Source organism: Streptomyces sp. HUAS TT11 (genome assembly GCF_051553595.1).
GTDB lineage: Bacteria > Actinomycetota > Actinomycetes > Streptomycetales > Streptomycetaceae > Streptomyces.
Map to the genome: position 1 here is coordinate 6,437,141 of NZ_CP196184.1, position 113,428 is coordinate 6,550,568.

General features: G+C 71.6%; 95 protein-coding genes and 1 pseudogene (2 of these 96 cut by a window edge). 38 read left to right on the forward strand and 58 right to left on the reverse strand.

Annotation, left to right across the window (positions count from 1 at the left end; genetic code table 11):
* Positions 1 to 937 carry the 5' portion of an SDR family NAD(P)-dependent oxidoreductase gene (locus tag ACSHXN_RS28745; RefSeq protein WP_331267365.1) on the reverse strand. 26 nt of this gene lie to the left of the window's left edge, so the window shows 937 of its 963 coding nt (coding positions 1–937); it begins with the start codon at positions 935 to 937; the stop codon falls past the left edge of the window.
* 155 nt (positions 938 to 1,092) lie between these two features.
* Here ACSHXN_RS28745 and ACSHXN_RS28750 point away from each other — a divergent pair, with 155 nt between their 5' ends.
* On the forward strand, positions 1,093 to 1,965 hold the full coding sequence (locus tag ACSHXN_RS28750; protein ID WP_355132189.1) for a helix-turn-helix domain-containing protein: 873 nt from the start codon (positions 1,093 to 1,095) through the stop codon (positions 1,963 to 1,965).
* A gap of 91 nt (positions 1,966 to 2,056) precedes the next feature.
* Positions 2,057 to 2,305 (forward strand): hypothetical protein, encoded by a 249-nt coding sequence (locus tag ACSHXN_RS28755; RefSeq protein ID WP_438304172.1) that lies wholly within the window; start codon positions 2,057 to 2,059, stop codon positions 2,303 to 2,305.
* On the opposite strand, the gene ACSHXN_RS28760 is transcribed toward ACSHXN_RS28755, so the two are convergent.
* Together ACSHXN_RS28760 and map are read right to left on the reverse strand one after the other, a co-directional pair.
* Entirely contained in the window at positions 2,302 to 2,970 is a 669-nt protein-coding gene (locus ACSHXN_RS28760) for a heme oxygenase (biliverdin-producing) (protein ID WP_355132191.1), read from the reverse strand. The two genes, ACSHXN_RS28755 and ACSHXN_RS28760, sit on opposite strands and share 4 nt — an antisense overlap.
* Positions 2,971 to 3,092: 122 nt before the next feature.
* The gene (gene map, locus ACSHXN_RS28765) at positions 3,093 to 3,950 is read right to left on the reverse strand and encodes a type I methionyl aminopeptidase (RefSeq protein WP_355132192.1); all 858 of its coding nucleotides are present in this window, start codon (positions 3,948 to 3,950) and stop codon (positions 3,093 to 3,095) included.
* Between the two features lie 60 nt (positions 3,951 to 4,010).
* On the opposite strand from map, the gene ACSHXN_RS28770 reads away from it, so the two are divergent.
* Positions 4,011 to 4,241: a hypothetical protein gene (locus ACSHXN_RS28770; protein WP_438304175.1), complete on the forward strand. Its 231-nt coding sequence runs from the start codon at positions 4,011 to 4,013 to the stop codon at positions 4,239 to 4,241.
* Between the two features lie 37 nt (positions 4,242 to 4,278).
* Here ACSHXN_RS28770 and ACSHXN_RS28775 read toward each other — a convergent pair whose 3' ends face one another.
* Both ACSHXN_RS28775 and ACSHXN_RS28780 read right to left on the reverse strand, forming a co-directional pair.
* Entirely contained in the window at positions 4,279 to 5,631 is a 1,353-nt protein-coding gene (locus ACSHXN_RS28775; RefSeq protein WP_438304177.1) for an MFS transporter, read from the reverse strand.
* A gap of 53 nt (positions 5,632 to 5,684) precedes the next feature.
* On the reverse strand, positions 5,685 to 6,287 hold the full coding sequence (locus ACSHXN_RS28780) for a hypothetical protein (protein WP_355132193.1): 603 nt from the start codon (positions 6,285 to 6,287) through the stop codon (positions 5,685 to 5,687).
* Positions 6,288 to 6,421: 134 nt separating this feature from the next.
* Between ACSHXN_RS28780 and ACSHXN_RS28785 the strand changes: the two genes are divergently transcribed.
* Genes ACSHXN_RS28785 through ACSHXN_RS28795 form a run of 3 tightly spaced genes read left to right on the forward strand, consistent with a single transcriptional unit; the run spans position 6,422 to position 8,487 of the window.
* The gene (locus ACSHXN_RS28785) at positions 6,422 to 7,495 is read left to right on the forward strand and encodes a sialidase family protein (protein WP_383356671.1); all 1,074 of its coding nucleotides are present in this window, start codon (positions 6,422 to 6,424) and stop codon (positions 7,493 to 7,495) included.
* Positions 7,496 to 7,532: 37 nt separating this feature from the next.
* Positions 7,533 to 8,237: an NADPH-dependent F420 reductase gene (gene npdG / locus ACSHXN_RS28790; RefSeq protein WP_059125972.1), complete on the forward strand. Its 705-nt coding sequence runs from the start codon at positions 7,533 to 7,535 to the stop codon at positions 8,235 to 8,237.
* A gap of 13 nt (positions 8,238 to 8,250) precedes the next feature.
* Positions 8,251 to 8,487: a hypothetical protein gene (locus ACSHXN_RS28795; RefSeq protein WP_355132196.1), complete on the forward strand. Its 237-nt coding sequence runs from the start codon at positions 8,251 to 8,253 to the stop codon at positions 8,485 to 8,487.
* Here ACSHXN_RS28795 and ACSHXN_RS28800 read toward each other — a convergent pair.
* Positions 8,477 to 9,277 (reverse strand): site-2 protease family protein, encoded by an 801-nt coding sequence (locus tag ACSHXN_RS28800; protein ID WP_356110773.1) that lies wholly within the window; start codon positions 9,275 to 9,277, stop codon positions 8,477 to 8,479. The genes ACSHXN_RS28795 and ACSHXN_RS28800 overlap by 11 nt on opposite strands.
* Positions 9,278 to 9,555: 278 nt before the next feature.
* Between ACSHXN_RS28800 and ACSHXN_RS28805 the strand changes: the two genes are divergently transcribed.
* Complete coding sequence (locus ACSHXN_RS28805) at positions 9,556 to 12,858, forward strand: AfsR/SARP family transcriptional regulator (RefSeq protein ID WP_438304181.1); 3,303 nt, start codon at positions 9,556 to 9,558, stop codon at positions 12,856 to 12,858.
* 27 nt (positions 12,859 to 12,885) lie between these two features.
* On the opposite strand, the gene ACSHXN_RS28810 is transcribed toward ACSHXN_RS28805, so the two are convergent.
* The 3 genes from ACSHXN_RS28810 to panB form a co-directional block, all read right to left on the reverse strand.
* Entirely contained in the window at positions 12,886 to 13,707 is an 822-nt protein-coding gene (locus ACSHXN_RS28810; RefSeq protein WP_355132199.1) for an ABC transporter permease, read from the reverse strand.
* Positions 13,704 to 14,729 (reverse strand): ATP-binding cassette domain-containing protein, encoded by a 1,026-nt coding sequence (locus ACSHXN_RS28815; protein WP_355132200.1) that lies wholly within the window; start codon positions 14,727 to 14,729, stop codon positions 13,704 to 13,706. The genes ACSHXN_RS28810 and ACSHXN_RS28815 overlap by 4 nt, the downstream gene beginning before the upstream one ends.
* Positions 14,730 to 14,927: 198 nt before the next feature.
* The gene (panB, locus tag ACSHXN_RS28820; protein ID WP_356110769.1) at positions 14,928 to 15,815 is read right to left on the reverse strand and encodes a 3-methyl-2-oxobutanoate hydroxymethyltransferase; all 888 of its coding nucleotides are present in this window, start codon (positions 15,813 to 15,815) and stop codon (positions 14,928 to 14,930) included.
* 308 nt (positions 15,816 to 16,123) lie between these two features.
* On the opposite strand from panB, the gene ACSHXN_RS28825 reads away from it, so the two are divergent.
* From ACSHXN_RS28825 to ACSHXN_RS28840, 4 genes are all read left to right on the forward strand, one after another.
* Entirely contained in the window at positions 16,124 to 17,716 is a 1,593-nt protein-coding gene (locus ACSHXN_RS28825) for an MFS transporter (RefSeq protein ID WP_355132202.1), read from the forward strand.
* Positions 17,717 to 17,809: 93 nt separating this feature from the next.
* Complete coding sequence (locus ACSHXN_RS28830) at positions 17,810 to 18,436, forward strand: TetR/AcrR family transcriptional regulator (RefSeq protein WP_355132203.1); 627 nt, start codon at positions 17,810 to 17,812, stop codon at positions 18,434 to 18,436.
* 175 nt (positions 18,437 to 18,611) lie between these two features.
* Positions 18,612 to 19,646, forward strand: a complete 1,035-nt coding sequence (locus tag ACSHXN_RS28835) for an endonuclease/exonuclease/phosphatase family protein (RefSeq protein WP_355132204.1) — start codon at positions 18,612 to 18,614, stop codon at positions 19,644 to 19,646.
* 89 nt (positions 19,647 to 19,735) lie between these two features.
* Positions 19,736 to 20,953 (forward strand): MFS transporter, encoded by a 1,218-nt coding sequence (locus tag ACSHXN_RS28840; RefSeq protein WP_355132205.1) that lies wholly within the window; start codon positions 19,736 to 19,738, stop codon positions 20,951 to 20,953.
* A gap of 532 nt (positions 20,954 to 21,485) precedes the next feature.
* Here ACSHXN_RS28840 and ACSHXN_RS28845 read toward each other — a convergent pair.
* From ACSHXN_RS28845 to ACSHXN_RS28860, 4 genes are all read right to left on the reverse strand, one after another.
* The gene (locus ACSHXN_RS28845; RefSeq protein WP_356110765.1) at positions 21,486 to 23,240 is read right to left on the reverse strand and encodes an NAD+ synthase; all 1,755 of its coding nucleotides are present in this window, start codon (positions 23,238 to 23,240) and stop codon (positions 21,486 to 21,488) included.
* A 209-nt stretch (positions 23,241 to 23,449) separates the two neighbouring features.
* Complete coding sequence (locus ACSHXN_RS28850) at positions 23,450 to 25,390, reverse strand: S53 family peptidase (RefSeq protein WP_383356665.1); 1,941 nt, start codon at positions 25,388 to 25,390, stop codon at positions 23,450 to 23,452.
* Positions 25,391 to 25,688: 298 nt separating this feature from the next.
* The gene (locus ACSHXN_RS28855) at positions 25,689 to 26,312 is read right to left on the reverse strand and encodes a DUF305 domain-containing protein (RefSeq protein WP_355795450.1); all 624 of its coding nucleotides are present in this window, start codon (positions 26,310 to 26,312) and stop codon (positions 25,689 to 25,691) included.
* Positions 26,309 to 26,977 (reverse strand): DUF3105 domain-containing protein, encoded by a 669-nt coding sequence (locus tag ACSHXN_RS28860; RefSeq protein ID WP_355132210.1) that lies wholly within the window; start codon positions 26,975 to 26,977, stop codon positions 26,309 to 26,311. The genes ACSHXN_RS28855 and ACSHXN_RS28860 overlap by 4 nt, the downstream gene beginning before the upstream one ends.
* A gap of 148 nt (positions 26,978 to 27,125) precedes the next feature.
* Between ACSHXN_RS28860 and ACSHXN_RS28865 the strand changes: the two genes are divergently transcribed.
* On the forward strand, positions 27,126 to 27,563 hold the full coding sequence (locus ACSHXN_RS28865; protein ID WP_355132211.1) for an RrF2 family transcriptional regulator: 438 nt from the start codon (positions 27,126 to 27,128) through the stop codon (positions 27,561 to 27,563).
* A gap of 52 nt (positions 27,564 to 27,615) precedes the next feature.
* On the opposite strand, the gene ACSHXN_RS28870 is transcribed toward ACSHXN_RS28865, so the two are convergent.
* Entirely contained in the window at positions 27,616 to 28,797 is a 1,182-nt protein-coding gene (locus ACSHXN_RS28870; RefSeq protein WP_438304189.1) for a globin domain-containing protein, read from the reverse strand.
* A gap of 312 nt (positions 28,798 to 29,109) precedes the next feature.
* On the opposite strand from ACSHXN_RS28870, the gene ACSHXN_RS28875 reads away from it, so the two are divergent.
* A complete protein-coding gene (locus ACSHXN_RS28875; RefSeq protein ID WP_345547474.1) occupies positions 29,110 to 30,471 on the forward strand; it encodes a glutamine synthetase family protein in 1,362 nt (453 codons plus the stop codon).
* Positions 30,472 to 30,861: 390 nt separating this feature from the next.
* On the opposite strand, the gene ACSHXN_RS28880 is transcribed toward ACSHXN_RS28875, so the two are convergent.
* From ACSHXN_RS28880 to ACSHXN_RS28895, 4 genes are all read right to left on the reverse strand, one after another.
* The gene (locus tag ACSHXN_RS28880) at positions 30,862 to 32,241 is read right to left on the reverse strand and encodes a hypothetical protein (RefSeq protein WP_355132213.1); all 1,380 of its coding nucleotides are present in this window, start codon (positions 32,239 to 32,241) and stop codon (positions 30,862 to 30,864) included.
* Positions 32,242 to 32,600: 359 nt separating this feature from the next.
* Positions 32,601 to 33,620, reverse strand: a complete 1,020-nt coding sequence (locus ACSHXN_RS28885; protein ID WP_438304191.1) for a TolB family protein — start codon at positions 33,618 to 33,620, stop codon at positions 32,601 to 32,603.
* Positions 33,617 to 34,882 (reverse strand): MFS transporter, encoded by a 1,266-nt coding sequence (locus ACSHXN_RS28890; protein ID WP_356110756.1) that lies wholly within the window; start codon positions 34,880 to 34,882, stop codon positions 33,617 to 33,619. The genes ACSHXN_RS28885 and ACSHXN_RS28890 overlap by 4 nt, the downstream gene beginning before the upstream one ends.
* Before the next feature lies 1 nt (position 34,883).
* Positions 34,884 to 35,774 carry an alkaline phosphatase family protein gene (locus tag ACSHXN_RS28895; RefSeq protein WP_355132216.1) on the reverse strand — a complete coding sequence of 297 codons (891 nt, stop codon included), beginning with the start codon at positions 35,772 to 35,774 and terminating at the stop codon, positions 34,884 to 34,886.
* A gap of 479 nt (positions 35,775 to 36,253) precedes the next feature.
* Here ACSHXN_RS28895 and ACSHXN_RS28900 point away from each other — a divergent pair, with 479 nt between their 5' ends.
* Positions 36,254 to 39,253, forward strand: a complete 3,000-nt coding sequence (locus tag ACSHXN_RS28900) for a bifunctional [glutamine synthetase] adenylyltransferase/[glutamine synthetase]-adenylyl-L-tyrosine phosphorylase (RefSeq protein ID WP_438304195.1) — start codon at positions 36,254 to 36,256, stop codon at positions 39,251 to 39,253.
* Here the strand turns inward: ACSHXN_RS28900 and ACSHXN_RS28905 are convergent.
* Positions 39,241 to 40,116, reverse strand: coding sequence for a phosphatase PAP2 family protein (locus tag ACSHXN_RS28905; RefSeq protein WP_438304198.1), 876 nt, complete (start codon positions 40,114 to 40,116; stop codon positions 39,241 to 39,243). The genes ACSHXN_RS28900 and ACSHXN_RS28905 overlap by 13 nt on opposite strands.
* Positions 40,117 to 40,225: 109 nt before the next feature.
* A complete protein-coding gene (locus ACSHXN_RS28910) occupies positions 40,226 to 41,260 on the reverse strand; it encodes a LacI family DNA-binding transcriptional regulator (protein WP_355132219.1) in 1,035 nt (344 codons plus the stop codon).
* 423 nt (positions 41,261 to 41,683) lie between these two features.
* Between ACSHXN_RS28910 and ACSHXN_RS28915 the strand changes: the two genes are divergently transcribed.
* The 8 genes and pseudogenes from ACSHXN_RS28915 to ACSHXN_RS28950 all read left to right on the forward strand — a co-directional run bounded on the left by ACSHXN_RS28915 (position 41,684) and on the right by ACSHXN_RS28950 (position 56,229).
* A complete protein-coding gene (locus ACSHXN_RS28915) occupies positions 41,684 to 42,958 on the forward strand; it encodes an extracellular solute-binding protein (protein ID WP_355132220.1) in 1,275 nt (424 codons plus the stop codon).
* Between the two features lie 118 nt (positions 42,959 to 43,076).
* On the forward strand, positions 43,077 to 44,081 hold the full coding sequence (locus ACSHXN_RS28920) for a carbohydrate ABC transporter permease (RefSeq protein WP_355132221.1): 1,005 nt from the start codon (positions 43,077 to 43,079) through the stop codon (positions 44,079 to 44,081).
* 13 nt (positions 44,082 to 44,094) lie between these two features.
* Complete coding sequence (locus ACSHXN_RS28925; protein WP_355132222.1) at positions 44,095 to 45,006, forward strand: sugar ABC transporter permease; 912 nt, start codon at positions 44,095 to 44,097, stop codon at positions 45,004 to 45,006.
* A 177-nt stretch (positions 45,007 to 45,183) separates the two neighbouring features.
* Positions 45,184 to 46,863: a glycoside hydrolase family 13 protein gene (locus tag ACSHXN_RS28930; protein ID WP_355795469.1), complete on the forward strand. Its 1,680-nt coding sequence runs from the start codon at positions 45,184 to 45,186 to the stop codon at positions 46,861 to 46,863.
* 273 nt (positions 46,864 to 47,136) lie between these two features.
* Positions 47,137 to 48,519, forward strand: a complete 1,383-nt coding sequence (locus ACSHXN_RS28935; protein ID WP_438304202.1) for an alpha-amylase — start codon at positions 47,137 to 47,139, stop codon at positions 48,517 to 48,519.
* A gap of 216 nt (positions 48,520 to 48,735) precedes the next feature.
* Positions 48,736 to 54,153 carry a pullulanase-type alpha-1,6-glucosidase gene (pulA, locus tag ACSHXN_RS28940; RefSeq protein ID WP_438304204.1) on the forward strand — a complete coding sequence of 1,806 codons (5,418 nt, stop codon included), beginning with the start codon at positions 48,736 to 48,738 and terminating at the stop codon, positions 54,151 to 54,153.
* Between the two features lie 75 nt (positions 54,154 to 54,228).
* A pseudogene (locus ACSHXN_RS28945) lies at positions 54,229 to 55,845 on the forward strand (SpoIIE family protein phosphatase).
* Positions 55,846 to 55,872: 27 nt separating this feature from the next.
* Positions 55,873 to 56,229, forward strand: a complete 357-nt coding sequence (locus ACSHXN_RS28950; RefSeq protein WP_355132227.1) for a 5-carboxymethyl-2-hydroxymuconate Delta-isomerase — start codon at positions 55,873 to 55,875, stop codon at positions 56,227 to 56,229.
* A 19-nt stretch (positions 56,230 to 56,248) separates the two neighbouring features.
* Here ACSHXN_RS28950 and ACSHXN_RS28955 read toward each other — a convergent pair whose 3' ends face one another.
* From ACSHXN_RS28955 to ACSHXN_RS28975, 5 genes are all read right to left on the reverse strand, one after another.
* The gene (locus tag ACSHXN_RS28955; protein WP_355132228.1) at positions 56,249 to 56,938 is read right to left on the reverse strand and encodes a TetR/AcrR family transcriptional regulator; all 690 of its coding nucleotides are present in this window, start codon (positions 56,936 to 56,938) and stop codon (positions 56,249 to 56,251) included.
* A 168-nt stretch (positions 56,939 to 57,106) separates the two neighbouring features.
* Positions 57,107 to 59,035, reverse strand: a complete 1,929-nt coding sequence (locus ACSHXN_RS28960) for a hypothetical protein (protein WP_438304207.1) — start codon at positions 59,033 to 59,035, stop codon at positions 57,107 to 57,109.
* A 116-nt stretch (positions 59,036 to 59,151) separates the two neighbouring features.
* Positions 59,152 to 59,679: a tetratricopeptide repeat protein gene (locus ACSHXN_RS28965; protein ID WP_355132230.1), complete on the reverse strand. Its 528-nt coding sequence runs from the start codon at positions 59,677 to 59,679 to the stop codon at positions 59,152 to 59,154.
* Between the two features lie 154 nt (positions 59,680 to 59,833).
* Entirely contained in the window at positions 59,834 to 60,979 is a 1,146-nt protein-coding gene (locus ACSHXN_RS28970; RefSeq protein WP_438306510.1) for an RNA polymerase sigma factor, read from the reverse strand.
* An 8-nt stretch (positions 60,980 to 60,987) separates the two neighbouring features.
* Entirely contained in the window at positions 60,988 to 61,395 is a 408-nt protein-coding gene (locus tag ACSHXN_RS28975; protein WP_355132231.1) for a YciI family protein, read from the reverse strand.
* Between the two features lie 253 nt (positions 61,396 to 61,648).
* Here ACSHXN_RS28975 and ACSHXN_RS28980 point away from each other — a divergent pair, with 253 nt between their 5' ends.
* Positions 61,649 to 62,071, forward strand: coding sequence for a hypothetical protein (locus ACSHXN_RS28980; RefSeq protein WP_355132232.1), 423 nt, complete (start codon positions 61,649 to 61,651; stop codon positions 62,069 to 62,071).
* A gap of 75 nt (positions 62,072 to 62,146) precedes the next feature.
* On the opposite strand, the gene ACSHXN_RS28985 is transcribed toward ACSHXN_RS28980, so the two are convergent.
* The 5 genes from ACSHXN_RS28985 to ACSHXN_RS29005 form a co-directional block, all read right to left on the reverse strand.
* Positions 62,147 to 63,691 (reverse strand): DUF1996 domain-containing protein, encoded by a 1,545-nt coding sequence (locus ACSHXN_RS28985; RefSeq protein WP_355132233.1) that lies wholly within the window; start codon positions 63,689 to 63,691, stop codon positions 62,147 to 62,149.
* A gap of 375 nt (positions 63,692 to 64,066) precedes the next feature.
* Positions 64,067 to 65,059: an NAD-dependent epimerase/dehydratase family protein gene (locus ACSHXN_RS28990; protein WP_355132234.1), complete on the reverse strand. Its 993-nt coding sequence runs from the start codon at positions 65,057 to 65,059 to the stop codon at positions 64,067 to 64,069.
* Between the two features lie 70 nt (positions 65,060 to 65,129).
* The gene (locus ACSHXN_RS28995; RefSeq protein WP_356110742.1) at positions 65,130 to 65,714 is read right to left on the reverse strand and encodes a winged helix-turn-helix domain-containing protein; all 585 of its coding nucleotides are present in this window, start codon (positions 65,712 to 65,714) and stop codon (positions 65,130 to 65,132) included.
* Between the two features lie 397 nt (positions 65,715 to 66,111).
* A complete protein-coding gene (gene glnII / locus ACSHXN_RS29000; RefSeq protein WP_355132236.1) occupies positions 66,112 to 67,140 on the reverse strand; it encodes a glutamine synthetase in 1,029 nt (342 codons plus the stop codon).
* A 141-nt stretch (positions 67,141 to 67,281) separates the two neighbouring features.
* Positions 67,282 to 67,767 (reverse strand): MarR family transcriptional regulator, encoded by a 486-nt coding sequence (locus ACSHXN_RS29005; RefSeq protein WP_356110740.1) that lies wholly within the window; start codon positions 67,765 to 67,767, stop codon positions 67,282 to 67,284.
* A gap of 67 nt (positions 67,768 to 67,834) precedes the next feature.
* On the opposite strand from ACSHXN_RS29005, the gene ACSHXN_RS29010 reads away from it, so the two are divergent.
* A complete protein-coding gene (locus tag ACSHXN_RS29010) occupies positions 67,835 to 68,698 on the forward strand; it encodes an alpha/beta fold hydrolase (RefSeq protein WP_438304211.1) in 864 nt (287 codons plus the stop codon).
* Positions 68,699 to 68,700: 2 nt separating this feature from the next.
* Here ACSHXN_RS29010 and ACSHXN_RS29015 read toward each other — a convergent pair whose 3' ends face one another.
* Entirely contained in the window at positions 68,701 to 69,387 is a 687-nt protein-coding gene (locus ACSHXN_RS29015; RefSeq protein ID WP_355132239.1) for a hypothetical protein, read from the reverse strand.
* Between the two features lie 136 nt (positions 69,388 to 69,523).
* Complete coding sequence (locus tag ACSHXN_RS29020) at positions 69,524 to 69,883, reverse strand: arsenate reductase family protein (RefSeq protein ID WP_355132240.1); 360 nt, start codon at positions 69,881 to 69,883, stop codon at positions 69,524 to 69,526.
* Between the two features lie 164 nt (positions 69,884 to 70,047).
* Between ACSHXN_RS29020 and ACSHXN_RS29025 the strand changes: the two genes are divergently transcribed.
* A complete protein-coding gene (locus tag ACSHXN_RS29025) occupies positions 70,048 to 70,356 on the forward strand; it encodes a hypothetical protein (RefSeq protein ID WP_355132241.1) in 309 nt (102 codons plus the stop codon).
* Positions 70,357 to 70,423: 67 nt separating this feature from the next.
* Here the strand turns inward: ACSHXN_RS29025 and ACSHXN_RS29030 are convergent, their stop codons facing one another.
* Positions 70,424 to 71,614 carry a winged helix DNA-binding domain-containing protein gene (locus ACSHXN_RS29030; protein WP_438304214.1) on the reverse strand — a complete coding sequence of 397 codons (1,191 nt, stop codon included), beginning with the start codon at positions 71,612 to 71,614 and terminating at the stop codon, positions 70,424 to 70,426.
* A gap of 152 nt (positions 71,615 to 71,766) precedes the next feature.
* Between ACSHXN_RS29030 and ACSHXN_RS29035 the strand changes: the two genes are divergently transcribed.
* Positions 71,767 to 72,270: a hypothetical protein gene (locus ACSHXN_RS29035; RefSeq protein ID WP_438304216.1), complete on the forward strand. Its 504-nt coding sequence runs from the start codon at positions 71,767 to 71,769 to the stop codon at positions 72,268 to 72,270.
* A 117-nt stretch (positions 72,271 to 72,387) separates the two neighbouring features.
* Here ACSHXN_RS29035 and ACSHXN_RS29040 read toward each other — a convergent pair whose 3' ends face one another.
* Positions 72,388 to 73,110, reverse strand: a complete 723-nt coding sequence (locus tag ACSHXN_RS29040) for an alpha/beta hydrolase (protein WP_438304219.1) — start codon at positions 73,108 to 73,110, stop codon at positions 72,388 to 72,390.
* A gap of 260 nt (positions 73,111 to 73,370) precedes the next feature.
* On the opposite strand from ACSHXN_RS29040, the gene ACSHXN_RS29045 reads away from it, so the two are divergent.
* Positions 73,371 to 73,646 (forward strand): hypothetical protein, encoded by a 276-nt coding sequence (locus ACSHXN_RS29045; protein ID WP_355132245.1) that lies wholly within the window; start codon positions 73,371 to 73,373, stop codon positions 73,644 to 73,646.
* A 22-nt stretch (positions 73,647 to 73,668) separates the two neighbouring features.
* On the opposite strand, the gene pspAB is transcribed toward ACSHXN_RS29045, so the two are convergent.
* Together pspAB and htpX are read right to left on the reverse strand one after the other, a co-directional pair.
* Positions 73,669 to 74,253 carry a PspA-associated protein PspAB gene (pspAB, locus tag ACSHXN_RS29050; RefSeq protein WP_356110732.1) on the reverse strand — a complete coding sequence of 195 codons (585 nt, stop codon included), beginning with the start codon at positions 74,251 to 74,253 and terminating at the stop codon, positions 73,669 to 73,671.
* Positions 74,254 to 74,259: 6 nt separating this feature from the next.
* The gene (htpX, locus tag ACSHXN_RS29055; RefSeq protein WP_355132247.1) at positions 74,260 to 75,180 is read right to left on the reverse strand and encodes a zinc metalloprotease HtpX; all 921 of its coding nucleotides are present in this window, start codon (positions 75,178 to 75,180) and stop codon (positions 74,260 to 74,262) included.
* Positions 75,181 to 75,509: 329 nt separating this feature from the next.
* On the opposite strand from htpX, the gene ACSHXN_RS29060 reads away from it, so the two are divergent.
* Together ACSHXN_RS29060 and ACSHXN_RS29065 are read left to right on the forward strand one after the other, a co-directional pair.
* On the forward strand, positions 75,510 to 75,998 hold the full coding sequence (locus tag ACSHXN_RS29060) for a hypothetical protein (RefSeq protein ID WP_355795510.1): 489 nt from the start codon (positions 75,510 to 75,512) through the stop codon (positions 75,996 to 75,998).
* A gap of 727 nt (positions 75,999 to 76,725) precedes the next feature.
* Complete coding sequence (locus ACSHXN_RS29065) at positions 76,726 to 78,660, forward strand: hypothetical protein (protein WP_438304222.1); 1,935 nt, start codon at positions 76,726 to 76,728, stop codon at positions 78,658 to 78,660.
* Between the two features lie 473 nt (positions 78,661 to 79,133).
* Here ACSHXN_RS29065 and glnA read toward each other — a convergent pair whose 3' ends face one another.
* Complete coding sequence (glnA, locus tag ACSHXN_RS29070) at positions 79,134 to 80,543, reverse strand: type I glutamate--ammonia ligase (RefSeq protein ID WP_355132250.1); 1,410 nt, start codon at positions 80,541 to 80,543, stop codon at positions 79,134 to 79,136.
* A gap of 198 nt (positions 80,544 to 80,741) precedes the next feature.
* Between glnA and ACSHXN_RS29075 the strand changes: the two genes are divergently transcribed.
* A complete protein-coding gene (locus ACSHXN_RS29075) occupies positions 80,742 to 81,209 on the forward strand; it encodes an RDD family protein (protein WP_355132251.1) in 468 nt (155 codons plus the stop codon).
* 88 nt (positions 81,210 to 81,297) lie between these two features.
* Here the strand turns inward: ACSHXN_RS29075 and ACSHXN_RS29080 are convergent, their stop codons facing one another.
* From ACSHXN_RS29080 to lipB, 4 genes are all read right to left on the reverse strand, one after another.
* Positions 81,298 to 81,996 (reverse strand): DUF4191 domain-containing protein, encoded by a 699-nt coding sequence (locus tag ACSHXN_RS29080; RefSeq protein WP_355132252.1) that lies wholly within the window; start codon positions 81,994 to 81,996, stop codon positions 81,298 to 81,300.
* Between the two features lie 87 nt (positions 81,997 to 82,083).
* Positions 82,084 to 82,281 carry an SCO2195 family GlnR-regulated protein gene (locus tag ACSHXN_RS29085; RefSeq protein WP_355132253.1) on the reverse strand — a complete coding sequence of 66 codons (198 nt, stop codon included), beginning with the start codon at positions 82,279 to 82,281 and terminating at the stop codon, positions 82,084 to 82,086.
* A 277-nt stretch (positions 82,282 to 82,558) separates the two neighbouring features.
* Positions 82,559 to 83,524 carry a lipoyl synthase gene (gene lipA / locus ACSHXN_RS29090; RefSeq protein WP_356295502.1) on the reverse strand — a complete coding sequence of 322 codons (966 nt, stop codon included), beginning with the start codon at positions 83,522 to 83,524 and terminating at the stop codon, positions 82,559 to 82,561.
* A gap of 105 nt (positions 83,525 to 83,629) precedes the next feature.
* Positions 83,630 to 84,427, reverse strand: coding sequence for a lipoyl(octanoyl) transferase LipB (lipB, locus tag ACSHXN_RS29095; RefSeq protein WP_438304226.1), 798 nt, complete (start codon positions 84,425 to 84,427; stop codon positions 83,630 to 83,632).
* 251 nt (positions 84,428 to 84,678) lie between these two features.
* Here lipB and ACSHXN_RS29100 point away from each other — a divergent pair, with 251 nt between their 5' ends.
* The gene (locus ACSHXN_RS29100; RefSeq protein ID WP_383359746.1) at positions 84,679 to 86,115 is read left to right on the forward strand and encodes a regulator; all 1,437 of its coding nucleotides are present in this window, start codon (positions 84,679 to 84,681) and stop codon (positions 86,113 to 86,115) included.
* 3 nt (positions 86,116 to 86,118) lie between these two features.
* On the opposite strand, the gene ACSHXN_RS29105 is transcribed toward ACSHXN_RS29100, so the two are convergent.
* A complete protein-coding gene (locus ACSHXN_RS29105) occupies positions 86,119 to 87,537 on the reverse strand; it encodes an NAD(P)/FAD-dependent oxidoreductase (RefSeq protein WP_355132257.1) in 1,419 nt (472 codons plus the stop codon).
* Positions 87,538 to 87,725: 188 nt separating this feature from the next.
* On the reverse strand, positions 87,726 to 88,628 hold the full coding sequence (locus ACSHXN_RS29110; protein WP_438304228.1) for a TIGR01777 family oxidoreductase: 903 nt from the start codon (positions 88,626 to 88,628) through the stop codon (positions 87,726 to 87,728).
* Between the two features lie 95 nt (positions 88,629 to 88,723).
* On the opposite strand from ACSHXN_RS29110, the gene ACSHXN_RS29115 reads away from it, so the two are divergent.
* Complete coding sequence (locus ACSHXN_RS29115) at positions 88,724 to 89,242, forward strand: GNAT family N-acetyltransferase (protein ID WP_355132259.1); 519 nt, start codon at positions 88,724 to 88,726, stop codon at positions 89,240 to 89,242.
* Here ACSHXN_RS29115 and ACSHXN_RS29120 read toward each other — a convergent pair.
* Positions 89,237 to 90,421 carry a MarP family serine protease gene (locus ACSHXN_RS29120; RefSeq protein ID WP_356295493.1) on the reverse strand — a complete coding sequence of 395 codons (1,185 nt, stop codon included), beginning with the start codon at positions 90,419 to 90,421 and terminating at the stop codon, positions 89,237 to 89,239. The two genes, ACSHXN_RS29115 and ACSHXN_RS29120, sit on opposite strands and share 6 nt — an antisense overlap.
* A gap of 187 nt (positions 90,422 to 90,608) precedes the next feature.
* Between ACSHXN_RS29120 and ACSHXN_RS29125 the strand changes: the two genes are divergently transcribed.
* Both ACSHXN_RS29125 and ACSHXN_RS29130 read left to right on the forward strand, forming a co-directional pair.
* On the forward strand, positions 90,609 to 91,415 hold the full coding sequence (locus ACSHXN_RS29125; RefSeq protein WP_355132261.1) for a peptidoglycan recognition protein family protein: 807 nt from the start codon (positions 90,609 to 90,611) through the stop codon (positions 91,413 to 91,415).
* A 118-nt stretch (positions 91,416 to 91,533) separates the two neighbouring features.
* The gene (locus ACSHXN_RS29130) at positions 91,534 to 91,824 is read left to right on the forward strand and encodes a hypothetical protein (protein ID WP_355132262.1); all 291 of its coding nucleotides are present in this window, start codon (positions 91,534 to 91,536) and stop codon (positions 91,822 to 91,824) included.
* On the opposite strand, the gene ACSHXN_RS29135 is transcribed toward ACSHXN_RS29130, so the two are convergent.
* The 7 genes from ACSHXN_RS29135 to ACSHXN_RS29165 form a co-directional block, all read right to left on the reverse strand.
* On the reverse strand, positions 91,814 to 92,332 hold the full coding sequence (locus tag ACSHXN_RS29135) for a DUF4240 domain-containing protein (RefSeq protein WP_355132275.1): 519 nt from the start codon (positions 92,330 to 92,332) through the stop codon (positions 91,814 to 91,816). The genes ACSHXN_RS29130 and ACSHXN_RS29135 overlap by 11 nt on opposite strands.
* A 56-nt stretch (positions 92,333 to 92,388) precedes the next feature.
* On the reverse strand, positions 92,389 to 93,363 hold the full coding sequence (locus ACSHXN_RS29140) for a helix-turn-helix transcriptional regulator (protein WP_355795527.1): 975 nt from the start codon (positions 93,361 to 93,363) through the stop codon (positions 92,389 to 92,391).
* A gap of 125 nt (positions 93,364 to 93,488) precedes the next feature.
* On the reverse strand, positions 93,489 to 96,191 hold the full coding sequence (gene aceE, locus ACSHXN_RS29145; protein WP_355132264.1) for a pyruvate dehydrogenase (acetyl-transferring), homodimeric type: 2,703 nt from the start codon (positions 96,189 to 96,191) through the stop codon (positions 93,489 to 93,491).
* A 276-nt stretch (positions 96,192 to 96,467) separates the two neighbouring features.
* Complete coding sequence (locus ACSHXN_RS29150) at positions 96,468 to 97,091, reverse strand: GntR family transcriptional regulator (RefSeq protein WP_059126043.1); 624 nt, start codon at positions 97,089 to 97,091, stop codon at positions 96,468 to 96,470.
* A 337-nt stretch (positions 97,092 to 97,428) separates the two neighbouring features.
* Entirely contained in the window at positions 97,429 to 99,207 is a 1,779-nt protein-coding gene (sucB, locus tag ACSHXN_RS29155) for a 2-oxoglutarate dehydrogenase, E2 component, dihydrolipoamide succinyltransferase (protein ID WP_438304233.1), read from the reverse strand.
* A 62-nt stretch (positions 99,208 to 99,269) separates the two neighbouring features.
* Complete coding sequence (gene lpdA / locus ACSHXN_RS29160) at positions 99,270 to 100,658, reverse strand: dihydrolipoyl dehydrogenase (protein WP_355795533.1); 1,389 nt, start codon at positions 100,656 to 100,658, stop codon at positions 99,270 to 99,272.
* Between the two features lie 302 nt (positions 100,659 to 100,960).
* A complete protein-coding gene (locus ACSHXN_RS29165; protein WP_355140552.1) occupies positions 100,961 to 102,490 on the reverse strand; it encodes a leucyl aminopeptidase in 1,530 nt (509 codons plus the stop codon).
* A gap of 335 nt (positions 102,491 to 102,825) precedes the next feature.
* Between ACSHXN_RS29165 and ACSHXN_RS29170 the strand changes: the two genes are divergently transcribed.
* Complete coding sequence (locus tag ACSHXN_RS29170) at positions 102,826 to 103,611, forward strand: endo alpha-1,4 polygalactosaminidase (protein WP_438304235.1); 786 nt, start codon at positions 102,826 to 102,828, stop codon at positions 103,609 to 103,611.
* 39 nt (positions 103,612 to 103,650) lie between these two features.
* On the opposite strand, the gene ACSHXN_RS29175 is transcribed toward ACSHXN_RS29170, so the two are convergent.
* Positions 103,651 to 104,379 (reverse strand): adenosylcobinamide-GDP ribazoletransferase, encoded by a 729-nt coding sequence (locus tag ACSHXN_RS29175; RefSeq protein WP_355140579.1) that lies wholly within the window; start codon positions 104,377 to 104,379, stop codon positions 103,651 to 103,653.
* 140 nt (positions 104,380 to 104,519) lie between these two features.
* Between ACSHXN_RS29175 and ACSHXN_RS29180 the strand changes: the two genes are divergently transcribed.
* Positions 104,520 to 105,284 carry a hypothetical protein gene (locus tag ACSHXN_RS29180; RefSeq protein WP_355140554.1) on the forward strand — a complete coding sequence of 255 codons (765 nt, stop codon included), beginning with the start codon at positions 104,520 to 104,522 and terminating at the stop codon, positions 105,282 to 105,284.
* Here ACSHXN_RS29180 and ACSHXN_RS29185 read toward each other — a convergent pair.
* The 3 genes from ACSHXN_RS29185 to cobT all read right to left on the reverse strand — a co-directional run bounded on the left by ACSHXN_RS29185 (position 105,221) and on the right by cobT (position 108,935).
* Positions 105,221 to 105,922 carry a hypothetical protein gene (locus ACSHXN_RS29185; RefSeq protein WP_355140555.1) on the reverse strand — a complete coding sequence of 234 codons (702 nt, stop codon included), beginning with the start codon at positions 105,920 to 105,922 and terminating at the stop codon, positions 105,221 to 105,223. The genes ACSHXN_RS29180 and ACSHXN_RS29185 overlap by 64 nt on opposite strands.
* Positions 105,923 to 105,950: 28 nt before the next feature.
* Positions 105,951 to 107,759, reverse strand: coding sequence for a phosphatidylglycerol lysyltransferase domain-containing protein (locus tag ACSHXN_RS29190; protein ID WP_355140556.1), 1,809 nt, complete (start codon positions 107,757 to 107,759; stop codon positions 105,951 to 105,953).
* A gap of 90 nt (positions 107,760 to 107,849) precedes the next feature.
* Complete coding sequence (cobT, locus tag ACSHXN_RS29195) at positions 107,850 to 108,935, reverse strand: nicotinate-nucleotide--dimethylbenzimidazole phosphoribosyltransferase (protein WP_355140557.1); 1,086 nt, start codon at positions 108,933 to 108,935, stop codon at positions 107,850 to 107,852.
* Positions 108,936 to 109,101: 166 nt separating this feature from the next.
* On the opposite strand from cobT, the gene ACSHXN_RS29200 reads away from it, so the two are divergent.
* The gene (locus ACSHXN_RS29200; RefSeq protein ID WP_355140558.1) at positions 109,102 to 110,172 is read left to right on the forward strand and encodes a class I SAM-dependent methyltransferase; all 1,071 of its coding nucleotides are present in this window, start codon (positions 109,102 to 109,104) and stop codon (positions 110,170 to 110,172) included.
* Here ACSHXN_RS29200 and ACSHXN_RS29205 read toward each other — a convergent pair.
* On the reverse strand, positions 110,161 to 111,360 hold the full coding sequence (locus tag ACSHXN_RS29205) for a bifunctional adenosylcobinamide kinase/adenosylcobinamide-phosphate guanylyltransferase (RefSeq protein WP_355140559.1): 1,200 nt from the start codon (positions 111,358 to 111,360) through the stop codon (positions 110,161 to 110,163). The two genes, ACSHXN_RS29200 and ACSHXN_RS29205, sit on opposite strands and share 12 nt — an antisense overlap.
* 113 nt (positions 111,361 to 111,473) lie before the next feature.
* Between ACSHXN_RS29205 and ACSHXN_RS29210 the strand changes: the two genes are divergently transcribed.
* Positions 111,474 to 111,686, forward strand: a complete 213-nt coding sequence (locus ACSHXN_RS29210; RefSeq protein WP_059132503.1) for a hypothetical protein — start codon at positions 111,474 to 111,476, stop codon at positions 111,684 to 111,686.
* A gap of 43 nt (positions 111,687 to 111,729) precedes the next feature.
* Here ACSHXN_RS29210 and ACSHXN_RS29215 read toward each other — a convergent pair whose 3' ends face one another.
* Both ACSHXN_RS29215 and ACSHXN_RS29220 read right to left on the reverse strand, forming a co-directional pair.
* A complete protein-coding gene (locus ACSHXN_RS29215; RefSeq protein WP_355140560.1) occupies positions 111,730 to 112,797 on the reverse strand; it encodes a S1C family serine protease in 1,068 nt (355 codons plus the stop codon).
* A gap of 95 nt (positions 112,798 to 112,892) precedes the next feature.
* Positions 112,893 to 113,428: the 3' portion of a class I SAM-dependent methyltransferase gene (locus tag ACSHXN_RS29220; protein ID WP_356291918.1), read on the reverse strand. 166 nt of this gene lie beyond the right edge of the window; the window shows 536 of its 702 coding nt (coding positions 167–702); its start codon lies off the right edge, out of view; the stop codon is at positions 112,893 to 112,895.

Sequence of the window (113,428 nt, forward strand, 5' to 3'; positions counted from 1 at the left end):
CCTCCCACAGACGCGCCGCGGCGTCCGGGTCCAGGGCGTGCGGCGCCACCCCCGAGGGCTCGCCGGAGCGGCCGGCGAGCGCCGGGTCGAGGGGGAGTGCCTCGTTGCAGTTCTCGAAGTAGCGCCCGGTGACCCCCTCGACCAGGGGAGACGCCGCGAGCAGGACGGAGGTGGCTGCGCCCTGCCGGGCGGTGCGCCACGGGTAGGAGTCGAAGATCTCCCTGACCTCCGGGGACATCGCGGCGCCCTCCTGGTGGCGCTGGAGCGCGGTGCGGATGCCGCCCGGCATCAGCGCGTTCGCCGTGATCCCGTCGTCCGCCCAGCGTCGGCCCGCCTCCACGGCGAACAGGACGCCGGCGGTCTTGGACTGCCCGTAGGCCAGCCAGGGGTCGTAGGCGCGGTGCTCGAAGTGGATGTCGTCGAAGACGACGGGCGAGCGGTGGTGGGCGTTCGAACTGACCGAGACGATCCGCGCTCCCTGCGCGGCCAGCGCGGGGTGCAGGGACCGGGCCAGTTCGAAGTGGCCGAGGTGGTTGGTGGCGAACTGCAGCTCCCAGCCCTCACGGGTGCGGCGCAGCTCGGGTACCGCCATCACACCGGCGTTGTTGACGAGGATGTGCAGCGGACCGGTCCAGGCACGGGCGAAGGCGGCGACGGAGGCGCGGTCCGTCAGCTCCAGCGGGGCGACGTCCACCCGGGCTCCGCCGCCGTCCGCCGCGATCTCGTCGGCGACCTTCCGCCCGGCGGAGGTGTCCCGTACGGCGAGGGTCACCTCGGCGCCCGCCCGGGCCAGCGAGCGGGCGGTCTCGATGCCGATGCCGGAGGCGCCGCCGGTGACGACCGCGCGCCGTCCGCTCAGATCGACGCCGGCGAGGACCTCGTCGGCCGTGGTGTCACGGGTGAAGGGGGTGGTCCAGCGGGGGTGGTCGTAGGTCATGAGGGTGCCGTTCTGCGTGAGTCGTCGGTGGGCGCGCCGGGCGCGGCGGCCTCGTCACCACCGTCGACCGCCTCGGGGGCGCCGGCCAGGGCCCTGCCGACAGGGGTGCCACGGGGGCCAGGCTCGGGGTCGACGGCCCGATTACCGTGGAGGACATGAGTCCGTCCAACGAGCTGGGCGCCTATCTCCGCGCCCGCCGTGACCTCCTGCGTCCCGAGGACTTCGGTCCGGCCGACAGAAGCCGGCGCCGGGTGCCCGGGCTGCGCCGTGAGGAGGTCGCCCAGCTGGCGGGCATCTCGGCCGAGTACTACCTCCGGCTGGAGCAGGGCCGGGACCACCACCCCTCCGCCCAGGTCCTGGACGCCCTCGCCCGTGCGCTCGGCCTCGGTGCGGAGGCGACCGCGTATCTGCATCAGCTCGCCACCCCCGTGCCCCGCGGACGCCCGGGGCGCCGCCGCCCGGAGCGGGTACCGGGGGGGACCCGCCGGCTCGTGCTGTCGCTGACCGGTGTCCCGGCCCTCGTCCTCGGCCGCTACCAGGACGTCCTGCTGGCCAACGACCTGGCCACCGCGCTGTCCTCCGCCCATCGGCCGGGCGAGAACGCACTGCGCTCGGCGTTCCTCGACCCCGAGGTCCGGGCCCTTTACGGTGACGACTGGGCGAGGATCGCCGCCGGAACCGTCGCCTCGGTCCGGGCGCTCGCAGGACCCGAGAGCCGTGACGCACATCTCGCGCAGCTGGTGGGGGAGTTGTCGGTGCGCAGCGAGGAGTTCCGGCGCCTGTGGGCCCGGCACGACGTCGCCCCGCGGGCGAGCGGCTCCTCCGTCCTCCACCACCCACAGGTCGGCCCGATGGAGCTGAGCTACGAGAAGCTGGCCGTCACCGGCACCGAGGGCCAGGTGCTCGTCCTGTTCCACGCGGACCCCGGCACCGAGTCCGCCCGCTCCCTCGCTCTCCTCGTGCATCTGACGGCCGACGCGACGCCGCCGAACCCCGCACCGGAACCGCACGGAGCCCGCCGCCACTGAGCGAGCCCCCGTCGTGAACCGCCGGACCGGAGGGCGGGCCACGGCGCTGCGCCCGGGCCGGGACGGTGCACGAGTTCCTCGGGGATCCCGGATGCGCCGGGCGCCATCGGTGCTGCGCAACCGGCTGTACAGCTTCTGCTCGCCGGGAGGGCCGCCCATGTGCCAGAGCCCTGCGGCCCGTGGAACGCGCCGCGCCGGGCGTCGGGAGAACCTGCTCGTCTCCACCGCCGCCCCGGGCACCGAGGGCCACGACAAGCTGCGGCTGCTGTCCGTCATCGGTACGCAGTCGCTCCGCCGACCCCGGTCACCCCCGATCGTCGGCCACCCCGGCACGGCCTAAGCGCTCAGCGGGAACTCCTCGCCCAGAGCGCGGAAGACGGCGGTGTTGAGGGTGTACGCCCGCTTGCACTCGGCGATGATCCGCTGCTTCTCGAGTTCGTCCGCCGGGACCTCGTCCAGGAGCGTGCGGTACACCTTCCTGAACGCCGCCGGACGGGGGATCCCCTCGAAGACGTAAAAACGGACCCCATCACCCTTTCGAGTGAAACCCCATGTCTTCTCCGCCGTGTCGCGGATGATCTGGCCGCCGGCGAGGTCGCCCAGATAGCGGGTGTAGTGGTGGGCCACGTACCCGCCGGGCCATCCCTCGGCGCACTCCCGCACGCGCCCCGCGTACGTCCGGGTCTCCGGCAGTGGGTTGAGGCTCGCCCGCCAGCCGGGCCCGCGCAGATGGGCGAGGTCCCGTTCCAGTGCGGCCCGCCGGAACAGCTCCGGTCGTACGAAGGGGCCCGCCACCGGGTCGCCCGCCAGCCGGTCGGCCCCGGCCTCCAGGGCCCCGTACACGAACCACAGCTGCTCGGTGTACCGCGTGTACGCCTCGACCCCGAGCCGGCCGCCGAGCAGGTCGGTGATGAACGCCGAGGTGTTCGCCTCGTGGTGCTGCTCGAGCGAGGCGCTGCGCAGGAGCGAGGAGAACGCCGTGGGGGACGCGTCCGGCGGGGTCATGGGGCCTCCAGCAGCTTGCCGACACCTTGTCGGGAAAACCCTACCCACTGCCACGGGCGCGGCCACATGGAAGAGCCCGCTCCGTCGGGCGGAGCGGGCTCTTCCGGTGACGCTCGGTGCTCTCAGGGCAGGGTCAGGACCTCCGCCCCGGTGTCCGTGACGACCAGGGTGTGCTCGAACTGGGCGGTGCGCCTGCGGTCCTTCGTCACCACGGTCCAGCCGTCGTCCCACATGTCGTACTCGTGCGTGCCGAGCGTGAGCATGGGCTCGATGGTGAAGGTCATCCCGGGCTGCATCACGGTGGTGGCGTGCGGGCTGTCGTAGTGCGGGATGATCAGCCCGGAGTGGAACGACGAGTTGATGCCGTGTCCGGTGAAGTCCCGCACCACGCCGTATCCGAACCGCTTGGCGTACGACTCGATGACCCGCCCGATGACGTTGATCTGGCGGCCGGGCCTGACCGCCTTGATCGCGCGGTCGAGGGACTCACGGGTCCGCTCGACCAGCAGCCGGGACTCGTCGTCCACGTCGCCGACCAGGTAGGTGGCGTTGTTGTCGCCGTGCACGCCGCCGATGTACGCCGTCACGTCGAGATTGATGATGTCGCCGTCGCGCAGGACGGTGGAGTCCGGGATGCCGTGGCAGATGACCTCGTTGAGCGAGGTGCACAGCGACTTGGGGAAGCCGCGGTAGCCCAGCGTCGACGGATAGGCGCCGTGGTCGCACATGTAAGCGTGCGCGACCCGGTCCAGCTCGTCCGTGGTGACTCCCGGGGCGATGATCTTCGCGGCCTCGGCCATCGCCTGCGCCGCGATCCGGCCGGCGACGCGCATCGCCTCTACCGTCTCGGGCGTCTGCACCTCGGGACCGTTGTACGGGGTCGGCGAGGGTTTGCCGACGTACTCCGGGCGGCGGATGTTTCCGGGGACGGAACGGGTGGGAGACAGCTCTCCTGGTACGAGCAGCGACTGGCCAGACATGCCAGCGAGTCTAACCAGCGGCTGTGCGGGAACATGGCCCTGGTGAAAGGAGCTCCTGCGATGGCGCTGTTCAAGAAGCGGACGGCCGGGAAGCCGGGCGAGTGGTACTACTGCCTGGCCCACCACAAGGTCGAGGAGGGACCCGAGTGCCCCGCGAAGGACCGCTTCGGGCCGTACACGTCCCGTGAGGAGGCGGAGCACGCGATGGAGATCGCGCGCGAGCGGAACGAGGAGTGGGAGACGGATCCCCGCTGGCACGACACACCCGCGGCGGAGCGGGACGAAGACTGAGACGACCGAGCGGTCGGGGCGGACGGGGGCGGGGTCCTCAGCCCGCCGTCCCCGTCCGCTCGGCCCTCAGCCGCAGCGCGTGCTCGTTCGTACGGACGTCGTAGCGCATCAGGCCGGGAAGGCACAGGGCCAGCAAGGCCACCGCGCCCGTGCAGAGCAGGCCGCCCGCCCAGACCGACATGCGCACGCCTCGCCAGGCGGCCATGCCGCCGGCACGGACCTGGCCCAACTGCGGGCCCACCGAGTACGACAGCAGCTCGATGCCGGCCAGGCGGCCGCGCAGCTCGTCGGGGATCGTCTGGTTCCACATCGCTCCCCGGAAGATCCCGCTGACCATGTCGAAACCGCCCGCCAGGGCCAGGAACAGCAGTACCAGCCAGACGTTCCGCATGAGGCCCGCCGCCGCGATCGCGAGCCCCCATCCGGCCGCCGCGAGGACCACCATCCGGCCGTGCCGGTGGATCCGCGACGTCCAGCCGCCGGTCAGCGACACCAGCAGCGATCCGGCCGGCACGGCCGCGTACATCAGCCCCAGCGACCACTCGGCGCGCAGTTCGTCCGCGAGGAACGGCAGTACCGCCAGCGGCATCGCGAAGAACATCGCGGCGAGGTCGATGACGTACGTCCCGAGGAGCTCCTTGCGGTTCCACGCGTAGCGCGCGCCCTGCGCGATGGACCGCAGCGAGGGTTTCGCCGCCTCGTGGGCGGCGGGTGACGCGGCCAGCCGCAGGCACAGGACGACCGACACCACGAAGGTCAGGACGTCGGCCCCGTACGCCGCACCGAGTCCGGCGAAGGCGACCACCACGCCGGCCAGCGCCGGGCCCGCGACCCCGCCGACCGTCCAGCGCAGCGAATTGAGCGAGGCGGCGGCCGGGAGGTGCTCGTGCGCGACGATGCGCGGGATGAGCGAGTCCAGTGCCGGTCGCTGGAGGGCGCCGAGGGCGGAGGCGAGGGCCGCGACGAGGTACAGCGGCCAGACGGCGGGCTGCGGCAGCAGGGCGTTCACCAGCAGCACCGCGGACAGCAGCCCCTGCCCCGCCTCGGTGGACAGGATCAGCTTCCGCTTGTCATGGGCGTCCGCGAGCGCGCCGCCGTACAGACCGAAGACGATCAGCGGCACGAGCTCCACGGCACCGATCGCGCCCACGGCCGCCGCCGAGCCGGTGAGGTCCTTCACCTGCACCGGCACCGCGACGAAGGTGAGGAAGGTGCCGAAGTTGCTGATCAGCCCGGACAGCCACAACCTGCGGAAGTCCGCCGACGCGTGCCACGGCGCGAGATCGGGGAGCAGCGAGCGCGACCTCGGGGAGCGGCGGGCCGAGGGGCCGGCGGTCGTGTCCTCGGCGGCCGTGGGCGGTGCGGGGGGAGCGTGGGTGTCGTCGGTCACGACGGGTCATGCTCAGCGGACCCGGCGCCCGGGGCAACCGGTTTTCCCGGCGGTCACCACCGTGGTGGCGGTGGCGACGTCAGCTGATCGGCCAGGCGGGACAGGCGGTCGCGCAGACGCCGGCGTCCGCGGGGGGCCGGCAGCGAGTTCTCCCCGGCCGCGGCGCTCACCAGGTGCTGCACCGTGTCCAGGTCGAGGTCCGTGTCCTGCGGCACCGTCAGCGACTCGTGCGCCATGGCCGCGAGGTCGCGGTCCCCGGTGTTCAGCGCAAGGACCGTCGCCCCGGCCCGCCGTGCGTCGTGGACCCGCTCCAGAAGCCCGGCTCCCGCGGCGGCGGGCGACACCACCAGCAGCGTCTCCCCGCGCCGTGCCGCCGACAGCCGTCCCGGGCCGACGGCCAGATGCGCCGGATCCGTGGCCCGCGCGGCGTGCCGTACCAGCGTCGGGGACAGCTCCGGCGTCCCCGACCAGGCCGCCTCGTCGACCAGATGGGCCGCCAGATGCCAGGGCTCGTACTCCTCGGTGCCCACGAGCAGCAGCCCGCCCCCGTACGACACCACGGATCCGCGCAGGGCCCCCGCGAACTGCCGCGTGGCTTCAGGCCACTCGGTCCCGGCGAGCACTTCCCGCAGCAACGCGACCCGTACGGCGTCCATACGGAGGCATCCTGCCGCAACCGGCGACTCGTGACCCGGAGTTCACTCCGAATTCGCCCGACCCGGGCAAGGGGCCCAGCCATCGGGCACAGGGCCCGGCGGACGAACCATGACAAACCGGCCGAGGAGCTGCCATGACCGAAGCCTCCGTTCCCTTCCGCGCGGGCCGTGAGGGCTACGCCAGCTACCGGATCCCGGCCGTCGTCGCCACGGGAGCCGGCACCCTTCTCGCGTTCTGCGAGGGACGGATGGACTCCGCCGCCGACCACGGGCACATCGACATCGTGCTGCGGCGGTCCACGGACGGCGGCCGCACCTGGGGCCCGCTGCTCACCGTCGCCCGCAACGGCGCCGGCCTCGCGGGCAACCCCGCCCCGGTCGTCCTGGACACCGGTCGCGTCCTGCTCGTCCACGTCCGCGCGGCCGGCGGGGCGACCGAGGACGCCATCATGCGCGGACAGGTCGGCCCCGAGGACGGGCGCCGCGTCTGGGTGCAGCACAGCGACGACGACGGGGTCGGCTGGTCCGCGCCGCGCGAGATCACCACGCAGGTGAAGCGGGAGGACTGGCGGTGGTACGCCACCACCCCCGGTCACGGCCTCCTGCTGGGCACCGGCCGGATCGTCGTCCCCGGCAACCACAGCCTCCCGCCCTCGGGCACCGACGCCGGCACCGAGCCGAAGTACTACACCGGCCACTGCCTGCTCAGCGACGACCGCGGCGAGAACTGGTACCTCGGCTACGTCGACGAGAACACGGACGGCTACATCAACGTGAACGAGACGTCCGCCGCCGAACTCCCCGACGGACGCGTCTACTTCAACACCCGCACCGACTCCCGGTCGCCGGGCCACCGCGCCGACGCCCACTCGGAGGACGGCGGCCGGACCCTGGTCAAGCCCTTCCGCCCGCAGGCCGGGCTCGTCACCCCCGTCTGCCAGGGCAGCGTCCTCCAGCTCCGCGACCCCGACCTGCTGCTCTTCTCCGGCCCCGCGGACCCCGCCGGCCGGGCCCTGATGGCCGTGCGCGTCTCCACCGACGCCGGGGTCACCTGGCGGCCCGCGTACACCGTCGACGGGCTGCCGGCCGGCTACGGCGACCTCGTCCGCGTCGATGCCGACACCGTCGGCCTGCTCTACGAGACGGGCGACTTCGGCGCGTACGAGACGATCACCTTCCGCCGTGTCCCGGTGGCCGCTCTCGCCTGAGCGGCGGGTGGGGCGGCCGCGCACGTAGAGTCGGCCCATGACCTCTACCGACAGTGCAGCCAAGGCCCCCGCCAAGGACCCCTGGGACCTTCCCGACGTCTCCGGGCTCGTCGTCGGCGTGCTCGGCGGGACCGGGCCGCAGGGCAAGGGCCTCGCCTACCGGCTCGCCAGGGCCGGCCAGCAGGTGATCATCGGGTCGCGTGCCGAGGAGCGCGCGCAGGCCGCCGCCGAGGAGATCGGCCACGGCGTCGAGGGCGCCGACAACGCCGAGGCCTCCCGGCGCAGCGACATCGTGATCGTCGCCGTGCCCTGGGAGGGCCACGGGAAGACGCTCGAGTCCCTGCGCGAGGTGCTGGCCGGCAAGCTCGTCGTCGACTGCGTCAACCCGCTCGGCTTCGACAAGAAGGGCGCGTACGCGCTCAAGCCGGAGGAGGGCAGCGCCGCCGAGCAGGCCGCCGCGCTGCTGCCGGACTCGCGGGTCACCGCCGCCTTCCACCATCTGTCCGCCGTGCTCCTGGAGGACCCCGAGGTCGAGCAGATCGACACCGACGTCATGGTCCTCGGCGAGGAGCGCGCCGATGTGGAGATCGTCCAGGCCCTCGCCGGACGCATCCCCGGCATGCGCGGGATCTTCGCGGGCCGGCTGCGCAACGCCCACCAGGTCGAGGCCCTGGTGGCGAACCTGATCTCCGTCAACCGGCGGTACAAGGCGCACGCGGGCCTGAGGGTGACCGACGTGTAGCCGGCGCAGGGGCATGGGGGACACTGGAGGCCGTACGACCGCCGTCCGTCAGGAGCCGACCCCCATGCCCCGCCTCGCCCTCTACACCCTCGCCGTGTGCATCCTGTCCGTCGCCGCGGCCGTCGTCTCCTTCGCCAAGGGCAGCTGGCTCGGGATCGTCTGGGTGCTGCTCGCGGGGCTGTCGTCCAACATGGCCTGGTACTACCTGCGGCGCGGCAGGGGCGCCCGGAGCCGCTCGGTCAGCGAGTGACCTGGCAGAAGTCGTTGGTGCCCTGCCAGAAGCGGTAGAGCTCCTGACCGCAGTAGCGGTCGAAGTCGCCGATGCCCATGCCGTTCAGGATCGAGTCGATCGCGTCGAAGAAGACGTTGTTGACCGACGGGACCCACAGCAGTGCGAACACGAACAACAGGCCGAACGGGGCGAAGGGTTCCACCTGCCGCTTGACGTTGTACGACAGCCAGGGCTCGATCACCCCGTAGCCGTCCAGGCCCGGCACCGGCAGGAAGTTCAGGATCGCGGCCGTCACCTGGAGCAGCGCGAGGAAGGCCAGGGCGAACCGGAAGTCCTGCGGCACGCCGTCCAGGGCGTGCAGCCAGAACGGTGCCGTGCACACGAGGGCGAACAGCACGTTCGCCAGTGGGCCGGCCGCGGAGATCAGGCTGTGCCGCCAGCGCCCCCGGATGCGGCCGCGCTCGATGAACACCGCACCGCCCGGCAGACCGATTCCCCCCATGATCACGAAGATCACCGGCAGCACGATGCTCAGCAGGGCGTGCGTGTACTTCAGCGGGTTGAGCGTGAGATAGCCCTTCGCGCCGACCGAGATGTCGCCGCTGTGCAGGGCGGTGCGGGCGTGCGCGTACTCGTGCAGGCACAGCGACACGATCCAGGCGGCCGTCACGAACAGGAAGACGGCCACCCCGGGCTGCTCGGCGAAGCCGCTCCAGGTGGCCCATCCGGTGACCGCCGTCACGGCCAGGATCCCGACGAAGACGGGGCTGACCCTTCGGTCGCTGTGGCGGGTTGCGGCGGTGGTCATGGGACTCCTGGGTGCGTCAGTGACAGCGGTGGCGCGTCGACCGTACCGGTGACAGGGGAGAAACGTCTTGTGGCCTGCTCCGGGTTCCTGCCCGAGGACGGACTGTCGTCGAGCCGGCGGTCACGACGAGCGCCGACGACCGGGTCGAGTCCGCGCACGGCGTCGTGGATCTGCGCGGGAGTGCGCGCGTTCCCGGCCCACAAGGAGCCCACCCGTCCTGGAGCCCGTTCCACGCGGGTTCGAAACCCGGAGGCGGCCCGCCGCCGGCCCCGGAGACAATGGACCCCGTGCGCTATCGCATTCTCGGCACCACCCAGGCACTCCGCGCCGACGGCAGCCCCGTCCCGGTCGGCGGAGCACGGCTGCGTGCACTGCTGACCGTTCTCGCCCTGCGACCCGGCCGGGCCGCACCCGCCGCCCTCCTCGTCGACGAGGTGTGGGACGACGATCCGCCCGCCGATGCCGCCGGCGCCCTGCAGGCGCTGGTGGGGCGGCTGCGGCGGACGCTCGGAGCGGACACGGTGGAGTCGGTGGACGGCGGCTACCGGCTGGCCGCCGCTCCGGACGACGTCGACCTGCACCGCTTCGAGCGGCTCGCCACGGAGGGCACGGCCGCCCTGGCCGACGGCGACCCCGCGAAGGCGGCGGCCGTCCTCGACGACGCCCTCGCCCTGTGGCACGGGCCCGCCCTCGCCGACCTCCCGGACCGCACGGCCGAGGCGGCCCGCTGGGAGACCCGCCGCCTCGATGTGCGCCGCGCCCGCCTGACCGCGGCCCTCGCCCTCGGGCACGGCGAGCAGTACCTGCCCGAGCTGACCGCCCTGTGCGACATCCACCCCCTGGACGAGCCGCTCCAGGTGCTGCGTCTGCGCGCCCTGCGCGACGCGGGCCGCCCGGCGGAGGCCCTGGCCGCCTACGAGGACGTACGGCAGCTGCTCGCGGACCGGCTGGGCTCCGACCCGGGGCCGGAACTGCGGTCCCTGCACGGGGACTTGCTGCGGGCCCCGGACCCGGAGCCGTCCTACGCCCCGCCGCATCCCCGAGCGCCCGCACCCGCGGGTGTCCTCCCGGCACCCGCGCCCCCCGGCAACCTCCGCGCCCGCCTCACCTCCTTCGTCGGGCGGGACGCGGACATCAACACCCTGCGCGCCGACCTCGGCGCCGCCCGGCTCGTCACGCTGCTCGGGCCCGGCGGAGCCGGGAAGACCCGGCTGTCGCAGGAGGCCGCCGAGGCGGTGACCCATCTGGCGCCGGACGGGGTGTGGCTGGCGGAGCTCGCGCCGGTGGACGACCCCCAAGCCGTGCCGGAGGCCGTGCTCACCGCGGTCGGGGCGCGCGAGACGGTGCTGCGCGGCGCCGGTGCCGAGGAGATGCGCGCCGTCGCCGAACGCCACGACGATCCCCTCGTCCGGCTCGCCGAGCACTGCGCGCGGCGGCGCATGCTGCTCATCCTCGACAACTGCGAGCACGTGGTGGACGCCGCCGCCCGGCTCGTCGAGCACCTCCTCCAGCACTGCCCGGGGCTGACGGTCCTCGCCACCAGCCGGGAACCCCTCGGCGTGCCGGGGGAGTCGCTGCGGCCGGTCGAACCGCTGCCGCAGCCCTACGCGCTGAAGCTGCTCGCCGACCGGGGCGCCGCCGCCCGGCCGGACTTCCGTGTCGAGGACGACCCCGAGGCCACGGCCGAGATCTGCCGGCGCCTGGACGGCCTGCCGCTCGCCATCGAACTGGCGGCCGCCCGGCTGCGGATGCTGTCGCCGCGTCAGATCGCCGACCGGCTCGACGACCGTTTCCGGCTGCTCACCTCCGGCAGCCGCACCGTGCTGCCGCGGCAGCAGACCCTGCGGGCCGTCGTCGACTGGTCCTGGGATCTCCTCGACTCGGACGAGCGCACGGTGCTGCGCCGGCTGTCCGTCTTCTCCGGCGGCTGCGACCTCACCGCGGCCGAGGCCGTGTGCGGGCCCGCCGCTCTGGAGGTGCTCGGCTCCCTCGTCGACAAGTCCCTGGTGGTGGCCGCGCCCTCGGGCGCCGGGGAGATGCGGTACCGGCTGCTGGAGACCGTCGCCGAGTACGCGGGCGAGCGGCTCGACGAGTCCGGCGAGCGGGCCGATGCCGAGCGCGCCCATCTCACGTACTACCGCGAACTGGCCCGCACCACCGATCCGCTGCTGCGCGCGGCCGGCCAGCGCACCGCGGTCGAGCGGCTGGAGCTGGAGTACGAGAACCTGCGCACCGCCCTGCGCCGCGCCGTCGCGACCCGCGACGAGCACGAGGCGCTCTGCCTGCTCCTGTCCCTGTCCTGGTACTGGCAGATGCACGATCAGCGCACCGAGGCCCGCACCTGGTCCACCGCCGTCATCGCCATGGGCCCCGACCCCTTCACGGCGCCCGCGCGCCCAGTGCCCGACATCGCCGAGACGTGCACCGACAACCCGCCGCCCATGCGCCCGGAGATCCTGGCGGAGGCCCGGCGCGGCGCCCATCTCGTCCACCTCGCCTGCATGGACATGGACCACAGGGCGTGGGAGACGACGGAGGCGAAGGAGAAGCTGAGAGTCATCAGCGAGACCTACCGGCCGGGCCAGCCGCAGACCTGCCGGATGCCCGGATTCCTCTGGTTCTTCGCCGTCCTGTTCACCGCCGACCTCGAGCGTATGCGGGAGGTCATCGACGAGTCCGTGCGCACCTGCCGCGAGCTCGGCTACACCTGGGAGCTGGGCCAGACCCTCCAGATGCGGGCCAACGTCCTCGCCAACCGCAGTACCTGGGCGGGGGACGCGACCCGGGACGCCGACGAGGCACTGGAGATCTTCCGCCGGATCGACGACGCCTGGGGTGCCGCCGAGGCGCTGTCCGCCCGCGGTGAGGCCCACGAGCGACGCGGCGACTTCCTGCTCGCCGCCGCCGACTTCGAGGCCGCCCGGGCATACGCCGAACAGCTCGGCGCCCACTCCCAGATGGCCGTGCTCGACGCCCGTCTCGGCAGCGTGCTGCTGGACGCGGGGGAGACCGAGCGGGGCGAGCGGCTGCTGCGCCGGGTCGTCGAGGACGGCCACGGCTCGAACAACGACGCCATGCCCGCCGCCCGGCTCTTTCTGACGATGTGGCTCGGCCGCACCGCGCGGGTCACCGAGGCCCGCGAGCAACTCGAGCTGCTGCGCCGGGACTTCGGCGCCGTCACCTTCGTGGTCTTCGACAGCATCGTGCTCGGCCTGGAGGCCTGGCTGGACACGGTCGAGGAGCGTTACGAGGACGCCGCGGGCAAGGTGCGCACCGCCCTCGAGCGGGCCTCGGACCGGATGACCCGGGTGGTCGCGCCGCACCTCCCGTCCGTGCATCTGTGCATCGCGGCGATCGTGCTCACCGAAGTCGACGGCGGGACCCGCGCCCTGGACGCGGCCCGGTGCCTGGGCGCCGCCGACCGGCTGCTGCCCCCCGGTCACTTCCGGGCCCCGTCGGAGCGTGAGATCCGCGCCGAGGCGGAGGCGCGCGTCCGGGCGCTGCTGGGCGACACGGCGTACGAGGCCGCATACACGGAGGGCAACGGCCTCCCCTACGAGGAGGCCGTCACCCTGGTGTGACGCGGTCCTGCCGTCGTGGCCCGGACGTCAGGCCTTGGTGGTGAACTTGCGGATGGCGATCGGGGCCATGACCGCCGTCAGGACGACCGACCACAGCACCGTCACCATCACGTCGTGGCCGATGGGCTGTCCACCGTTCATCAGGCCCCGGGCGGCGTCCGCAAGCGACGACAGCGGGTTGTAGTCGGTGAAGGCCTGGAGCCAGCCGGGCATGGTGTCCGTGGGCGCGAAGATGGACGATCCGAACTGCAGCGGCATCAGCACGAGGAACCCCATCGCTTGGATGGCCTGGGCGTTCTTCATCACGACGCCCATGGTGAGGAAGATCCACATGATGCCGAAGCCGAACACCATCGACAGACCGATGGCGGCGAACAGCCCCGGCACGTTCGCCACGGACAGGCCGAGAACGAAACCGACCGTGAGGAGCACCGCGGTGGCGACCAGCATGCGGCCGATCTCCACCGTGATCTTGGCGATCAGTACGGAGAAGCGGGCGATCGGCAGGGACCGGAAGCGGTCCATCACGCCCGTCTGGAAGTCCTGGTTGAAGCCGGTCCCGACCCCCATGGCGATGTTCATGCCCATCATCGCCATCAGGCCGGGGACCACGTAGTTGACGTAGGCGTCACGGTTCTGGGTTCCCGCGATCGCGCCGCCGAAGACGAACACGAACAGCAGGGTGAAGACGATCGGCATCAGCACCGCGTCGAACATCGACTCCGGGTCCTGCCGGATCCACAGCAGGTTGCGGCGGACCAGGGCGCCGATGTGGCGGAGGTTGGCGCGCAGCCCGATCCGGCCCTCGGAGACCTGGGCGGCGGGGGCGGTCAGGGTGGCGGAGCTCATACGGCGACCTCTTCAAGGGCGTTGGACGCGTCCTGCGGGGCACTGGCCTTGTGGCCGGTGAGCGACAGGAACACCTCGTCCAGGCTGGGCAGTTCGGTGGTGATGCCGGCGAGCGTGATGCCGCGGGCGGTGACCGCGCCGACGACCGCGGTCAGCTGTTCGTCGCTGAGGACGGGGACGAGGACGGTGCCGCTCTCGGTGTCCACGGTCGCGCTGCCGGGACCGGTGAGGCCGAACTCGTCGAGCGCCGCGGCGGTCGGGTGCAGTTCGCGGGGGTCGGCCGGGCGGATGCGCAGCGTACGGCCGCCGACCCGGGCCTTCAGCTCGTCGATGCGGCCGCCGGCGATGACCTTGCCGCGGTCCATGACGGTCAGCTCGGAGGCCAGTTGCTCGGCCTCCTCCATGTACTGGGTGGTGAGCAGCACGGTCGCGCCCTCGGCGACCATCCGCTTGACCTCGGTCCACACCTCGTTGCGGGTGCGCGGGTCGAGACCGGTGGTCGGCTCGTCGAGGTAGAGGACGGCCGGGTGGCCGATCATGGAGGCGGCGAGGTCCAGCCGGCGCCGCATACCGCCGGAGTACGTGGAGGCCGGGCGCTTGGCCGCCTCCGTGAGGGAGAACCGCTCCAGGAGGCCGTCGGCCCGGGCCCGGGCCTCCTTGCGGGGCAGGTCGAGGAGCCGGCCGATCATGTACAGGTTCTCGAAGCCGGAGAGCTTCTCGTCGACCGAGGCGTACTGGCCGGTGAGGCCGATCACGCGCCGCGTCTGCCGCGGCTGCCGGACGACGTCGAAACCGGCGACCGTGGCGTGGCCGGAGTCGGGGGTGATGAGGGTGGACAGGCAGCGGACCAGGGTGGTCTTGCCCGCGCCGTTCGGACCGAGCACGCCGAGGACGGTGCCCTCGCGCACATCGAGATCGACACCGTCCAGTGCCCTGGTCTCGCCGTAGTGCTTGACCAGCCCCCGTACGGTGACGGCCGCGTCCGGTGCGGCGTCGCTGGGCTTGTTGTCGATTCGTGTCATGCGGACCACGGTGCCAGCAGGCACCGACAAACCGCCTACAGGCCGCCGACAGCCGCCGCCGCTTCGCCCACAGGACGCCGACAGCCCGCCGACGGGGGAAGATCGGCGGGCTGTCGGGCGCCCCGTGAAGGGCGCGGGAACTGCGTGACCGGCCTGAGAACGGTCCGCAGCAGGTCGATCACCGCACCGGGCGGTGTCTCAGTGCACCGAGTGCTCGTCGAGCGGGAACGTTCCGCCCGTGACGTCCTCCGCGAACGCCTTCGCCGCGTCGCCCATCACCCGGCGCAGGTCCGCGTACTGCTTCACGAACTTCGGCACCCGCCCGCCGGTCAGTCCCAGCATGTCGGTCCACACCAGCACCTGTGCGTCGGTGTCGGGTCCGGCCCCGATGCCGACCGTCGGGATGTGCAGCACACGGGTGACCTCCGCGGCCAGCTCCGCCGGAACCAGCTCGAGCACGACGGCGAACGCACCGGCGTCCTGCACCGCCTTGGCGTCCCGCATCAGCTGTGCGGCGGCCTCCTCGCCGCGGCCCTGCACCCGGTAGCCCATCGCGTTGACGGACTGCGGGGTCAGCCCGATGTGCGCCATGACGGGGATGCCGGACTGCACGAGCAGTTCGATCTGGCCGTGCGAACGCTCGCCGCCCTCCAGCTTCACCGCGCCGACCCCGGCCTCCTTCACCAGGCGGGTGGCCGAGCGCAGCGCCTGCACCGGGCCCTCCTGGTACGAGCCGAAGGGCAGGTCGCCGACGATCAGGGCGCGCTTGGTGCCCCGTACCACCGCGGCCGACAGCATGGTCATCTCGTCGAGGGTGACGGGGACCGTCGTCTCGTACCCGAGGTGGCAGTTGCCCGCGGAGTCGCCGACGAGCATCACGGGGATACCGGCCTCGTCGAACACCGACGCCGTCATCGCGTCGTAGGCGGTGAGCATGGGCCACTTCTCGCCGCGCTCCTTGGCGGCGGAGATGTCTCGGACAGTGATGCGGCGGGTGCTCTTTCCTCCGTACAGCGCCTTGCTGCTGTCGGAGGGTTTGAGCGCACCCTGAGGGGGCTGCCCCTGGGCAGCCGTGAGCTGCGTCATCGCAACGCTCCTTCTGTCATCTCGAGGCGCCCTGACGGCGTCCCCGGACCACCCCCATGGTGGCACCTCGTGCCACGCCCGGCTAGTGCGGGGCGCGCGAGGTGGCTCACCCCCTCACGGCGCCGGACGGGCCCGCCGGCAGACGGCGTCCGCGTCCCGGGAGGGCCCGTCCGGCGCCCGGAACGCGGGGTGTGCGTGGGGTGCGGGAGGGGGTGCTGAGACCTGGGACCTAGGTCTCTTTTTAAGGTTTCCGTAAAGGCTTTAGATACGAGACCGTTCCGTATCGAAATTCCCCTACGCTCTGTGCCATGACTACCCCTGCTGCCCCTGCGGAACGGCGTGTGCCCGAGGCGGTGCACCGCCGCCGGTGGGCGATCCTCGGCGTGCTGATGCTCAGCCTGCTCATCGTGGTGCTCGACAACTCCATCCTGAACGTCGCCATCAAGACGATCTCCACTCCGGCGCCGACCGGTCTGGGCGCCACCCAGAGCGAGCTCGAGTGGGCCATCAACGCCTACACCCTGGTCTTCGCCGGGCTGCTGTTCACCGCGGGTCTGCTGGGTGACCGCCTGGGGCGCAAGAAGATGCTGCTGGCCGGTCTGGCCGTGTTCGGTGCGGGCTCGGCGCTCGCCGCCGAGTCCGGTTCACCCGCTCAGCTCATCGTCTTCCGTGCGCTCATGGGCCTCGGCGCGGCCTTCGTCATGCCCGCCACGCTCGCCGTTCTCATGAACGTGTTCGAGCGCGACGAGCAGCCCAAGGCCATCGGCATCTGGGCGGGCGGTGTCGGCCTCGCCATCGCGATCGGCCCGATCACCGGTGGTCTGCTCCTCGCCCACTTCTGGTGGGGCTCCGTCTTCCTCATCAACGTGCCGATCGTGGTCATCGCCCTGGCCCTGATGATCTGGCTGGTCCCCGACTCCCGCGACCCCAACCCCGGCCGCATCGACCCGGTGGGCGTCGTCCTGTCCGTCGTCGGCCTGGTCCTGCTCGTCTACGGCATCATCAAGGGCGGCCAGCTCGCCGACTTCACCGACGTCACGGTGCTCGCGACCATAGCCGCCGGTGTCGCCGTCCTCGCGCTCTTCGTGGTCTTCGAGAAGCGCAGCAACCACCCGTCCATAGACGTCACCTACTTCAAGAACAAGGTCTTCTCCGCCGCCATCGCGGCGATCGCGCTGGTCTTCTTCGCCCTGATGGGCGTGACCTTCTTCTCCGTCTTCTACACCCAGAGCGTGCGGGGCTACTCGCCGCTGCAGACGGGCCTGCTGATGCTGCCGCTGGCCGCCGCGCAGATGATCTTCGCGCCGCGCGCCCGGCTGCTGGTCGACCGGTTCGGCAACAGGGCCACCACCACGGGCGGCATGGTGATCATCGCCGCGATGCTGGCCGCGTTCGCCACCCTGCAGGCGGACACGCCGATCTGGATCCTCGAGGTCATCTTCTTCCTCATGGGCACCGGCATGGCGCACATCATGACGCCGACCAGCGTCGTCATCATGCAGGCGCTGCCCCGCGAGAAGGCGGGCTCCGCGTCCGCGCTCAGCAACACCTTCCGCCAGGTCGGCGGTGCGCTCGGCATCGCGGTCCTCGGCTCGGTCCTGTCGGCCACGTACCGCGACGGGATCCAGGACAAGCTCGCCCTCGTCCCGGCGGGCATCCGGCACACCGCGGGCGAGTCGATCGAGGCGACGCTCGGAGTCGCCGCGAAGCTCGGCCCCAACGGCAAGGCCCTCGTCTCGCCGGCCAACGACGCGTTCCTGCACGCGATGCACGTGACGGCCCTGTGCGGCGCGGGCGTGGCGGTGCTCGGCGTGATCGTCGTGGCCCTGTTCCTGCCCGGCAAGGCGCCCGTGCCGCAGAGCGGCAAGGAGGAGCCGGAGCTGGTGGCGGCCGACCACTGACGGCACGTCATGACCGGGCACTCGGAGAGCCGAGTGCCCGATCATGCGTACAACGGGGAGAATCATCCCAGCGCAGCAAGGACGGAGCCGAACGTGAGCCTCGCGGAGAGCCGGACCCAGCAGGACTGCCCCGTGCGGGGGCGCCCCCGCAGCGAGGCCGTCGAACGGGCCATCGTCGAAGGGGTGATGAAGCTCATCGAGGAGGGCGTACCCCTCGCGGACCTCTCCATAGAGCGCATCGCCCGTACCGCCGGCGTCGGCAAGGCCACCATCTACCGTCGGTGGAGCGACAAGGAGGACCTCTTCGTCGACGTCATGCGGTCGACCGAGCCCCCGGACCCCGTGCTGCCCGGCACCTCGATGCGTGACGACCTCGTCGTGCTCCTGGAGTCCCTGCGGCAGCGCGGGCTCGCCAGTCGCTCCTCCGCGATCCTGCACAACGTGTACGCGCAGATGAAGACCAGCCCCAAGATCTGGGCCGCCTACCACGCGACCGTCGTCGCCCCGAGACGGCGGCTCGGGCTGGAGGTCCTGCGCCGCGGGCAGGCGAACGGCGAGCTGCGGGACGACCTCGACATCGAGCTGATGAACGACATCCTTGTCGGACCCATGCTCGTGCGCTCCCTGCTGCGCCCGGAGGCCAAGCTGGAGGAGGGCCTCGCCGAGCAGATAGTCGACACGGTCATGGAAGGACTACGGCCCGTCAGTTCCCCGTCGTAGTGTCCGGGTTTCGTCACAGAAGGCCCCACTCGTGCCCTGATCCGGAACCTCTCACGCCTACTTCGCCGTCCTCGTCCGCGAACGGCCGTCCGGGAGCGGCAGGAACGGAGCCGATCATCCCCTAGGGTCGTAACCGCGGGGACGACGGTGTGCACGGCAAGGTGTGAGGCGACGTATGGCGCAGGCGTACATGACGGAGGCGGGCAGCGGCGGCACGGGGCCGGACCGCAGAGGGTCCCGGTTCCGGCACGTGTACCGCGTCCTGCGCGACGACCGCGGCATCTGGCGTCGCGGGATCGTGCTGGCCGCCCTCGCGATCGTCCTGGCGCTCGTGATGGTGATGCACGCACGGATCCCCAACGCCATAGGGAACCTCGGCAGTCTCACCGAGACGTTCCTGCCCTGGCTCGGCGTGGTCCTCATCCCGCTGCTGCTGATCCTCGGGCTGGTGCGCAAGTCGGCGACCGCGCTGGTCGCCCTGGTGCTGCCCGTCGTCGTGTGGCTGAACCTCTTCGGCGGCCTGTTCGGCGACAAGACCGGCACCGGCGGCGATCTGACCGTCGCCACGCACAACGTCAACGCGGACAACCCCGATCCGCACGGCACGGCCCGTGACGTGGCGGCCTCCGGCGCGGACGTGCTGGCCCTGGAGGAGCTGAAGGCTTCCGAGGTGCCGGTCTACGAGCAGGCGCTGGCGTCGACGTACAAGTACCACTCGGTACAGGGCACGGTCGGCCTGTGGAGCAAGTACCCGCTGACCGGGATCGCGCCCGTGGACATCAAGCTGGGCTGGACACGGGCGATGCGGGCCACGGTGACCACGCCGGAGGGCCGGGTCGCCGTCTACGTCGCCCACATGCCCTCGGTGCGGGTGAAACTGGCGGCCGGATTCACCGCACGGGAGCGGGACACCAGTGCGGACGCGCTCGGTGAGGCCATCTCCGACGAGAAGCTCGACAGGGTGATCCTGCTGGGCGACCTCAACGGCACCATGAACGACCGTTCGCTCAACGCCGTCACCTCGCAGATGCGGTCCACCCAGGGTGCGGCGGGCAGCGGGTTCGGCTTCAGCTGGCCGGCGTCGTTCCCGATGGCGCGGATCGACCAGATCATGGTCAGGGGCGTGGAACCGACGAGCTCGTGGACCCTGCCGCGGACGAGCAGCGATCACCTGCCCATCGCGGCGCGTGTGAAGGTCACCACGCCGTAACCCGCCGGAATACTGGGCCTGGCATGCTTTGTTCCGTACTTGAACTTATAAAGTGACGGAACCCTGCTCCTGAAAGGCAAAGGCCCTTCATGCCCCTGGCCCTGCTCGCCCTCGCCGTGGGCGCCTTCGGCATCGGTACGACCGAGTTCGTGATGATGGGCCTGCTGCCCGACGTCGCGGACGACCTGCGGATATCCATCCCCGCCGCCGGGCACCTGGTGTCCGCGTACGCGCTGGGCGTGGTGATCGGCGCGCCGCTGCTCGCCGCGGTCACGGCCCGTATGTCCCGCCGCACCGTCCTCATCGGTCTGATGGTGCTGTTCGTCCTGGGCAACGCGCTGTCAGCGCTCGCCCCCGACTACCACTGGCTGCTGGCCGCGCGCTTCCTGAGCGGTCTCCCGCACGGCGCGTTCTTCGGCGTCGGGGCGGTGGTCGCCACGAACCTGGTGGCGCCGGAACGCAAGGCCCGCTCGGTCTCGCTGATGTTCCTCGGGCTGACGGTCGCCAACATCGCGGGTGTGCCGGTGGCCACCCTGATGGGCCAGGACCTCGGGTGGCGGGCCACCTTCCTCGGGGTGAGCGTGATCGGCGCGGCGGCGATCGCGTCGCTGTTCCTGCTGATCCCCGGGGACCACACCCACGCCCCGTCCGTCGGCCTGCGGGGCGAGTTGGTGGCCCTGCGCTCCCTGCCGGTCTGGCTGGCCCTGGGTACGACGGTGGCGGGCTTCGGCGCGCTGTTCTCGGCCTACAGCTATGTGACACCGATGCTGACGGACGCCGCGGGCTACGCCGACGCCAGCGTCACCCTGCTGCTGGCCCTGTTCGGCGTCGGCGCGACGATCGGCAACCTGGTGGGCGGCCGGCTCTCGGACCACTCGCTGCGGGGCACCCTGTTCGGCGGCCTGACCTCGATGGTCGTCGTCCTGTCGCTGTTCCCGCTGCTCATGGGTGCCCAGTGGAGCGCCGCCCTGGCGGTGACGCTGCTCGGCACGGCGGCCTTCATCACGGGCTCACCGCTGCAGTTGATGGTGATGGAGAAGGCGTCCGCGGGCCCCTCCCTCGCGTCCTCGGCGAACCAGGCGGCCTTCAACCTGGCGAACGCGGGCGGTGCCTGGATCGGGGGCCTCGCCCTCGCGGCGGGCTTCGGCGTCACGTCCCCGGCCCTCGCGGGCGCGGCCCTGGCGGTCCTGGGACTGGCCGTGGCGGGGGTCGCCCACGCGGTGGACCGACGACGGAGCCCGCTGAGCGGCCGGGGGCGTGTGATCGCGACGCATGTCCCGGAGCCCGCGGAGACCGTGCACGGCTGACTCGGCGGCCCGCCCGAAGCCCCCCCACCACCGGGGTTTCGCTCCTCGGCGGGCGAAGCCCCGGCAGGTCCGGCCGAAGCCGTCGGCCCCGCCGGAACCGAAGACGGTACCGGGCCGCACCGGGTGCTGTCGGTGGGGGCGGACGGCGCGCGGCAATGCGCCACCGGTCCGCGCAGGCTCATGGCGCTCAACCGCGCCGTCGATCCCCGTGTCGTCCTCACCACCCACGCCGTGGGGCCGGTCCCGGTCACCGGCGGGAACCGGCTGGTGGAGCCGATGTCGGCATGGGAGGCGCAGCACGGCCCGGACCGGCGCCTCAAGGTGCGGGACGGGGCCTTCGGCACCACTGCGACAACGGGCACCGCGAGCGAGGAGACCGAGGACGCGGGGGCCGTGACCGGTGCTTGCTGCTGCTGTTCGGCGCGATGCTCCCGCCGTGCCGGCCCGGCGGGGCCGTACCCGTCCTCACCGGGGCGGCGCGGCAACCCGGCTCGACCGGCGGTGCCGTCGGATCGACGGCGCCGCCGGGGTGTCACGCGTGCTCGCGCCACCGGTTCGTGATCGGCAGGCGGCGGTCCTTGCCGAAGCCCTTCGCCGAGATCTTCGTGCCCGGCGGGTACTGGCGGCGCTTGTACTCCGCGGTGTCGACCATGCGCAGGGTCTTCACCACCAGGTCGCGCTCGAAGCCCGCCGCCACGATCACGTCCGCGCCCTTGTCCCGGTCCACGTACAGGTCGAGGATCGCGTCCAGCACCGGGTAGTCGGGCAGCGAGTCGGTGTCGACCTGGCCCGGGCGCAGCTCCGCGCTCGGCGGCTTCGTGATCGAGTTCTCCGGGACGGGCGGCGTCTGCCCCCGCTCCCGCGCCGCGCGGTTGCGCCATCGCGCCAGCTGGAAGATCGACGTCTTGTACACGTCCTTGATCGGGCCGTACGCGCCCACCGAGTCGCCGTACAGCGTCGAGTAGCCCACCGCCAGCTCCGACTTGTTGCCGGGTGCCAGCACGATGTGGCCCTCCTGGTTGGAGATCGCCATCAGCAGCGTCCCGCGCAGCCGGGACTGGAGGTTCTCCTCCGCCAATCCGGTCAGGCCCAGCGCGTCCATGTAGGCGGCGAACATCGGCTCGATGGCGACGGTACGGAAGTGCAGGCCCGTCCGCCGTGCCAGCTCCGCCGCGTCGCTCCTCGAGTGCTCGGAGGAGTACTTCGACGGCATCGACACGCCGTACACGTTCTCCGCGCCGATCGCGTCGCAGGCGATCGCCGCGACCAGCGCCGAGTCGATACCGCCGGACAGACCGATGAGGACGGACCGGAAGCCGTTCTTCGTCACGTACGCCCGCAGACCCACGACCAGGGCCGAGTAGACCTCCTCCGCGTCGTCGAGGCGCTCCGCGTATCCGCCGGTCAGCTCCGGCTCGTACGCCGGCAGCGGCTCCTCGGACAGCACGAGCCGGTCGATGCGCAGACCGTCGTCCACCACGCCCGCCGGCGCGTCCGGTTCCGCCCGCGGCAGGTCGAGGTCCATGACCACGCATCCCTCGGCGAACTGCGGCGCCCGTGCGAGCACCTCGCCGTCCGGGGCGACGACGATGGAGTCCCCGTCGAAGACCAGCTCGTCCTGACCGCCGATCATGGCCAGGTAGGCGGTGGTGCAGCCGGCCTCCTGCGCCCGCTTGCGCACCAGTTCCAGGCGGGTGTCGTCCTTGTCGCGCTCGTACGGCGAGGCGTTGATCGACAGCAGCAGGCCCGCCCCCGCGGACCGCGCGGCCGGTACGCGGCCGCCGTCCTGCCACAGGTCCTCGCAGATGGCGAGCGCGATGTCGACACCGTGCAGCCGCACGACCGGCATGGTGTCGCCGGGCACGAAGTAGCGGAACTCGTCGAAGACGCCGTAGTTCGGCAGGTGGTGCTTGGCGAAGGTGAGCGCCACCTCGCCCCGGTGCAGTACCGCCGCCGCGTTCTGCGGGGCCCCGGCCGGCTGCCCGTACTTCGGCTGGGCCGTTTCCGAGCGGTCGAGGTAGCCGACGAGCACCGGCAGCTCACCGAAGCCCTCGGCGGCGAGGCGCGCGGCGAGGTCCCTCAGCGCGGCGCGGGAGGCCTCGACGAAGGAGGACCGCAGGGCGAGGTCTTCGACGGGATACCCGGTCAGCGCCATCTCCGGGAACGCCACCAGATGCGCTCCCTGTTCGGCGGAGTGCCGGGTCCAACGGAGGATCGCCTCGGCGTTTGCGGCGAGATCACCGACGGTCGAGTCGATCTGATTCAGGGCGAGGCGTAGTTGAGGCACGGGCCCAGTCTAGACTCCAGTAATCGTCAGAGCGACACAATGGGGGTGTGGGGCGCCCCACGTGGCAGGCGCCCCGGGTCGCGGACGCGGAACCGGCCGCGGCCCGGCCCGCCGGGCGCCGGCACGACCGCCCGGACGCCCGGACGCACGCGCGCCCGCCCTCCGGCACCGGAGGACGGGCGCGACGCGGGACCGCGTGAGGCCGCCGGTCAGTGGCGGCGCCACGAGTTGACGTAGCCGGAAGCGGGCGAGCCCACACCGGTCACGTCGTCGTACCCCTTCACGGCGCTCAGCGAGCTGTCCTTGCCGAGGCTGCGGACCGAGGTGGCGAGACCGTCCGCGGCGTCGAAGCCGTTGACGAAGTCGACACGCGCCACGGCGAGACCGGAGCCCGTCGGGTTGTCCGTGACGTCGTGGTACACCTTCGGCCCGCTCTTGGCGTAGATCGCCGGGTTGGCGAAGCCGATCGCCTTGCCGCCGCGGGCCTCCTGGGACAGGGCCTGCACGGCCGCGATCACCGGCGCGGCGAGCGAGGTGCCGCCGATCCGGTACTCGCTGTACTGCTGCGACCCGTCCGGGAAGGTCTGCGTCTGGCCGACCTTGAAGCCGGTGTTGGGGTCGGCGATCGCCGCGATGTCGGGGACGACGCGGTTACCGGTGGCATTGTTCGCCTCGGCCAGCGCGTCCGGCACGACGCCCTTCTGGTAGAAGGGCTCCGCGACCGTCCTGCTGGTGCCGCCGCCCGCGCCCGAGGTGTAGGCGCCGGGGAAGTCCACCCAGCTCTTGCCGTCGGTCGAGAGGTTGGCCTTGTCGGTGCCCCAGCCGGTCTCCCACAGGTACTTGTCGCCCTTGCCGACGGCCAGCGAGGTACCGCCGACAGCGGTCACCCAGGCCGAGTTGGCCGGGGTGTCGACCTGCTTCGTACCGGTGTGGGCGACCTCGTCGCCGTTGTCGCCGGAGGAGAAGTAGAAGCCGATGCCCTCGACCGCGCCGAACTGGAAGACCTGGTCGTAGGCGGCCGCGACGTCCGGCGTCTCGTTCGCCTCGATGTCGCCCCAGGAGTTGGAGACGATGTCGGCCAGGTGACCGTCGACGATCTTGCCGAGCGAGTCGAGGAGGTCGTCGTCGTAGCAGGACGCGGCGCCCACGTACGTGATGTCGGCGGCGGGCGCGACCGCGTGCACCGCCTCGACGTCGAGGGTCTCCTCGCCGTACCAGCCGGCGGCCCCGCACTCCTCGGTCTTCGTGTACGTGCCCGGCAGCACCTGGTGCAGCCGGCCGCTGGTGTAGGCGGCGTCACCGTGCTTCTTCGCGTAGGTGGCCGCGTCGTAGGCGATGGTCGGCGAGGCGTACGCGTCGGTGATGGCCACCCTGACGCCCTTGCCCGTGTACTTCCCGGCGCCGTACGCGGCCCGCAGCTGCTTGCCGGTGTAGCCCTGGACGGCGTAAGGGATCTTCGTGCCGTACGCGGAGGGAAGGGTCTTCGCGGTGTTCGAGCCGTAGTACGAGGAGAACGGCCCGGCGTTCTTGAACACGGCGTCCGGCGGGGGCAGCGCGTCCTTGTGGCTCGCCTTGTGCGGAGCGCTGTCCAGACCGGTGACGGTCAGGACGGCACCCTTCAGGTTCTCCGGAACGGAGGCCGACTGCGTCGGTGCCCGGTAGGTCTTCGAGCCCTTCGCGTAGTTGTGCAGCTGGGTGCCGAACGCCTTCTCGGCGGCGGCCACATCGCCGGTGACGGCGACGTAGTGGGCGGTGACGGAGGTGACCTGGAGCCCCGCCGCCTTCAGCCAGGACGTCACCGCGGCCACCTGGGCCTTGGTCGCGCCGAAGCGCTGCTGCGTCTGCTTGGCGCTCAGGTACTTGCCGTACAGCGGCGATGCCGGGTTCGACACGGCCTGCGCGTACGCGGCGAGGCCCTTGGCGTCGCGGCCTGCGAGGTACACGCGGGCGGAGACCTGGGCGCCGTTGGAGGTCGCGCCCTTGTCCGCCTTGGCCGTCGCCCACACGGGCCGGGTGCCCGCGAGCGCGTCACGGCCGGGGTTGTCCGCGGCGTGGGCCGCGGGTATGCCGAGCGCCAGTGCGCCGGTGAGGAGCGGCAGTGTCGCTGCCAGGCTCACGCCGGCGCGCGCCTTGGCGCGGTTGGATCTCATAAAACCCCCTGCGATGCGGTTCTTCGCATGTAGTGGTCGTTGATCCGCGTAGAACCACGCGTGGAACGCGCGGTGAATGGATCACACGATGAAGGCCACTCTTGCGATGAACGGTTCATGCCAGGGGAATGAAAAGGCCAAGAAGACCTCAAGTGGCAGCAAATCGTGGGTGTTTGGGGCGATTTCGGTGAACCGCCCGGTGTTGCGGCCTTCTTGAGGGGGCCCGAAGGGGTCGGGGCCGCCGGTACCGGCAGGTCCGCAGAGGTCCACCGGGGTCCGGACCGCCGTTCGGCGGGCCCTAGTCGCGCGGCTTCACGCCGCGCTCCTCGAGCATCGTGTCCATCAGCTCGATCTCCGACCGCTGCGCGTCGACCATGCCCTGCGCGAGCCTCTTCTCCACGCCCACCGTGCACTTGGCGACACAGCCCTCGGCCATGTGGATGCCGCCCCTGTGATGGTCGGTCATCATCCGGAGGTAGAGGATCTCGGCCTGCTTGCCCTGCAGTGTGCCGAGCTTCTTCATCTCGGTGTTCGTCGCCATGCCCGGCATCAGCGCGCCGTCCTCGCCGGGGGGCATGTCACCCATGCCCATCCAGGTCATCGGCGGATCGGCGGACACCTTCGGCAGCCCCCACAGGTCGAGCCAACCCAGGAGCATGCCGCGCTGGTTGGCCTGCGTCTGCGCGATGTCGTAGGCGAGCCGGCGCACTTCGTCGTCCTTCGTGCGGTCGCGCACGATGTACGACATCTCGACGGCCTGCTGGTGGTGCACCGCCATGTCCCGGGCGAAGCCCGCGTCCGCGGAGTCGGCGGTGGGCGCTTTCGCCGCGGGCCCGGCGTCCTCGGCGACCGCGTACGTGATCGCCCCGGCCGCGACGAGCGCCGCCGCGGCGGCCCCGGCGATCCAGCCGACGTGCCTCACTGCCCCAGCCCACCGGTGCACGCGGCCCCCGGCTCGGGCGTCTGGGAGCCCTGGACGAACTGGGCGAGGAACGCGTCGACGGCCGGGTCGCTCGCGCTCTTCACCGTGCGCTGGTGGGCCCAGGCCGAGAGCATGATCGGGTCCTTCTGGTCCTCGACGGGGCTCATCAGCGTGTACGGAGTCTTCCCGACCTTGGCCGCCAGCGCGTCGACGTCGGCCTTGGGCGCCTTGCTGTTGTACGTCACCCAGACCGCTCCGTGCTCGAGCGAGTGCACGGCGTTCATGTTGTTGACGGGCTTGGTGTAGACGTCGCCGTTGCAGTTCTGCCAGACCGGGTTGTGGTCGCCGCCGACCGGGGGCTCCATCGGGTAGGACACGGTCTTGCCGGTGTGGGTGCGGCCCAGCGTCCCCTTCCAGGTCCTGACACCGTCCGCACCGGTGACGAACCCGCCCGAACCCTTGTCGTCGCTCGCCGCGGAGGCCTTGTCCCCGGACTGCGACTGGAGCAGGACGACGCCGCCGACGGCAAGACCGGCGACGACGACCACGCTCGCGGCGACGGTGACGATCCGCTTGCGGCGCTCGCGTGCGCGCTCGGCACGGCGCATCTCCTCTATGCGCGCCCTGCGGTCGGCGGAGGAGCCGGTCTTGTTCGCGGAGCCCATGCGGAGTCCTTTGAGGGAGGGAGGGTCGGGACGGCTGATCGTAGTGGGGCGGCGGAGTCCTCACCTACGGCGGGCACGGGAATGGCCGAACAAGAGACTTTTCCGCCGATAATTTGAAGCGTGGATGCGCATTATTTACGCTGGCGGCATGCGGCTGTTGCGCTCCACCGACCTGGCACTGCGTGTCCTCATGAGGCTCGCCGTCACCGGCGGCACCAACCCCACGACCCGCGAGGTCGCGGCGGCCATGGACGTGCCCTACACGCACGCCGCGAAGGTCGTCGCCGAACTGCAGCACATGGGGCTGCTCGAAGCCCGGCGCGGCCGGGGCGGCGGGCTCGCCCTGACCGACGCCGGGCGTACGGCGTCGGTGGGTGCGGTCGTCCGTGCCTTCGAGGGCGACGGGGACGTGGTCGAGTGCGAGGGTGCCACGCCCTGCCCGCTCCACACCGGGTGCCGGCTGCGGGGCGCGCTGCGACGGGCCCAGGAGGCGTTCTTCGCCTCGCTGGACCCGCTGACGGTCGAGGACGTGGTGGCGGCGCCGACCGGACCGCTGCTGCTGGGGATCTCCCCCCGGCCTTCCTGAACGGCGCGCGGCCGGTCCGGCCGCGCGGGCGCCGGGCCCGAGGAGGGCTTCGTCAGCCCTGGGCGAGCCAGAGGTCCGGCCCGAACACCTCGTAGTGGATGTCCGCCGGCGCCACGCCCTTGTCGAGGAGCTGGGTGCGCACCGCCCGCATGAAGGGCAGCGGACCGCACAGGTAGGCACGTGTGCCCGGCGCGACCGCCACCGTGGCGAGGTCGACACGGCCGGTGCGGGCGGATTCGTGAGCGCCCTCCTCGTACCAGAAGTGCACGTCGGCGTCCGGCAGCTTGGCCGCGAAGCTCTCGTGGTCGGTGCGCAGGGCATGCGCGGCGGGTGTGCGGTCCGCGTGCACGACGGTGACCGGTGAGCCGTGGCCGGTGCGGGCGAGCTCCTCCAGCATGGCGATCATCGGTGTCACGCCGATGCCGGCGGAGGCCAGCAGCAGCGGGGCCTCGGTGGCGTCCAGGGCGAGGTCGCCGTACGGCGCGGACAGCTCGAGGACGTCACCCTCGTGCACGCGCGCGTGCAGATGGGCCGACACCTCCCCGTCCGGGGCGGCGCCGCCCCGGACGCGCTTGACGCTGAACTGCCGCAGCGGTGACCCGGGCGCGGCGGAGAGGCTGTACTGGCGGATCTGCCGGGCGCCGTCGGGGAGCTCGACCCGGACCGAGACGTACTGGCCCGGGCGGAAGTCCGGGACGGGGTCGCCGTCGGCCGGACGGAGCTGGAAGGTGGCGACGTCCTCGGTCTCCTCGACGCGCCCGGCCACCCGCCACGTCCGCCAGCCGGTCTGCCCGCTCGCCCCGTACAGCCGCTTCTCGATCGCGATCAGCGCGTTCGCCATCAGCCAGTAGACCTCGTCCCAGGCGGCCGCGACCTCGGGGGTGACGGCGTCCCCGAGGACCTCCGTGACGGCGGCGAAGAGGTGCTGGTGGACGATCGCGTACTGCTCCGGTGCCACACCCAGGGACGCGTGCTTGTGGGCGATGCGGCTCAGCATCACGTCGGGCCGCTCGTCCGGGTGCTCCACCAGATGGGCGGCGAAGGCGGCGATCGAGGCGGCCAGTGCCTGGCGCTGGGTGCCGGCCGCCTGATTGCCGCGGTTGAAGAGGTCGCGCAGCAGTTCCGGATGGGCGGTGAACAGCCCGTCGTAGAAGCGCTCGGTGATCTCCCCGAGAGAGGCGCCGACGGCGGGGAGGGTGGCGCGCACGGTGGCGGCGGACTGTTCGGACAGCATCGGGACTCCTTCGTGGAGGGAGGGCTCGGCCCTTCGAGCACTCGACACGGTAATAAAACTTGCATCTGAGATGCAAATTAAAGGTGGGGTGCGGTGGGAAGGGGTCGGCCATTACACATGGGCCGACGAACAGGCAAGATGGGCGGCAGAGCAGGACATCGCCGGGATGCGGGGTGTTCGGTCCGGAGTCGGCCGGCCGATCAAGGTCCGCAACGCGGACGAAACGGTGTTGTGGTGTGATGCTCAGGTGCCCGACCGCCTCTCGCGTGCTACCGGCAGGCGGCCTGACCAGCAAGGATGGGGAAGCGGAAGATGGACAAGCAGCAGGAGTTCGTGCTCCGTACGTTGGAGGAGCGCGACATCCGTTTCGTACGCCTGTGGTTCACGGACGTGCTGGGTTTCCTCAAGTCCGTGGCCGTGGCGCCCGCCGAACTGGAGCAGGCCTTCGACGAGGGCATCGGCTTTGACGGCTCCGCGATCGAGGGGTTCGCGCGGGTCTACGAGTCCGACATGATCGCCAAGCCGGACCCGTCGACGTTCCAGGTCCTGCCGTGGCGGGCCGAGGCCCCGGGCACGGCCCGTATGTTCTGCGACATCCTCATGCCGGACGGCTCGCCGTCCTTCGCGGATCCGCGGTACGTGCTCAAGCGGGCCCTCGCCCGCACCTCCGACCTGGGGTTCACCTTCTACACCCACCCGGAGATCGAGTTCTTCCTGCTGAAGGACCGGCCCCTCGACGGCACGCGCCCGACCCCGGCCGACAACTCCGGCTACTTCGACCACACGCCCCAGAACATCGGCATGGACTTCCGCCGCCAGGCGATCACGATGCTGGAGTCGATGGGCATCTCCGTGGAGTTCTCCCACCACGAGGGCGCGCCGGGTCAGCAGGAGATCGACCTGCGGTACGCGGACGCGCTGTCCACGGCCGACAACATCATGACGTTCCGCCTGGTCATGAAGCAGGTGGCGCTGGAGCAGGGCGTGCAGGCGACGTTCATGCCGAAGCCGTTCTCCGAGCACCCGGGTTCCGGCATGCACACGCACCTGTCCCTCTTCGAGGGCGACCGCAACGCGTTCTACGAGTCCGGAGCCGAGTACCAGCTCTCCAAGGTCGGTCGCTCCTTCATCGCCGGTCTGCTGCGGCACGCCGCGGAGATCTCGGCGGTCACCAACCAGTGGGTCAACTCCTACAAGCGCATCTGGGGCGGCTCCGAACGCACCGCGGGCGCGGGCGGCGAGGCGCCGTCGTACATCTGCTGGGGCCACAACAACCGTTCGGCCCTGGTCCGGGTCCCGATGTACAAGCCGGGCAAGACCGGTTCGGCCCGGGTCGAGGTCCGCTCGATCGACGCGGGCGCCAACCCGTACCTGGCCTACGCGGTCCTGCTGGCCGCCGGTCTGAAGGGCATCGAGGAGGGCTACGAGCTCCCGCCGGGCGCCGAGGACGACGTCTGGGCCCTGACGGACGCCGAGCGCCGCGCGATGGGCATCGAGCCCCTGCCGCAGAACCTCGGCGAGGCGCTGACGCTGATGCAGCGCAGCGACCTGGTCGCCGAGACGCTGGGAGAGCACGTCTTCGACTTCTTCCTGCGCAACAAGCAGGCGGAGTGGCACGAGTACCGGTCCGAGGTGACCGCGTTCGAGCTGCGGAAGAATCTGCCGGTGCTGTAGGCGGGTGTCCCGCCCGCATGATGCGTGGGGCCGACGGTCGTGGACCGTCGGCCCCGTGGCGTCTCACCGGCCCCGGTCCGTCTCCGGGCCGTCCGACGTTGGATCGGCGCCCTCGTAGAGGCTCGCCGGAGCCCGCATCCGCCTCCGAGGTCGACCATCGCGTGGTAGCGCTACCCGTGAGGCGAAGACGCGCTCTGCGCGGTAGCGGTGGATGCGCGCCCGGTACCCCGGATTGAAAGTTAGGGGTAATCGCTGCTGGTCAACGGGGCAACCTGCGGCGTCCGGCGCGGCGTGCCGGTCTCCTGCTCACCGCGGTCGCGCTGACGGCGGCGCTCATGGTCCGGCCGGCCTTCGCACGCGAAGGCCGGCCGGGGTGAGGGACGTGACGGATCAGTTGAGGGTCAGTGCGGCGGTGTCGTTCGCCGCGTCCGGGTCGAACGGCGGACGGTAGCTGTCGTCCGGGCCCCACGCCATCGAGACCGAGCCCTGCGCGCCCGGGATGACCTCATCCACCTGCAAGGTGACGGAGAAGTGCGCGACCGTGCCGGCCGGGGTGACGATGTCGGCCCCCGAGCAGTAGTACGGGCGGCAGTTGGCGGACGTGCTCACCACGTGGGTGCCGGGCGGTGGCACGAACCTGGCCTCCATGGTGTCGCCGCTGCGGTAGAAGATCGTCGCCGGGCCGTTGTTCACCATGCTGAAGTTCATCGTCACGGTGTCGCCCTGCGCTGCCGTCGCGCTGTCCCCGGTGACCGCGAAGTCGGCCGTGTTGTCGGCCCGGAGACTGGTCACCCGGTAGTTGCCGCGGGAACCGGTCATGGGCAGCGACACGGTGCCGGACGGCGCGTCCGTCGCGGTCCCCGGCGTGATGACCTTCAGCGTCAGCTGGCCGCCGGTGCCCTGCGTCCACTGCCGGCCGGCCGCCAGTGACTGGAGACCGGCGTCGCCGGTCGGCGCGATCTGCGCGTCCAGGTACGTGTAGTACGCGCTCGACTCGACCCGCACCCTGGGTGCCGGGCTCACTGCTGCCTTTTCCCCGGGCAGCACCTGGCCGGGGACGGTGCACAGCGCCGCCTGCGCCTCCCGCGTGCTGAAGCCCGTGCTGTACATGCAGTTCGCATAGTGCTTGATGAAGCTCAGCCCCGGCGATGCCATCAGCAACACCTGCGTGGAGTCCGCCGGCCGGTCACCGATGTTGGTGAAGCGCACCGGAACGGTGAGGGCCGAACCCACGGCGACACCGCTGAGGTTCTTCGGCTGAGCCTGGTTGTAGGCCGGGCCGCCGATCTCCACCGATCCCCGGCCGCCGACGATCGTCGCACCGTCGGCGGTGCCGCTCACCGTGTATCCGGCGGTCGACCCGATGGCGGCGCCCGGCAGGGCCCGGATCGTCATCTGGGTTGAGGCACCGACTGTGGAGCTCGACCCGTCCGGGTCCCAGAGCCATTCGTTGCACGTGGCCACATGCTGCTTCACGGTGCAGTTGTCCGAGAAGGTCACGCGGGCGATCGTCGCGAGCTGTGTCACGTCGATCGTCAGCGTGGCCTGGTTGTCCAGCGGTCCCGTCGTGCGGAAGTCGAAGTACGGCTGGGCGGTCTTCGCCACCCCCGTCATGTCGGCCGGGGCGAGGGCCACCGGAGCCGGCTGTTCCAGCGTCACCACCGGGTCGTCATCGGCCTGGGCCGGCGCCCCCATGGCCAGCGTGAGCCCCACCGATGCGCTGAGCACCGCGGCCATCGCCACGGCACGGCGCGCGAAACGCAGTTCCACTAGTTTCCATCCCCCACTCGAGCGGCATCCCCATCGGATGCGTGATCAGATCCTAGGATCAGCAGCCCTGATCGGTCATCGGTAATCGACCCGTTGATCGTCGGTGATCGGTCATCGATCGTCGGTCATCGGCGGGCGTCCGTGCCGGCCGCGCCTCTGCGCGGCCTGGTGCGCGCTGCCGCGGATCCGAGCATCAACCCGACGTGATTCCACGTGAGTCGGTCTTGACGCGGGACGGGCTCCTGGGCTGCCCTGGGTCGCAATCGTGGGCACGGTGGGGCAGTACTGGGTCGACGGCCGGGCCCAAGGCCGGTCACACACCGACGGGTTGCCGTGCTTCCACGGTGGTGGCCCGGCGTTCAGTGGAGGTACGCCGGGGACACCGCCGCCGAGTTGATCCGCCGCGGGACGCCCGTGCCGTCCGCGGGGACCTGGTACAGATCGGCCCCGTAGTCGCCGGGCAGCGCGTACACGACCGTGTGCGCGTCCCGCCACACCGCCTGGTCGTCGACGCTCCGCTCCTCCGCGAGCGGGGTCTCGCGCATCGTGCGCAGATCGAGGACGTACAGGCGCCAGGGGGCGTCCGCGGGCAGGCCCGCCACGCGCTTCTTGTAGGCGACGCGGGTGCCGTCGGGGGACAGCGACGGGCACTCCACGTTCGGGTGCAGCGTCGTCACCGTGTTCGTCGTCAGATCTCCGCGGATCAGATAGGTCTTCCCCTTCGTGGCCAGGGTCGCATAGAAGGTGCGGTCGTCCGCCGAGAACGTCACGCCCCAGAAGTTGACGTCGGGGGACCGGTAGGCCCGGCCGTCCTTCACGATGCGGAACTGCTCCAGCGACGGGATCAGCCGGCCCGTCGCGGTGTCCACGATCGCGGTGCGCGTGGAGAAGTTCGTGCCCGCGTACGAGTCGCCGCCCACGAACGCCGTCCAGGCGGCGAAGCGGCCGCTGGGGGAGACCCGGGCGCGGGAGGGGATGCCCGGCACGTCGTAGTGGGCCGTGGTGTGCAGCCGGGCGTCCAGGATCAGCGCGCGGTAGGTGTCCGAGACCGGGCCGTGCACGGCCTGGAGACACACGCCCGTGCCCGAGTCGCTGTGGAACCGCAGGCACTTGACGCCCGAGGCGGTCCGCGGGCCGTCCGGGGCCGTCGCCGGGACCGAGGTCAGTTCGTCGCGGTGCGGGCCCCAGGCCATGTTGCGGAACACCAGCCGGCCCGGATCCGTCAGTGTGACCCGGCCCGCGGCGACCCGGGGTCCGCCCGCCCGGGTGTGGTCGCGGCGCTCGGCCCGCGCCGACGCGTGCAGGACGGCCCCCAGCGCGACCGCCGTCAGGACGACGACGGCCGACGCCAGGACCAGGATGCGGGACCGCAGGGTCATGAGACGTGCTCCCGGGTCGGGCGGAGGGTGAAGGAGAAGACGGCGCAGACCGCGAGGGCCGCGGTCGACGCCGCCAGCGCCGTGCGGTCGCCCCATACCGTCCATGCGGCGCCGAAGAGCAGCGAGCAGGCGAACCGGGCCAGGGCCTGCCCGGTCTGTACGACGGCCAGCCCGGACGAGCGCAGCGCCTCGGGCACGCCGTCGGAGGCCGCCGCCATCAGGACGCCGTCGGTGGCCGCGTAGAAGGTGCCGTGCAGGGCGAGGACCGCGTAGGGCAGGGCGGTGCCGTGCCAGGAGGTGAGCAGCAGGCCGTACGCCAGGAGCAGGGCGCCGTGGCCGGCCAGAAAGATCCGCCAGCGGCCCACCCGGTCGGCCAGCCTGCCCAGCGGCACGGCGAGGAGCAGGAAGGCGGCGGCCGTCCCGAGCGGCAGCAGCGCGAACCATCGGTCGGGGACCCCGAGACGCCGTTGCAGCAGCAGGTAGACGAACGAGTCGCTGACCGTGGCCAGGCCCAGCAGCAGTGCGCAGATCGTGATCCGGCGCAGATCACGGCGGCGCAGCAGGGCCAGGGCGGCACGCAGCGTCGGCCGGGGGCCGTCGGGGGCCGCCGGGGCGGACGCGCCGCCCGGCACGAACAGCACCAGCACCAGGACGCCCGCCACGGCCACACAGAAGCTCACCGTGAACACCGCGTCGTACCCGTCGACCGTGGCCCGCAGGATCAGGAACGCCACGAGCGGGCCGAACAGCGCGCCCGCGGTGTCCATCGCGCGGTGCACGCCGAAGGCCCGGCCACGGGTCTCCGGAGTGCTGGAGAGCGAGATCAGGGCGTCGCGCGGGGCGGTGCGCAGCCCTTTGCCGGTGCGGTCGGCGGCCAGGATCAGGCCGATCGGCGTCAGGGTGTGGGCGATCAGCAGCAGCGGCTTGCACAGCGCCGAGATGCCGTAGCCGAGCCCGGCCACCCATTTGTGCCGGCCGCCGCCGCGGTCGGCGAGGTGCCCCCCGGCGAGCCGGACGAGTGCGGAGAAACCGTTGTAGATGCCGTCGAGCAGTCCGAAGCCCAGCGGCGACAGTCCGAGCCCCGCCACCAGGTACAGCGGAAGCACCGCCGTGACCATCTCCGAGGAGATGTCGGTGACCAGACTGACCGTGCCGAGGGCGAGGACGGTGGGCGCGACCGCGTGGCGGCGCCGCCCGGCGAGATCCTGCCGGACGGCGCCTTCCGCGGACGGCGTGCTCGCGCGGCTGTCCGCTACGTACACGTCAGGACGCCCAGATGCCGGTGATGTCCTTGGCGGAGGCCGCATTGCCCGCATGGGTCGAGAGGCCCTGCGAGTCCTCCAGGGTGCGCAGCAGGTCGTAGTGGTTGTAGGTGGTGGCGCTGCTGGACCCCGCCGTCACCGGCTGCCCGTACAGGACCGTCGCGATGCGGTTGCCGCTGAGCCGGTTGTCCTCGTCGAAGGTGACGACGAGCAGGCTGTTGTGGGTCTTGGCCCAGGTGGCGTAGGCGCCGAGGTTGTTCTTCAGCCAGGTGTCACCGGAGGACACCGAGCAGTCGTGCATGTCGCTGCACAGGTTGGGGACCACGAAGGAGACGTGCGGCAGCGTCGAGTAGTCGGTCGGGAACTGCGCGAAGGTCTTCGCGGTCGACGTCGGCACGTTGCTGAAGCCGAACCAGGGGTTGTGCTTGCGGGCGTACTTGCCGCTGTTGCACGTGGTCGAGCCCTGGCTGGGCAGCGTCTCGTTGTAGCTCGCCCAGGTGCGGCCGGCCGCGATCAGCTCGGAGGCCAGGTTGCGGGCGGAGGAGAAGCCGGGCGTGTAGCAGCTGTCGTCCGTGATGCCCTGGGTGGAACCCGAGAACAACGCGAAGTAGTTGGGCTGGCTGGGGTGGGTCTGGGCGTAGGACTGGGTCAGGTTGGCGCCGCCGGACTTCAGCGAGTTGATGTACGGGGCGCTGGAGGAGCCGATCACCTGGCTGTAGGCGTGGTTCTCGAAGACCACGACGACGACGTGGTCCGGGGTCGGGACGGCGCCCGCGGCGTGCGCGGGGGTCTCGCCGCCGAGCCCGGTCCACAGCCCGATCGCCGCGGCGGCAAAGGCCGCCGCGGACGCCACTACGGCACGGGTGCGGCGGTACACGGAACTGCCGGACACTTCAACCTCCGGTCGGGGGGAAGGAGACGGGTGGCGGTGCGCACAGAGCATGCACACGCCAAGGTTCCGTCGCCTCACACCGCCCGGCCCGCCGGATGAAGAACCGGTGAACTACTCCCACAGCAAGGTCCGTTGGGCTGCGGAGGCCCTTGCGACCCCGGCGGCGGAGTCGGGCGGCCCTCGGGGGCGGAACGGTCGCGGGCCGGGCCCGGTCGGGGCGCCGGCCGGGCCCGGCCCGCGACCGTGGTGCCACGACGGCCCGGGGGTTCCCCGCGGCACGGGCTCCCGGTGTGTCCGCGGTCCTCCGCCCGGCATGCCCGTGCCCGGGCGAGCGGACGCGCGCGGGGCCCACCCCGTATGACGGCGGAAGTCGTGACCCCCCGCACCGGGCCTTGTGCCGACCACTGCGGTTACGCTCAACCTCGTACGACCTTGATCCGGTGGCTCGGACGAGGGCGGGTCGGACGGGAGGCCGAGGGATGACCGTGCCCCAAGGGCGCAGGAGCAGCACCTTCACGCGTCTGCTGCGGCACGGCTTCACCGACCCGTCGGCCGCCGAGCGGCTCCTGGAGAGCCCCGAGCTGGAGCCGATAAGGTCCGATCCGGTCCTGCTGGAGGCGCTGGGCGCGACCGCCGACCCCGATCTGGCTCTGCAGGGTCTTGTGCGCCTCCTCGAGGCACAGCCGGCTCCCACCGCCCGTCGTGAACTGCTCGACACGCTGATCGCGGCCAAGCCGCTGCGGGACCGGCTGCTCGGTGTCCTCGGCGCCTCCGCCGCGCTCGCCGACCATCTCGCCCGCCATCCCGGCGACTGGCACGCCCTGGTCAACTACGAGCCGCAGGACCTCCACCCGGGTGTGGCCGAGTTCGAACGGCATCTCGTCGAGGCCACCGACCCCGTCTCCCTGCGTGTCGCCTACCGCCGCTGCCTGCTGTCGATCGCCGCACGCGATGTGTGCGGCACCATCGACGTCGCCCAGACCGCCGCCGAGCTGGCCGACCTCGCCACCGCCACCCTGCGCGGCGCCCTCGCCATCGCCTGCGCCGCGGCCCCCGAGGACGCCGGGAGCTGCCGGCTCGCGGTGATCGCGATGGGCAAGTGCGGCGGCCACGAGCTGAACTACGTCTCGGACGTGGACGTCATCTTCGTCGGCGAGGCCGCGTCCGGCGCCGACGAGGGCAAGGCGCTGCCGGCCGCGACCAGGCTCGCCTCGCACATGATGCGGATCTGCTCCGAGACGACCGTCGAGGGCAGCATCTGGCCCGTCGACGCCAATCTGCGCCCCGAGGGCAGGAACGGCCCGCTGGTGCGCACGCTCAGCAGCCATCTCGCCTACTACCAGCGCTGGGCCAAGACCTGGGAGTTCCAGGCGCTGCTCAAGGCGCGGCCGGTGGCCGGCGACATGGAGCTGGGCGAGAGGTACGTCGCCACCCTCGCCCCCCTGGTCTGGCAGGCCGCCGAGCGCGAGAACTTCGTCGCCGACGTGCAGAAGATGCGCCGGCGGGTCGTAGCCAACATCCCGGTCGGCGAGGTCGAGCGCGAACTCAAGCTCGGACCCGGAGGGCTCAGGGACGTCGAATTCGCCGTCCAGCTCCTGCAGTTGGTGCACGGGCGGTCCGACACCTCGCTGCGCAGCGGTACCACGCTCGATGCGCTGAAGGCGCTCGCGGCGGGCGGCTACGTCGGCCGCGTGGACGCCGTGCAGCTCGACGACGCCTATCGCTTCCTGCGCTCCATGGAGCACCGCATCCAGCTCTACCAGCTGCGCCGCAGCCACCTCGTCCCCGAGGACGAGGCCGACCAGCGCCGTCTCGGCCGCTCCCTCGGCCTGCGCACGGACCCCGTCCGCGAGCTGAACCGCGAGTGGAAGCGGCACACCGGTGTCGTACGCCGGCTGCACGAGAAGCTCTTCTACCGGCCGCTGCTGGACGCCGTCGCCCAACTCGCCCCGGGGGAGGCCCGGTTGAGCGCGGACGCGGCCCGGGAGAGGCTCGTCGCGCTCGGCTACGCCGACCCCGCCGCCGCGCTGCGCCATCTGGAGGCGCTGGCGTCCGGCGTCAGCCGCAAGGCCGCCATCCAGCGCACGCTGCTGCCCGTGCTGCTCGGCTGGTTCGCGGACTCCGCGGACCCGGACGCGGGCCTGCTGGGCTTCCGCAAGGTGTCGGACGCACTCGGCAAGACCCCGTGGTACCTGCGGCTGCTGCGGGACGAGGGCGCGGCCGCCGAGAACCTGGCCCGGGTGCTGTCCGCGGGCCGGCTCGCCCCCGACCTGCTGATGCGTGCTCCGGAGGCGGTGGCCCTCCTCGGCGACGGGGACGGCGGCGGACTCGAGCCCCGCTCCCGGGCCCACCTCGAACAGGAGATCCTTGCCGCGGTGGGCCGTGCCGAGATCGCCGAGCAGGGGGTCACGGCGGCGCGCGGGGTACGGCGGCGCGAGCTGTTCCGCACGGCCGCCACGGACATCGTCGGCTCCTACGGCCGAGAGGACACACCCACCCGGCCTGATCAGGGCGCACTGATCGACCTGGTCGGCGGGGCGGTCTCGGACCTGACGGCGGCGACGCTCGCGGGCACGCTCCGCGCGGTGGTGCGCGCCGGCTGGGGCGACACCCTGCCCACCCGGTTCGCGGTCATCGGCATGGGCCGCTTCGGCGGCCACGAACTGGGCTACGGCTCCGACGCGGACGTGCTGTTCGTACACGAGCCGCGCGAGGGCGTGGACGAACGCGAGGCGGGCGAGGCGGCGAACCGGGTGGTCGCGGAGATGCGCCGGCTGCTCCAGCTGCCGAGCAGCGACCCGCCGCTGCTGATCGACGCCGACCTGCGTCCCGAGGGCAAGTCGGGACCGCTGGTGCGCACTCTGAAGTCGTACGAGGCGTACTACCGGCGCTGGTCGCTGGTCTGGGAGTCGCAGGCGCTGCTGCGGGCCGAGCCCGTCGCCGGTGACGAGGACCTGGGCCGGCGCTTCATCGAACTGATCGACCCGCTGCGCTATCCACGCGACGGACTCGACGACGAGGCGGTGCGCGAGATCCGGCGCCTGAAGGCCCGTATGGAGTCGGAGCGACTGCCCAGAGGAGCCGACAAGACGCTCCACACCAAGCTGGGCCGCGGCGGTCTGTCGGACGTGGAGTGGACGGTGCAGCTGCTCCAGATGCGGCACGGCCGTACCGAAGCGGGTCTGCGCACCACGCGCACCCGCGCCGCGCTCGCCGCCGCACGCGCGGCCGGACTGCTGCCGGACGAGGAGGCGGAGATCCTCGACGAGGCCTGGGTGCTCGCCTCGCGGGTGCGCAACGCGGTGATGCTGGTCCGGGGGCGGGCGGGCGACACCTTCCCCTCCGAGAGCCGGGAACTGGCCTCGGTGGGGCGCTACCTGGGCTACGGGCCGGGGCACGTGGGCGACATGCTCGACGACTACCGGCGCACGACCCGCAGGGCCAGGACCGTCATGGAGGAGCTGTTCTACGGTACGTAGGCACTGCCACCGACGCTGACGGGAGTCAGGTTCCGGTGCGAGGTCCGCGGCAGTGTGTACGGCACGGCGCCGTACCACAGCGACGCCAGCGCGAAGCCGAAGGCCAGGCAGAGCGCCCCGCCGACGGCGTCCAGCCAGAAGTGGTTCGCCGTGGAGACGATCACCACCAGGGTGGACGCGGGATACAGCAGACCGAGGACGCGCACCCACGGCACCGTCGCCAGCGCAAAGATCGTCAGCCCGCACCACAGCGACCAGCCGATGTGCATGGACGGCATGGCCGCGTACTGGTTCGACATGTGCTTGAGATCGCCCGACGCCATCGAGCCCCAGGTGTGGTGCACCAGCACGGTGTCGACGAAGTCCCCGCCGGTCATCAGCCGAGGCGGCGCGAGCGGGAAGAAGTAGTAGCCGAGCAGCGCCACCGCCGTGGTGGCGAACAGGGCGAGACGGGTCGCCGCGTACCGGCCCGGGTGGCTGCGGTACAGCCACACGAGGACACCGAGCGTCACCACGAAGTGCAATGTGGCGTAGTAGTAGTTCATGCCCACGATCAGCCATGTCATCGAGTTCACGGCGTGGTTGACCGAGTCCTCGACGGCGATGTCCAGATGCTGCTCCAGGCGCCACAGCCAGTCGGCGTTGGTCAGCGCCTCGGCCTTCTGCTCCGGCACGGCGTTGCGGATCAGCGAGTACGTCCAGTAACTCACCGCGATGAGCAGGATTTCGAACCAGAAACGGGGACGCCGGGGAGTGCGGATCCGTCGCAGCAGAGCTTGCCCCGCACGGTTCCCGCTCTCCTCCGCGACGGCGTCGGCGGCCTGCCTCCGGCCGTCCACCGCTGTCACGGTCTCGTCACTCATAGGCACAGAGTCTGCCAGAAGAGCGGCCCTCCACCGATCATCCCCGGGAAGGGTTCGGGCCCCGTTTTCTCCATCCGGTGGACCCCTGAGGGGCCGGACGACTACTTGCCTAGGTACGACTCCGGTCCCCGGGCGCCGAGGCGGTCGACCCCCGCACCACCAGCTCCGGCATGAACACGAATTCGCTGTGGGGCGCGGGCGTCCCGCCGATCTCCTCCAGCAACGTCCGCACGGCCGCCTGCCCCATCGCCGGGACCGGCTTGCGGATCGTCGTCAGCGGCGGGTCCGTGAAGGCGATGAGCGGTGAGTCGTCGAAGCCCACCACCGAGACGTCCGTGGGGACTTCCAGTCCGTGCTGCCGGGCCGCGCGTATCGCCCCGAGCGCCATCATGTCGCTCGCGCACACCACTGCGGTGCACTCCCGGTCGATCAGCGCGGACGCCGCGGCCTGGCCGCCTTCCAGCGTGTACAGAGAGTGCTGGACCAGTTGTGACTCGATCTCGTCGGCGGACAGGCCGAGCTGCTCCTGCACCGTGCGCACGAACCCCTCGATCTTCCGCTGCACCGGAACGAAACGTTTGGGCCCGAGGGCCAGACCGATCCGGGTGTGTCCCAGCGACACCAGGTGGGTGACCGCCAGGGACATCGCGGCGCGGTCGTCGGGCGAGATGAACGGCGCCTCCACCTTGGGCGAGAAGCCGTCCACCAGTACGAAGGGCACACCCTGGGCGCGCAGGCGTTCATAGCGCTGCATATCGGCGGTGGTGTCGGCGTGCAGCCCGGAGACGTAGATGATGCCGGCGACCCCGCGGTCCACGAGCATCTCGGTCAGCTCGTCCTCGGTCGAGCCGCCGGGTGTCTGGGTCGCGAGCACGGGGGTGTAGCCCTGCCGGGTCAGTGCCTGGCCGATGACCTGGGCCAGGGCCGGGAATATCGGGTTCTCCAGCTCCGGGGTGATCAGTCCCACCAGGCCCTCGCTGCGCTGGCGCAGGCGGACCGGGCGCTCGTAGCCGAGCACGTCGAGCGCGGCGAGGACGGACTGGCGCGTGGTCGCCGCGACGCCCGGCTTGCCGTTCAGCACGCGGCTCACAGTCGCCTCGCTGACCCCCGCCTGGGCTGCGATGTCTGCAAGCCGTGTGGTCACGGGATGGGACTGTACCGGCCGTATGTCCGCTTGCCCACCAATGGGACGCCGGGCCCGGGCGGTTGAACGGCCCGCTGCGGGTTGCTGCGTCATCGCGCTCCCTCATCTTCTGATCGGCGTCCGGTCCGCAACGGGATGATCCCCGCGTCGGCAAGGTGTGGCAAGAGCTTGCAGAGTCTTGCACAAGTGTCCGTGATCCCGCCGATCAGGCGTGGATACAAGACATCAGGGCCTCACGAGGAGGTCACGGCCGGGTAACCATTGTCGGGTCTTTCACTTTTTTGCTGCAAGACCTTTCGCCAGGCTTTCATCGCTGTTACGTTCACGTCGCCCGGCGGCGGCAACGGCGCAGTCGGCAGTCGGCAGGGGCGGCGGACGGGACCGCCACCTGTAGCAACGGGCTTTCACCCTCAAGGAGAACTCATGCGGCGTGGCATAGCGGCCACCGCGCTGGTGGCGTCCCTCGCCCTCGCGGCGACGGCCTGCGGCGGAAGCGACGACGGCAGCGGCAAGTCCGACGGCCCGGTCACCATCACCTGGTGGGACACCTCCAACGCCACCAATGAGGCGCCGACGTACAAGTCGCTGGTCGCGAACTTCGAGAAGGCCAACCCGAAGATCAAGGTCAAGTACGTCAACGTCCCCTTCGACCAGGCGCAGAACAAGTTCGACACGGCGGCCGGCTCCAAGGGTGCACCCGACGTGCTGCGCTCCGAGGTCGGCTGGACCCCCGCCTTCGCGAAGAAGGGCTACTTCCTGCCGCTGGACGGCACCCAGGCCCTCGCCGACAAGGACAAGTTCCAGTCCAGCCTGATCCAGCAGGCCCAGTTCGAGGGCAAGACGTACGGTGTGCCGATCGTCACCGACACGCTGGCGCTGGTATACAACAAGGCCCTCTTCGCGAAGGCCGGCATCACCGAGGCGCCCAAGACCTGGGACGAGCTGAAGGCCGACGCCGCGAAGATCAAGGACAAGGCCGAGGTCGACGGCTACTGGGGCTCCACCCAGGCCTACTACGCCCAGACGTTCCTCTACGGCGAGGGCACCGACACCGTCGACGCCTCCGCCAAGAAGATCACCGTCACCTCGGACGCCGCGAAGAAGGCCTACGGCACCTGGCTGAGCCTGTTCTCCGGCAAGGGACTGCACAAGGCCGACACCACCGCCGACGCCTACGCCCACATCCAGGACGCGTTCGTCAACGGCAAGGTCGCCGCGATCATCCAGGGCCCCTGGGAGATCACGAACTTCTACAAGGGCTCGGCCTTCACGGACAAGTCCAACCTCGGCATCGCCACCGTCCCGGCCGGCTCGGCCGGCAAGGCGGGCGCCCCGACCGGCGGGCACAACCTGTCCGTCTACGCCGGTTCGGACAAGGCCCACCAGGAGGCGGCGCTGAAGTTCGTCAACTTCATGACCTCGGCGAAGTCGCAGGAGACCATCGCCCTGAAGAACTCCACGCTGCCGACGCGCGACGACGCCTTCAGCGCACAGGTCAAGGCCGACCCCGGCATCGCCGGCTACCAGGGCGTGCTCGCCGCCGCCCAGCCGCGCCCGGCGCTGCCCGAGTACAGCTCGCTGTGGGGCCCGCTCGACACCGAGCTGCCCAAGATCGCGGGCGGCAAGGAGCCCCTGGACAAGGGCCTGAGCAACGCGGAGCTCGCCATCGCCAAGCTGGTTCCGGACTTCAGCAAGTAAGCGCGTGCGGCCGTGGCCGCCGGATCCTCCCGAGGGAAGGGGGGAAGGATCCGGCGGCCATCGGCCCGTGCCCAGGCCCACCCCTTGATCCGCAGACCGTTGAGAAGGTTGTCGAACCATGACAGTCGCCATCGACCGCGCCACCGGCAAGCGCCGCGGTGACCGCGCGCCCCGGCCCGGCCTGGGCCGGCGCCTGAGGAGCGGATACCAGAAGCACTGGTACGCGTACGCGATGATCGCGCCCGTGGCCGTCGTCCTGGGCGTCCTCGTGCTTTATCCGCTGGTGTACGGCTTGTACCTCACGCTCACCGATGCCAACAGCCTGAACACCGCCCGCACGATCGGCGTGAACCACATCGACGCCACGTACAAGTTCATCGGCCTCGACAACTACAAGGACATCCTGTTCGGGCCGACCGCGTACGACCGTTTCTGGTCGCACTTCATCTGGACGATCGTGTGGACCGCGCTGTGCGTGGCGCTGCACTACACCATCGGGCTGGGCCTGGCGCTGCTGCTCAACCAGAAGCTCCGGGGACGGACCTTCTACCGACTCGTCCTGATCCTGCCGTGGGCCGTGCCCACCTTCGTCACCGTGTTCGGCTGGCGCTTCATGCTCGCCGACGGCGGCATCATCAACTCGGCGCTGCACGCCCTGCACCTGCCGGCGCCGTCGTGGCTGGAGGACACCTTCTGGCAGCGCTTCGCCGCGATCATGGTCAACACCTGGTGCGGTGTGCCGTTCATGATGGTCTCGCTGCTGGGCGGCCTCCAGTCCATCGACACCACCCTGTACGAGGCCGCCGAGATGGACGGCGCGAGCGCCTGGCAGCGCTTCCGGTACGTCACCCTTCCGGGCCTGAGGTCCGTCAGCTCGACCGTCGTCCTCCTCGGCATCATCTGGACCTTCAACCAGTTCGCCGTCATCTTCCTGCTGTTCGGCAACACCGCTCCGGACGCCCAGATCCTTGTCACCTGGGCGTACTACCTGGGCTTCGGACAGCAGCCGCGCGACTTCGCACAGTCCGCCGCCTACGGCATCCTGCTGCTGGCCATCCTGATCGTCTTCACCTCGTTCTACCGCCGCTGGCTGAACCGCAACGAGCAGCAGCTCGCGATCTGAGGAAGGAGTTCCCATGAGTACGACCACCGTCGAGACCTCCGCCGAGGTGACCGGGCCCGGCGCGGCTCAGGCCCGCCCGCACAAGGTGCGCGGGCGAGGCGAGCACGGCTCCGTCGCCTCGCTGGCCGCCCACGGCGTACTGATCGTCGCGAGCCTTGTCGCCCTCTTCCCGATCGCCTGGCTGATCTTCCTGTCCCTCGGCCCGGACAAGGACGACTATCTCCACCCCGGGCGCATCTGGCACACGATGACGTTCGGCAACTACTCGTTCGTGCTGCAGCACACGAATTTCTTCGACTGGCTGAAGAGTTCGCTGATCGTCTCGCTCGGCACCACGGTCATCGGCGTCCTCGTGGCCGCCACCACCGGCTACGCGGTGTCCCGGATGCGGTTCCCCGGCTACCGCAAGCTGATGTGGGTGCTCCTGGTCACCCAGATGTTCCCGATCGCGGTGCTCATCGTGCCGATGTACCAGATCCTGTCGGACCTGGGGCTCATCGACAGCTACCTCGGGCTGATCCTCGTCTACTGCTCGACCGCGGTGCCCTACAGCGCCTGGCTGCTCAAGGGCTACTTCGACACCATCCCGTTCGAGATCGACGAGGCCGGGCGCGTCGACGGGCTGAGCCCCTTCGGTACGTTCGCACGGCTGATCCTGCCGCTGGCCAGGCCCGGTCTGGCGGTCGCCGCGTTCTACAACTTCATCACCGCCTTCGGCGAGGTGGCCTTCGCCTCGACGTTCATGCTGGACGACTCCAAGTACACCTTTGCCGTCGGTCTGCAGAGCTTCGTCAGCGAGCACGACGCACAGCGGAACCTGATGGCCGCCACCGCGGTGCTGGTGGCGATACCCGTCTCCGCGTTCTTCTACCTGGTGCAGAAGAACCTGGTGACCGGCCTCACCGCGGGCGGCACCAAGGGCTGACCGCCCTCTCCGGGTTCCCGCGCGCCTGACCCGCGCGGGTGGCGGCCGCGGTGCCCATCCGACCCCGCAGGCACCGCGGCCGCCTCGTCACCCTCCGCCCGACCCGCCTCGACGACCCCCACTCCCTCCCCGCCCCGGGCCCGCCCGGGCGGGGACCCGCATCGCATCAAGGACGCCATGAGCCAGCACTCCGCCGACCCGGCCCCGGACACCGCCCTCGCCACCGTCGCCACCCGCCGCGACTGGTGGCGCGACGCGGTGATCTACCAGGTCTATCCGCGCAGCTTCGCCGACAGCAACGGCGACGGCATGGGAGACCTGGAGGGTGTACGTTCCCGACTCCCGTATCTGCGCGACCTCGGCGTGGACGCCGTGTGGCTCAGTCCCTTCTACGCGTCGCCGCAGGCCGACGCGGGCTACGACGTCGCCGACTACCGCGCCGTCGACCCCATGTTCGGCAACCTCCTGGACGCCGACGCGCTGATCCGCGACGCCCACGGTCTGGGCTTGCGCATCATCGTCGACCTGGTTCCGAACCACTCCTCCGACCAGCACGAGTGGTTCAAGCGGGCGCTCGCCGAAGGCCCCGGCTCGCCGCTGCGCGAGCGCTACCACTTCCGCCCGGGCAAGGGGGAGAACGGCGAACTGCCGCCCAACGACTGGGAATCCATCTTCGGTGGCCCGGCGTGGACCCGGGCCACCGAACCCGACGGCACCCCCGGCGAGTGGTATCTGCACCTCTTCGCCCCCGAGCAGCCCGACTTCAACTGGGACCACCCCGCGGTCGGCGACGAGTTCCGCTCCATCCTGCGCTTCTGGCTCGATATGGGCGTCGACGGGTTCCGCATCGACGTCGCCCACGGCTTGGTGAAGGCAGAGGGCCTGCCCGACCTCGGCAGTCACGACCAGCTCAAGCTGCTGGGCAACGATGTCATGCCGTTCTTCGACCAGGACGGCGTCCACGCCATCTACCGGCAGTGGCGCACCGTCCTCGACGAGTACGCCGGGGAGCGCGTCTTCGTCGCCGAGGCCTGGACCCCCACCGTCGAACGCACCGCCCACTACGTCCGCCCCGACGAACTGCACCAGGCCTTCAACTTCCAGTACCTGAGCGCCGACTGGGACGCGGCCGAGCTGCGCGTCGTCATCGACCGCACCCTGGAGGCCATGCGCCCCGTCGGCGCCCCCGCCACCTGGGTGCTCTCGAACCACGACGTGACCCGCCACGCCACTCGCTTCGCCAACCCGCCCGGCCTCGGCACCCAGATCCGCACGGCCGGCGACCGCGAGCTGGGGATCCGGCGGGCGAGGGCGGCCACCCTGCTCATGCTGGCGCTGCCCGGGTCGGCGTACATCTACCAGGGCGAGGAACTCGGTCTGCCCGACGTGGTCGACCTGCCCGACGAGGTGCGCCAGGACCCGGCGTACTTCCGCGGCGCGGGACAGGACGGCTTCCGCGACGGCTGCCGTGTCCCGATCCCGTGGACCCGCACCGGGTCGTCCTACGGCTTCGGCACCGGCGGCAGCTGGCTGCCGCAGCCGGCGGGCTGGGGCGACCTGAGCGTCGAGGCGCAGCAGGGCGTGGCCGGCTCCAGCTTGGAGCTGTACCGTTCCGCGCTCGCCGTGCGGCGCGAGCAGCCCGGTCTCGGCGCGGGCGACGCGGTGGAGTGGCTGCGTGCGCCCGAGGGTGTACTGGCTTTCCGGCGCGGGGACTTCGTCTGCGTCGCCAACACCACCGGTGAGTCGGTCGCCGTCCCGGCGTACGGCCGTGTGCTGCTCGCGAGCGACGAGGTGACCGAGGCGGACGGTGAAGTGAAGGTGCCGGCCGACGCGACCGTCTGGTGGACGGCCGTCTGACGCTTCACATGGTTTCAGGGGGCCCGTCGTCCGGGAGGGACGGCGGGCCCCCGGCCGTTTCCCCGATGGTCGCTGCGGCTCCAACACGTGGTGATCCGGGCCCGGTCGGCAGCTATGGCAGGAGCATGCCCGGGGGGTTGACCGCCGTGGTCGGGGCTCGTACGGTCTGCTCCACTGCAAGTCGTTGAAAACTTGCAGCAATTCCCCGCAGAGCGTCCCAGGGCCCCCGACAGGCGCCCTCAGCAGATCCTTCAACGGAGAAGGAACCCCCACATGGCCAGCAGAACGCTCTCCGGCGCCCTCGCCCTCGTGGCGGCCGCGTCGGTCGCACTCGCCGTCCCCGCCGGGACCGCCCAGGCCTCCCCGCCCGGCACCAAGGACGTCACAGCGGTCCTCTTCGAGTGGAAATTCGCCTCGGTCGCCAGGGAGTGCACCACCACCCTCGGCCCGGCCGGCTACGGCTACGTGCAGGTCTCCCCGCCCGCCGAGCACATACAGGGCTCGCAGTGGTGGACGTCCTATCAGCCGGTGAGCTACCGGATCGCGGGCCGCCTCGGCGACCGCACGGCCTTCCGGAACATGGTCGACACCTGCCATGCGGCGGGCGTGAAGGTCGTCGTGGACACCGTCGTCAACCACATGTCGGCCGGCAGCGGAACGGGCACGGGAGGCTCGTCGTACACGAAGTACGACTACCCGGGCCTGTACTCGTCCGCCGACTTCGACGACTGCACCGCCCAGGTCAGCAACTACCAGGACCGCTGGAACGTGCAGCACTGCGAACTGGTGGGTCTCGCCGACCTGGACACCGGTGAGGAGTATGTCCGCAAGACGATCGCCGGCTATATGAACGACCTCCTCACCCTCGGCGTCGACGGCTTCCGTGTCGACGCGGCCAAGCACATCCCGGCGGCCGATCTTGCCGACATCAAGTCCCGGCTGACCAACCCCGCCGCGTACTGGAAGCAGGAGGTCATCTACGGCGCGGGAGAGGCCGTCCAGCCGACCGAGTACACGGGCAACGGCGACGTCCAGGAGTTCCGCTACGCCTACGACCTCAAGCGGGTGTTCACCAGCGAGAAGCTGGCCTACCTCGGCAACTACGGCGAGGGCTGGGGCTACGTGAACAGCTCGGTCGCCGGAGTCTTCGTGGACAACCACGACACCGAGCGCAACGGCTCGACCCTGAACTACAAGAGCGGCGCGAACTACACGCTGGCGAACGTCTTCATGCTGGCCTGGCCCTACGGGGCGTCCGACGTCAACTCCGGCTACGAGTGGTCCGACGTGGACGCGGGCCCGCCGAACGGCGGCCAGGTCAACGCCTGCTGGCAGGACGGCTGGAAGTGCCAGCACGCCTGGCCGGAGATCAAGTCGATGGTCGCCTTCCGCAACGCCACACGCGGCCAGGCGGTCACCAAGTGGTGGGACAACGGCGGCAACCTCATCGCGTTCGGCCGCGGCAGCAAGGGCTATGTGGTGATCAATCACGAGAGCACGGCGGCCGACCGGTGGTACGAGACGTCGCTGCCCGCGGGCACCTACTGCGACGTACAGGGGAACAGGACCGTGACGGTCGACGGCAGCGGCTGGTTCCAGGCGTCGGTCGCCCCGAACACGGCGCTCGCCCTCTACGCCGGAAAGCCGAGCTGCTGAGTCCGGAGACCCGTCGAGGCCCGCTGCCCGCCGTGTCCGGGGCGGCGGGCCCTCGCCTGCGGCCCGTCCGCCGATGCAATTGCTTTCCGATGCTTTCAAGTCTCTTGCTGTAAGGCTTGCATGGACGGTACGGTCGCGCGGGCGCCCGGCGACGGAGCCGTGCCGCGGCGCAGGGGTCGGACCCGATCGAGCCGTAATCGCAAGGAGTTCACGCCTGTGATACCGAGATGGCCGGCGCCCCGCAGGCGCCCTGCCCAGAGCCGGACAAGGGTCGCGGCCCTCACCGTCACCGCACTGGCCGCGGCACTCATGCCGCCCCTGGCCGCACAGGCCGCCACCGTGCCCCCGCCGCCGTCCGACGCGCGGCTCGCGGCCGAGCCCGCACGGCACGACGCGACCCGCGAGCAGTTCTACTTCGTCATGCCGGACCGCTTCGCCGACGGCGACGCCTCCAACAACCGCGGAGGGCTGACCGGTTCGCGTCTGTCGACCGGGTACGACCCGACCGACAAGGGGTTCTACCAGGGCGGTGACCTCAAGGGCCTGACCAAGAGGCTCGACTACATCAAGGGCCTCGGCACCACCGCCATCTGGATGGCGCCGATCTTCAAGAACCAGCCGGTGCAGGGCACCGGTTCCGACGCCTCCGCCGGCTACCACGGTTACTGGATCACCGACTTCACCCGCGTCGACCCGCACTTCGGCACCAACGGCGACCTGCGGACCCTCATCTCGAAGGCGCACGCCAAGGGCATGAAGGTCTACTTCGACGTCATCACCAACCACACCGCCGATGTCGTCGACTACAAGGAGAAGTCCTACGACTACCTCTCCAAGGGGGCGTTCCCCTATCTGACCGAGGACGGGCGGCCCTTCGACGACGCCGGTCACGCCGACGGCACGAACGGCTTCCCGGCCACGGACGCCGACTCCTTCCCGCGCACTCCCGTGGTCCCCGCCGCGAAGAAGGACGTCAAGGTCCCCACCTGGCTCAACGACCCGACGATGTACCACAACCGCGGTGACTCCACGTACGCCGGCGAGTCCACGACCTACGGCGACTTCTCCGGGCTCGACGACCTGTGGACCGAGCGTCCCGAGGTCGTCGAGGGCATGGAGCGGATCTACGAGCGGTGGGTGCGGGACTTCGCCGTCGACGGCTTCCGGATCGACACCGTGAAGCACGTGAACATGGAGTTCTGGACGCAGTGGGCGACGGCGCTCGACCGGTACGCCGCCGCCCACGGACGCAAGAACTTCTTCATGTTCGGTGAGGTCTACTCCTCCGACCCGTCCGTCACGGCCCCGTACGTCACCCAGGGGCGCCTCGACGCCACCCTCGACTTCCCCTTCCAGGAGGCGGCCCGCCAGTACGCCTCCCAGGGCGGCAGCGCGCAGAAGCTCGCGGGCGTCTTCGCGAACGACTACCGCTACACGACCGACAAGGCCAACGCCTACGAGCAGGTCACCTTCCTCGGCAACCACGACATGGGGCGGATCGGCTCCTTCCTCGAGCAGGACAACCCCGAGGCGTCGGATGCCGAACTGCTCGGGAAGGACCGGCTCGCCAACGAGCTGATGTTCCTCAGCCGCGGCAATCCGGTCGTCTACTACGGCGACGAGCAGGGCTTCACCGGATCCGGCGGCGACAAGGACGCCCGCCAGACGATGTTCGCCTCCAAGGTCGCGGACTACCTGGACGACGACGAGATCGGCACCGACCGCACGCACGCGAGCGACGCCTACGACACGAGTGCCCCGCTCTACCGTCAGATCAGCACCCTCTCCGCGCTGCGGAAGGACAACCCCGCGCTCGCCGACGGCGTCCAGACCGAGCGGTACGCGGCCGACGGCCCGGGCATTTACGCCTTCTCCCGCACGGGGAGCGACGGGACCGAGTACGTCGTCGCCTTCAACAACGCCGGCGAACAGAAGAAGGCGACGTTCGCGACCGGGTCGCCCGCAATGGCGTTCCGCGGCATATACGGGACCGACACGCAGGTCAGGAGCGACGCGGACAAGAAGATCACCGTCACCGTCCCGGCCCGGTCCGCCGTCGTCCTCAAGGCCGCCGCCCGTCCCGGCACCCCCGCCACACAGCCGACTCTCGTCCTGAAGGCCCCGGACGCGGGCGCCACCGGCACCGTCGACCTCACGGCCGACGTCGACGGCGGTGGGCTCGACCGCGTCGTGTTCGCCGCCCAGACCGGCAGCGGGCCCTGGCGTGTCCTCGGTTCCGCCGACCACGCCCCGTACCGGGTCACCCAGTCCATCGGCATGGACGTGACCCCCGGCACCGTCCTGCGCTACAAGGCGGTCGTGATCGACGCGGCCGGCCGCACCGCGAGCGCCGCCGCCACGAGCACCACCGGCACGCCGCCCGCCCCCGAGGTCCCCACGGCCTCCTCCCGCGACTACGCCGTCGTCCACTACAAGCGCGCCGACGGCGACTACGCGAACTGGGGCCTGTACGCCTGGGGCGACCTCGCCGACGGCGAGGCGACGGACTGGCCGGAGAGCCACCCCTTCTCCGGGCGCGACGCCTACGGCGCCTTCGCCTGGGTCAGACTCAAGCCCGGCGCCTCGAACGTGGGCTTCCTGGTCATCGACAAGAACGGCACCAAGGACGTGTCCGCCGACCGCGCCATCGACGTCACCAGGACCGGCGAGGTCTGGGTCGAGCAGGGCAAGGAGACCGTCCTCACCGAGAAGCCGGCGGCCGACTACCCCGCTCAGGACCGGACGAAGGCCGTCCTCCACTACCACCGGGCGGACGGTGACTACGACGGCTGGGGACTGCACGTCTGGACGGGCGCGGCGAACCCCACCGACTGGTCGAACCCGCTGAAGCCGGTGCGCACCGATGCGTACGGCGCGGTCTTCGAGGTGCCGCTCACCGACGGGGCCACCAGCCTCGGCTACATCGTCCACAAGGGCGACGAGAAGGACCTGTCCGCCGACCAGTCACTGGACCTCACGGCGAACGGCCACGAGGTGTGGCTGCTGAACGGCCAGGAGAAGTACCTGCTGCCCCAGCCGGCGGGCAGCGCGGCCGCTCTCGACCTGACCACGTCCAAAGCCGTCTGGATCGACCGCGACACCCTCGCCTGGAACGGTGCCGACAACGCCGCCTCCACCCAGTTGCTCTCCTCCCACGACGGTTCGATCGCCGTCGAGGACGGCACACTCACCGGCGACGACGAGCGCCGGCTGCGGCTGACGAGGACCACGCTCACCGACGCGCAGAAGGCGAAGTTCCCGCATCTGAAGGACGACACGGCCTGGTCCGTCGATCCGCGCGACCGGGACCGGGTGCGCGAGGCGCTGAGCGGTCAGCTGGTGGCCTCGCAGCGCGCGGTGAACGGCGCCGTGACGGCCGCGACGGGCGTACAGATCGCCGGTGTCCTGGACGATCTGTACCCCGGTGCGACCAAGGCCGCGCTCGGCCCGGTCTTCCACAACGGCCGGCCGACCCTGTCCGTGTGGGCGCCGACGGCCCAGAGCGTGCACCTCGATATCGACGGCACCGCCGTTCCGATGCGCCGTGACGCCGCCACCGGCGTCTGGTCCGTCAGCGGCCCGGCGTCCTGGAGGAACAGGCCCTACCGGTACGTGGTGAAGGTCTGGGCGCCCAGCGTCCGCAAGGTCGTCACCAACGAGGTCACCGATCCCTACTCGGTCGCCCTGACCGCGGACTCCGAGCGCAGCCTCGTCGTCGACCTGAACGACAGATCCCTTGCCCCGCGCGGCTGGTCGACGCTCGCCAAACCGAAGGCCGTGCCGCTCAGGGACGCCGAGATCCAGGAGCTGCACATCCGGGACTTCTCGGCCGCCGACGGCACGGTCCCGGCGAAGGACCGGGGTACCTATCTCGCCTTCGCCGACAAGGACAGCGACGGTTCCGCCCATCTGCGCGCGCTGGCGAAGGCCGGGACGTCGTACGTCCATCTGCTGCCCGCCTTCGACTTCGCCACGGTCCCCGAGAGGCAGGCCGACCGGACGAGCCCCGACTGCGACCTCGCCTCCTACGCGCCCGACTCGGACAAGCAGCAGGAGTGCGTCGCGAAGTCCGCCGCCAAGGACGCCTACAACTGGGGCTACGACCCGTACCACTACACGGTCCCCGAGGGCTCCTACGCCACCGACCCGGACGGCACCGCGCGTACGCTCCAGTTCCGCGAGATGGTCAAGTCGCTGAACCAGGACGGCCTCAGGGTCGTCATGGACGTCGTCTACAACCACACGGCGGCGAGCGGTCAGGCGGACACCAGCGTCCTGGACCGGATCGTGCCGGGCTACTACCAGCGGCTCCTCGCCGACGGCTCGGTGGCGAACAGCACGTGCTGCGCCAACACCGCGACCGAGAACGCCATGATGGGCAAGCTCGTCGTGGACTCCCTCGTCACCTGGGCCAAGGAGTACAAGGTCGACGGGTTCCGGTTCGATCTCATGGGCCACCACCCCAAGGCCAACATCCTCGCCGTACGGCGGGCGCTCGACGCGCTGACCGTCGCGAAGGACGGTGTCGACGGCAAGAAGATCATCCTGTACGGGGAGGGCTGGAACTTCGGCGAGGTCGCGAACGACGCCCGCTTCGTCCAGGCCACCCAGGCGAACATGGCCGGCACCGGCATCGCCACCTTCTCCGACCGGGCGCGTGACGCGGTGCGCGGCGGCGGCCCCTTCGACGAGGACCCCGGCGTCCAGGGCTTCGCCTCCGGCCTGTACACCGACCCGAACTCCTCGACGGGCAACGGGACGCCCGCCGAGCAGAAGGCCCGCCTGCTGCACTACCAGGACCTCATCAAGGTGGGTCTGAGCGGCAACCTCGCCGGCTACCGCTTCACCGGCACAGACGGCAGGGAGGTCACCGGAGCCGAGGTCGACTACAACGGCGCCCCGGCCGGTTACGCGGACGCGCCGGGCGACGCCCTCGCCTACGCCGACGCGCACGACAACGAGTCGCTCTTCGACGCGCTCGCGTACAAGCTGCCCAGGGACACCTCCGCGTCCGACCGGGCCCGTATGCAGGTCCTCGCCATGGCCACGGCCGCCCTCTCGCAGGGCCCGTCCCTGTCCCAGGCGGGCTCGGACCTGCTGCGCTCAAAGTCCCTGGACCGCAACTCGTTCGACAGCGGCGACTGGTTCAACGCCATCCACTGGAACTGCCGGGACGGCAACGGGTTCGGACGCGGGCTGCCGCCTGCGGCCGACAACCGGTCCAAGTGGCCCTACGCGGGACCCCTGCTGACCTCGATCGAGGTGGGATGCGACCAGATCGACGGCGCCTCCGCCGCGTACCGGGACCTGCTGAGGATCCGTACGACCGAGCCCGTCTTCTCGCTCGCGACCGCGGGCGAGGTGCAGTCGGACCTGTCCTTCCCGCTCTCCGGGAAGGACGAGACGCCCGGTGTGATCACGATGGAGCTGGGTGATCTGGTCGTCGTCCTCAACGCGACGCCGCAGCGGCAGGAGCAGACGGTCGCGGACCTGGCGGGCAAGGCCTACACACTGCATCCGGTGCAGGCCGCGGGCGCGGACCCTATCGTCAAGACGTCCTCGTACGCGGAGGATTCCGGGACGTTCGCCGTTCCGGGTCGCACGGTGGGGATCTTCTCCCGGGCCGGACGCTAGGACACTAGCGTGGTGGGGCGGGCCGGGCACTCCTGGTCCGCCCCACCACTCTCCGTGCGCCGAGGGGCGGCTCACATGGACGGCAACGACAATCAGACGGAGTCCCCCGTGATGGTGGTCGACGATGTGCACGCTAGCCGCTACGCGCTGGGTGCGGTGCTCCGCCGGGCGGGACACGGCGTGGTGCCCGTCGCCAGCGGCGGCGAGGCACTGACCGAACTCGATCTACGGCTGCGCCGCGGCACCCTGCCCGACGTGGCGCTCGTCGACGTGGGCCTGCCGGACATGAGCGGTTTCGAACTGTGCCGCAGGCTCAAGTCCTCACCCACCACCGCCGCACTCCCGGTCGTGCACTTCTCGGCCGTCTCCGCCGGGCCCGGATTCCGCTGCCGCGGGCTGGACTCCGGCGGCGAAGCGTATCTGTCGGTGCCGGCCGAGCCCGAGGAGATCCAGGCCGTCGTACGGGCGGCCGTGCGCGGAGCACGGATGAGGAACGGAGCGGAGGCGCTGGCGCGGCGGCTGACGCTGCTGTCCGAGACGATCGTCTCCGTGCAGGCGGCGCGCTGCATGACGGAACTGGTCCGCGCCGCCGCCGAGGGCGCCGCCCGGCTCACCGGCTCGCCCGCGGTGGTCTTCGTGCTCGGCGAGGAGGGGGAGCTGTACCGGGGACTGTCCCGCTCCCGGGCGCGCGCCTCGCTGCCGGACTCAGAGGCCCACGAGACGGTCGCCCGGCTGATCCGCGGCCCGTTCGGCGGGCACACCGGGGCGCGGGGAACGGTGGTGCCGTATCCGCTGTGGCCCACCGGATTTCTGCGGCCGGGGACGGCCGAGGACGCGCGTGTGGTGGTGGCGCGCAGCAGGGAGGGCAAACCCGCCGTCTGTCTCGCCGTGCCCGCGCACGGCCCGGCGGGCGAGGGCGACCGGCTGGTCACCCGGCTCGCCCGGGCCACCGCGCTCGCCGCGGAGGCGCTGCTCATGTACCAGGTGGAGCGCCATGTGGGCTCACTCTGCAGCACAGCTTCCTGCCCCAGGAGGCGCCCGAGGTCCGGGGGGTCGAAACGGTCGTCCGCTATGTGCCCGCCTCCCGGCAGGCGGAGATCGGCGGCGACTTCTACGGGGCTGACCACCTCGCAGGGGGTGCTCGCCGCGGTGGGCGACGTCGCGGGGCACTCGCTGGACGCCGCCACCGTCATGGTGGAGATCCGGCACGCGCTGCGCGCCTACTGCGTCGAGAACCCGGATCCGCGGAGCCTGGCCACACGCCTCGACCGACTGCTGCAGCACTTCCATCCGGACGTCACCGCCACCGTCTGCCTGGCCCTGGTCGATCCGGACGACGGGCGGCTGCGGATCGCCAACGCGGGCCATATTCCACCGCTGGTCGTGCACGGGGACGGCACGGCGGAGTACGCATGCGCCGAAGGGCCGTTGCTCGGACTCGGGCTGGACCGGCCGCCGCCGACCGAGGCGGTGCTGGGTCCCGCGGACCGCCTGCTCATGGTCACCGACGGGCTCATCGAGACCCGTGGCACCGATCTCGCCGTGTCGATGGAACACCTGCGTTCGGCCGCCGCCGTGGCCCCACCCGGTGCGGCCACGCTGTGCGACACACTGCTGCGCTGCTTCGGCCAGGACCACGACGACGACATCGCACTCCTCGCGCTGCGGCTGGACGGCACGGAGCTAGGGTGAGGGTGCCCGCCGTAGAACAGGAGCGTCATGCCGCAGATCACCGTCGACTACTCCGCATCGCTGAAGGACTCCTTCGACCGGCGCGGGTTCGCGCCCGCGCTGCACGCCGAGGTGGTCGAGATCGCGGCCGCGCGGATCGAGGCGTGCAAGACGCAGTTCCGCCGTACCGAGGACACCACGGTCGGCGCCGACCTCGAGGGCCACGCGGTGGTGCACGTCACCCTGGGGCTGCTGGCCGGACGCAGCGACGACACCAGGGTGCGGCTCACCGAGGCGACACTGGAGCTGCTGCGGCAGTATGTGAAGCCGGCCGAGGGACTCGCCCTGCACCTCTCCGCCGAGGTGCGGGATCTCGACCCGTCGTACCGCAAGTCCGAGAGCTGACGGACCGTCGGCGCGACCGTCAGGACGCCAGGGAGATCAGCCGGGCGGCCAGGTCGCCGAAGGGCCCTTCGCCCGGCTCGTCCCGCAGCACCCCCCGCAGCAGCGTCGCCATCTCGTCGTCGTGGACCGCGCTCACCGCCGACAGCGCGGCGAAGTCGTGCACAAGCTGGACCTCCAGCTCGCGGCGGGGGATCCGGCGGCCGTCCAGCCAGATCAGTGCCGTCGACTCGACGAGCGAGATCCACGAACGGATCACCAGCTCCAGGCGTGCCGGCGGCTCCGTGATCCCCAGGTGCGCGAGGATCTGGACGTAGGCGGCCTGTCGCACCGAGTCTATGAGCGCGTTCGTCCGTGACGAGCCGACCGCGGGGCCGCCGCGCATCAACGCCGAGAAGCCGGGGCCGTGTTTGTCGACGAAGTCGAAGAACCGGTGCATCACGCGCAGCAGCCGGGTGCCCAGCGGGCCCTCCTGCGGCTCCACGAAGCGGGCCGCCAGATCCTCCGAAGCGCGCGTCAACGCGGCTTCGTAGAGGCTCATTTTGCCGGGAAAATAGTGATAGACCAGCGGCCTCGAGATGCCCGCGGCCGACGCTATCTCGTCGATCGAGACCTCGTCGGGGGAGCGTCGGCTGAACAGTTCGAGCGCGATGCCGATCAACTGCTGCCGCCGTTCCTCGACTCCCATTCTGCGGCGTACCCCGGTTGTCATGCGAACACCTTACCGATCGGATCCGGCCCCGAACGCGCCCCGGCGATCGTGGTTGTTCACATATTCAGCACGATTCGCGCACCGGACGCCCACGATGCGGGTGTCAGCGGCCCGCGCCGACACCGCGGTCGGGCTCCTGGACACCCCCGGTCAGCCGGCAGCCCGCGCTCAGCGCAGCCCGCTGATCGTCCTGCCGTCCTCCAGAGCCCCCTTCAACCCGGCCTGCGTACCCTGCGCCGCCCGCACCGCCAGCAGGTTTCCGTCCGCCGCACCGGTCACCCCGCCGGTCGCCCGGATCGACTGGGTGTCCGAGCTCCCCGCGGCGAGGAGGTACCAGCGGCCTTCCGCGGATTTCCACAACACCCCCGCCAGCACATGGGGATCCTTCGTGCCGCACGCGGAGACGCCCTCGGCCTTGGCCGCGACCGCCCCGTACCGCCCGCCCGGCGTCTGGAACTGCGCCAGCACCCGCGGCCCGTCCCCCCGCCAGGTGTCGGCCCGTGTGCACACCCAGGCGGCCGACCCGGACCCGTCCGGCAGCGTCTGCCGCGCGAACTCCCAGGCGTTGACGGACCGGACGCCCTGTGACCGCACGGCCGCCAGCGAGCAGGCGAACGGGGACCAGGTCCGCAGGGCCTCCGCCTTCGAGGCCTCGTCCGCAGCGCCGGGCCGTCCCACGGTCAGATGCGCCGGGGTCAGCTCCCCGAGGTCGGTCAGCAGCCGGGTGCCCGAACCTTCCGTGAGCTGGAGCACGTTCCACGTCGAGCACGAGCCGGTGCCCTCGGCCGGACCGGCCATCGGCGCGGTCATGCCGTCCTCGAGGCCCAGGTCCACCGGCTCGGCGGACGGCTTGAGCAGATCCCGCTCGGCGGCTCCGGTCACCCAGGGCGCGGTCAGATAGCGGACGTTGCCGTCGGCGCGGCCCAGGACGACCGCCTCGGCCTCGGCGCCGGTGGCCGAGTCGACCCGTGCGAAGTCGAGCGCGGCTCCGTCCGTGCCCCCGGCCCGCTCCGCATAGCGGGCGATGCGCAGACCGTCGTAGAAGATCACCACCCGTGCGGCGTCGACGCGCCCGGCGTAGAGCAGTTGCGGTGGTCCGGCCGGAGCGCCCGAGGGGGTGCCGGGGGTGGCGGAGACCTGGACCGACCCACCGGGCCGCGACCAGACGGCGAGGGCGCGCCGCAGCAGCGCGGTGTCCCCGGTGAGGCCGCCGCGCGCCGGCCACACGGAGAAGTCGGTGCGCGCCGATGTCCGCCAGGCCGTGGGCGGCACCTTGGTGACCTTGGCCGGGTCCACTGCGGCCCGGGCGGCGGGGTTCTGCGCATACCCCGGGGCGGCCGCGCCGTCCGGGCCCCAGCCGCCGCTGGGCAGGGCGAGGAGCACGCCGCACACCACGGCGGCGCCCGCGGCGACGAGCGCGGCCTTGGTGTGCTGCCGGCGCCGCATCAGATCGGTCGGCCGCGCCTGCAGCGAGCACGGGTCGAACTCGGGGGACTCGAGCAGCGCGTCCTGCCTCGGCACCACCGAGGCCTCGCGCAGGGCGGCAGTGGGGCGGGTGACACCCGCGGCGGACAGCACCTTGCGCACGTCGTCCTCGGGCAGCCGCTCCAGGCCGCGCAGCACATAGGCGGCGCGGGCCGGGCCGGGCAGGGCGGACAGTTGCTGCTCCAGGGCGAGTTCGTCGGCGCCGCCCGAGCGCGGGAACAGCTTCAGACCCCACACCTGGGGAAACAGTGGCGGTAGTTGCGAGCGCCTGGGCCAGGCGGCGCGCTTCGGCGGACGGCTCGCCTCCAGAGCCGTACGCAGCACCTGGACACGCAGCAAGGAGTACCCGGGGTCCTCCCGCCGGCCGTCGGTTCCCCCCGCGGCCTGGGCCGGGATCACGGACGCGGAGGCGCGTCCGCGGGGCAGCGCACGCTGGACGAGGGCGTGTGCGGTCAGCACCCGCCGAGTACGGCCGAGGCCGGGTGGCAGCACCAGATAGGCGAGACGGACGAGCCGGGGGTAGTGCTCGACGAGTGCGGCCTCGGCCTGCTCGACGTCGACGGCCGGTCCGGAGGCGGGAGTTGTGCGCGGGGCGGCATCCTGTGACTGCACGTCCGGCAAAACGAGCGAGACGGTGGTTGGTCACCTGGACGGTGGCCCGGCGGGGTTCCCCGGGGCCCCTGCGCCCAGGGCGGCGCAGACGCCGCGTACCGGGCCGGACGGGACCCTCAGGCTTTCGGTTCGACCAGCATGCGGGCGTAGTTCGCCATCGAGCGCTGGTAGCGCGGCAGATGGGGCGCGAGCGCGCCGAGCACCAGGGACAGGCCCTCACGATCGCGGCCCAGGCTGGACAGGCACAGGGCCAGGCAGCCGCGCACGGCGTCGTCCAGTTCGTCGGAGGGGGCGTCGAGTTCGGGGGTGAGCAGTGCGACACCCTCCTCGGCCTGCCCGATGTTCCGCAGCGAACTGGCCAACTGGATCTTCGTGCGGCGGCCCCGGTAGCCGTCGAGGCCACGGGCGAGCGCCTCCCGGTACAGCGGTACCGCCTTGTCGGAGTGACCCGTCGAGTCCCAGGCGCAGGCCCGTTCGAAGAGCCCGAGCGGGCTGTCCTCGGGCAGTTCGGCGGCCAGGGCGGCGATCACCGCGCGGAAGTCCGCGGCACTCTCGGGCGAGCCGCCGCCGGGTGCCGTCCTGGTGTGCTCGTCGAAGGCCGCCCAGGCGGCGGCCACGCGCTGCTCCCAGTCCTGCGCGCTCATGATCCTCCTTGCTCCGGTGTTCAGGCCGCCCACCCTCGCACACCTGTGCCGGTTGCGGCACCGGATTCCGGGCTCCGCACGAACGGGCCCGGTTCGGCGCCTCTCCGGGCGGCCGTACCGTCGCCGAGCGGGTCACCGTCCCGGCGGCGGACCGTCAGCGACTGCGCCGGGCGTTGAGCCGGGCCGCCTGGCGCGTCAGATGGTCGCGCTCCGCGACGTTCGACGCCTTGCGGGCCGCCTCGGCGTACAGACGCGCCGCCGTCCCGAGGTCGCCGTCGCGCTCGTGGAGGTACGCCGCCACCGCGCAGTGGCGGGGGAGCGAGTCGTCCAGCCCGGCGAGCGCCGCCAGCCCGGCGCGCGGTCCGTCGGCCTCGCCCACGGCCACCGCGCGGTTGAGCCGGACGACCGGGCTGTCGGTCAGGCGCACGAGCTCGTCGTACCACTCGACGATCTGCACCCAGTCGGTCTCCCCGGCGGTGGGCGCGTCGGCGTGGAGTGCGGCAATGGCCGCCTGGGCCTGGAACTCGCCGAGCCGGTCGCGGGCGAGGGCCCCCTGCAGGATCCCGACGCCCTCGGCGATCGTCGCGGTGTCCCACCGGGCGCGGTCCTGCTCGGCGAGCGGCACCAGGCTGCCGTCGGGTGCGGTCCGGGCGGCGCGCCGGGCGTGGTGCAGAAGCATGAGGGCGAGCAGCCCGGCCACCTCGGGGTGGTCGATCACGGCCGCGAGCTGCCGGGTGAGCCGGACGGCCTCGGCGGCCAGGTCGACATCCCCGGAGTAGCCCTCGTTGAAGACCAGGTAGAGGACGCGCAGCACGGTGGCGACGTCGCCGGGCTGGTCGAACCGCACACCGGAGACGGTGCGCTTGGCCCGGCTGATGCGCTGGGCCATGGTCGCCTCGGGCACCAGATAGGCCTGGGCGATCTGGCGGGTGCTCAGCCCGCCCACGGCGCGCAGCGTGAGCGCGACCGCGGACGACGGCGTGAGCGACGGGTGGGCGCACAGGAAGTAGAGCCGGAGCGTGTCGTCCGCGGTCGGGGCCGGCCCGGGCGCCGGCTCCATGTCCACGACCTCCTCGCGCCGACGGCGCGCCGTGTCCGCCCGGGTCGCGTCCAGGAACCGGCGCCAGGCCACGGTGACCAGCCAGCCCTTCGGGTCCCGCGGTGGCCGTTCCGGCCACACGCGGACCGCCTCGACCAGTGCGTCCTGCACGGCGTCCTCGGCCGCCGCGAAGTCGGCTCCGCGGCGGACGAGGACGGTGAGCACGCTCGGTGTGAGGCTCCGGAGCAGGGCCTCGTCCATGGGGGAGGTCACTCCGTGATGGTAGGCGGGGCGGTCAGGAACGGGCGCACCTCGAGCCACTCGTGGATCGGCTTCCCGCCCGCCCCGGGGGCGGCCGACAGCTCCCCGGCCAGTTCGACGGCGCGCTCGTAGCCGTCGACGTCGATCACCATCCAGCCGGCGATGAGGTCCTTCGTCTCGGCGAACGGGCCGTCGGTGACCGGCGGGCGGCCCTCTCCGTCGTACCGGACCCACCTCCCCTCGGGGGCGAGCGCCTGACCGTCGACGAACTCCCCGGTCTTCTCCAGCCGGGCCGCGAAGTCCTGCATGTACTGGATGTGCGCCGAGATCTCCTCCGGCGTCCACTGGTCCATGGGTACGTCGTTGACCGCCGCCGGTGCTCCGCGGTAGTGCTTCAGCAGCAAGTACTTGGCCATCGTGATGCTCCTCGGTGCGGGTGCGACCCATTGTGGTCACGTTCACTGCGGGGACGGAGCCGGTCACGGGTTCTCGACATCGCCGGCGGATTTTTTTCGGGGATCTTCCGGACGGGCCCGGACGACCGGATCGGGCGTGATCCGGAAGGGACCGCCGGTGCCATTGAGCACGCGGCGCGCCGCAGCCGTAGGGAAGGGCAGGGCCCTTGCGGGGGCTCCCAGCGGTATGGGCCCCGAGGACCGGAGGAAACATATGAGATGGACGCGCGAGATGCTGGCGGCCGGTGCGGCCGTCGCCCTGCTGGCGCTGACCGGGTGCACAGGGGCGGGAGGGTCGGACGCCGCCCCGGAGAAGATCCCGGCGACCGCGACCGGCAGCCTGGAGGACCTGGCGGCGGACGTGAAGTGCAAGCCGAACATCCAGACGGACGCGGACGAGATCCGGCAGGCCATCTGCAACAACTCCGACGGCAAGTTCGTGCTCGCCACCTTCGCCACCGACCGGGGGCAGCGTGACTGGATCAACGACGCCAAGGACTACGGCGGCTTCTATCTGGTGGGCCGCAAGTGGGTCGCGGTCGGCGACGACGGCGTGGTCAAGGCGTTGCGCGGCACACTGGGCGGCGACGTGGAGATCGGCACGGACCACCACGCCCACGCCGGGCACAGCGGCTGAGCCGCGCCGGGGCGGACATGCCGAAGGCCGGTGGCGGGATCTCCCGCCACCGGCCTTCTTCAGTCGTTCACCGGGTCACTGACACTGCTGACCACGGTTGATGCAGTTGGTGATCTTGTTCGCCAGGCCGCCGGTCGTGACGCTGATGAAGTCGTCGTGGTCGGTGGCCGGCTTGTGGAGCTGTTCGGGGAAGCCGTCCACCGCATAGGCGTTCTTCACCACGCCGTTCTGCAGGGCCGGTGGCGTGATCTTGTACACCAGACGCATCGTCAGCTGCGGGATCGCCTTGAAGCCGTTCTGGCAGTTGCCGCGCGCGTCGGCGAAGGCCACATGCGTGCGGTGGTTGGCGCTGTCGATGTTCTGGCCGTCCCAGCAGCTCTGGAACGCGAACGTGCGGACCACGTTGCTGCCCCGCGGGCAGATCGGGTACTGCGTCGTCAGCTGGACCTTGTTCTCGAAGCCGGTGCAGCTCCAGTGCGCGTTGGCGTTCGCCAGTCCGTTGGTCGTGGTCTTGGCGTCACCGGTGATGATGCGCAGGAACTGCGGCATCGCGACGACCTTGCCGGTCGGGCTGCCGACGTACTTGATCTGCGCCTGCACCGGCGTCAGGATCCGGCCGACGTTGCCTTCCTTGCCGCCGCCGTCCGCGTCCTGGTCGAAGTCCTGCGAGCCGTCCTGCACACGGACGACCGGCCAGTAGTAGGACGACAGGTCGTTCTTGTTCTGGCAGCTGCTCCCGCCCTGCAGGAACGTGTCGTTGCTGGCGAACGCGTTGACCTTCTGGTTGCCGACGTAGTCGTGCAGGTGGTGCGCGCCGTTGGCCACGCCGGGCGCCACGATCACGTTGTCGGTGTTGTGGTTCTTGTTGGCGTTCACGCCGCACCGCGTGGTGAACGTGCCCGTCGAGGCGTTGCGGCTCCTCTGCGGCTTCGCCTGGACGTTCCGCCGCACCTTCGTGATGTCGACGAAGTCGGCCGCGACGGGACCGTTGCCGGCCTGGCCGCCGTTGCCCTGCTGCTGACCGCCGTTCTGCTGCTGACCGCCGTTGCCCTGCGGCTGGCCACCGTTCTGCTGCTGGCCGCCGGTGTTCTGCTGCTGATCACCGTTCTGCTGCTGGCCCGTGTTGCCCTGGCCGGCGTTGGTGTTCGCCTGGTTGGCGGTGGCCCCGGTGCAGCCGGCCAGGCCGTCCAGGCTGTCGGGCGCACTGCCGCCGACCCGGTTGATCTCCAGCTGGATGCGGTCGATGATCACCTGGCGCCGCTCCTTGAGCGGCTGGAGGATCGAGTTCTGGACGAAGCTCGCGTCCCTCGACTGTGCGTCGCGCGTGGTCGCCAGACGCTGGTAGGCGTCCGTGATCTGGCGGTCGAGGTTGGCCAGTTCGCCGTCGACCTCGGTACGGGCCTGGTTCGGCACGTTGGTGAGTTGCTGCCCCACGTCCGGGCAGGTGATGGTGGCCACCTGCGCCGTGGCGGCCTTGGTGGTGTTCTGCCCGTTCGTCTCGTGTGCCGAGGCGTAGTAGTTCGCCCAGATCAGCCCGCCCCCACCGAGCGCTAGGGCAGCCGAGGCGGCTATGGCCTTGGTGGCCAGCGGCGTACGGCGTTTTCTTGTGTTGCGTCCCATGGAACTCCTCTGACTTCCTTTCGGGGCGGAGGCGCCCGACAGGGGTGAAGCGGCGCCATCCCATACGCAGGGGGTTCGTGGGGCGTTCAGAATTCTCAGAAAAACTTGGAAGCGCGAGTGGTCATTTCAGACGCAATGGGCACAGAAGCCCCTGTTTCAACGGCAGTTGAGCGGGGTAGCCCTCCGATTTTGAATTACATTCAGTTTTGAGTCCGGTGCCGTCTTTTCCGGTCGCGATAGATATGGGTGACTGCGGCCGTGAACCGTCCGTTGTCGTCGTGGGAAAACGCCATGACCCGGTTTGGCGAAAATGTGGGAGATATGTTTCGCGATCGCCCGTTCCGGTACGGCGAATCGGACGGCACCGGATCCGGATCAGAGCCCCAGGACCTTCGCCTCCACCGCGGGGTCGAGTCCCACCGGCGGGAGGCCCGCCCGCCGCGGCGCTGCCCCGTCGAGGCCGCGCAGCCACTCCCAGGTGTCCCGTACGGTCTCCTCGACCGTCCGGCACCGCAGTCCGTCCCGCACCGCCCGTGAGACGTCCGCCGCGTGCAGGGCTGCGTGGTAGTCGCTGTCCGGCGGCACCCATACCGGCAGCTGCGTCCACGGCTGGATCCCGGCGGCCAGGATCGCCTCGGGCGCCGTCCAGCGCAGTTGCGCGGCGCCCCCGGTCACCTGTGCACAGGCGTCCAGCAGCGCGCCCATGGTCGCGTGGCCCTGCGGGCTGATGAGGTTGTACGGCCCGCTGAGCCCCTGCTCCACGGCACCGAGGATCCACCGGGCGAGGTCCCGGGCGTCGATGTACTGCAACGGCAGTTCGCGCGGCCCGGGCGCGAGCACCGGCCCGCCGCGGGCCGTCCGGCCGAGCCACCAGGGCAGCCGGCCGACGTTCTCGTGCGGACCCAGGATCAGCCCGGCCCGCACGAGCAGTGCCGCGTCCGCACCGAAGGCCCCGGTCGCGGCCAGCTCCCCGCCCAGCTTGTCCTGCGCGTACTCGGTGCGCTCCGCGTCCGCCGCGGCCCCCTCGACCAGGGGGGCGCTCTCGTCGTACCCGGGGTCGGGCGCCCAGGCGTACACCGAGCAGCTTGACACGTACACATACCGGCCGGCGCGGCCGGCGAGCAGCCGTGCCGTCTCGTGCACCGCGCGGGGCGCCCCCGACCAGGTGTCGACGACGGCGTCCCACGCGCCGTCGGCCAGCGCCGCGAGTCCGCCGGACTCGGTGCGGTCGCCCCGCAGCGCGCGTACGCCGGGCGCGGGCCGGTGCCGCCCCCGGTTCAGGACGGTGACGTCCCAGCCTCGATCGAGGGCGGCGTCCACGACGGCCCGCCCCACGAACTCCGTTCCACCCAGCACCAGAAGTCTCATGCCGACGACAGTGCCCGGCGGGCCCGCGGGGCGGAACCCCGATCTGCTGACAGGAGATTCGCCCAAGGCGTCAGCGGCCGGACCGCGGCACGTACTTGTAGCCCACGCGCCGCACCGTCTGGATCGCCCCGCGGTGCTCGGCGCCGAGCTTGCGCCGCAGCCGGGCGATGTGGACGTCGACGGTGCGCCCGTCGCCCACATGGTCGTAGCCCCACACCGTGGTCACCAGCTGGTCCCTGGTGTGCACCCGGTGGGGGTGCGCGACCAGGTGCGCGAGCAGTTCGAACTCCAGATAGGTGAGGTCCAGCGGCCGTCCGTCCACGGTGGCGGTACGCCGAGCGGTGTCGACGCCGAGGAGACCCGCGCCGTCGGCGGCCGGGGCGGCGTCCTGGTCACCGGGCACCACGACCGGCAGCACCGGCGGCTGCCGGTCGGCCGGGACGAGCACCAGATAGCCGATCATCGGTGGCCTGCCCGGCACGCCGGGCAGGGAGTGCTGGGGTGCGGGCAGCCAGGTGGCGCCGGGCGGCAGGAAGTCCGCCATGTCGACGACCTCGTCGCGGTCGACGGCTCGCAGCCGGTGGCGTGCGGAGCCGTCCGCGGAGGCGGCGGGGGTGTCGAGGGCGGCGGTCGAGAGAGGACGAGTGGTCGCCATGAGAGGTCAGCTCTTTCGCGCGAGAAGTTCGTCGGGAGAGGCCGACGACCGCGGGTGTGGCCGGGGTCGTCGGGGACGTACGTCGTGCGCGCTGGCCGGAGGCCGGGTGTACGGCTTCAGAGGGCCCGCGCGCTTCGCGCGCGACAACACACCCGGTCGAAGTCGTGGTGCTGACGGGAGGGCCAGAAGGGCTCGAGGTCATGGCGACCCGTCGCACTGAGCTTCTGGATGCTGGCCATGGATCCATTGAAGCAGACGACAGCGCTCCGCAGGAGACTCCTCTCACCCGTCGGACGCTCTTGACGTGAACGTGACGTCGCAGGCACAACGGGGGCGGGCGACGCGAGAGGGCGCCCACCGTGCGGCGGGCGCCCCCTGGGAGCCGATGGTGCGTTGATCAGACCTGGCCGGCCTTCTCCAGCGCCGAGCAGCAGGTGTCGACGATCAGACGGGTCACGAGGTACGGGTCGACGTTGGCGTTCGGACGGCGGTCCTCGATGTAGCCCTTGCCGTCCTTCTCCACCTGCCAGGGGATGCGGACCGAGGCGCCGCGGTTGGACACCCCGTAGGAGTACTCGTTCCACGGGGCGGTCTCGTGCAGACCCGTCAGCCGGTCGTCGATGCCGGCGCCGTAGCTCTTGACGTGGTCCATCGGCTTGGAGCCCTCGCCGAGCGCCTCGCACGCGGTGATGATGGCGTCGTAGCCCTCGCGCATCGCCCTGGTCGAGAAGTTGGTGTGGGCGCCCGCGCCGTTCCAGTCGCCCTTGACCGGCTTCGGGTCGAGGGTGGCGGAGACGCCGAAGTCCTCGGCGGTGCGGTACAGCAGCCAGCGGGCGACCCACAGCTGGTCCGCGACCTCGAGCGGGGCGAGCGGGCCGACCTGGAACTCCCACTGACCGGGCATGACCTCGGCGTTGATGCCGGAGATGCCCAGACCCGCCTTCAGGCAGTTCTCCAGGTGCGCCTCGACGATCTCACGGCCGAAGATCTCGTCGGCGCCGACACCGCAGTAGTAGCCGCCCTGCGGGGCCGGGAAGCCGCCCTCGGGGAAGCCGAGCGGACGCGCGCCGTCGAAGAAGGTGTACTCCTGCTCGATACCGAAGATCGGCTCCTGGGCGGCGAACTTCGCGGCGACCTCGACCAGCGCGGCCCGTGTGTTGGAGGGGTGCGGGGCCATGTCCGTGTCGAGGACCTCGCACAGCACCAGGATGTCGTCGCCGCCGCGGACCGGGTCGGGGCAGGAGAAGACCGGCTTGAGCACGCAGTCCGAGGAGTGGCCCTCGGCCTGGTTGGTGGAGGACCCGTCGAAGCCCCAGATCGGCAACGCGGCACCCTTGGCGTCGTCTCCCAGGATCTTCGTCTTGGAACGGAGCTTGGCCGTCGGCTCGGTGCCGTCGATCCAGATGTACTCAGCCTTGAAGGTCACGGGCCACATCCTTCGGGGTGGGTCTCGACCGCGCGGTCGAACCGGTTGCGGGTGCGCGGCGCGGCGGCACTGGGCGCCTGGTGTCGCCCGCAGCCTGTCAAGAGGCGATTTCCCGGCCGTTGCCCAGGTGTGAACCCCGTGTTACCCGGGGCCGGTGTGCCCTGTCTCCGCGCCGGGGTCCGCGGCGGCACGGCGGACGCCGTCCAGGAAGCCCCGCACCGCCGCCAGTTCCCGTTCGTCGTATCCCTGGAGCAGTTCGACGGCCCGTCCGATCAGCGGACCGAAGGACGCCCACCCGAGTTCCACCGCCCGCTCGTCGACCTCGACGAGCACCCGCCGCCGGTCGCGCCCGTCCCGTACGCGCCGGACGTGCCCGAGCCGTTCCAGCCGGTCGACCAGGGCCGTGGTGCCCGCCGAGTTGAGCCCGAGGAGCGCACCGAGACGGCCGGCCGTCATCTCCTCCCCGGCACGCGAGGCGTCCATGAGGGCGATCAGGGCGCGCACGTCGGTCGGGTGCATGCCGTTGCGATGGGCGAACCGGACGCTGTGCAGGCCGAGTTCGACGGTCGTCGCGCGCAGGAGATGGACGATCTCCAACTCGGGTCCCTGGTGTGGCCGGTTCGCCATGCGCACCCCGATCGTCGGCTTGTATCTTGCTGGCCAAGTATCTCGCTCAGCGAGAGAATAAGGGCTCATGGACTCCTCCGCACACAGGACGCATGATCCGGCCGGGTTCCTCACGGCGTACGACGACCTGCTCGCGCGGTGGCCCGCCGGCACCCGGCACGGCACCGTGGCCACCGACTTCGGCAGCACCCGGGTGAACAGCTGCGGCCCGGACGACGGTCCACCGCTCGTGCTGCTGCCGGGTGGCCGTGCGACCTCGGCCTCCTGGTTCGCCAACGCGGCCGCCCTGTCCCGCGTCTTCCGCGTCCACGCCGTCGACCTGATCGGCGACGCCGGGTGCAGTGTTGCCGACCCGAGCCGCCCCGTCCGCACCGTCGGGGACCTGACGGCCTGGCTCGACGCGGTCCTCGACGGGCTGGGGATCGACCGGGCCGACCTGGCCGGGCACTCGTACGGCGGCTGGATCGCCCTCCACTACGCGTTGCACGCCCCGGGCCGTGTCACCCGTCTCGCCCTGCTCGATCCGACCCAGTGCTTCGCCGGGTTCCGGGCCGGCTATCTCCTGCACGCCCTGCCCATGATCCTGCGGCCCGGCGCGCACCGGGTCCGGGCCTTCCTGGAGTGGGAGACGGGCGGGGTGCCGCCCACCGCGTGGCTGCGGCTCCAGGAGGCGACGGCCGGCTTCCCGGCGGCCCGCCCGGTCACGGGGCCACGCCCGAGCGCCGCCGCGCTGCGCTCGCTGCGTACCAGGGTTCTGCTGCTCGTTGCCGCGAACAGCAGGGCCCATGATCCGCACCGGGTGGCCGCCCGTGCCGCCGAGTTGCTGCCGGACGTGGAGACACATGTACTGCCAGGGGTGTCCCATCACGCGCTGCCGTACACCGACCCGGCGGTCACGAACCGCCGCCTCCTGGAGTTTCTGAGCGGCTGACGTCACCCCACCTTCTCGATCACGGCCCGGCGGATCAGGAACTTGCCGGGCTCGCGGACCTGCTCGAAGGCCGCGTTGTTGAGCAGCGCACAGCTGCCGGAGACCGAAGTGACCGTCACCGTGGTGGACTTGTTGTTGTCCAGGTTGGTGACCTTCAACCTCGTGCCCGCCGGGAACTGGTTGCTCGACGCCGCGGGGGCGCCGGCCTCACCGGACAGCGTCACCGTCGAGCCCTTGCAGACCTGTTGGCCCGAGGCGTTCCCGGTGTTGCCCGCGGGGGCCGTCGTCGCGGGTGCGTTGCCGGCGGGCTGCGAGGCCTGAGGGTCCTGAGCCGACCCCCCGGCCTGCGCGGCACCGCCGGGCTGCGCCGCCCCGCCCGCCTGGACGGACTCGCCGACCTGGCAGCCCGACGCCTCCTGCTGGACCTTGATCTGGGCGATCACCGCCTCGCGGTTGGCGATCCGCGCCGCCGACTGGGCGTCCGGAGCGGCCTTCTGCCCGGCGATGAACGACTGGTTGTTGCCGAGCGCGGTGGCCAGCCCCTTGCAGACCGTCGAGTTGGACGCGTTCTGCACGTTCGCCGCGTTCGAGGTGGCCGCGAGGGCGAAGGCCCCGCTGCCGGCCACGGCGACGGCGGTGACCGCCAGTGCGATCTTCTTCTTGCGACTGAGGGTTCTCCTACGCGACATGCGCGCCTCCTGTCCCCGGCCGCCTTCCCCGGCGGCCGGTCGCGATAGGTACGCCGCTAGGTACGAGATCCCGAACGGGGTTGCTCAGCGGTTGCAGAAGTCACCGAAGTAACGTGGATCACACGGCAGTTGCGGCTCAGCGGGACAGGGCGTCGCGTACCGCTTCGTCCGTACGGGCGACGACGGCCGTGCCGTCCTCGGCGGTGATGATCGGCCGCTGGATGAGCTTCGGGTGCTCGGCCAGCGCACGCACCCAGCGGTCACGGTTCGACTCGTCCCTCGCCCACTCCTTCATGCCGAGTTCCTTGGCGTCGGCCTCCTGGGTGCGGGTGATGTCCCAGGGTTCGAGGCCGAGGCGGGTGAGCACGTCCCGGATCTCGTCCTCGGTGGGGACGTCCTCCAGATAGCGGCGGACCGTGTAGTCGGCGCCTTCGGCGTCGAGCAGGGTGAGCGCGCTGCGGCACTTCGAGCAGGCCGGATTGATCCAGATCTCCATGTCCCACACGGTAGTCGAAGCACCACTTCTCACGGGTGTCACAACCTCGTCCAAAGCCCTTGTGGCCAGCGGCTTTTGTCAGTGGGCGGCAGTAGAATAGAAGCAGTGTTCGAGGGAGTTGCCGGGCCGTCCGGACGGCTCCCCGCCGCGACAGGAGGATGCCCGTGCCCGCTGCCGCAACGAAGCCGAAACCGAACCGGTCCACCGCCCACCGGCAGATCCCGCTGGACCTGCCGTACGCGCCGGTGGCGAAACGCCCGCTCCCCGCGGGGCGGCCGCGCGAGTGGTACGTCACGCACAACCGGCGCCTGAAGGCGATGCGTCTCGCGATCGCCCTTCTCGACTCCGGGGTGTACATGGCGAATCAGGCGCGCAACGAGACCATACGGAGCACGGCGGAACGGATCGGAGTGCACCCGCCGTCGGACACGACGTGCCACATGGTGCGGGCGCTGATGAGGTACAGCCGCTGACCCCTGGTGCCGGGCGCCCTCCGGACGGGAGGACGCCCGGCACCGGTGCGGTGCGGAGGGCGTGCCGTCACGCGGACAGTTCCTTCTCCAGAGGTGTCCGGAAGCGCGGTGTCACCGGGGTGCCGGCCAGCCACGATCCGAGCCGGTCGGCCTCCGCCCCGATCAGCGACCGCTCCTCACGGCCGAGGCCCGCCGTCTCCAGCAGCCGCCACACCACCTCGCCGTCCGGTCTCCGGGCCCAGCCGCCCACCACGCGACCGTTCCACCACACCGTCGGACCCACGTTGCCGCTGCCGTCGAACAGGGCCGGGCGCAGGCCGGGGGAGAGGTACCAGTCACGCTCCTGCCAGCCCATCGCCGTGGGGTCCAGACCCGGGAGCAGGGCCGCCCACGGTTCGGCCGGCGACTCCACCGGTTCCGTGTCCTCGGCCGTCACATATGCAGTGGCCCCGCCGTCGACCGTCAGCGGCACCGCTCCGATCGCGGCCAGCGCCCGCCGGACGTCCGTGAGCTTCCACCCCGTCCACCACTTGAGGTCCGCCTCCGTGGCCGGGCCGCAGGCCGCCAGCCAGAGCCGGAGCAGTTCCCGCCGCGCCTCTTCTGGTGGCAGTTCGGGGTGGGGCGGGGCGATCGCCCAGCGGAACTGCGACGACGTCCACGCCCCCAGCGGACGACCGCGCACCACCCGTCCCTCGACGCCGAGGACCCGCATCAGACGGGACGAGACCGTGTGCGCGGCCTCGTAGCTCCTGCCCGCGCCGTACGTGAACCGCTCCTTCAACCGCGGTTCGTCCCGGGTGAGTTCGGCGACCGTCGCCTGTCCCCGCCGGTCCAGCGCGGCCAGCGCCGAGGCCTCCACCTCGGTGAGCCACTCCGCCGTCAGCCGGCCCTCGCTCCCGGTCACCATGTCCTTCACCAGCGCGGCCCGCGCCTTCACCGCGATGGTGAGTCCCGTCGAGGCGTGCACCACGGCCGCCAGCACGGTGGGGAACACGAACACGGTGTGCCGCATGCCGTGCATCCGCACCAGCGTGCGCTCCTCGTACAGCGCCCGCTCGACCTCCGGCACGGTCCGTCCCGCGTCCGCGAGCCGCGCCCCGACCGCCAGGTACACCGTGGCCGGGTCCGTGCCGTGCAGCGCGACCAGCGACCCGGCGACCTCCTCGGGTGTCTCGGCCCGCGCCGGAGGGGCCAGCCGCTGCCGCAGCGCGAGCCGGGCCCGCCGTTCCTCAGTGCCGATGTTCCGCCGCCCGCTCACGCCGCCTCCCCGCCGACCCCGTACGAGAACGTGACCATCCTCGTCGAAGCCGGCCCCTCGCGGGGCGCCGTCACCCGAAGCGCGGTACCCCGCGTGCGGATGTGCGCCCGATCGGCCTTGATGGAACCCATCACGGGAAGGCGGGAGAGGCGATGGCACGACACGGAATGCGGGGCATGGCGCGAGGTGCCGCGATCGTCGTCGCGGCGGCCGCCGTGCTCTCGGGCTGTTCCGACGGCGGCGCCTCGGGCACCGCGTCGCAGGCCGCCTCCGCCGCGACCAAGGCGGCCTCAGCCGCCGCATCCGCCGCCTCCGAGGCCGGGGCCGCCCTGGCGTCCGCGAGCACCGAGGCCGGCCGCAAGCTGGACCGGATCAAGGGCGGTGCCCACGCCAAGGCCGATGTGAAGCTGGGGGCGACCGCGGACGGGTCGGGAGGGCACAAGGCGGCGCCGGTCACCGTCACCAACCCGACGTCCGCGTCGCGCACCTACGCCGTGCAGGTCAACTTCAAGAACACCAAGGGCGATCTGCTCGACACGGTCGTCGTCACGGTCCCCGACGTCCCCGGTGGCGGCTCGAAGAACGCCACCGCGCTGAGCAACCGAGAGCTCTCGGGTGCTGTCACCACCTCCGTCGCCCGCGCCGTGCGGTACTGATCCGATGCCCGGCACCCACGCGCCAGGACAGCGACCGCCGGGCCCGCGCGGCCCGCGGTCGGGCCCCCGGCGCCCACCGCGTCCCGGCCCGGGGCCCGCGCGCCCCAGTCCCGTGGTCTAGAGCCCGTCGGCCAGTACGGCGTCCACGAACCGACGGCGGTCCTCGGCATGGTTGCGGAACCACAGGCCCAACCGGTGTTCCGCGCTGGGCAGGTCGAGCCGGGTGAAGGAGGCGTTCGCGGCGAGCGCCGCCGCCACCGACGCCGTCACCTCGGCCGGGATCACGGAGTCGGTGCCGGGCACCGCGAGCACCGCCCGGCCCCGGTAGGTGCGCAGCACCTCGAGCGCGGGTGCCGTACGCCAACTCCCCGGCGTGCGAAGGACCTCCGTGAAGCGGCCCGCTCCGTCACCGAACGGGAGCGGCCATGCGTCCGCCGCGTAGACGGCGGGCGCGCACAGGCCCAGCGCCACCACCCGCCGTCGGTAGTGCCGCGCAAGGTCCGCGACCGTCTGCCCGCTCATGCTGAAACCGACCAGAACCAGCGGCCCGTTCGCAGGTGACCGCGCGTCGATCACGGCGACGGCCTGCTCGAAGCGCCGCTTCAGGCTCAGCTCGGCCAATCGGCCGGTGCTTTCGCCGTGGCCGGAGAAGTCGAACGCGAGGCCGCGGCAGCCGCGCGCGACGAACTCCTCGAGCAGCGGCAGCAGTCGCTGTGTACTGCCGTTGCCCGCCCCGTGCAGCAGTACGGCGGTGGCGGCGTCCGGGTCGCCGTCGCCGCCGTGGACCCCGCTGAGTCGTTCACCGTCGTGTCCGTGTGCGAAAGAGGAGAACCCGATCATGGGTCCATTCACGCACAGTCACGACTTCCACCCTCCCCGATCCGCCGAATCGGGCGTGCGGGAAAAGGAGATGCACACCGAGTGACCGCCTCCCTACGCTGGACATGCGTACCGGAGCCGCCCACCACCGCTTTCCACCGGACCGGCATCACCCGGTGGACTCAGGGCTAATCTCTACGCACCGACGGCGGCCGCCCACCCCCAGCACCCCGTCGTATCCCCTTGGCACAACCACTCACCCACGCCCACGGAGGCCCGTCATGGGCACCTTCCTCATCGCCGGAACCGTCGTCCTCTTTCTCCTAGGGTTCAACAACCACGTCTGGTGGCTGGCCGCCGCCTTCCTGCTCTTCGTCTACGTGCAGTACGGACGGAACTCGTCCTCGGCGTCCTCGACGGGCTCGGGAGGCCCCCCGGCCGCGGCGGGCAACTACCAGCAGTACCGCGAGCGCCGTGACCAGCAGGCCAAGTGGGAGCGCCGTTACCGCCGCGAGCGCCCCTTCGAGTCCCGTCGTCAGGACCGGGACAAGAGCTAGTGACGCTGCCGGGCCCGTCCGCTCACAGGCCGGGCGCGCCCCAGACGGGGAACCAGCGGCCGAGGTCCTGCTCGATCCGCAGGTCGTCGGTCAGCGCGGCCTTGATCTGCAGTTCCAGCGCGTTGTCGCGCCGCTCGCCCGGTCCGGCGAGCGGCGCGAACGGATAGAAGGTGCCGCGCTTGTAGAGATAGACCAGGCCGAGCCGTCGCCCGCGCGCGTCCTGGAAGCCGGCCATCGAGCACAGCAGCTGGGGCCCGAAGCCGTTGATCTCCATCGCGCTGTTCACCGCGTGCAGATCGTTGACCAGGGCGGGCAGTTGGTCGGGGGTGCGGCGCGACACCAGCCAGGAGTAGCCGTAGTCGTCCCGCTGGAGTTCGACGGGCGGGCCGCTGCGATCGACGTCCGCGTCCAGCAGCGCCTGGACCTCGCGATTGGTCTGCGAGAACGCTCCGCCCTCGACCGTCGCGAAGCAGACCGCTCCGGTCCCGGTCGGGGTGAACCCGGCGGCGGCCTCGAGCGTGACCGCCGCCGACGGCAGCGCGAAGAGCTGGTCGAGATCGGGCGCCACCGGTTTTGTACGACCGAGCAGGATGTCCAGGAATCCCATGGGGGTTCAGACCGCCTTTCCCGGTGCCGCCGCCTCGCCCAGCTCCGTGGAGATGCGGCCGAGCTGCTCGAGCCGCTGCTCCAGGGTCGGATGGGTGGAGAAGAAACGGGAGATGCCCGGCTCGGCGCCGAACGCGGGGGTGAAGTAGAAGGCGTTGAAGGCCTGCGCGGTCCGCAGGTCCCTCGTCGGGATGCGGGCGATGTCCCCGCTGACCTTGGTCAGTGCGGACGCCAGCGCCGAGGGGCGCCCGGTGAGGTGGGCGGCGGCGCGGTCGGCGGCCAGCTCCCGGTACCGGGACAGGGCCCGGATCAGCAGGAAGCTGATCGCGTAGACGAGCGCCGAGATGCCCATCACGGCACCGAAGACGACGATCGTGTTCTGGTCCTTGCGCCCACGCCCGAAAAGCTCCGAGTAGAACGCGAACCGGACGACCAGCCCGGCGATCACCCCGAGGAACGACGCCAGCGTGATCACGGCGACGTCCTTGTGCGCCACGTGCGACAGCTCGTGCGCGAGCACACCCTCCAGCTCGTCGGGTTCCAGCCGCCGCAGCAGCCCGCTGGTCACACACAGCACGGCATGGTCGGGGTTGCGGCCGGTCGCGAACGCGTTCGGCATGTCCATATCGGAGACCGCGACGAGCGGCTTGGGCATGTCGGCCACCGCACACAGCCGGTCGACCACTCCGTGCAGCTGCGGATACTCCTCACGCTCCACGATCCGCCCGTGCATGGCGTACAGCGCGATCCGATCCGAGAACCAGTACTGCGCGCCGATCACCAGGGCCGCGATCACGACGACCAGCACCCAGGACTTCAGCAACGCGATCAACGCGGCGATGAAGGCCACGTACAGCAATCCGAGCAGAAACATCGTGACCGTCATCCGCACGGTCAGCCGCCGATCGCTCCGGAACCGGCTCTGCATCCTGCATCACCTCGCAGTACCCAGCAGTAAGGCACCCGTCCCACCCCCATTGTGCGCCCATCCCCACCCATGAACCCGTCCCGAACGACCCCACGGCAGGCAAAGAGTGTCGGCGAACGGGTGCCACGCGGCGGACGGCGCCCGGCCGGGTACCTGTGCGCGAGGGCCGACTCGGTCGAGGAGCCGACCGTCGACGTCGACGATCCCGAATCCGCAGGCAGGTGTTCTGCGAGTGACACCGCCACGGCTCCGTCGTCCATGGCCGTGCCCCCGGGGAGGTGGGCCGGGGCGCAGTCGGGCCCACCGCTGCTCACTTCTATGGTTCTCGCATGTCAGTCCCCGAGATCATCCCGATCGCCCACAACCCTGACCACCGGACCAGCACCATCGGGCGGTACGCGGAGGGCCAGTTCCTTGCCTCGATCACCTACGCCTTTCCCCGCGGGTTCGTCCCTGGCGACGGGTGGGAGGAACAGAAGCGCCTCTACGTCGTGCTCCATCGTTTCGACTTCGAGGGTCGGCACATCGACTCGGAGATCTGGTGCGCAGGCACATGGGCCGAGCAGCACAGGCGGCCTCACGACAGGGACTCCGTCTCTTCTCGAGCACAGGCACGGATGGCTGCCTTGCTCGACGGCCTTCCTCAGCGTGAGTACGGGGACATCGCGATCCGTCCATTTCGGCTGACTGCCGACGGCGTGGTCTTCGGCCTGATAACCGAGCGTCACGAAGACGATGAAGACGAAGACGAGTGGGCCGAGCTCTATCCCGACCGCCTCGGCTTTTACGCCCCCTGGGACGGCCGATACGACACCTGACGGCCCGGGTGCGTGTTGCGCTCGCTGCCACCGGGCCGGCCGGCACATGGCCGGCAAGGACGCTGCCCTTGTCCGTCGACATTGGTTGTTGTCGGTCCGCCTGGGGACGGCCCGCAGACGGCCTCGTGCCGGCGGATCTGCAGCGGGCTCGGTCCAACCTTTACCACCCGCAGGTTTTTGCAGAAATGGCACCGCCGGGGGCACCGGGGGGTATGAGAGGGCGCGGCACCCTCGGCCCCGCCCCTGCGGTGCAGGGCAGGACGGGGGCGGAACTCACGAGACGTGGATTCGGTGTCTGGCTTCGGCGTGTCCCGGTTCGCCGGGCGCGCGAGTTCGAAGCCCGGCTGCTACCGCCCGGCGGCGGAAAGCTGCACTGACCCCCAAAGCCTTGCGATCGCGGTGTGCGGACGGTCACCTGTCGTGATCCATGCCGGCAACCGAGTCCGCTCCTGAGCGGTTGCTTGCAGGAGCGGCGCTTCGATCGCCACCGAGCTGCTGCTTACGCGGTGGCTGTCGCTCGGCGACGGCGAGTGACTGCCGGACGGAGTCCAGTTGCGGCCGGGGCCGGTGTCACCGGGGTGCCGCGCCATCGTCCCGACGCAGTGGGGGGTATGGCGCGACCGGGGCGGGTGAGGTGAAGATGCCCCCAGGCACCGCATACGCCGGGTCGGGTGAGGTGAAGATGCCTCCAGGCACCGCATACGCCGGGTCGGGGGAGCGATAGAGGATGAGGGCCGGGGAGTCATCGCTAGGCGAGTCACCGCCGCAGACGGCAGGTTCCGACGTCACACGGCAACTCTGCACGGCGCTCTATGCGCGCCCGGCCTATGTCGGCGACCCCACCTCGTGGGGCGAGACGCGGCTGCTCCGGCTGATCAAGGACGTCCTGCGCGACCCGGCGCGCTCGGTCCCGTCATATGGTTTCGATCTGGTACCTGTGCTCGTGCACGGGGTGCGCGCCCGTCGGTGGCGGCTGCTTCGCCGGGTCGCGGTGGTTGCAGCGTTCGGCCTCGTCACGGCCTGGGCGCCGGTCTCGGCCCTGGAATGGTCGGGGGCGCTTGGCCTCGCCTGGGTCTTGGGCTCGTCCGGGCCGAGCTGGGCGTTGATACCGCTGATCGGGTACTGGGTGTTCTCGCTGGTATCGATGCAGCAACACAACAGTTCCTACGAGCTGTGGGTAAGCAGCGTCCAGCTCCCCTTTGTGCTGGCATCCGCCGTGGCCCTGGTGTACGTCATCGATGGGGTGGTCGCCCGGTCAGCGCGGGGGCAGGTGAGCAGGGACAGCGGCACCCGGGAACGACTGCCCTTCGTGGGGTCACGGGCCCGTAGACGTGTGGAGGCGGTAGGCACCCGGCAGAACGGCACCGCGCTGCCGTACGACGATCAGTGCCGCTTCATCGGCGCGGGCCAGGAAGCCCGGGGCGGGGCAGAAATCCGCGTGCCGCTGCGGCCCGCGCAACCCGAGCGGTCCGTCGTGGCGCTGCGCGACACAGAGGTATTGGAAAGCATCGGGGCCGCACTGACCGCCGCTGGCCACGCGGAGGGCCGCGTCGACAACGCCGACAGGACCGCCCCACTGCCTGGCTTCTCTGTGGCCCGGGTCATGGCCCTGCCCGCCGACCTGTGGCTGAAGCGCAGCCGGAGCGGAGCCGGGACGTCGGATATGACGGGAGGGCCGGATCGGCCGGAGCGGCCGTGGCTGCGGGCTCAGTGCGTGAGTTGGCAGGGGCAGGTCGTGGCGAGCCTCTTTGTGCACGCGGCGCTCCAGGCCCGTGAATTGCGGCTCACGCTGCGGCCACAGGTGATGGCACCGCTGCCGCCGGTACCCGAACCGGCCGGTGCTGCGGCGCTCGAGGGCCTGCGCGGTGCGGCGGGGCTGTGGCTGATGCTGTGGCGGCAGATCCGAAAGGCACCGGCGCGGGAGGCGGAGGATCCGGCTGAGCACGACGGCCCGCTGAGTCTGCGCGATGCGCTGTCCCTGACCGAGGTTTCCGACCTGCACCAGAAGGGCAGCGCCGAACGCCACATCGAGCTGATGCAGACCGCCGTCCTCAGTGCCCTGGAGACCCTGCTCGAACACCACGGCTGTACGACGGAAGCGTTCCACGACCGGCACACGGTGATGGCCAGCATTCAAGTGCTGGGCGACAGCCACGCGCCGATCCAACTCGCGGCGGGTGTGACGCTGACTCAGGTGGCGCAAACGGCGGGCACGACGCCCACCCCCGCCTCAACCGAAGGAGAACTCATGAGCCCGGGACTTCCGCACAGACACTCGTCCTCCGAGCCCGCACAGCCCTCGGGGTCCGGCATCAGCATCGGCGGCGACAACATCGGCAGCGTGCAGAACGTCTCCGGCCACCATCTGTCCCACGTCACACAGACCAGCACCGGCCAGGGCAGCATTCCGATCGACTCCGTCGCCGCCCTCCTGACCGCCTTCCGCACAGACATCGACCGCAATGCGGCCCTGCTGACGGACCCCGAGGCCCTGCGAGACCAGACGACGGTGCTGGAGGGCGCCCTGATGGAGCCGCAGAGCGACGGCTTCGGTGCAGCCCTGCGTACCGCAGTCCGTTCCCTGCCCGGACTGATCGCCGGAACGGCCGTCCAGCAGACGGGCGAGGCACTGGTGACGGCGATCAGACAGCTACTGGGCTGAGCCCGACGCTCGTACCAGGCGCTCGGCGGGCACGGTGCAGACATTCGTGCTGCCCATCAACTCTCATCGGCCCTTGCCGATGAAGGCTAAGGCGACCTCTGACTCCCAACCCGGTCGGGTCAGGTCAGCGCGCTTGCACGCGACCGCTTCGCTGCCACAGGACATCAGCCCGTCCGACACCACAAGACCGACCGGAGGGCCCTCCAGGCGTTACAGCCGAGCTGCCTCACGCCGGGGGCCCACCTCGCGGCAGCCCGGGCGAAACACCTGCGGCACAGTGGATTACCGCCCGCCCCATACCACTTGCACTTCGCTGTGCAGCGCGAACAAAGGCCCTCTTCGGCTTTCACGGCGCACATCACCCCGGAAGCCGGAGCCGAAAAGCCGAGGGCCGGCTCTCCCGGAGGGGAGAGCCGGCCCTCGGCTCGAAGACGGCCCAGGGGAGCGGATACCTGCTCTGACCTGGGGCGATATCACACGTCGAAGTAGAGCTCGAACTCGTGCGGGTGCGGACGCAGCTGCAGCGGGGCGATCTCGTTCGTGCGCTTGAAGTCGATCCACGTCTCGATCAGGTCGGAGGTGAAGACATCGCCCTGGAGGAGGAACTCGTGGTCGGCCTCGAGGGCGTCGAGGACGGCCGGCAGCGAGGTCGGGACCTGCGGGACGCCCGCGTGCTCCTCGGGAGCGAGCTCGTACAGGTCCTTGTCGATCGGCTCGGCCGGCTCGATCTTGTTCTTGATGCCGTCCAGGCCCGCGAGCAGCAGGGCGGAGAAGGCCAGGTACGGGTTGCCGGAGGAGTCCGGGGCGCGGAACTCGACGCGCTTGGCCTTCGGGTTCGAGCCCGTGATCGGGATACGCATCGCCGCGGACCGGTTGCGCTGCGAGTACACCAGGTTGACCGGCGCCTCGAAGCCCGGAACAAGGCGGTGGTAGGAGTTCACCGTCGGGTTGGTGAAGGCCAGCAGCGACGGGGCGTGCCGCAGGATGCCGCCGATGTAGTAGCGGGCGGTGTCCGACAGGCCCGCATAACCGGCCTCGTCGTAGAACAGCGGGTCGCCGTTGGTCCACAGCGACTGGTGGACGTGCATGCCCGAGCCGTTGTCGCCGAAGATCGGCTTCGGCATGAAGGTCGCGGTCTTGCCGTTGCGCCAGGCGACGTTCTTCACGATGTACTTGAAGAGCTGGAGGTCGTCCGCGGCGGCGAGCAGCGTGTTGAACTTGTAGTTGATCTCGGCCTGGCCGGCGGTGCCCACCTCGTGGTGCTGGCGCTCGACCTTGAGGCCGGACTTCTCCAGCTCCAGGCTGATCTCGGCGCGCAGGTCGGCGAAGTGGTCGACCGGCGGGACGGGGAAGTAACCGCCCTTGTAGCGGACCTTGTAACCGCGGTTGTCCTCGAGGGCACCGGTGTTCCAGGCGCCGGCCTCGGAGTCGATGTGGTAGAAGGCCTCGTTCGCGCTGGTGGCGAAGCGGACGCTGTCGAACACGTAGAACTCGGCCTCGGGACCGAAGTACGCGGTGTCGGCGATGCCGGTGGAGGCCAGGTAGGCCTCGGCCTTCTTCGCCACGTTGCGCGGGTCACGGGAGTACTGCTCACCCGTGATCGGGTCGTGGATGAAGAAGTTGATGTTCAGCGTCTTGTCGCGGCGGAACGGGTCGATCCGGGCGGTCGACAGGTCGGCGCGCAGCGCCATGTCGGACTCGTGGATGGCCTGGAAACCGCGGATCGACGACCCGTCGAAGGCGAGCTCGTCGTTCGGGTCGAACGCATCGACGGGCACCGTGAAGTGCTGCATCACGCCCGGCAGGTCGCAGAAGCGGACGTCGATGAACTTGACGTCCTCGTCCGCGATGAACTTCTTGGTTTCGTCGGCGTTCTGGAACATCCAGCTCCTCCTACTCCCGACCGTCCTCGTCGGGGTGGTAGTTCGTTCGTGCGGCCAGTGCGGTGGCACACGCTGCAGCCGACCATAAGGACGGGGCATTTCTCGGGCGTGACCCGTTTGTTTCTCCCAGGTTAACCAGCCCGAGGCTCGATGGCCCCGCCTGCATGCCCGTCAAAACGGGCGCAGTACCGTGGACGAGTGGACAACAGGCAAGCAATCGGATCCTGGCTCTCCGGTCCCCGCGCGGCCATGGAGGAAGCCGGGGCGGACCTCGGATACCGGGGAGAGCAGCTCGGGCTGCCGCAGGAGGGGCCGGGCTCGATCGCCCGCCCGGGCCGGCGCCTCGGCGCCCTCGCCGTCGACTGGGGCCTGTGCCTCTTGATCGCATACGGCCTGATCACGGACAGCTACAACCGTGCGGCCCAGGTCTGGGCGCCGCTCATCCTCTTCGGGCTCATCGCCTTCACCGTGAGCACGGTCGGCTTCACTCCGGGCAAGCGGCTGTTCGGACTCCGCGTGGTGGCCCTCGGCACCGGCCGCGTCCATCCGCTGCGCGCGCTGTGGCGCACGGTACTGCTCTTCCTCGCCGTCCCGGCGCTGGTCTGGGACCGCGACGGCCGGGGTCTGCACGACCGGCTGGCCGGAACGGTCGAGGTCAGGATCTGACGGTTCCGCTCGACGGGACAGACCATGGGCCCGGGGAACCTCGACGGTTCCCCGGGCCCGGAAACTTCGGTTGGGCACTGCGGCGGCGCTAGCGCATGCGGCCGCCCTTCGGCATCCGCATCCCCTTCGGCATGGGCCCCTTCGGCAGCGGCATGTTGCTCATCAGGTCGCCCAGCGCCCGCAGCCGGTCGTTCGTCGCGGTCACCTGGGGACCGGTCAGCACCCGCGGGTACTTCAGCATGGTCGTACGGAGCTTCTTGAGCTCGACCTGGCCCTCGCCCGTGCCCACGATCACGTCGTGCACCGGCACATCGGCCACGATGCGCGCCATCCGCTTCTTCTCGGCGGCCAGCAGGGTCCTGACCCGGTTCGGGTTGCCCTCGGCGACCAGCACGATGCCGGCCTTGCCGACCGCGCGGTGCACGACGTCCTGGCTGCGGTTCATCGCGACCGCCGGGGTGGTGGTCCAGCCCCGGCCGATGTTGTCCAGCACCGCCGCGGCGGCGCCGGGCTGGCCCTCCATCTGACCGAAGGCGGCGCGCTCGGCCCTGCGTCCGAAGACGATCGCCGTCGCGAGGAAGGCGAGCAGGAGGCCGAGAATGCCCACATAGACAGGGTGACCGAGCAAGAAGCCGATCGCGAGGAAGACACCGAAGGTGACGATTCCGACAGCCGCGAGTACAAGACCGATCTTCGAGTCGGCCTTGCGGGTCATCTTGTAGGTCAGGACGATCTGCTTCAGTCGCCCCGCGTTCGCAGCGTCCGCTGCAGTTTCCTTCCTCGCCATGGCACGAAGTCTACGTGGCCCGGCGGGCGGCGACGACGGCAGTGCGGGGTTGGAGCGGTGGGGTCGCTCCGGGGAGTGCGGGTGTGGCTACGGGCGCGGCGCCACGGCGTCCAGGAAGCGCTGCGCCTCGACCCGGTCCTTGGCGCGGCGGCGGTCCTCCAGGACGGAGGTCCAGGCGTTGCGGCGGGCGGTCCGCTGGCCGCTGCTCATCAGCAGCGACTCGACGGCACGCAGTGCATCGGTGAACGACGGAATGGCGGTGGCGCGAACAGGCGCGGCCTGCATGGTGGAGGTCCCCCTCGGATTCGGCGGTTCGGGGCCCGGGCTGTACGTGGTGTGAAACCAGGGTCACTGATTGGTGTTACCAGGGCGTGACCGACCGGTCAAACACCTATGAAGCCTTGATACGAGGGGCGAAAAGCCTGACGCGGCCCTGACGCGCCCGCTAGCTGCGGGGACGTCATGGACCGCGTCCATCGGCCACTACCCGGCGGTAGTCGCTTGTGTGGGGATTCACATCATGGAGATGGCACGGAGTGCCAATTCCGTTCCCGCCGCCGGGTCAGACCGCCTGCGAGGCGATGTACGATCCGCGCTTCTCCACGGCCATGCGGTACAGCCGTCCGGCGCGGTAGGAGGAGCGCACCAGGGGGCCGGACATGACGCCGGAGAAGCCGATCTGCTCGGCCTCATCCTTCAGCTCCACGAACTCGTTCGGCTTGACCCAGCGCTCCACGGGGTGGTGGCGGACGCTCGGGCGCAGGTACTGGGTGATGGTGACCAGCTCGCAGCCGGCGTCGTGCAGTTGGCGCAGCGCGTCGCTGACCTCCTCGCGGGTCTCGCCCATGCCGAGGATCAGGTTCGACTTCGTCACCAGGCCGTAGTCGCGGGCGGCGGTGATGACCTTCAGGGACCGCTCGTAGCGGAAGCCGGGGCGGATGCGCTTGAAGATCCGCGGGACGGTCTCGACGTTGTGGGCGAAGACCTCGGGCCGGGAGGAGAAGACCTCCTCGAGCTGCTCGGGAACGGCGTTGAAGTCCGGGGCGAGGAGCTCGACCTTGGTGTGCCCGCCCTCGCGGGCGGCGGTCTGCCGGTGGATCTGGCGCACGGTCTCGGCGTAGAGCCAGGCGCCGCCGTCCTCCAGGTCGTCGCGGGCCACACCGGTGATGGTGGCGTAGTTCAGGTCCATGGTGACCACGGACTCGCCGACACGGCGGGGCTCGTCGCGGTCGAGCGCCTCGGGCCTGCCGGTGTCGATCTGGCAGAAGTCGCACCGCCGGGTGCACTGGTCGCCGCCGATGAGGAAGGTCGCCTCACGGTCCTCCCAGCACTCGTAGATGTTCGGGCAGCCGGCTTCCTGGCAGACCGTGTGCAGGCCCTCGCTCTTCACGAGGTTCTGCATCTTCGAGTACTCGGGACCCATTTTCGCCCGGGTCTTGATCCACTCGGGCTTGCGCTCGATGGGGGTCTGACTGTTGCGGACCTCAAGGCGCAGCATCTTGCGTCCGTCGGGTGCGACTGCGGACACGTCGGCTCCCTGTAGCTTCGATTCTTCGGCGTACACCAGGGTACGCCCGTGTTTGTGGGCCCTACCGGTCAGGCCAACCCCGCGACCGTGGGGGGCATTCCCAGGTCAGGCGGAGGCCTTCTCGATGAGTCGCGGCAAGAGCTCCGCGTTCTCCAGGACGTCCTTCAGATGCCGCTCGACCACGGGCAGCACCTCCGTGACCGTCACGTCCCGGCCCAGCTCGTTCGCCAGGGAGGTGACGCCCGCGTCCCGGATGCCGCAGGGGATGATCCGGTCGAACCAGACGTTGTCCGGGTTCACGTTCAGCGCGAAGCCGTGCATCGTGACGCCCTTGGCGACGCGGATGCCGATCGCCGCGATCTTGCGGTCCTCCCGGCGCTGGCCGGCGTTGGAGGGCGCGTACTCCGGGCCGTTCAGCCGGGGGTCGAACTCCTCGTCGGCGAGCCGCGGGTCGAAGTCCAGGGAGAGCCCGCCGAGGGAGGGCCGCTGCTCCACCGGGTCCCCGAGGACCCACACGCCGCTGCGTCCCTCGACCCGGGTGGTCTCGAGGCCGAACTCCGCGCAGGCGCGGATCAGGGCTTCTTCGAGGCGGCGTACGTGGGCCACGACGTCGACCGGGCGCGGGAGCTTCTGGATCGGGTAGCCCACCAGCTGACCGGGTCCGTGCCAGGTGATCTTGCCGCCGCGGTCCACGTCGATCACGGGGGTGCCGTCCAGGGGCCGCTCGTCGTCCGCCGTGCGCCGCCCCGCGGTGTAGACCGGGGGGTGCTCCAGCAGCAGGCAGGTGTCCGGGACCTCGTCGGCGAAGCGGGCGGCGTGCACCCGGCGCTGCTCGTCCCAGGCGACCTGGTATTCGACGGCCTCGGCCCCGAACCCCACGCGGACGAACCGCAACTCACTCACGGCAAGCGCCTCCCTAGAAGCCTCGTAAGGCGCGAACGGCGCCCACGCCACTGTACGTCCAGCCGCTGCGGGCCGAGTCCGGGCGGGGTGCCACCGCCTCCCGGCCATGCGCGTCATCCGATCGGGCAATCCTCACACGATCGGATGAATGGATGCCGATGCCTGCGATCGACTGCTCACTCTCCGCTACATTCACGCCGTTCACAGGGCCATCAGGGCTGCTCACAGGCGATACGGAGACCGCACCGCAGATGACGGAACGACCCGCGCAGCGCACCCCCAACCGACAGCTCGCCGCGCTCATCGCAGAAGCGGGGTTCTCCAACGCAGGTCTCGCCCGTCGCGTCGACCAGCTGGGGCTCGAACACGGGCTCGATCTCAGATACGACAAGACCTCCGTGACGCGCTGGCTGCGCGGTCAGCAGCCGCGCGGCACCACCCCCGCGCTCATCGCCGAGGTGTTCACCCGGCGGCTCGGACGCCGGCTCACGGCGCAGGACCTCGGGCTCGACGCGTGTGCCCCGGTGTACGCCGGGCTGGAGTTCGCCGCCGGCCCGGAGGAGGCCGTCGACATCGTCAGCGGCCTGTGGCGCAAGGACTCCGGCAGCCACGCGGAGCTGCGGAAGATCGCCTTCACCCCGGCCGGGCTGGTCGTGCCGAGCCGGGACTGGCTGATCGGCCGGGCCGACGACAAGGTGAGCCGCGGGGAGGTGGTCCCCCGCATCCCGGCCCAGGGCCGTCCCGCGGTGCCCCGGCAGCGCGGCCACTCGGAGCGCGGCCCCGGCCAGAAGGTCAGCGGGGGCGACATCGCAGCGCTCCGTTCGGTCGGCGAGCTGTTCCGCGCCCTCGACCACGCCTACGGCGGCGGCCACGCCCGCCAGGCGCTGGTGCGCTATCTGGAGCACGAGGCCGAGCCCATGCTGCGCGGCACCTACGGCGAGCAGACGGGCCGCCGGCTGTTCGCGGCGGCCGCCGATCTGACCCGGCTCGCGGGCTGGACGTCGTACGACATCGGTGCGCACGGTCTCGCCCAGCGCTACTTCGTCCAGGCGCTGCGGCTCGCCCAGGCGGCCGGTGACCGGATGTACGGGGCGTACGTGCTCGTCACGATGAGCCGGCAGGCCGTCTACCTCGGCCACGGGCGGGAGGCCGTGCAACTCGCGCGCGTGGCGCAGCAGGGGGTGGGCGGCTCGGCGCCGCCCGCCATCCAGGCGCTGATGCACGCCGTCGAGGCGCGCGGCCACGGAGTACTGGGCGAGGTGCGCGCGTGCACGGCCTCGCTCGTCCGGGCCGAGCGGGCCCTGGAGACCGCCCGCCCCGGCGACGAACTGCCGTACTGGGCCCGGTTCTTCGACGAGGCTCAGCTCGCCGACGAGTTCGGGCACTGCCACCGGGACCTGCAGCAGTACCGTGCGGCCGTCCAGCACTCCGAGCGGTCGTTGCAGCTGCGGGCGGCCGGGTTCGCCCGCAGCCGGCTGTTCTGCCGGGTCGTGCTCGCCTCGGCGCGGCTCGGCCTCGGCGAGCTCGACCAGGCCTGCCAGCTGGGGGCCGAGGCCGCCGGGCAGGCGTCGGAGATGCGGTCGGTGCGGGCGGTCGAGTACGTGCGGGACTTCGAGCGCCGCCTGGAGCCGTACAAGGACGCGGCGCCCGTGCGGGGATACCGCGACAAGGTCGCCGCGCTCAGCTGAGGCTCAGGCCGCCGTGGCCAGCGGTTCCGCGGCGTGCAGGGGCCCCGCACCCAGGTCCGCCAGGACCGCCTTGGCGGCCCGGGCGCCGGAGTGCAGTGCGCCCTGCACCGTGCTGGAGTCCCGGTGGTCGCCGCACACGTACAGCCCGGCCAGCAGCCGCACCGTCCGGCGCAGGTCGTGCGGCGGCCGCATCGCCGGGACGGCCCGCGCCGTGTGGTGCACGGCGAGCGTCTCCCAGCGCGTGGTCGAGGTGCCGTGGAGGCGGGCCAGATGAGCCCGTACGGCACCGTCGACGTCGTCCGGGGGCGTGCCCAGCACCGTCGAGGAGATCAGGGCACGGCCCGCGGGCGCCCGGGACGGATCCACCAGGCTGACGACGGCCGTGTGCGACACCGGTCCGTCGCGGTCCGCGTCCAGCAGCAGCGAGGCCCCGGTCGACGGCGGCTCGTCGGTCGTGTGGTGGACGACGGTGACCGGATGGAAGCCGGGCACGCGCAGACCGGGCAGCAGCTCGGCGGCGGCATGCGCGTCGGTGGCCAGCAGGACGGAGCGGCAGCGGAGTTCACCGTGGTCGGCGGTGGTCACCGAGGTCGTGGAGACGGAGGTGACGCGGACGCCGGTGTGCACCGTGCCCGGTGGCAGCGCCCGTGCCAGCAGTTCCGGCAGTGCCTCCGCGCCGCCCTCCGGCAGGCACAGCCGGCCGCGCGCGAAGGCGTGCAGCGCGAGGTCGGCGCAGCGGCTCGAGGTGGTCAGCTCCGGGTCGCACAACAGGGCGGCGAGCAGCGGACGCAGGAAGCCGTCGACGGTACGGGCCGGGAGCCCGCGGTCCGTGAGCGCGTGCCGGGCGGGCGACTCGGGCCGGGCGAGCAGCCGTTCGACGGGGGTGGCGGCGATGCGCGCGAGCGCCGCGCCGAGCCGAGCCTGGTCCACGGCACTGCCGAGCGGCGCCGCGGGCCGCGGCACGGCCGCGCGGGATCCCGTCGCCCTCGACAGCGCGGCGCGCGCTCCGGCCGCTCCGAGCCCGGCGCGCGGCGCGGAAGACGTGAGGGGAGCACTGGCGAGGGCGCGAACGGCATTGAGTGCGCCCCGTGCGCCCCCCGCGCCCCCTCCTGCCGGGGGCGGGCTCGCACGATGGTGGCGACCCTCGCTGTGCACCAGGACGCCCGGTGCGAAGGGGCGCAGGACCAGTGCGTCGAGCCCCGGGGTCAGGCGCAGTTCGGGATAGGACGTGGACAGAAGCTGTCCGATCCTGTCGAGCCGGAAGCCGTCGACCTTCTCGGTCGACATGCGGCCGCCGACGCAGTGAGCGGCCTCCAGGACCGCCGTCGACACTCCTGCACTGGTCAGCCGGTGGGCCGCCGCGAGGCCGGCGACTCCGGCCCCCACGATGACGACGTCCGCCTGGTACACGGGCTCTAGCACGTGCCCCTCCTCGAGGTTGTGCGGCCGGTGGAGACGTCATGCCCCCAACAGGCGTCCGGAATACCCGAGTTCGGGATGAGCGTAGGTCCGTGAACGGTCGGGCGAAGTCGCGCATGGACAGAGCACGGTCGCACGGTGGTCGCATACGGTCGAACACGGGCTTTGCCTCCGGCCGTTCGGCCCCGCGGCTACGACCGGAGCGCCGCTCGCAACGCCTCGTCGATCTCCGGCTGGGCGAACGAGAACCCGGAGTCCAGCAGCCGTCCCGGCAGCACTCGCGCACTGCCGAGCACGTCCCCGGCCATCTCGCCGAGCGCGAGGCGCAGAGCCTGCGCGGGCGCCGGGAACAGTGTCGGCCGGTGCAGCACACGCCCCATCGCCGCAGTGATCTCACGGTTCGTCCGGGGCTGAGGTGCCGTCAGGTTGAAGGGGCCGGACAGGTCTTCGCGGTCCATGAGGTGGCGGATGGCGGCCACCTCGTCGTGCAGCGAGATGAAGGACCAGTACTGGCGCCCGTCACCCAGCCGCCCGCCGAGCCCCGCCTTGAAGAGCGGGAACAGCCTGCCCCAGGCACCGCCCTCCCGGGCCACCACCAGGCCCGTCCGCACGAACACCGTTCGTACGCCGGCTTCCTGCGCGGCGTCCGCGGCCTCCTCCCACTCCACGCACAGCGAGGGCAGGAAACCGTCCCCGGGCGGCGCCGTCTCGTCCACCGCGCGGTTCCCGGTCTCGCCGTAGTAGCCGATCGCGCTGCCGCTGACGAAGACGCGCGGCGGCTCGGGAAGGGCGGCGACGGCCTCCGCGAGCGCCGCCGTGCCGAGCACCCGGCTGTCGCGCAGCGTCTTCTTGTACGCGTCCGTCCAGCGGTGGTCGCCGATGCCCGCGCCGGCGAGGTTGACCACCGCGTGGCACCCGAGAAGACCGGCCGTGTCGATGTACTGCTCCTCGGGGTCCCAGCAGACCTCGCCCTCGCCGCTGGCCGCGCGCCGCACCAGGCGGACCACCTCGTGCCCGTCCGCGGTCAGGGACCGCACCAGGGCGCTTCCGATGAGACCGGACGCACCGGCCACGGCGATTCGGGAACGTTCCATGACCCCATCCTGCCCGGTGCACCCCGTCCGGCCCGTCCGGCGGCCCCGGGATGCGACCGGACGGATCCTCGTACGCCCGCCGTACAGTGACCCTCATGCCCGTTCCGTACATACGCCACGCCACCGACGACGACGAGGAGGCGCTCGGCCGGCTCGACCGGGTCACCTGGTCTGCGCTGCACTCCGTCCAGCCGCGGCCCCGGCCGCCGTACGAGCCCTTCTTCACCGAGCGGTTCGGGCCGCGGGACCATCTGGTCGCCGAACTCGGCGGCGTCGTCGTGGGCTACGTCCGGCTCGGATTCCCGACGCCGCTCGCGTGCAACTCCCACGTCCGGCAGATCCAGGGCCTCGTCGTCGCGGACGAGGCACGCGGCAGGGGGGTCGGGCGGGCGCTGCTGCGGGCCGTGCAGGAGGAGGCACGGCGGCGGGGAGCCCGCCGCATCACCCTGCGGGTCCTCGGGCACAACACCCCGGCGAGGGCGCTCTACGAGTCCGAGGGGTTCGTGGTGGAGGGGATCCTGCCCGAGGAGTTCCTGCTCGACGGCGAGTACGTCGACGACGTGTTCATGGGGCGCTTCCTGGCCGGGCCCGCGCCCGGCCAGGTCGGTTCATGAGGCGGTGAGCTCCCCCGTGTCCACCGCCGCCGTGGCGTGCGCCGCGCGCCGGGCGTCGCCCGAGACCTCGTCGGCCGTCAGCACATAGCCGGTCTCCTGGTCCGAGGTGGAGCGGGCGAAGACGACGCCGTAGACCCGGCCGTCGGTGGTGAGCAGCGGGCCGCCGGAGTTGCCGGGCAGGACGGTCGAACGGATGGAGTAGATCTCCCGGGTGACGGTGTCGGTGCTGTAGATGTTCGGGCCCGTCGCCCGGATCCGGCTCGCCACGGTGGCCGCGCGCAGCGTCAGGCCGCCGTCCTCCGGATAGCCCGCCACCACCGCGGCGTCCCCGCGCTTGGCGCCGGTGTCGAAGCGCAGGACGGGGGCGCGCAGATCGGGCACGTACAGCACGGCCACGTCGCGGTCCGGGTCGAAGAGCACCACACGCGCCGCGTACGCCGGTCCGACGCCGCCGATCCGCACGCTCGGGTGATCGATGCCCGCCACCACGTGGGCGTTGGTCATCACGTGCTGGGCCGCGTACACGAAACCGCTGCCCTCCCGGCCCTGGATGCCCGAGGCGCCCTCCACCTTGACCGTGCTCAGCTTGGCGGCGTTGGTCGCGCTCGCCGTGACGCTGTCCCCGGTGGGCCTCGCCACCCCGGCCGAAGGCTCGTTCTCGAAGGGGTTGAAGACCTGCGGGAAGCCCGCCTGGGTGAGTGCCGAGGTGGCCCGTGAGAACCACGTCGGAGTGGTGTCCGGCATCGTGTTCTGCACGGCGCCCAGCAGCCTCGAGTCCCGGATCGCCTGGGTGACCAGCGGGGACGAGGAGGCGCCCAGGACGCTCGCGGCCACCCACGCCACGATCAGCACGGACACCGCGTTCGCCGCCGCGCCGCCGACCCCGTCGGCCACCCGCAGCGGCCCGTGGTCCAGCTCGCGCCGCAGCTTGAGCGCGAGGCGCCCCGCCAGCTCGTGCCCTATCGCCGCCGGGACCAGCACGGTGACCACGGCGGTCACCGTCGCCGCGGTGGTTCCCCGCGTCACCAGGTTCATGACCCAGGGCAGGATCCACACGCCCACCGCGGCACCGCCCACGAAGCCGGCCAGGGAGACACAACCGGCCACCAGCCCCCGCCGATAGCCGGAGGCCGCGTAGGCCAGGATCACGAGGATGAGCAGTATGTCGAGCAGGTCCACTGAGCCGCCTTTCTCTCGGACCCCCTAGTACGCGCGGCGCGAGCCCGGTGATCAGCCACCCGCGCAGGTGCCCGGAAACGGGGCACGCACGCATCGACCTGTAAGAACGCCGCGGACCGTGACAATGGTTCCGCCAGGTGGCACACCACACATCGCGGATGTTGCGGGACGGAAGGAAAGTGGCTCCATGCGTGACTTCCGAAGAACGTGGGGGGCCTGGAGCAGCGGTGCGCCGAGGCTCAAGAGTGCCGTCCTGCTGCTGCTCGGCTGCCTGCCCGGGGTCGCCGCAGCCGGCGCACTGGTGGTGTGCGCCTCCGGCGTCGAGCGCCCGGTCCTGGTCCGTACCCCGCGCCCGGTCGTGGCCCGGTCCGCCGTCCTGCACCAGGCCCCGAAGCCGCGCATCGTGCTGAGGGCGGCCTGGGCGGACGCCGCCACCCGGGACCAGCCGCCACCGCGGTACGACGACAAGGTCGTCGCCGTCTTCGTGCACCACACCGACTCGCCCAACCGCTACGACTGCGCCACCTCGGCACGCATCATCCGCTATCTCTACACCGGCCAGCGAGGCGGCCGCCACTGGGACGACATCGGCTACAACTTCCTCGTCGACCGCTGCGGCACCATCTACGAGGGCCGCGCGGGCGGTGTCGACCGGCCCGTCATGGGGGCCCACACCCAGGGCTTCAACCACCGCACGGTCGGCATCGCCGCCATCGGCACCTTCACCGCGGGCGTGCCCGTGCCCAAGGCCATGGTCGACTCGATCGCCGCCCTCGCCGCCTGGAAGCTCGGCGTCGCCGACATCGACCCGCGCTCCAAGGTCCGGCTCGTCTCCAGCAACGGCCTCAGCCGGTACAAGGCGGGGACCCCCGTCATGATGCCCGCGCTCGCGGGTCACAACGACGGTTATTCGACGAGCTGCCCGGGTGCGGCGCTCAAGGCGCTGCTCCCTTCGATCAGGGAGGAGGCGGCCCGTCTCCAGGGCCGAAGGTGAGGGGTCCCCGGCCCCCGCACGGAAGACACCACTCACAGCGGCGTCACAGTCCGCACGCAGAGCCCTCCGATCCCCGCCTCCTACGGTTTGCGGCACGAGCCGACCGGAGGCGGGGATCATGCGCGGCAGCGATCGTGCACGGGCCGGGCGGGCGAGCACCCGGGCCGAGGCCGTGCGCGCCCCCCGGACTCCGGTCCGTGCGGTCACGACGGTCGTCCTCGGACCGGCGGCGTCCACGGCGTCCGCCCTCGACCGGGCCGACAGGGCCCCGTTGCGCCATGCGGCCCGGCGGGGCGGGGCACCGCGGCGCCTCGGCACGGGCGGCCGGTGGAACGCGGGGCCACCGGTCCGCCTGGGTGGTCCGCCGGAGCGCGGTGTGAGTGACGACGCCATCGGCATCAGCCCTTGAACCGATCCCACAGCCTGGGATAGCGCTCCGCGAGCACGGATTCGTTCTCCAGGTCGAAAGAGGTCCCCGCCGGTTCGGAGGCCGCGGGCGGGATGCCCAGGTCGGGTGCCACGGTTCCGGTGAGCTGCTCGTACGCCTCGTCCGCCGCGTAGCCGAGCTCCTCGCCGTCCCCGTCCACCTCCTCGTCGAACTCCGGCAGGAGATCGGCGAGCGAGTCGGGGTCGTGCAGGGCGCCCTCGAAGACGTCCCGCCCCTGGCCGATCAGCCAGCACCGGAAGAAATCGAACGCATCGTCACTCGCCCCGTCGAGCAGGACCCAGGCGGCACCCCACAGGTCCCAGCGGTAGGCGCGGTTGTAGCGGGACTCGAAATGCCGGGCGAAGTCCAGGACGGAGTCGGGGTCGAGCCGGACGAGCCGTTCGACGAGCTGGTCGGCCTGCTCGTCGGCGTCGCCCTCGGCGGCTTCCCGGCTCGCATCCACCAGGTCCCAGAACTCCGTCTCGTCCATCACCCGACCAGCATCGGCCCTGCGCCGGTGGGGCGCACGTGGAGTGCGGCGGATCGTTATGAGCGGTAGAGCTCCGCCAAACGTGTGGCGTCGCCCGCGAAACGGGCCCGCAGCCCCTCGGGGGAGAGCACCTCGACCTCCGGCCCCAGACCCGTGAGTTGGGCGTGCGCCACCTCCTCGGACTCCACCGGCAGGGTCACCGTCACCCAGCCCCGCTCGTCGGGGGCGTCCGCCGCGGTGAGCGCCAGTCGGGCCGAGACGGGATCGACGGCGTACGCCAATCTCCGTACACCGTCCTCGGACAGCCGCACCACGACCTCGGCCCGCAGGATGGACCGCGCGAACTCCTGTGCCCGCTCGGCCCAGAAGGCCGGCAGATCGAACTCCTCGTCCCGCCCGAACCGGTCCTCACCGGAGATCACGGCCGTGAAGCGGTCGATGCGGTACACCCGGAAGGAGCCGTGCTCCGCCACTCGGGCGCACAGGTACCAGACTCCCGCCTTGAGGACGAGCCCGTACGGCTCGAGTTCCCGCTCCACCGTGTCCTCGCCGCGCCGGTAGCGCGCGGTGATCCGCCGGTCGTCCCAGACCGCGTCAGCGACCGCGGGCAGCAGCCGGGGCGTCGCGGGTTCGGTGAACCAGGCGGGCGCGTCCAGGTGGAACCGCTGCGCCGCCGTGCGGGAGGCGTCGCTCAGGGAGGGCAGGAGGGCCGCGGACACCTTCAGCCGCGCCGCGGAGGCGGCGTCCTCCAGGCCCATCTCCCGCAGCGCACCCGGAACCCCGCTGAGGAACAGCGCCTCGGCCTCGCCGCGCGCGAGCCCGGTCAGCCGGGTGCGGTAGCCGCCGACCAGCCGGTACCCGCCGGCCCGCCCCCGTTCGGCGTACACCGGCACCCCCGCCTCCGACAGCGCCTGGGCGTCCCGGGTGACGGTGCGCTCGGACACCTCGAGCTCACGGGCCAGCTCGGCCGCGGTCATGGACGGCCGGGACTGCAGCAGCAGCACCATTTTGATGAGACGGGCGGCACGCATGCCGTCATCATGCCGTGCGCCACCGGATCGACGGCCCGATCGCCCGGGAGGAGCACTGCGCTCCCGCCGTCGGAAACGGTGAAGGGGTACGGCGGCCGCCGTACCCCTTCACCGATGTCCGGCCCCTACAGGCCGTACCTGTCCCGGGCCTCCTTCACGGCCGTGGCCTTGACCTCGCCACGCCTGGCGAGCTGGGCCAGGGCCGCGACCACGATCGACGGGGCGTCGACCCCGAAGTGGCGGCGGGCCGCCTCACGGGTGTCCGAGAGGCCGAATCCGTCGGCGCCCAGCGAGGAGTAGTCCTGCTCCACCCACTGCGCGATCTGGTCGGGAACCTGGCGCATGTAGTCGGAGACCGCGAGGACCGGGCCCTCGGCGCCCTGCAGGGCCTGGCGCACGTACGGGACGCGCTCCTCGCCCCGCAGCAGCGCGGCGTCGGCCTCCAGGGCGTCGCGGCGCAGCTCGCCCCACGACGTCGCCGACCACACGTCCGCGGCGACACCCCACTCCTCCGCGAGCAGCTTCTGCGCGCCGAGCGCCCAGTGGATCGCCGTGCCGGAGCCCAGGAGCTGGATGCGCGGGGCGTTCGCCGCCGGGGAGAGTCCTGCCGACTCCGCCGTGTTGTAGCGGTACAGGCCCTTGACGATGCCCTCGTCGATACCGGCCACCCCGGGCTTCGCGGGCTGGGGCAGCGGCTCGTTGTAGACGGTGAGGTAGTAGAAGACGTTCTGGTCCTCGCCCGGAGCCGCCTCGCCGTACATGCGGCGCAGGCCCTCCTTGACGATGACCGCGATCTCGTACGCGAACGCCGGGTCGTAGGTCAGCGCCGCGGGGTTGGTGGCGGCGATGACGGGGGAGTGGCCGTCGGCGTGCTGCAGACCCTCACCGGTCAGCGTGGTGCGGCCGGCGGTGGCGCCGACGAGGAAGCCGCGGCCGAGCTGGTCGCCGAGCTGCCACATCTGGTCGGCCGTGCGCTGCCAGCCGAACATCGAGTAGAAGATGTAGAACGGGATCATCGCCTCGCCGTGCGTCGCGTACGCGGTGGACGCGGCGATGAAGTCGGCCATCGAACCGGCCTCGGTGATCCCCTCGTTGAGGATCTGGCCGTTCTTGGCCTCCTTGTAGTACATCAGCTGGTCGCGGTCGACCGGCTCGTACGTCTGGCCCTTGGGCGAGTAGATGCCGAGCGAGGGGAAGAGCGACTCCATACCGAAGGTGCGCGCCTCGTCGGGGACGATCGGCACCCAGCGCCTGCCGGTCTCCTTGTCGCGGACCAGGTCCTTGACCAGCCGGACGAAGGCCATGGTGGTCGCGACGTTCTGCGAGCCGGAACCCTTGTCGAAGGAGGCGAACGCCTTCTCGGCCGGCGCCGGCAGCGGGGCCGGCGGGTGGATCCGGCGGGCCGGGGCCAGGCCGCCGAGGGCGGCACGGCGCTCCTGGAGGTAGCGCACCTCGGGGGAGTCGGCGCCCGGGTGCGCGTAGGGGACCACCCCGTCCTCGAACCGGCTGTCGGGGATGGGCAGTTCGAGCAGGTCCCGCATGGTCTTGAACTCGTCCACCGTCAGCTTCTTCATCTGGTGGTTGGCGTTCTTCGACGCGAAGCCCTGGCCGAGCGTGAAGCCCTTGACGGTCTGCGCCAGGATGACCGTCGGTGCGCCCTTGTGCCCCAGGGCCGCCTTGTACGCCGCGTAGACCTTGCGCGCCTCGTGGCCGCCGCGGGAGAGGTGGAAGCACTCGAGGATCTTGTCGTCGCTCAGCAGCTTCGCCATCTCGACGAGCGCCGGGTCCTTGCCGAAGAAGTCCTCGCGGATATAGGCGGCGTCGCGGGTCTGGTACGTCTGCACCTGCGCGTCCGGTACCTCGCGCAGCCGGCGTACCAGGGCACCGGTGGTGTCGAGCGCGAACAGCTCGTCCCAGGCCGAGCCCCACAGCGACTTGACGACGTTCCAGCCGGCACCGCGGAACTGGGCCTCCAGCTCCTGCACGATCTTGAAGTTGGCGCGGACCGGGCCGTCGAGGCGCTGCAGGTTGCAGTTGATGACGAAGGTGAGGTTGTCCAGCTCCTCACGGGCGGCCAGCGCGAGGGCCGCCGTCGACTCGGGCTCGTCCATCTCGCCGTCGCCGAGGAACGCCCACACGTGCGAGGACGAGACGTCCTTGATGCCGCGGTTGGTGAGGTAGCGGTTGAAGCGCGCCTGGTAGATCGCGGAGAGCGGGCCGAGGCCCATGGAGACGGTCGGGAACTCCCACAGCCAGGGCAGTCGCCGCGGGTGCGGGTAGGAGGGCAGACCGTTGCCGCCGGCCTCCTGGCGGAAGTTGTCCAGCTGGGCCTCGGTGAGGCGGCCGTCGAGGAAGGCGCGGGCGTAGATGCCGGGCGAGGCGTGGCCCTGGACGTACAGCTGGTCGCCCGAGCCGTCGCCGTCCTTGCCCTTGAAGAAGTGGTTGAAGCCGGTCTCGTAGAGCCAGGCCGCGGAGGCGAAGGTGGCGATGTGGCCGCCGACGCCGTGCTTGCTGCCCCGGGTCACCATCGCGGCCGCGTTCCAGCGGTTCCAGGCGGTGATCCGGGCCTCCATCGCCTCGTCACCGGGCGCGGCGGGCTCGGCGGCGGTGGGGATGGTGTTGACGTAGTCGGTCTCGAGCAGCTTGGGCAGCGCGATGCCGGCGCCCTCGGCACGCTCCAGCGTGCGGCGCATCAGATACGCGGCACGGTGCGGCCCGGCCGCCTTGGTCACGGCGTCCAGGGAGGCCTGCCATTCGGCGGTCTCCTCGGGGTCGCGGTCCGGGAGCTGGTCGAGCTCGCTCGGCCGGATGGCGTTGGGGTCGGTCATGTCGCCGCCTTCCTCAGTCGAAGGGGGTGCCCTCATCGGTAAGGGTCGGGGTGCCCTTGGTCTTTGGCAGGACAGGGCTGGGGCTTCGGTGGAAGCCCATCGGTGACTGTAACTCCCTGATCGATGATCGATCAAAGGGGGCAGGGCCAAAAACCCTCGATCACGAGAAAGTCGGCACGGGGTGCCTCGACGGAAGACACCGGGTGCCGCTCCGATGCGGGGTTTCCGCAGGTGGAACCGCGTTTGAGCGGCCGGCTGCTCGGGTGTTCGAGGACCTCATGCGCGGGGTGCGCAGCCGAGGACGTGGGCCTTCACTATGTCCGCGATCCGTGGATCGCGGCGGCGGAACGCGGCCACCAGCTCCTCGTGCTCCTCAGCGTAGGACTGCTGCACCGTGCCCAGCCACCGGATCGACAGCGCCGTGAACACCTCGATGCCGAGCCCTTCCCAGGTGTGCAGCAGCACCGAGTTGTGGGCCGCCCGCACCAGCTCCCGGTGGAACGCCACCGTGTGCCGCACCTGTCCGGTCCCGTCCGACCTGCGGTCCGCCTCGTACAGCGCGGTGACGTGCGGTTCGAGGGCGGAGCAGTCCTCAGCCAGCCGGTCCGCCGCCAGTTCGGCCGCGATGGCCTCCAGACCGGCTCGCACGGGGTAGGACTCCTCCAGGTCCGCCGCGGTCAGATTCCGCACCCGCACGCCCTTGTTGGGCGCCGACTCGATCAGCCGCAGCGACTCCAGCTCCCGCAGCGCCTCACGGACCGGCGTCTGACTGACCTCCAGCTCCGTGGCGATCCGCCGCTCCACGATCCGCTCGCCCGGCTTCCAGCGCCCGCTGACGATCCCCTCCACGATGTGCTCGCGGATCTGTTCGCGCAGCGAGTGGACGACGGGCGCGGTCATGAGGGCTCCTTATGCGGGGGCTGACGTTTAGACAATAAGGCCGTCTCCCCGTCCCGGAAGGGTGCGTGGCGGCGCTTTCGCGCAGGTGAGACAAGACTTACACGCCCCTCCGTCGATACGCCGCGCCCGGGCCGTCCAGGGCCTTCGCGGCGCCGTTTCCGCCGTGCCACCGGCGGAAACGGCCCGCTTCGGACTCCGTCGACGGCCGGGTACGTCCGGGGCCCCGGGCCGGGCGGGACCGGGGCGGCCGCGCGGCCGGACGTGGGACGAAAACGCGGCGCCCCCGCCCGGAAGGTTCCGGACGGGGGCGCCGCAGGTTCGGTCACCTGGCGGTGGCTCAGAGGCCGAGCTCCACCTCGAACTCGCCCGCCTCCAGGATGGCCTTGACCGCGGTCAGGTAGCGGGCCGCGTCGGCGCCGTCCACCAGACGGTGGTCGTAGGACAGGGTCAGGTAGGTCATGTCGCGGACGCCGATGACCGTGCCCTCCTCCGTCTCGAGCACGGCGGGGCGCTTCACGGTGGCGCCGATGCCGAGGATCGCGACCTGGCCCGGCGGCACGATGATCGTGTCGAACAGCGCACCGCGCGAACCGGTGTTGCTGATGGTGAAGGTCGCGCCGGACAGCTCGTCCGGGGTGATCTTGCTGGCCCGGACCTTGCCCGCCAGGTCGGCCGTGGCCTTGGCGATGCCGGCGATGTTGAGGTCACCGGCGTGCTTGATGACGGGGGTCATCAGGCCCTTCTCGGAGTCCACCGCGATACCGATGTTCTCGGTGTCGAAGTAGGTGATGGTCCCCTCGGCCTCGTTGATCTTGGCGTTGATGACCGGGTGGGCCTTCAGCGCCTGGGCGGCCGCCTTGACGTAGAACGGCATCGGGGAGAGCTTGACGCCCTCGCGGGCCGCGAACGCGTCCTTGCCCTGGGCGCGCAGGCGCATCAGGCGGGTCACGTCGACCTCGACGACCGAGGACAGCTGGGCCTGCTCGTGCAGAGCCTTGACCATGTTGTCGCCGATGACCTTGCGGATCCGCGGCATCTTCACGGTCTGGCCGCGCAGCGGCGAGACCTCCAGGACCGGGGCCTTCTTCGCGGCCGGAGCGGCGGCGGCCGGAGCCGCGGCCGGAGCGACGGCCTTCGCGGCCTCGGCGGCGGCGAGGACGTCCTGCTTGCGGATACGGCCGCCGACGCCGGTGCCCTTCACGGTGGACAGGTCGACGCCGTTCTCGGCGGCGAGCTTGCGCACCAGCGGGGTCACATACGCACCCTCGTCGGTCGGCTGGGCGGCGGCCGGGACCGGGGTGACCGGGGCGGGGACCGGAGCCGGAGCCGCGGGCCGGACGGGAGCCGGGGCGGCAGCGGCGGGCGCGGCCGGAGCGGCGGGGGCCGGAGCCGGAGCGGCGGGCGCCACCGGAGCGGCGGGCGCCACCGGGGCGGGGGCCGGAGCCGCGGGCTGGGCCGGGGCCGGGGCGGCAGCGGCGGGAGCCGGGGCGGCACCCGGGGCGCCGATGACGGCCAGCTTGGCGCCGACCTCGGCGGTCTCGTCCTCGCCGACCACGATCTCGAGCAGCACGCCGGAGGAGGGCGCCGGGATCTCGGTGTCGACCTTGTCCGTGGAGACCTCGAGCAGCGGCTCGTCGGCCTCGACGGAGTCGCCGACCGACTTCAGCCAGCGGGTGACGGTGCCCTCGGTGACCGACTCGCCGAGCGCGGGCAGGACCACGTCGGTGCCCTGGGCGGCACCGGCGGGAGCGGCCGGGGCCGGGGCGGCGGCGGGGGCCGGGGCGGCCGGAGCCGGGGCGGCAGCGGCGGGTGCGGGCTCGGCGGCCGGCGCGGGCGCCTCGGCGGCGGCCGGGGCCGGAGCGGCGGCGGGGGCACCCGTGCCGTCGTCGATGACGGCCAGTTCGGCGCCGACCTCGACGGTCTCGTCCTCGGCCACCTTGATGGAGGTCAGGACACCGGAGGCCGGTGCGGGGATCTCGGTGTCGACCTTGTCGGTCGAGACCTCGAGCAGCGGCTCGTCGGCCTCGACCCGCTCGCCCTCGGCCTTCAGCCAGCGGGTGACGGTGCCCTCGGTGACGCTCTCACCGAGCGCCGGAAGGGTTACGGAAACCGGCATGGTTTCGGTTGCTCCTTACGAATTGCGGAAGTCTGTGTCGTCGCGTCCGAAGACTGAAGGCGTCAGTCGTGGGAGTGGAGGGGCTTGCCGGCGAGAGCGAGGTGGGCCTCGCCGAGCGCCTCGTTCTGCGTCGGGTGGGCGTGGATGAGCTGGGCCACCTCGGCCGGCAGCGCCTCCCAGTTGTAGATCAGCTGCGCCTCGCCGACCTGCTCGCCCATGCGGTCGCCGACCATGTGGACGCCGACCACGGCACCGTCCTTGACCTGGACGAGCTTGATCTCGCCCGCGGTCTTGAGGATCTTGCTCTTGCCGTTGCCCGCCAGGTTGTACTTGAGAGCGACGACCTTGTCCGCGCCGTAGATCTCCTTGGCCTTGGCCTCGGTGATGCCGACGGAGGCGACCTCCGGGTGGCAGTAGGTGACCCGCGGCACACCGTCGTAGTCGATCGGAACGACCTTCAGACCGGCCAGACGCTCTGCCACCAGGATGCCCTCGGCGAAGCCGACGTGCGCGAGCTGGAGGGTCGGGACCAGGTCGCCGACGGCGGAGATGGTGGGGACGTTCGTCCGCATGTACTCGTCGACGAGGACGTGACCGCGCTCCATGGCGACCCCGACCTCCTCGTAGCCGAGACCCTGGGAGACCGGGCCGCGGCCGACGGCGACGAGGAGGACCTCGGCCTCGAACTCCTTGCCGTCGGCGAGGGTGATCTTGACACCGTTCTGGGTGTACTCGGCCTTCTGGAAGAAGGTGCCCAGGTTGAACTTGATGCCGCGCTTGCGGAAGGCGCGCTCGAGAAGCTTGGAGGAGTTCTCGTCCTCGACCGGAACGAGGTGCTTGAGGCCCTCGACGACCGTGACGTCGGCACCGAAGGACTTCCACGCGGACGCGAACTCGACGCCGATGACGCCGCCGCCCAGGATGATCGCGGACTGCGGCACGCGGTCCAGGAAGAGGGCGTGGTCGGAGGAGATGATGCGGTTGCCGTCGATCTCCAGACCCGGCAGCGACTTCGGCACGGAACCGGTCGCCAGGAGGACGTGGCGGCCCTGGATCCGCTGACCGTTCACGTCGACGGAGGTCGCGGAGGACAGACGGCCCTCACCCTCGATGTAGGTCACCTTGCGCGAGGCGATGAGGCCCTGCAGACCCTTGTACAGGCCCGAGACGACCTCGTCCTTGTACTTGTGGACGGCCGGCACGTCGATGCCCTCGAAGGTGGCCTTGACGCCGAACTGCTCGCTCTCGCGGGCCTGGTCGGCGATCTCGCCCGCGTGAAGCAGAGCCTTGGTGGGGATGCAACCCCGGTGCAGGCAGGTACCGCCGACCTTGTCCTTCTCGATCAGGGCGACGTCCAGGCCCAGCTGCGCCCCGCGCAGGGCCGCGGCGTAACCACCGCTACCACCGCCGAGGATCACTAGGTCGAAAACGGTGCTGGCGTCGTTCGCCACGTCACGTCCTCCATGCATGTGCGCCGTGCGCCGGTCGTCGGTGACCGGCAGGCGGCTGGTGTCCGGCCGCTGAAGCTTCGGCCCTTCGGTGGGGGCCCTGTCCTGCCGTGGCCCATCTTCGCACTTGTCGGCGGCCGTGGTGGCGCCGGGCCCGGGTGTGCGGCGTCTGATCCGTCACGTCCGGAGGTCGTGGCGGCACAGGCCCGGACGGATTTCGTCGAGGGCGTAACGAGGTGGCGCCCATGAGGGCGGCCCCGGGCTCGACTCGAGCTCCGGGGCCGCCCTCATGGGTCCGCGCGACGTCAGCCGAGGTCGCCCGCGGCCGTCTGCTCAGCGAGCCGGACCAGGGTGCGCACGGCCGAGCCCGTGCCGCCCTTGGGGGTGTACCCGAAGGGGCCCTGCTCGTTGAAGGCGGGGCCGGCGATGTCGAGGTGGGCCCAGGTGATGCCCTCGCCGACGAACTCCTTGAGGAAGAGGCCGGCCACCAGACCGCCGCCCATCCGCTCACCCATGTTGGCGATGTCGGCCGTGGGGGAGTCCATGCCCTTGCGCAGGTGCTCCGGCAGCGGCATGGGCCAGGCCTCCTCGCCGACCTCCTGCGCGGTCTCGTGCACCGAGGTGCGGAAGTCGTCGTCGTTCGACATAATCCCGAAGGTGCGGCTGCCGAGCGCGAGCATCATCGCGCCGGTCAGGGTCGCGACGTCCACGATCGCGTCCGGGTTCTCCTGCGAGGCCGCCCACAGCGCGTCGGCGAGGACCAGCCGGCCCTCCGCGTCCGTGTTGAGGACCTCGACGGTCTTGCCGCTGTACATGCGCAGCACGTCGCCGGGGCGGGTGGCGGAACCGGACGGCATGTTCTCGGCGAGGGCGAGCCAGCCGGTGACGTTGACCTCGAGACCGAGCCGGGCGGCGGCCACGACCGCGGCGAAGACCGCCGCCGCGCCGCTCATGTCGCACTTCATGGTCTCGTTGTGGCCGGCCGGCTTCAGGGAGATGCCGCCCGAGTCGTAGGTGATGCCCTTGCCGACGAAGGCCAGGTGCTTGTCCGCCTTGGCGTTCGTGTACGACAGCTTCACCAGGCGGGGAGCGGAGGCCGAGCCGGCGCCGACTCCGAGGATGCCGCCGTACCCGCCCTTGGTCAGCGCCTTCTCGTCGAGCACCTGCACCTTGAGGCCGTGCTCCTTGGCGGCGCTCTGGGCGATGTCCGCGAAGGCAGCCGGGTTCAGGTCGTTCGGCGGGGTGTTGATCAGGTCGCGGGCCCGGTTGAGCTCCTCGGCCACGGCGACGGCACGGTCGACGGCCGCCTTGTGCGCCTTGTCGCGCGGCTTGCCGCCGAGCAGGGCGACCTCGCCGAGCGGCGCCTTGCCGTTCTTCCCGCCCTTGGCGTTCTTGCCGTTCTCCTTGTAGGTGTCGAACGAGTACGCGCCGAGCAGGGCGCCCTCGGCGACGGCACCGAGGTCCGCGGCGTCCGTGACGGGCAGCGCGAAGACGGCCTTCTTGGCGCCGGCGAGGGCGCGGGCCGCGGAGCCCGCGGCGCGGCGCAGCGACTCGGCGGAGTACGCGCCGTCCTTGTCGGGCTCGGCACCGAGGCCCACCGCCACCACGACGGGCGCCTTGAAGCCGGAGGGCGCGGGCAGCTTCGTCACCTCGCCCTCGACGCCCGAGGCGCCCAGGGTCTGCAGGGTGGCGGCGAGTCTGCCGTCGTACGCCTGGTCCACGGTTTCGGCGCCCGGTGCGACGACCGGGCCCTCGGCGCCCTTCGCGACACCGACCACGATCGCGTCGGCCCGCTGGCCGGCTACCGCGGCGGTGCTGAGTGTGAGAGCAGTCACGGTGGTGAAATCTCGCTTCCGATTGAGTTTCGGTGGCCGAACGGATTGGGGTCGACCGGCCCGGGACGACCCTAGATTGCTCAGAACGTGCGGTCTTCACCTGGGCTGGGAAACACCCGGCACGAGCCTACGCTCGGTGGCCGGGTTCGCTCGCGCCCGCGGTGGTCCGTCCCGCCGTGGCGAAGGGCTCCCCGCCGGCCCGGTCACGCCCGCGAGGTCCGGGTCCCCGGCGCCGCTCCGGCGGGCGCGCAGCGCGGACACCCGGTCGACCGCGCAGTCCACGGGTCCGGGATCATCCTCGGGACACGTCGCCGCAACGCCTGGAGCCCGCCCCCGTGAAGCGCCCGGTCCTCCTCGCCGCCCTGATCCTGCTGCTCGCCGGCTGCGCCACCGCCACCGAGGAGCACAAGGAGCCCGGCCGCGCCCGCTGGCAGCCGCGCCCCGGTGTCGCCTGGCAGTGGCAGCTCAGCGGGCGCCTGGACACCTCCGTCGACGTCCCGGTCTACGACATCGACGGCTTCGACCACGAGAAGTCGGCCGTCGGCGCGCTGCACCGCGAGGGCCGCAAGGTGATCTGCTATCTGTCCACCGGGGCCTGGGAGGAGTTCCGCCCGGACGCGAAGAGGTTCCCGAGGTCCGTGCTGGGCCGTGGCAACGGCTGGCAGGGGGAGCGCTGGCTGGACATCCGCCGCACCGATGTCCTCGAACCCCTCATGGCGGCCCGCCTCGACATGTGCCGCCGGAAGGGCTTCGACGCCGTGGAGCCCGACAACATGGACGGCTACCGGAACGACACCGGCTTCCCGCTGAAGGCCGCCGACCAGCTCCGCTACAACCGCCTCGTGGCGAGGCTGGCCCATGAGCGGGGGATGGCCGTCGGCCTCAAGAACGACCTCGGCCAGATCCCACGGCTGGTGGGGGACTTCGACTTCGCGGTCGACGAGCAGTGCGCCCAGTACGGCGAGTGCGAACGGCTGAAGCCGTTCATCGCCGCCGGGAAGGCCGTCTTCCACGTGGAGTACGAACTGCCGACCGGCCGCTTCTGCGCCGAGGCCCGCCGTCTGAAGCTGAGTTCGATGCTCAAGAAGTACGATCTGGGCGCCTGGCGCCGGCCCTGCTGAGTCCGGCGGCGGGCACGGCCGGCCTGAGGACGACAGGCCCTAACCGAGCGACAGCACCACCAGCGCGGCCGTCCCCGCGGTCTCCGCGAGGCCGCCGAACACATCGCCCGTCACCCCGCCGAAGCGGCGGGCGCAGTGCCGCAGCAGCAACTCCGCCGCGGCCACGGCGACCACCACCGCGGCCGCCGCGCGGACGGCGCCGTACGTCGCGGACAGCGCGCCCCCCGCGGCCGCCGCGCCGGTGACGGCCACGGACACCGCCAGCGCCCCGCGGACCGGGACGACGCCGGCCACCGCGGCCCCGAGTCCCTCCGGCCGGGCGGCCGGTATCCCGCGGCGCGCGGCCAGCGTGAGGGCCAGTCGCGCGGCGGTCGCGGAGACGGCGGCGGCCAGCGCGCCCCGCTCCCAGGAGCCGCCGTACGCCTCGGCGAGCGCGGCCACCTGAGCCAGCAGCACGAAGACCAGCGTGATCACACCGAACGGCCCGATGTCCGACTGCTTCATGATCCGCAGCGCCTCCGCCGCGGGCTTGCCGCTGCCGAGCCCGTCGGCCGTGTCGGCGAGCCCGTCGAGGTGCAGCCCCCGGGTGAGCACGGCCGGGACGGCGGCGGCGCAGACGGCGGCGAGCAGGGGACCGGCCCCTGCCAGGAGAGCGGCGGCGCCGAGCAGCCCGGCGATCCCTCCGACCACGGCTCCGGCCAGCGGCGCGCACAGCATCCCGGCCCGCGCGGCGACCCGGTCCCAGCGCGTCACCGGGACCGGGAGCATCGTGAGGGTGCCGAAGGCGAAGCGCAGACCGTGCAGCGGCGGGATCCTGATCACGGCGGCAGACTAGCCGGAGCCTCCCGCGTCACCCGCTGGTGCCCCGCGAGCGGGCACGGGCACCCCACCCCCGGCAGACTGCACACATGGGTCACTGGCTGGAGCGCAACATCGTGGAGCCGGGCAAACTCCCCCTGCTGCTCGCGCTCGGCGCCTTTGTGCTGACCTTTGTGATCACTCGTTCCGTCACCCGCCTCATCCGGGCCGGCAAGGGTCCCTTCCACAACGTCGAATCCGGCGGGGTGCACATCCACCACGTCGTGCCCGGAGTCGTGCTGACCGTCGTCGGCGGCTTCGGCGCCGTCGCCAGCCGGCAGGGCCTCGGCTCCGGCGTCTTCGCGGTCGTCTTCGGCGCGGGGGCCGGCCTCGTCCTGGACGAGTTCGCCCTCATCCTCCACCTGGCGGACGTGTACTGGAGCGAGCAGGGCCGCAAGAGCGTAGAGGTCGTCGTGGTCACGGCGGCCATGGTGGGCCTGGTCCTCGCCGGGTTCTCGCCGTTCGGCGTCGACGACCTCTCCGCGGACGAACTGCAGGACCGCGGCACCGTCATCGCGAGCGTCGCGGTGAACTTCGTGTTCTCACTGCTGGCCCTGAGCAAGGGCAAGGCCCGCATCGCCCTCTTCGGTGTGATCGTGCCCGTTCTCGCCCTGGTCGGCGCGGTGCGCCTGGCCCGCCCCGCCTCGCCCTGGGCGCGCCGCTTCTACCGCCGCCGCCCGCGCACCCGCGCCCGGGCCGGTCTGCGGGCCTACCGGCACGATCGCCGCTGGGCCGGGCTCGGCCGCAGACTTCAGGACTGGATCGGGGGCAGGCCCGATCCGCAGCCGAGCCGGGCGGCCGACCGCCGTTCCTGACGCAGTGCCGAAATCCCGCAGACCGTCAGCACCCCGGCGATCGCGGCGATGTGCTCCTTGCCCGCGAGGTTCTGCTTCAGCGCGAGTTCCGCGGTCATCGCCCCGATCACCAGACCTCCCGTGAGGAGCGCGCGGTACCTCCAGCACAGGAACAGGGCGAGTCCGATCACCGCGGCCGACGGCCCGGTGTCGACGACCCGCGCGTCCGTCGCCGGCAGGCCGAGCGGGTGATGCGGGCCGAGGACGATGCCCACCCGGGCGTACAGCGTCCCGGCCAGGGTGGCGATGTACGCGACGGCGAGCGTGCGCCACCAGCCCAGGCAGATCTCGGCGACACCGAACACACAGAGGATCTGCAGCAGCGCCCCCCACACCGGCAGGTCCAGGGCCGGGACGAAGAGCGAGAGAGGGGTGCGCAGCAGTGAGAGCCACAGCGGCTCCTCGGCCCGCACCGCGCCGACGGCGGCGACGAGTCCGAAGCCCCACGGCTGGTTCTGCACGAACTGCAGCAGGGACGTCAGGCACACCGCTGCCAGCGTCATCGGGACCGCACGCCAGGCGCGCCCGGCGAGGGCCCGGCGCGCGATTGCGTACGGCAGCCCCCATTCGGCACGCGCCAGACGGACGAGGGTGCTCATCCCGTGGTCCTCATCGGTCCGGGGCTCCTCATCTGTACGACTGCAGGTGCTTGCGGTGGAGCCACTTCGGCAGCCCCGGAGCCTCCAGGAACCCTTCGGCGCGTGCCGAGGCGACGCCGATGCGCAGCAGGTCCGCGCTCTTCTCGAAGAGCAGGAACCGGGGCTCCCAGATGGGCCGGTACTTGGCGTTGGCCCGGTACAGCGACTCGATCTGCCACCAGCGCGAGAAGAAGCTGAGCAGGGAGCGCCACAGCCGCAGCACCGGTCCGGCGCCGAGGCGGGCACCACGTTCGAAGACGGAGCGGAACATGGCGAAGTTGAGCGACACCTGGGTGACCCCGATCTCCGATGCGCGCCGCAGCAGTTCGAGGACCATGAACTCCATGAGCCCGTTCTCGGAGTCCCGGTCGCGCCGCATCAGGTCGAGCGAGAGGCCGTGCGGCCCCCATGGCACGAAGGACAGCAGCGCCCGCAGCTCCCCGGTCCCTTCGCGGGCGCGGCCGTCCCTGCACTCGAGCATCACGCACTGCCCGTCGCGCGGGTCTCCGAGCCGTCCCAGCGCCATGCTGAAACCGCGCTCGGTGGCCCCGTCGCGCCAGTCGTCGGCCTTCCGGACGAGGAACTCCATCTCGTCGGCGGGAATGTCCGCGTGGCGCCGGACGCGGACCGTGTACCCGGCGCGCCTCACCCGGTTGTAGGCCTGGCGGACGGTGCGCATGGCGCGTCCTTCGAGGGTGAACTCGGCGACGTCCACGACGGCTTCGTCACCGAGCTCGAGTGCGTCCAGCCCGTGCCGTGCGTACACGGTCCCGGCCTCCTCGCTCGCGCCCATCACGGCGGGGATCCAGCCGTGCGCGCGCGCCTCGGCGAGCCAGGGTTCGATGGCGCCGGGCCAGGCCTCCGGATCACCGAGCGGGTCGCCGGAGGCGAGCGACACCCCGCCGACGACGCGGTAGGCGACCGCCGCCTTGCCGGTGGGCGACCAGATCACGCTCTTGTCCCGGCGCAGTGCGAAGTACCCGAGCGAGTCCCGGTCGCCGTGCCGCTCGAGCAGCACCCGCAGCCTCTTCTCGTCGTCCTCGCTGATCGGGTCGACGGCGCGCCGGGAGCGGAAGGCGGCGTACAGGACGGCGAGGACCAGCAGCGTGCTGAAGACGTTGATGGCGATGTCGACCCAGTTGGGTGTCGCGATCCCCGGGTGGTGCGCCCTGTCCCCGGCGACCGAGACGAGCCGGAGCGTGCCGTAGCGCCAGCGTTCCGCGAAGGTCGAACGCCCGGCGTCCTGCGCGGTGTTGGTGACGGTCACGAGGAGGGCGGCGAGCAGGGAGGAGCCGAGCAGGCCGCCGACGGCCACGGCGGCGGCGAGCCGCGGGTTGGCGCGGTCGCCCTTGGCGTAGAACTCCCGGCGCCCCGTCAGCAGCGAGCCCACGAAGGCGGCGGTGAGCACCAGGGAGACCCAGTTCTGCGCGTACTGCCGGATCTCCGGGAAGAGCATGGCGAAGGCGAACAGCACCAGGAACGGCCCGCTGAGCACGAGGTTGAGGATCCAGGCGGCCCGCTTGCGGCGCCGCATGGTGACGGCGAGGAACATCGTGAAGGCGCCGGAGGCGAAACCCGCGGTCAGCAGGTACGGGGTGAAGAGGTTCTCCTGGTTGTGCCGTCGCACGTCCTGCCCGAGGGAGACCCACACGGCGGAGAGGAAGTTGATGAACGTGACGGCCCGCAGGTACCAGACGGCGAACGCGGCGGCCCGCCGGGAAACCCGGCTGGACCGCCGCGTCCCGCCTCCCGGCCGAGCGGTGTGTTCCTGTTCCGTATGAAAACGGACATCTCCCATGAAGGGTGATGATATGGGGTGCCGCCGGGTGTGCGACGGAGCGGGCGCAGGCGGAATCCGGCAGGGCGTGGGGCCGGGCCCGCCCCGTGTCTACTCCGGCTGCTCCGCGTCCCCGCTCTCGCCCGCCTCCACGGGCTTGTCCGGAAGCTCGGCCGACAGCGCCGCCGCGGCCTGGACGAGCGGCAGCGCCAGCAGGGCGCCGGCCCCCTCGCCGACCGTCACCCCGTGGTCGAGCAGCGGTTCCAGCGCCATCCGGTCCAGCGCCTTCGCCTGCGCCGGCTCTCCGCTGTTCTGCCCGGCCAGCCACCAGTCCGGCGCCCGGAACGCGACCCGCTGGGCGACCAGCGCGCACGCCGCCGAGACGACCCCGTCCAGGATCACCGGGGTCTTGCGCGCGGCGCACTGCAGCAGGAAGCCCGTCATCGCGGCCAGGTCGGCACCGCCCACCGCCGCCAGCAACTGGAGCTGATCGCCCAGCACCGGGCGGGCCCGCCGCAGCGCGTCACGCACGGCCGCGCACTTGCGCATCCACGCCAGATCGTCGATCGGCAGACCGCCGCGCCCGGTGACCACGGACGCGTCCGTCCCGCACAGCGCGGCGACCAGCACGGCCGCCGCCGTCGTACCGCCGACGCTCACATCACCGAGGACCACGAGGTCCGTGCCGCCGTCCGCCTCCTCGTCCGCGACCGCGACACCCGCCCGGAACGCTGCCTCCGCCTCCTCGGGCGTCAGGGCGTCCTCGATGTCGATGCGCCCGCTGCCGCGCCGCACCCGATGCCGTACGACGTCCTCCGGCAGTTCGCCCGGATCGCAGTCGAGCGCCATGTCGACCACGCGCACCGGCACGTTCAGCTGCCGCGCCAGGATCGACGCGGGGCTCCCGCCCTCCAGTACCGCCCGCACCAAACGGTCCGCGCTGCCCGCGGGCCGTGCGGACACGCCGAGCGCGGCGACCCCGTGATCGCCCGCGAACAGCACCATGCGCGGTCGCTCGACCGGCCGCACCGGCACAGCGGACTGCGCCGCCGCCAGCCACTCACCCAGTTCGTCGAGGCGGCCCAGCGCGCCGGGCGGCACGCTCTGACGCTCCCGGCGCGCCTCCGCGTCGCGGCGCACCCCGCCGTCGGGACGCTCGATCAGATCGGTGAAGTCGTCGAGATTAAGCGAGCTCATTGGCCGAACAGTACCGGCAGCGGTCGAACCCCGACGCGCCACGTCGACGGCACGTCATTGCGTCCGTGAGCAAGATCCCCTACGTACCGTTTACACACTTGTTGTCGTGTGTCGTCGCACCCCTCGTCCCAGGCGTACGTCGTCCCTGCCGCCACAGGAGCCGCCCATGCCCGCCACCCCGCAGCCGGACGACGAGCGCCGCGCCGGGAGCCCCGGTGAACTCACCCCCGGCACCGGCCGGTTGCAGGAGCCGCGCCGCGACGACTGCCCCTGGTGCGGCTCCAGGCAGCTGCGCACGTCCGACCCCGTGCAGCACAAGCCGGGCACCTTCGTCGTCGACGAGTGCCGGGACTGTGCCCACGCCTTCCAGAACCCCCGGCTCACCGCCGAGGGACTCGCCTTCCACCACCACGACCCGCACGAGGGCCGGGCGGGGATCGACGGCTTCGCCGAACGCCTCCTCACCGCGCGGGACAGCGCCCGGCGCCATCGCGCCGCGGCCCGCGCGATGCTGCCCTTCCCCGAGCCGGAGAGCTGGCTCGACGTCGGCACGGGGCACGGCCACTTCCCGGAAGCGGCCAGGGAGATCCACCCGTACACGTCCTTCGACGGCCTCGACGCCACCGGGCGTGTGGAGCGCGCACGGGCCGCGGGCCGCGTGGAAGAGGCCCACCAGGGGCTCCTCACCGACCCCGAGGTCCTCGCGCGGCTGTGCTCCCGCTACGACGTCGTCAGCATGTTCCACCATCTGGAGCACACCCCCGACCCGCGCGCGGAGTTGCGCGCCGCCCTGACCGTGCTGCGGCCCGGCGGCCATCTGCTCATCGAAGTCCCGGACCCCGACTGCACGTTCGGCGCCCTGCTCGGCAAGTGGTGGGTCCCTTACGGCCGACCGCGCCACCTCCATCTGATGCCACTGCGCAACCTGCTGGCCGAACTGGAGTCCCTGGGCTGTGTCGTCGTCGCCACGGACCGCCGTGAGCCGCACACGCCGTACGACATCGCCGGCGCCGTGACCCTCGCCCTGGCCCGGGTCCTGCCGGCGCCCGACGCGCCGTGGCGGGCCGTCCGGCCCACCGCGTTCGGGCGCAGGCTCCGCTCGGTTCTGGTGGGGGCCGCCACACCACTGGTCGCGACGGCGACGGCCCTGGACCACACGCTGGCACCGCTGCTGCGGCGCACCCGCTTCTCGAACGCCTACCGGATCATCGCGCGTACGACCAGGTCACCCGCGTAGCGTGAGCGCCTGCCCGGCCACCACCAGCAGCACATGCTCGCACTCCGCCGCGAACGCCGCGTTCAGGCGCCCGAGTTCGTCGCGGTAGCGGCGTCCGGAGGCGGTCGCCGGGACGATGCCCGAGCCGACCTCGTTCGAGACGGCGACGACCGTGCGGCGCGTCCCGCGCACCGCCGCCGCCAACTCCTCCACCCGGGCCCGCAGCGCCCGCTCGCCGCCGCCCGCCCACTCCGCGTCGTCCCACGCGCCGACCCCGTCCATCGCGTCGGTCAGCCAGAGCGACAGACAGTCGATCAGCAGCGGGGACCCCTCCTCCCCGAGCAGCGGCACCAGATCGCACGTCTCGGTGGTGCGCCAGGAGCCGGGCCGCCGCTCCCGGTGCGCCGCCACCCGGGCCGCCCACTCGGTGTCCCCGTTCCGTGACCCGCCCGTCGCCACGTACAGCACGTCGGGGAACGCCTCGAGCCGCCGCTCCGCCTCCACCGACTTGCCCGAGCGTGCCCCGCCCAGCACGAGGGTGCGCCGCGGCACCTCGGGGGCGTCCTCGGCGACCCCGACCGTCAGCGTCGTCCCGTCCGGCACCGCCCGTGCCCCCGCCGCCGCGAGCCGCCGCCGCAGCTCCGCGCCCGGCGGCACGTCGTGGTCGAGATGGACGGCCACGATGTCGGTGGCCGGCCCGATCGCCCCCACCGCGCGCAGCTTCGCCGCCGCGTCCGGTCGCCCCACGACGTCGGCGAGCACCAGGTCGTACGGCTCCACCGGCGCTTCCAGGCCCGCGGGTGCCGCGCCCGGCGGCAGATACAGCAGCCGCAGCCCGTCCGGACCGGTCACCGCATAGCCCGTGCCCGGCGAGTCCATCGCGACGGCCCGCACCCGGTGCCCGGTCATCAGCGCCAGCTCCCGCCCGTCCGGCACCCGTCCGGGCTGCGGCAGCCCCGCGGGTACCTCGACCGGGGGACCGTCGTGCGGGTGCGTCAGCAGCACCTGGCGCACCGCGGCCAGCGACCGCCCGGCACGGGCGGCCGCGAAGACCGCACCCGGCGTCAGATCCAGCAGCAGTGTTTCGTCCACGAGCACAGCGGTCGCCGCGCGCGCATCCCGGCCCAGCGCTCGCGCGCAGGCCGCACAGCGGCAGTCGGGGCGGGGCAGTCCCGCCGGGGCACCGGTACCGAGCACAGTCGCTTCCACGCACCTGATTTTCCCGGGTCTCCGCAGGTGTTGCGCGTCCGGCTAGGCTCATGGCAGCAGCCGGACCAAGATCCGGCTTCTGCTCTGCATGTGCTCACATCCTGGAGGCGTACATGGCGGCATGGACGTGGCGGTTCGAGAAGGCCGACGGGGCGGAGGTCCAGCCCGCGGTCGCGCCCGAGGAGTTCACCACGCAGGGGGACGCCGAGTCCTGGATCGGGGAGCACTGGAAGGAGCTGCGCGACGGAGGCGCCGACCAGGTGCGGCTGTTCGAGGACACGACGGAGATCTACGGGCCGATGAGCCTGCACGCCGAAGACGCGTAGGCCTACCTCGCGTGGGCGGGGGCCGAGGCCCTCGCCCGCCGCCTCACTGCTCGCCCAGGACGATCCCGACGGTTTTTGTGCTTCCAGCGCGCCGGTAGGTGATCGTCGTCCTCTGCCCCGGCCTGGCGTCGGCGAGCGCCTCGGCGAGGGTCGTCATCGTGGTGATGCCGGTGCCACCCAGTTTGGTGATGATGTCCCCGGCCCGCAGACCGGCCTTGGCGGCCGCGCCGCCGCCGTGCACCTCGACCACGGCCACGCCGACCGGCTGGTAGGTGCCGTTCACCACCGTGCGCCCGGTGATGCCGAGCGCGGCCCGCCCCGAGGCGGTCACCCTGCCGGTCTTGATGATCTGGTCGGCGATCGTCCGCACCGTGGACGCGGGGATCGCGAAGCCGATGCCGGGCGCCGCGCCGCCCCCCAGGTCGGGGTCGATGGCGGCGAGCGTGGGGATTCCGATGACCTGGCTGTCGAGGTTGACGAGTGCGCCGCCGCTGTTGCCCGGGTTGATGGCCGCCGAGGTCTGCACCATGTTCGCGATGGTGGCGCCCGTGCCGTCCGTGGACCCCTCACTGACGGTCCGTCCGGTCGCCGACACGATCCCCTGCGTCACGCTCGAGGACAGCCCGAGCGGCGAGCCCATGGCGAGGACGATCTGCCCCACCGCCACCTGTGCCGAATCCCCGAACACGGCCGGCTTCAGTCCGGCCGGCACCTTGTCCAGCTTGATGACGGCGAGATCCTGCTCCGGATACGAGGACACGAGGCTCGCGGAGAGCACGGCCTCGCTGTTCGCCGTGGTCACCTGGAACCTCTTCGCGTCCCCGACCACGTGCGCGTTGGTGACGATATGGCCTCTCGCGTCGTAGACCACACCGGAGCCCAGAGCGTCACCTGACTGGATCTGCACGACGGACGGCAGCACGTTCTTGATGACCCGCTGGTATTCGCTCTCCAGCGTGTCACCCGCCGAGGTGACGGTGGCCCGTGGGCTCGCCGACGTCTGCACCCCGGCGGAGGTGCCGGACCCGGTGCAGCCGGCGAGCGGTATCAGCGAGCAGACCAGAAGCGGTGCGCACAGCGCGCGCAGGGCGCGGACACGGGAAGGGGCCATGTCCCGAGTGTCGGTTCAGGACGCCCCGACCGCTTTCCCGGTGCGTCCGAACGGAGGTATTCGCCCGGGGCGGCGCCCGTCGGCGCCGCGTACCGTCAGCCCCGCACTCCGCACAGGTGCAGCAGTGCTGCGACCCCCCGGTACGGATCCGTCCGGCCGGCGCGCTCCTCGGCCGCCAGCAGCGTTTCGGCGTCGACGGGCGGCTCGGTCCCGTCCGGAGCGATGTCGGTGAAGACCCGCACCCCGTACCACGTGTGCAGCGGTGCCCCGATGCCCGCGAGCGTGGCGGTCAGCCGCTCCAGCCGGTCCGCGCGCACCTCGAGACCGAGCCGGTTCGTGTAGGCCGCCGTGTCGAAGGCGCCGAGCGCGGTCGCCCAGTCGCCGGACAGACCCGGCCGCATGGCCAGCGCGTCCGCGTTGCGGACGAGCAGCGACAGCAGACCGCCGGGGGCGAGCATCCGGGCCAGCCCCGCCAGCAGCGGATCGGGCTCCTCGACGTACATCAGCACCCCGTGGCACAGCACCACGTCGAAGCTGCCGGGCAGGAAGTGCACTCCCGTGTCCCGGCCGTCGCCCTCGATGATCCGCACGCGTTCCCGGATGCCCTCGGGCTCCGCGGAGACGGCCCGGC

What these genes read in the sequence shown, in the direction of transcription:
- ACSHXN_RS28750 (WP_355132189.1), top strand. Translation starts at nt 1,093, where the DNA reads ATGAGTCCGTCCAACGAGCTGGGCGCCTATCTCCGCGCCCGCCGTGAC.
- ACSHXN_RS28755 (WP_438304172.1), top strand. Translation starts at nt 2,057, where the DNA reads ATGCGCCGGGCGCCATCGGTGCTGCGCAACCGGCTGTACAGCTTCTGC.
- ACSHXN_RS28760 (WP_355132191.1), bottom strand. Translation starts at nt 2,970, where the DNA reads ATGACCCCGCCGGACGCGTCCCCCACGGCGTTCTCCTCGCTCCTGCGC.
- map (WP_355132192.1), bottom strand. Translation starts at nt 3,950, where the DNA reads ATGTCTGGCCAGTCGCTGCTCGTACCAGGAGAGCTGTCTCCCACCCGT.
- ACSHXN_RS28770 (WP_438304175.1), top strand. Translation starts at nt 4,011, where the DNA reads ATGGCGCTGTTCAAGAAGCGGACGGCCGGGAAGCCGGGCGAGTGGTAC.
- ACSHXN_RS28780 (WP_355132193.1), bottom strand. Translation starts at nt 6,287, where the DNA reads ATGGACGCCGTACGGGTCGCGTTGCTGCGGGAAGTGCTCGCCGGGACC.
- ACSHXN_RS28785 (WP_383356671.1), top strand. Translation starts at nt 6,422, where the DNA reads ATGACCGAAGCCTCCGTTCCCTTCCGCGCGGGCCGTGAGGGCTACGCC.
- npdG (WP_059125972.1), top strand. Translation starts at nt 7,533, where the DNA reads ATGACCTCTACCGACAGTGCAGCCAAGGCCCCCGCCAAGGACCCCTGG.
- ACSHXN_RS28795 (WP_355132196.1), top strand. Translation starts at nt 8,251, where the DNA reads ATGGGGGACACTGGAGGCCGTACGACCGCCGTCCGTCAGGAGCCGACC.
- ACSHXN_RS28800 (WP_356110773.1), bottom strand. Translation starts at nt 9,277, where the DNA reads ATGACCACCGCCGCAACCCGCCACAGCGACCGAAGGGTCAGCCCCGTC.
- ACSHXN_RS28805 (WP_438304181.1), top strand. Translation starts at nt 9,556, where the DNA reads ATGGACCCCGTGCGCTATCGCATTCTCGGCACCACCCAGGCACTCCGC.
- ACSHXN_RS28810 (WP_355132199.1), bottom strand. Translation starts at nt 13,707, where the DNA reads ATGAGCTCCGCCACCCTGACCGCCCCCGCCGCCCAGGTCTCCGAGGGC.
- ACSHXN_RS28815 (WP_355132200.1), bottom strand. Translation starts at nt 14,729, where the DNA reads ATGACACGAATCGACAACAAGCCCAGCGACGCCGCACCGGACGCGGCC.
- panB (WP_356110769.1), bottom strand. Translation starts at nt 15,815, where the DNA reads ATGACGCAGCTCACGGCTGCCCAGGGGCAGCCCCCTCAGGGTGCGCTC.
- ACSHXN_RS28825 (WP_355132202.1), top strand. Translation starts at nt 16,124, where the DNA reads ATGACTACCCCTGCTGCCCCTGCGGAACGGCGTGTGCCCGAGGCGGTG.
- ACSHXN_RS28835 (WP_355132204.1), top strand. Translation starts at nt 18,612, where the DNA reads ATGGCGCAGGCGTACATGACGGAGGCGGGCAGCGGCGGCACGGGGCCG.
- ACSHXN_RS28840 (WP_355132205.1), top strand. Translation starts at nt 19,736, where the DNA reads ATGCCCCTGGCCCTGCTCGCCCTCGCCGTGGGCGCCTTCGGCATCGGT.
- ACSHXN_RS28850 (WP_383356665.1), bottom strand. Translation starts at nt 25,390, where the DNA reads ATGAGATCCAACCGCGCCAAGGCGCGCGCCGGCGTGAGCCTGGCAGCG.
- ACSHXN_RS28860 (WP_355132210.1), bottom strand. Translation starts at nt 26,977, where the DNA reads ATGGGCTCCGCGAACAAGACCGGCTCCTCCGCCGACCGCAGGGCGCGC.
- ACSHXN_RS28865 (WP_355132211.1), top strand. Translation starts at nt 27,126, where the DNA reads ATGCGGCTGTTGCGCTCCACCGACCTGGCACTGCGTGTCCTCATGAGG.
- ACSHXN_RS28870 (WP_438304189.1), bottom strand. Translation starts at nt 28,797, where the DNA reads ATGCTGTCCGAACAGTCCGCCGCCACCGTGCGCGCCACCCTCCCCGCC.
- ACSHXN_RS28875 (WP_345547474.1), top strand. Translation starts at nt 29,110, where the DNA reads ATGGACAAGCAGCAGGAGTTCGTGCTCCGTACGTTGGAGGAGCGCGAC.
- ACSHXN_RS28885 (WP_438304191.1), bottom strand. Translation starts at nt 33,620, where the DNA reads ATGACCCTGCGGTCCCGCATCCTGGTCCTGGCGTCGGCCGTCGTCGTC.
- ACSHXN_RS28900 (WP_438304195.1), top strand. Translation starts at nt 36,254, where the DNA reads ATGACCGTGCCCCAAGGGCGCAGGAGCAGCACCTTCACGCGTCTGCTG.
- ACSHXN_RS28905 (WP_438304198.1), bottom strand. Translation starts at nt 40,116, where the DNA reads ATGAGTGACGAGACCGTGACAGCGGTGGACGGCCGGAGGCAGGCCGCC.
- ACSHXN_RS28915 (WP_355132220.1), top strand. Translation starts at nt 41,684, where the DNA reads ATGCGGCGTGGCATAGCGGCCACCGCGCTGGTGGCGTCCCTCGCCCTC.
- ACSHXN_RS28920 (WP_355132221.1), top strand. Translation starts at nt 43,077, where the DNA reads ATGACAGTCGCCATCGACCGCGCCACCGGCAAGCGCCGCGGTGACCGC.
- ACSHXN_RS28925 (WP_355132222.1), top strand. Translation starts at nt 44,095, where the DNA reads ATGAGTACGACCACCGTCGAGACCTCCGCCGAGGTGACCGGGCCCGGC.
- ACSHXN_RS28930 (WP_355795469.1), top strand. Translation starts at nt 45,184, where the DNA reads ATGAGCCAGCACTCCGCCGACCCGGCCCCGGACACCGCCCTCGCCACC.
- ACSHXN_RS28935 (WP_438304202.1), top strand. Translation starts at nt 47,137, where the DNA reads ATGGCCAGCAGAACGCTCTCCGGCGCCCTCGCCCTCGTGGCGGCCGCG.
- ACSHXN_RS28950 (WP_355132227.1), top strand. Translation starts at nt 55,873, where the DNA reads ATGCCGCAGATCACCGTCGACTACTCCGCATCGCTGAAGGACTCCTTC.
- ACSHXN_RS28955 (WP_355132228.1), bottom strand. Translation starts at nt 56,938, where the DNA reads ATGACAACCGGGGTACGCCGCAGAATGGGAGTCGAGGAACGGCGGCAG.
- ACSHXN_RS28965 (WP_355132230.1), bottom strand. Translation starts at nt 59,679, where the DNA reads ATGAGCGCGCAGGACTGGGAGCAGCGCGTGGCCGCCGCCTGGGCGGCC.
- ACSHXN_RS28970 (WP_438306510.1), bottom strand. Translation starts at nt 60,979, where the DNA reads ATGGACGAGGCCCTGCTCCGGAGCCTCACACCGAGCGTGCTCACCGTC.
- ACSHXN_RS28975 (WP_355132231.1), bottom strand. Translation starts at nt 61,395, where the DNA reads ATGGCCAAGTACTTGCTGCTGAAGCACTACCGCGGAGCACCGGCGGCG.
- ACSHXN_RS28980 (WP_355132232.1), top strand. Translation starts at nt 61,649, where the DNA reads ATGAGATGGACGCGCGAGATGCTGGCGGCCGGTGCGGCCGTCGCCCTG.
- ACSHXN_RS28985 (WP_355132233.1), bottom strand. Translation starts at nt 63,691, where the DNA reads ATGGGACGCAACACAAGAAAACGCCGTACGCCGCTGGCCACCAAGGCC.
- ACSHXN_RS28990 (WP_355132234.1), bottom strand. Translation starts at nt 65,059, where the DNA reads ATGAGACTTCTGGTGCTGGGTGGAACGGAGTTCGTGGGGCGGGCCGTC.
- ACSHXN_RS28995 (WP_356110742.1), bottom strand. Translation starts at nt 65,714, where the DNA reads ATGGCGACCACTCGTCCTCTCTCGACCGCCGCCCTCGACACCCCCGCC.
- ACSHXN_RS29005 (WP_356110740.1), bottom strand. Translation starts at nt 67,767, where the DNA reads ATGGCGAACCGGCCACACCAGGGACCCGAGTTGGAGATCGTCCATCTC.
- ACSHXN_RS29010 (WP_438304211.1), top strand. Translation starts at nt 67,835, where the DNA reads ATGGACTCCTCCGCACACAGGACGCATGATCCGGCCGGGTTCCTCACG.
- ACSHXN_RS29015 (WP_355132239.1), bottom strand. Translation starts at nt 69,387, where the DNA reads ATGTCGCGTAGGAGAACCCTCAGTCGCAAGAAGAAGATCGCACTGGCG.
- ACSHXN_RS29020 (WP_355132240.1), bottom strand. Translation starts at nt 69,883, where the DNA reads ATGGAGATCTGGATCAATCCGGCCTGCTCGAAGTGCCGCAGCGCGCTC.
- ACSHXN_RS29035 (WP_438304216.1), top strand. Translation starts at nt 71,767, where the DNA reads ATGGCACGACACGGAATGCGGGGCATGGCGCGAGGTGCCGCGATCGTC.
- ACSHXN_RS29040 (WP_438304219.1), bottom strand. Translation starts at nt 73,110, where the DNA reads ATGATCGGGTTCTCCTCTTTCGCACACGGACACGACGGTGAACGACTC.
- ACSHXN_RS29045 (WP_355132245.1), top strand. Translation starts at nt 73,371, where the DNA reads ATGGGCACCTTCCTCATCGCCGGAACCGTCGTCCTCTTTCTCCTAGGG.
- pspAB (WP_356110732.1), bottom strand. Translation starts at nt 74,253, where the DNA reads ATGGGATTCCTGGACATCCTGCTCGGTCGTACAAAACCGGTGGCGCCC.
- htpX (WP_355132247.1), bottom strand. Translation starts at nt 75,180, where the DNA reads ATGCAGAGCCGGTTCCGGAGCGATCGGCGGCTGACCGTGCGGATGACG.
- ACSHXN_RS29060 (WP_355795510.1), top strand. Translation starts at nt 75,510, where the DNA reads ATGTCAGTCCCCGAGATCATCCCGATCGCCCACAACCCTGACCACCGG.
- ACSHXN_RS29065 (WP_438304222.1), top strand. Translation starts at nt 76,726, where the DNA reads ATGAGGGCCGGGGAGTCATCGCTAGGCGAGTCACCGCCGCAGACGGCA.
- glnA (WP_355132250.1), bottom strand. Translation starts at nt 80,543, where the DNA reads ATGTTCCAGAACGCCGACGAAACCAAGAAGTTCATCGCGGACGAGGAC.
- ACSHXN_RS29080 (WP_355132252.1), bottom strand. Translation starts at nt 81,996, where the DNA reads ATGGCGAGGAAGGAAACTGCAGCGGACGCTGCGAACGCGGGGCGACTG.
- ACSHXN_RS29085 (WP_355132253.1), bottom strand. Translation starts at nt 82,281, where the DNA reads ATGCAGGCCGCGCCTGTTCGCGCCACCGCCATTCCGTCGTTCACCGAT.
- ACSHXN_RS29100 (WP_383359746.1), top strand. Translation starts at nt 84,679, where the DNA reads ATGACGGAACGACCCGCGCAGCGCACCCCCAACCGACAGCTCGCCGCG.
- ACSHXN_RS29110 (WP_438304228.1), bottom strand. Translation starts at nt 88,628, where the DNA reads ATGGAACGTTCCCGAATCGCCGTGGCCGGTGCGTCCGGTCTCATCGGA.
- ACSHXN_RS29115 (WP_355132259.1), top strand. Translation starts at nt 88,724, where the DNA reads ATGCCCGTTCCGTACATACGCCACGCCACCGACGACGACGAGGAGGCG.
- ACSHXN_RS29125 (WP_355132261.1), top strand. Translation starts at nt 90,609, where the DNA reads ATGCGTGACTTCCGAAGAACGTGGGGGGCCTGGAGCAGCGGTGCGCCG.
- ACSHXN_RS29130 (WP_355132262.1), top strand. Translation starts at nt 91,534, where the DNA reads ATGCGCGGCAGCGATCGTGCACGGGCCGGGCGGGCGAGCACCCGGGCC.
- ACSHXN_RS29135 (WP_355132275.1), bottom strand. Translation starts at nt 92,332, where the DNA reads ATGGACGAGACGGAGTTCTGGGACCTGGTGGATGCGAGCCGGGAAGCC.
- ACSHXN_RS29140 (WP_355795527.1), bottom strand. Translation starts at nt 93,363, where the DNA reads ATGCGTGCCGCCCGTCTCATCAAAATGGTGCTGCTGCTGCAGTCCCGG.
- aceE (WP_355132264.1), bottom strand. Translation starts at nt 96,191, where the DNA reads ATGACCGACCCCAACGCCATCCGGCCGAGCGAGCTCGACCAGCTCCCG.
- ACSHXN_RS29150 (WP_059126043.1), bottom strand. Translation starts at nt 97,091, where the DNA reads ATGACCGCGCCCGTCGTCCACTCGCTGCGCGAACAGATCCGCGAGCAC.
- sucB (WP_438304233.1), bottom strand. Translation starts at nt 99,207, where the DNA reads ATGCCGGTTTCCGTAACCCTTCCGGCGCTCGGTGAGAGCGTCACCGAG.
- ACSHXN_RS29175 (WP_355140579.1), bottom strand. Translation starts at nt 104,379, where the DNA reads ATGCTCCCGGTCCCGGTGACGCGCTGGGACCGGGTCGCCGCGCGGGCC.
- ACSHXN_RS29180 (WP_355140554.1), top strand. Translation starts at nt 104,520, where the DNA reads ATGGGTCACTGGCTGGAGCGCAACATCGTGGAGCCGGGCAAACTCCCC.
- ACSHXN_RS29185 (WP_355140555.1), bottom strand. Translation starts at nt 105,922, where the DNA reads ATGAGCACCCTCGTCCGTCTGGCGCGTGCCGAATGGGGGCTGCCGTAC.
- ACSHXN_RS29190 (WP_355140556.1), bottom strand. Translation starts at nt 107,759, where the DNA reads ATGGGAGATGTCCGTTTTCATACGGAACAGGAACACACCGCTCGGCCG.
- cobT (WP_355140557.1), bottom strand. Translation starts at nt 108,935, where the DNA reads ATGAGCTCGCTTAATCTCGACGACTTCACCGATCTGATCGAGCGTCCC.
- ACSHXN_RS29200 (WP_355140558.1), top strand. Translation starts at nt 109,102, where the DNA reads ATGCCCGCCACCCCGCAGCCGGACGACGAGCGCCGCGCCGGGAGCCCC.
- ACSHXN_RS29210 (WP_059132503.1), top strand. Translation starts at nt 111,474, where the DNA reads ATGGCGGCATGGACGTGGCGGTTCGAGAAGGCCGACGGGGCGGAGGTC.
- ACSHXN_RS29215 (WP_355140560.1), bottom strand. Translation starts at nt 112,797, where the DNA reads ATGGCCCCTTCCCGTGTCCGCGCCCTGCGCGCGCTGTGCGCACCGCTT.